Here is a 115,343-nt window from a genome sequence, read left to right as displayed (position 1 = left end):
TGGCGGCGCAGCTCGACCCGCGGGTGTTGCAACGCGGCGCGGGGTTTCGCCGAGTGCTGGAGGACGGGGGAATATTCGACCCTGCGTTGCAGGTCAGCACGCCGCTGCCGTCGTCCATCGGTTTGGGCAGCGAGCTGTTCGCCCGCCTGATGAGAGACCACCCGGATGTCGACGGGGTGTTCTTCTGCAATGACGACCTGGCACAGGGCGCAGCGCTTGAGGCGTTGCGTCTGGGGGTGCGGATTCCCGAACAGGTTGCCCTGGTCGGCTTCAACGACCTGCCGGGCTCCGCGCACATGGTGCCCCGACTCACCTCGATCCGCACGCCGCGCCAGGAAGTGGGGCAGCGAGCCGCGCACCTGCTGCTGGGCTTGCTTGAAGGCGTTGCCCAGCACCCGCAGGTGGACCTGGGTTTCGAGCTGGTCTTGCGGGAAAGTTCCTGAACGGCCGGGCGTGCGGCCACTGACCAACGGCGCGGGCACACGCCCGACGGCAGCAGACAGGTCTGGCCCGGCACGGCCACGTCGGGCGCCGCTGCGTTTGGCGACACGAGCCTGTGGTTTCCTGACATTGACTGTCATTTCTGACAGTACCCAAGCCGTTCGGTTGAGTATTCAATGACCCCATGTTTGGATCCGATCGGCGTACCAGCATTACCCGCATCGATTATTGATGGGGATAAAATCTTTCCTCTTCCCCATTGTCGCGGTCTTTGAAAGACCTATTCATTGGTGAGTGAAATGCACACAAGAGCCTCGCAGCACCTCAGCGCCTCTGCCCAAACGACTGATTCCATTGGCACTAGAGTGCCCCTCGACACCGCATGGCTTACAGGAATTATTCCGCTCGATTTCGTCCCTCGAGAACTTGCTCTGAGTCTTGACGAACAATCACTTTATGTTGCCCACGCCAACGCTCGCGCAGTGAGTGTCATCGATAAGGCGTCCCACAGTGTTTCGCGGCAGATCCGCAATTGCGGTTCCGGAAAAGTTACGCTCAGTGCCGATGGCGGCAGACTTCATACCCTGGGTAAAACGCGCTGCTATGTGATCGACACGGCCACCCATGAAGTGACCGATATTATCCCTTCGCGTGACGTCAACCGCATCCTGTGCAGCCCCAATGGCCGTTATCTGGCGCTGTCGTTCGACCGCTCGCCCGACGGCCTGATTCGCATCGTGGATCGCTATGACTACACCAGCGAGACCGACTTCGACCTGGGAACGCTGGCCGACACCAGCCTGGTGCTGGCGATCAGTCCAGACAGCACATTCGTTTACGCCACGGTGATCGGCGACGAGGAGACCCGCGTCGTCTCGGTGATCGACCTGAACGACTATTCGCAGATCGATATCCCGGGGTTTCACAACCCGCGCTCGCTGGTGGTAAGTCCCGATGGTTATTTCCTTTATGCCGGTGGACGCAACGGTGTTTATTTCGCCGATGCAACTACCTACACCCGGTTTTGTGTCGTGGAACTGGGCGTGCCGGGTTATCCGGTGGATGTCGTCGGCATTACGCCGGACGGCCGGTACGTGTACGCGATCCACGGCTGTGAAGGTGATCTGTACCGAGTCGATACCTACGACCGCAAGGCCACTTGTGTCGCTTCGTTGCCTGCCTGTTCGGGTTCGGTGCTCAGCGCCGACGGAACCCGGTTGTACACCGCACATTCCGACCTGCAGTGGATTTCAGTCTACGCGCTGTAAGCGACCCCCCCTCGGGCGAAGGGTGAAGCGTCATTCACCCTTGCCGACAGGCCACCCCTCAGCGACGCGACTTGAAGGCCAGCCGTGATTCATGCAGCACAGGCTCGCTGTAGCCGGCAGGCTGTTCGCAGCCCTTGAACACCAGCGCACAGGCGGCCTGGAATGCCATCGACTCCTTGAAGTTTGCGGCCATCGGCCGGTAGTGCGCGTCGCCGGCATTCTGTCTGTCGACCACTCTGGCCATGCGCTCCAGCACGCCTTGCACCTGCTCGCGACTGACCACGCCGTGGCGCAGCCAGTTGGCCATGTGCTGGCTGGAAATGCGCAGGGTGGCGCGGTCTTCCATCAGGCCGACATGGTGGATGTCCGGCACCCTGGAGCAGCCGATGCCTTGCTCGACCCATCGCACCACGTAACCGAGCAGCCCCTGGGCGTTGTTTTCCAGTTCCTCGCGAATCTGCTCGGCGGTCCATGACGGTTCGCTCACCACCGGAATGCTCAGCAGTTCATCAAGCAGTTGATCGCTGATTCCGGCCAACGGTACCCGTTCCAGTTCCTGCTGCACGGTGCGCACGTCAACGCGGTGATAGTGCAGCGCGTGTAGCGTGGCGGCGGTGGGCGAGGGCACCCAGGCGGTGCTCGCGCCAGCCTGCGGGTGGGCGATTTTCTGCTCCAGCATGTCGGCCATCCGGTCCGGCATGGCCCACATGCCTTTGCCGATCTGCGCCCGGCCGCGCAGGCCGCAGGCCAGGCCGACCAGCACATTGCTGCGCTCGTAGGCCTTGAGCCAGGGCGTGTTTTTCATCTCACCCTTGCGCAGCACGGCACCGGCCTGCATGCAGCTGTGAATTTCATCGCCGGTGCGGTCCAGGAACCCGGTATTGATGAATGCGACGCGCCCGGCGGCTGCGTCGATACAGGCCTTGAGGTTGACGCTGGTGCGCCGTTCTTCGTCCATGATCCCCATTTTCAGGGTGTTGCGCGCAAGTCCAAGGAGGTCTTCGATGGCACTGAACAGTTGGTCGGCGAAGGCCACTTCGTCCGGGCCGTGCATCTTGGGTTTGACGATGTAGAGGCTGCCGGCTCTGGAGTTGCCGCGCCGATTCAGGTCGTGCAGGCCGATCAGGCTGGTAACGACGCCATCCAGAATGCCTTCGGGAATCGGCTGGCCGTCGTGATCGACGATGGCCGGATGAGTCATCAGGTGCCCGACGTTGCGGATGAACAGCAACGAGCGCCCCGGCAATTTCAACTCGCCGCCGGCGGCCGCGTGGTAGGCGCGGTCCGGGTTGAGGCGGCGGGTCAGGGTCTTGCCGCCTTTGACCAGAGTCACGCTCAGGTCGCCTTTCATCAGGCCCAGCCAGTTGCGATAGAGGCCGATCTTGTCGTCGGCGTCCACGGCGGCCACCGAGTCTTCACAGTCGATGATGGTCGAGAGCGCCGATTCGAGCAGCAGGTCCTTGATTCCGGCGACGTCGGTGCTGCCAACGGCATGGCGGGCGTCGAACTGGATTTCGATGTGCAGGCCGTGGTTCCTGAGCAAGATGGCGCTCGGTCGTTCCGGCTCGCCCTGATAGCCGACGTACTTTTCCGGCTGTTGCAGCGTCGTGTCGTCGCCGTTGATCAAACGCACGCGTAACTGGCCGTCCTCGATGCGATAGCTGCGTGCCGCGACGTGACTGCCGTGGGCCAGCGGCGCGGCCAGGTCCAGAAGTTCGCGGGCAAACACGATGACCCTGGCACCGCGCAGCGGGTTGTAGCCGGCGCTGATTTCGGCGCCTTGAGCGGTGGAAATCACATCGGTGCCATACAGCGCGTCATACAGCGAACCCCAGCGCGCGTTGGCAGCGTTCAGCGCGTAACGGGCGTTGCTGGCCGGCACCACCAGTTGCGGCCCGCAGAGTTCGCTGACTTCCAGATCGAGATTGCAGGTGCGGACTTGAACCTGTTCCGGCACCGGTTGCAGATAGCCGATCGAACGCAGGAAATCCCGGTAGGCCGGCATGTCGGTGATCGGGCCAGGATGCGCGGCATGCCAGGTATCCAGTTCGCTTTGCAAGCGCTCACGCTCGGCCAGCAGTTGGCGATTGCGCGGCGCCAGGTCGTGCACCAGTGCGTCGAAGCCTTCCCAGAACGCTTCCGGCTCCAGTCCGGTGCCGGGCAGGACTTCATCGTCGATGAAGCGTTGCAGCTGGACCGCGACGCTCAGGCGCTGGCATTTGCAGAAGTCGGTCATGGCGGGACTCCTGTCCGGGATTTGTTGTAGGAGCGGACCGGACGGCGCTCCTACAGGGCTTGTGCTGGCGTGATCAGTCCGCGTTCAACGCCGCGACACCGGCCTTGGCCACTTGCGCGTCCTGGTCGGCCTTGACGCCGGAGACACCGACCGCGCCGATCACCTGGCCATCGACGATGACCGGCACGCCGCCTTCCAGCGAGGTCAGCAGCGGCGCGCTGAGGAACGCGGTGCGGCCGCCGTTGACCATTTCCTCATAGCCCTTGGATTCGCGACGGCCCAGGGCCGAGGTACGCGCTTTTTCGATGGAGATGTAGCTGCTGATCGCTCCGGCTTCGTCCAGACGCTCGAATGCCAACAGGTGCCCGCCGTCGTCGACGATGGCGATGGACACGGCCCAGCCTTGGCTGTTCGCTTCCTGGCGGGCGGCGTTGAGCATCCGGGTGACTTCGGTCTGGGTCAAAACGGCTTTGATTTTCATGAGTGACTCCGTGCAGGATCAGGTTTCGAAAGATTGTTCAGCGCCTGGTCGACCAGTTCGATCCAGTGCCGTACCGGTGTCCGGTTGGCGCCCGCCAGATGGGTCTGGCAGCCGATGTTGGCAGTCGCAATCACCTGCGGCCTGCCGCTTTCCAGCGCATTCATCCGGTTATCCCGCAACCGGCGTGCCAGCTCCGGCTGAGTGATGGAATAAGTGCCCGCCGAACCGCAGCATAAATGGCCGTCCGGCACGGCGGTCAGGTGGAAGCCTAGACGAGACAATACACGTTCTACCTCGCCGCCGAGCTTTTGGGCGTGCTGCAACGTGCAGGGGCAGTGAAACGCCAGACGGGTATCGACCTGCAAACCCAGCTGTTCCAAGGGTTCGTCACGCACCACTTCCACCAGATCTCGCGCCCGAGCGCTGACCTGCGCGGCCTTGTCGGCGTAGTCCGGATCGTCGCGCAGCAGGTGGCCGTAGTCCTTGACGAAGGCTCCGCAACCGCTGGCAGTCTGGATGACGGTTTGCGCACCGTTTTGCAGCGCCGGCCACCAGGCGTCGATATTGCGACGCGCCCGGTCCAGGCCTGCTTCTTGCGCATCGAGGTGATAATCCACCGCGCCGCAGCAGCCGGCTTCCTTCACCGGTGTGACGCTGATGCCCAGCCGGTCCAGCACCCGCGCGGCGGCGGCATTGGTATTGGGCGACAGGCCGGGCTGCACGCAGCCTTCGAGCATCAGCATGCGTCGTTCATGGCGCGGTGTCGGGCGCACGCCGGGCGCGGGGATCGAGTCGGGCAGCTTGGCTTTCAAGCCGGCCGGCAGCAAAGGGCGAAAGGTCGTGCCCAGCCGGGTCAGGGATTTGAACAGCCCGGCGTCCGGCACCACATGGCGCAAGCCCTGGCGCAACAGGCGCTGGCTCAGCGGACGCGGCACGGCGGCGTCCACTACGCTGCGCCCGATGTCCAACAGGTTGTGATAATCGACGCCGGACGGGCAGGTGGTTTCGCAATTGCGGCAGCTCAGGCAGCGATCGAGATGCAGCTGGGTTTTCTCGGTGGGCGGATTGCCTTCCAGCACTTGTTTGATCAGATAAATGCGCCCGCGCGGCCCGTCCAGTTCATCGCCCAGAAGCTGGTAGGTAGGGCAGGTGGCATTGCAGAAACCGCAATGCACGCAGGTGCGCAGGATGCTTTCGGCTTCTTCGGCGCGGCGCAGAAGCCTGGCCTGTTCGCTCAGGTTGGTCTGCATGGTCAGAACTCCGCATACATTCGGCCGGGGTTGAAAAGGCCCAGCGGATCAAGGCGAGCCTTGAGCTGCTGGTGGTAACGCAGCAGTGGCGCAGCCAGTGGCTGGAACGGGCTGTCGTCCTGGCCGGGGCTCAAGCACGTGGCATGGCCGCCGACCGCCGTGACCCTGGCGCGAATCGCCCGGCCATCGGCGTCGGACTTCAGCCAGCGCTGCGCGCCGCCCCAGTCGATCAGTTGCTCGCCGGGCAGGTCCAGTACGCCGGTGTTGTTGGGTACCGACAGGCGCCATAACGGCCGGGCGTCGAGGAAAAACGGCAGGCGCTGTTCATTGAGTTCCTGCCACCAGGCCGGGTCGATCAGTTCACCGCCCAAGCGCTCGTGAGCCGCCGCCACTGAGCCTTCGCCACCTTCCAGACGCAGGCGCAGTACGCGCCCGTCGTGACTGGCGGCGCTGATCGGGATCGGCTGCTGGCCCCATTCGGCCAGGCCGTTCAAAGCCCGCTCGCTGTCCAGTTCCAGCACGATGCTGCTGCATAACCGCGGCTTGGGCAGCACCTTGAGCGATACCTCGGTCAGCAGGCCCAGGCAACCCAGGCTGCCGGCCATCAACCGCGAAACGTCGTAGCCGGCGACGTTCTTCATGACTTCGCCGCCGAACCGCAAGTGCTTGCCATGCCCGGTGATGACCCGAGTGCCGAGCACATAATCGCGCACCGAACCGCTCCACGGCCGGCGCGGGCCGGACAAGCCTGCGGCGATCATGCCGCCCACGGTGGCGTCGCCGAAACCCGGTGGCTCACACGGCAGCATTTGCCCGGCGGCTGCCAGGGTCTCGTTCAATTCGCTCAGCGGTGTTCCGGCGCGGGCCGTGATCACCAACTCGGTAGGGTCATAGCTGACGATGCCGCGATGTTCCCGGGTGTCGAGGATTTCCCCGGCCACGCTGCGCCCCAGGAACGCTTTGCTGTTGCCGCCCTGAATGCGCAGCGGCGTGGCATTGGCCAACGCCTGGTTGACCTGATCCAGCAGCGCGGCGCTGGTGTCGGCATCCTGATTCGTCGCCATCAGAAACGCTCCAGTTCAGGGAAGGGCATTTGCCCGGCATGGATATGCATGGCACCGAATTCGGCGCAGCGGTGCAGGGTCGGAATGTTCTTGCCGGGGTTGAGCAGGCCGCCGGCGTCGAACGCCGCCTTGATGGCATGGAACAGTTGCAGTTCGTCGCTGTTGAATTGCGCGCACATCTGATTGATTTTTTCCCGGCCGACACCGTGCTCGCCGGTGATGCTGCCGCCGACCTTCACGCACAGCTCCAGAATCCGGCCGCCCAGGGCTTCGGCGCGTTCCAGCTCGCCCGGCTGGTTGGCGTCGAACAGAATCAGCGGATGCATATTGCCGTCCCCGGCATGGAAGACGTTGGCTACCCGCAGTCCGAACTCCTCGGACAGCGCCTCGATGCCGCGCAGCACGCCAGGCAGCTCGCGGCGCGGGATGGTGCCGTCCATGCAGTAGTAATCCGGGGACAGGCGCCCGACCGCCGGGAACGCATTCTTGCGCCCGGCCCAGAAGCGCACCCGCTCGGCCTCGTCGCGGGCCTGGCGCAACTCGGTGGCTCCGGCGCGGGTCAGCACCTCGCGGACCCGGTCGCAGTCGGCGTGTACGTCGGCTTCCACGCCGTCGAGTTCGCACAGCAGAATGGCCTGGGCATCCACCGGATAACCGGCGTGAATAAAGTCCTCGGCAGCGCGGATCGCCAGGTTGTCCATCATTTCCAGGCCACCCGGGATGATCCCCGCGGCAATGATATCGGCCACCGCGCGACCGGCTTTTTCCACCGAGTCGAAGGCGGCCAGCAGCACTTTTGCCACTTGCGGCTTGGGCAACAGCTTGACGGTGACTTCGGTGATGATCCCCAGCATGCCTTCGGAGCCGGTGAACAGCGCGAGCAGGTCAAAGCCCGGCGAGTCCAGCGCGTCGCTGCCCAGGGTCATGCGCTCGCCCTCGACGGTGAGGATGTCGAGCTTGAGCAGGTTGTGCACGGTCAGGCCGTACTTGAGGCAGTGCACGCCGCCGGCGTTTTCCGCGACGTTGCCGCCAATCGAGCAGGCGATTTGCGACGACGGATCGGGCGCGTAATACAGGCCGTGAGGCGCGGCGGCCTGGGAAATTGCCAGGTTGCGCACGCCGGGCTGCACGCGGGCAACCCGGGCGTCGGGGTCGATTTCAAGGATCTGGTTGAAGCGCGCCATCACCAACAGCAGGCCTTGCTCCAGGGGCAGGGCGCCGCCGGAAAGTCCGGTTCCCGCGCCACGCGCCACCACCGGCACGCGGCGCTCGTGGCAGAGCTTGAGCACGGTCTGCACTTCCTCCAGGTGCCGGGGCAATGCGACCAGCATGGGGGTGGTGCGATAGGCCGACAAACCATCGCATTCGTAGGGCCGAAGCTCCTCTGGACGGTGCAGAATGTCCAGGTCGGGCAAGTGGCGATGCAAGTCGTCCAGCAGCTGTTGCTTATCGACGGCCGGCAGCGGGCCGTCGATTCGTTCGTCGTAGAGAATGTTCATGGGTAACCCACTGTTATTGTTATCGGGCCAACGGTTGTCTTGCATGGTAGCCCACACATCCCGGTCCGCTCCTACAAAGTCGGTCGCCTGCCTTGACAGTTTCCAGCGGTTACAGCAATTTACGCATCACGTAATTGCGTTACGAAAAATAAAAAGCAGGCAACGCCGTGGACTTATTCACCTATTACCGCTCGACATCCAGTTATCGGGTGCGCATCGCGCTGGCGCTCAAAGGGCTGGATTGCCGTGCGCTGCCGGTCAACCTGATTCGCGACGGCGGCGAGCAGCTCAAGCCCGACTACCGGGCGATCAACCCTCAAGGTCGGGTGCCGGTGCTGAGACTCGACAGCGGCGAGGTCATCAGCCAGTCGCCCGCCATCATCGAATACCTCGAAGAATGCTACCCGCAGCCGCCGTTGCTGCCGGCCGATCCGTTGCAACGCGCCCGGCAGCGGGCGGTGGCGGCGTTGATCAGCTGCGATATCCACCCTCTGCACAACGTCGCAGTGCTCAACCGGTTACGGGCATTGGGGCAAGGCGAAGCGGTTATCGGCGAGTGGATCGGCCACTGGATCAGCGAGGGCCTCAACGCCGTCGAGCAACTGATCGAAGGCCCGGATTTCTGTTTCGGCGCATCGCCTGGCCTGGCAGACGTCTACCTGTTGCCGCAGCTCTACGCCGCGCGGCGCTACCAGGTTGACCTGGCCGCTTACCCGCGCATCCGTCGAGTCGAAGCCAGTGCCTTGCTGCATTCGGCATTTCGTAGCGCGCATCCTGATGCGCAACCAGACAAGCCGGAGTAGGCTGAAGTCATGAAAATTCTCGGCCTGCAATTGATCTTCGGTGATTTCCTCGCTCGCAGCGTGCGGGGGATTTCCTGCGCGCCGCCCGCGGGACTGTGAATCGTCGCTTACGCACACTCACTTTCCTGCAAGGAGCCAGACCATGGCTGATCTCTACGAAAACCCGATGGGCCTGATGGGCTTCGAATTCATCGAATTCGCCTCGCCGATCCCCAACACCCTTGAACCTGTATTCGAAACCATGGGCTTCACCAAGGTGGCGGTCCATCGCTCCAAAGACGTGGTGTTGTATCGCCAGGGTGCGATCAACCTGATTATCAATAATGAGCCCCATAGTCTGGCCTCGTACTTCGCCGCCGAGCACGGTCCGTCGGTGTGCGGCATGGCGTTTCGGGTCAAGGACGCGCACAAGGCTTATGAACGTGCGCTGGAGCTGGGCGCCCAGCCGCTGGAAATCGCCACCGGGCCGATGGAGCTGCGCCTGCCGGCGATCAAGGGCATCGGCGGCGCGCCGTTGTATTTGATTGACCGGTTCGGTGAAGGCACCTCGATCTATGATATCGATTTCAACTTTATCGAAGGCGTGGACCGCCACCCGGCTGGCGCGGGGCTGAAGGTCATCGATCACCTGACCCACAATGTCTATCGAGGGCGCATGGCGTACTGGGCCAATTTCTACGAGAAATTGTTCAACTTTCGCGAGATTCGCTACTTCGATATCAAGGGTGAATACACCGGCCTGACCTCCAAGGCCATGACCGCGCCGGACGGGCTGATCCGCATCCCCCTGAACGAAGAGTCCTCCAAAGGCGCCGGCCAGATCGAAGAGTTCCTGATGCAGTTCAACGGTGAAGGCATCCAGCACGTCGCGTTCTTCACTGACGATCTGATCAAGACCTGGGATGCGCTGAAGGCGACCGGCATGCGCTTCATGACCGCGCCGCCGGACACCTATTACGAAATGCTCCAGGGGCGTTTGCCCGACCATGGCGAACCGGAAGCCGAGCTCAAGGCCCGGGGCATTCTGCTCGACGGCAGTTCTGAAGGCGGCGAAAAGCGCCTGCTGTTGCAGATTTTCTCCGAAACCTTGCTGGGCCCGGTGTTCTTCGAGTTCATCCAGCGCAAAGGCGATGATGGTTTCGGCGAAGGCAATTTCAAGGCGCTGTTCGAATCCATCGAGCGGGATCAGATCAAGCGGGGTGTGTTGATGGCTGACTGACGGTAGGAGCGCGCTTGCCCGCGACGGCACAGGTGTGTCCGATGCATCTGTTGCGGTCGTGCGCAGGTCTTGGCGAGCAAGCTCGCTCCTGCGGCGCGACTTTCATACGCTTCGGCGACCATTGAGGATCAACAGCGTCAACACCCCGGCCACGATGCCCCAGAACGCCGAGCCAATGGAAAACAGCGTCAGGCCCGAGGCGGTGACCATGAAGGTGATCAGCGCCGCCTCGCGCTCCCTGGGCTCGCTCATGGCCACGGTCAGGCCGTTGATGATCGAGCCGAACAGGGCCAGCGCAGCAATCGACAGCACCAGTTCCTTGGGAAATGCCGCGAACAGCGCTGCCAGGGTGGCGCCGTACAGCCCGGCAATGCCATAGAAAATCCCGCACCAGATCGCGGCCGTGTAGCGCTTGCTCTTGTCTTCATGGGCGTGCGGCCCGGTGCAGATGGCGGCACTGATCGCGGCCAGATTGATGCCATGGGAACCGAATGGTGCGGTCAACAGCGAGGCGATGCCGGTGGCAGTGATCAGTGGCGAGGAGGGCGTGTCGTAACCATCGGCGCGCAGCACCGCGATGCCCGGCATGTTCTGAGAGGTCATCGCCACCACGAACAGCGGGATGCCGATGCTGATGGTCGCCGCCAGGGAAAAGCTCGGCGTGGTCCAGACCGGTGCCGCCAGCTCCAGGGTAAAGCCGCTGAAGTTCAGCAGCCCGAGTACCCCGGCCAGCATCACGCCTGTCAGCAACGATGCCAGCACCGCATAGCGCGGCGACAGGCGTTTGACGATCAGATAGGTAAAAAACATACCCAGCACCAGTGCGGTGCGATGTTGCGCGGCGATGAAAATCTCGCTGCCGATCTTGAACAGAATGCCCGCCAGCAGGGCCGCGGCCAGCGATGCCGGCAACCGCCTGACCAGCCGTTCGAAACTGCCGGTGACGCCGCAGATGATCACCATCAGCGCCGAGGTGATGAATGCGCCGATCGCTTCGGGATAGCTCACGCCGCCCAGACTGGTGATCAGCAACGCTGCGCCGGGCGTCGACCAGGCCACGGAAATGGGTGTTCGATAGCGCAGTGACAGGCCGATGCTGAATATCGCCATGCCCATGAACAGCGACCACAGCCACGAGGAAATCTGCCCGCTGGTCAGGCCCGCCGCCTGGCCGGCCTGGAACATCAGCACCAGCGAACTGGTGCAGCCGGTCATCATGGCGATGAAGCCGGCGACCACGGCCGACGGCGAGGTGTCTGCCAACGGGCGAAGCGGCGCCTTGAGGGTCGCGGTCATAGCGGGAATTCCTTGTAGGTCTGCGATTCGACGACAGCCCCAAGCCTAATCCCATGTCGGCCGAACGCTACGATACAGCGATCCCGATATTCACCATTACAGTTCTGCCCTTCGTCCACGGAAGCGTTTTGTGTATCGGTTCGCAGCGCTTATTCAACCGGCAGTCCGCCAGGCCGGATGCCCGATTGCAGCGTCTGGCCCAACGCCTGGTTGACCGTCAGCCAACCATCCACCGCGGCCTGTCCGGCTTCGCCGAATACCCGTTGCAGCAGCTTGACCTGCTCGCGGCGCAGCGCCTGCTCGAATTTCACGCCTTCTTCGCTCAGCCCCAGCAAGCGCTTGCGCTTGTCGGTATCCGGCGCGGTGCTGTGCACCAGTTCCATGGCAATCAGTTGGCGCAACGGCGCGTTGAGCGCCTGCTTGCTCACACCCAGCACGGTGAGCAGTTCCTTCACGCTCAAGCCCGGATAGCGGGCGATGAAAAACACGATGCGTTGGTGCACGCGGCTGAAGCCGCGCTTGGCCAGCATTTCATCGGCCTTGGCGGTAAACGCCTGATAGCCGAAAAAGAACGCTTCCATGGCGCTTTGCTGATTGTCGGGATTTTTAAGGTCAAGCATGTTGACGTATCCGGTTGTTGCGTCGTAATTTGAGTCAACCAGTTTGACTCATTTCCATCCGCTGCCGCTACAGGTGTCCATCATGGCTTTCTCCGAACGCGTTACCCGTCTGAAGAGTTCTCTGATTCGCGAAATCCTGGCGGCAGCGCAGCGTCCGCAAGTGATGTCCTTTGCCGGTGGGTTGCCTGCCGAAGCCATGCTGCCCAAGGTGGAATGGGCCGACATGCCTACGTCGCTGGGCCAGTACGGCATGAGCGAAGGCGAGCCGGCGCTGCGTGAAGCCCTGGCCGCCGAAGCGCGCGCGCTGGGCGTGCCCTGCGAAGCGAGCCAGGTGCTGGTGGTCAGCGGTTCGCAGCAGACCCTGGACCTGGCGGCCAAGCTGTACATCGACAAGGGCACCGAAATCATCCTGGAAGCGCCGACCTATCTGGCAGCGCTGCAAATCTTCCAGTTGTTCGGCGCCGACTGTCTGACCGTGCCGCTGCAGGCCGAAGGCCCGGACCTGGCCGTCTTGCGTCAGCGTCTGGAACGGCATCGTCCGGCGTTCGCGTATCTGATCCCGACCTTTCAGAACCCCTCGGCGGTGCGTTACAGCGAGACCAGCCGCGATGCGGTGGCGGCGCTGCTCGACGAGTACGGCGTAACCCTGATCGAGGATGAGCCCTATCGCGAGCTGACCTTCGATGGCGCCAGCGCCCGGCCCATCGTCAGCCGCCTGAAAAAGGCCAGCTGGATCTACACCGCAACGGTGTCCAAGACGCTGTTGCCGGGCCTGCGGGTCGGCTATCTGATCGCCAGTCCGGACCTGTTCCCGCATCTGTTGCGCTTGAAACAGTCGGCGGACCTGCACACCAACCGCATTGGCCAGTGGCAGGCGTTGCAGTGGATCGGCAGCGATCACTACCGCGATCATCTGTTGCAGCTACGAACGTTCTATCGGCAACGGCGCGACGCATTCGAACGCGCACTGCACACCCATTTCACTGACCTGGCGCATTGGAACAGCCCTCAAGGCGGCCTATTCTTCTGGCTGACCCTCAGGCAGCCGCTGGATACGCGAACGCTGCTCGACGCGGCCTTGGCGCAGGATGTCGCCTTCATGCCGGGCGAGCCGTTCTTTGCCGATCCGGATGCCAATCCAGGGCACCTGCGGCTCAACTTCAGCCATATCGACCCGGCGCGTCTGGACGAGGGCCTGATGCGACTGGCCACGGTGGTACGTAACGCACAGCTGATCAAGGCGGCTTGATCGCACGTCAATACAGGAATTTCACTGAGGGCAGGGCGATGTACAAGGTTTACGGCGATTACAACTCAGGCAACTGCTACAAGGTCAAATTGATGCTCAGCCTGCTGGGGGTGGCCTATGAATGGGTGCCGGTGGACATCCTCAACGGCGAAACCCAGACCCCGGCCTTTCTGGACAAAAACCCCAACGGCAAGATCCCGGTGCTGGAGCTGGAAGATGGCACCTGCCTGTGGGAATCCAATGCCATTCTGAATTTCCTGGCCGACGGCAGCGCTTACTTGCCGAGCGAGCCGCGTCTGCGCACCCAGGTGCTGCAATGGCAGTTCTTCGAGCAGTACAGCCATGAGCCGGCGATTGCGGTGGCGCGTTTCATAGAATTCTATCTGGGCCTGCCTGCCGAGCGTGCCGACGAATACCGGGCGTTGCAGAAGTCCGGTTACCGGGCGCTGGCGGTCATGGAACAACAACTCAAGCGCACGCCGTTTCTGGTCGGCGATACCTTCTCCATCGCCGATATCGCCTTGTATGCCTACACCCACGTGGCGCACCAGGGCGGCTTCGACCTGACGCCATACCCCGGCGTCGTGCAGTGGCTGCAAACGGTTCGCGAGCAACCCGGTTACGTAGGCATGCTGGACTGACAGTCTGCGCGCCGTACAATGCCGGCATCACTACCAGGAGGTTTCCATGCGATTTTCGATGACGGTTTTGGCGGCGCTGATGGCGTTGGGTGTCGGCTGTTCAGCGCAGGCACAGGAGTGTGATGCCAGTCAGGCGAGCATGAACCAGTGTGCAGGCCAAGAGCTGGCCGCGCTGGATGCACAACTCAACCAGCACTACAAGGCGCAGATGGCCTGGCTCAAGGACCCGGCCAGAAAGCAGGCGTTGAAGGATTCCCAGGTCAAGTGGATCGCCTTTCGCGACGCCGATTGCCGCTACGTCGCCGGCAAGGCCGAAGACGGGGGTTCCATGTGGCCACTGGTGCAGTCGCAATGCCTGGCCAAACACACCAGGGTGCGGGTCAAGCAATTGGAAGATTACGTGGCGTGCCGCGAAGAGGGCTGCCCGCGCTGAGCGCAAGCAGGTTCCGAACTCAGATCGAGCCGAAGCGCTGATCGAGGTAGTCGATGATTACCTTGGACTCATACATCCAGGTGGTCTTGCCGTCTTCTTCGATACGCAGACAAGGCACCTTGATCTTGCCGCCACCGCTCAACAATGCTTGACGCTCGGTCTGGTTGTTCTTCGCATCGCGCAAGGCAACCGGAACGTTCAGCCTGCGCAGGGTGCGGCGGGTTTTCACGCAGAACGGACAGGCGTGGAACTGATAGAGCGTCAACGCCTGGGCTGACTGGTCGACAGCGGCCTGGGCCTGCGGGTCGCGCTGTTTCTTGCCCGGACGGGTAAGGAAGTCGCCGGCGATGACGAGCTGGCCGAGACCAACCCTGAGCGCTTTCATGAACACGGACTTAACTCCTGCGAGTCGGTGAGTCGGCCATGGAACGGCCATGGCCGGTCGGCTGCCGATTGGGGATCACTTGATCAGGCTGAGGAACTCGCTGCGGGTCGCGGCGTTTTCGCGGAACTCACCCAGCATCACCGAAGTGATCATGGCCGAATTCTGCTTCTCGACGCCGCGCATCATCATGCACATGTGCTGGGCTTCGATCACCACGGCAACGCCGAGGGCGCCGGTTACCTGCTGGATGGCTTCGGCAATCTGACGGCTGAGGTTTTCCTGAATCTGCAGGCGGCGGGCGTACATGTCGACGATACGCGCGACCTTGGACAGGCCCAGCACTTTGCCGCTCGGGATGTAGGCCACATGCGCCTTGCCAATGAACGGCAGCAGGTGATGTTCGCACAGCGAATACAGCTCGATGTTCTTGACCATCACCATCTCGCTCGCGTCGGAGCTGAACAGTGCGCCGTTGGTGACTTCTTCGAGCGTCTGCTCGTAGCCGCGACACAGGTACTGCATGGCCTTGGCAGCACGCTTGGGCGTGTCCAGCAAGCCTTCGCGCGAAACGTCTTCGCCCAGTTGACCCAATATCGCGGTGTAATTCTGTTCCAGTGTCACAGGGCTGTGTTTCCGTGTGGGTTTCGATGAACGCAAGGGGCAGGCCCTCGCCGAGGCGCACATAGTAACTTAGCCTCTGGACGAAATGTATCTGCTCGGGGCGATGGGTTGGAAAACAGCGGTAGCTGCGCCTGCTTTGTATCGACTTGCTTACCCGATCGTGACCAGCTCGATACCTACTTTCGGCCTCGGCTGCGGTCTGATGTGCAAGTTATCCATCACAGCTTCAGGAGCGTTAATTCAGATGTTGAGTCGAGTGATCAAAGTAGCAATGTTCGCCGCGGTGTTGTCCACCCTGTCCGGCTGCTGGCCGTTCTGGGGTCCAGGTGGCGGTGGTCACGGTGGCGGTCATGGCGGCGGCGGTGGCGGACATCACCAGGGCGGCGGCCCCGATGGCGGCGGCCCTGGAGGTGGACCGCGCTAAGCAAAACCCGTCGCTGCAACAGTGACTAACACACACATAGACAGCAGTCGCCAGCAAGCTGTCTTCCACGGGCTCACCAGAGTCGGCCGCTATTCGTCGCGGCCTTCCATCATGGTGCGCTTGAGCATCACGTACACCGCGCCAGCGCCGCCGTGCTTGGCCAGGCATGAGCAAAAGCCCAGTACTTGCGGGTGCTGGCGCAGCCAGGTGTTGACGTGGCTCTTGATCATCGGTCGCTTGCCGTCCAGGCGTACGGCCTTGCCGTGAGTGACCCTTACGCAACGAATCTCCAGCTTCGTGGCTTCGCCCAGAAACTCCCAGAGCGTTTCCCTTGCCAGCTCTACGCTCATGCCGTGCAGGTCCAGGCTGCCTTCGAAGCTGATCTGGCCCAGCTTGAGCTTGCGCATCTGGCCTTCCTGGACGCCGTCCCGCGCCCAGGTCAGCACGTCTTCGGGACCGACATCGATCACGAACTGGTCCGACAGGCCGTCGACCGTTACCGAATCGGTGCGCAGGGTGGCAGACTGGCGCAGTTTGGCCAGCAGTTTTCGATCGGTCTTGGGTTTACCGACGTCGGCGTGCTCGTGCTTGATGGGCTTGACGCCACGCGTCTCGTTTCGGAACAGGGAAAAATCGTCGTCTTGCATGAGGCCTCCGCGAAGGAGGCTAGTTTAACCGGGCGAAGCGGGATGGTCAGTCGTGTTTTTTCATCAGATGCGCCGACATGCTCAGGCCATGCCCCTGGCGCCTGCGCCGCCGACAGCGCCGCCACAGGGCAATCCCCAGCAACAGAACCACCAGTCCGCTACCGGCGACCACGGCCGCACCTCCGGGGCTGGCATCCAGGTCGCCAAAGGCTTGAGGGTGGCCGGCCAGACCGGTCGCGCCGGCTGCCATCAAGGCCAGGCCCAGCAATGCCAGCAAGGCGGCCAGTGCGCTGACGATACGCGTACCCCAGTTGCGCGGGCCTTTGGGACGCAGGCGCCGTGCGTCGAAACCGTCGGATATTTTCATTGCGCTATCCTCTGAGGTTATCGGCGCTCTGACCCAGGCACGCGGCAAGGGTTCCCGGCGCCGACCCGGCAGGCAAGGGTATTGGATGGGCGGTTATGCGGGCTGATGCGTATGAACATGCCCGCAGGCGGGCTCAGACCAGGTCGCGGGTCAGTGCCAGGGTGGCGAAGTTGTCGGCCATGATCGCCATTTCGGTACGATGTACGACCTGGGCACTGACCACGCCGTGGGCGCTTGGCAGGTCGCGGGTGGCGCAGGCATCGTCCACCAGCGTGCAGCGATAGCCGTAATCCTTGGTGGCGCGCACGGTGGTGCTGATGCTTGAGTGGCTCATGAAGCCGCAGACGATCAGGTCCAGATGGCCCAGGCTCTGCAGCAGTTCGTGCAGACCGGTGCCGTTGAAGGCGTTGGGCAGTCGCTTTTCCACCAGATGTTCATCGCCCTGCGGCAGCAGTTCCGGCACCAGCTGGCCGCGTTCGCCTTGCGGATCGAACAGACCGCCCACGGTGCCCAGGTGGCGCACGTGGACGATCGGGCATTTCACCGCCCGGGCCTTGGCGACCAGAAGACCGATGTTGGCCAGTGCTTCGTCGATGCCGGTCAGGGCCAGCGGGCCGCTGAGGTATTCCTTCTGGGCGTCGATGATGATCAACGTGGCGTTGCTCAGGCTGGCCGGCGCGTGGACGCGTCCGCTGAGTTGAAACATGGTCTTGATGGGGGACATCCGGGGGCTCCTTGGGGTGGGGCTTTTGTGGCATTGTCCTCTGGCTGAGCCGTTAAGGGAATGGGACTAAAGCAAGTCGCCGGTTTTCCGGGGTGCGATGCACCCTGCGGAGCCCGGCTGCTGGCGGTTTGCCTTGATGACACGAGCACAATGATAGAAACTTCCGCGTCACCCGGATGCGATTCACGCATCATCGTTTCAGCCCGGATCTGCCGACAGGCCTGTCGTACCCTAGGAGTTTTGCCCATGATCACTTCCCGTTTGCGCACGGTGCGCGACCACATTCGTTGGGCTGTCAGCCGGTTTCACGAGGAAGATGTGTTTTTCGGGCACGGCACCGACAACGCCTGGGACGAAGCCCGGCAACTGGTGCTCGGCGCGCTGCACCTGCCGTGGGAAATCGCCGATGGCTATCTGGACTGCCGTCTGGAACTGGATGAAATCGCCGAGTTGCAGCGCCTGATCAAGCGACGTATCGACGAGCGGGTTCCGACCCCTTACCTGCTGGGCGAAGCGTGGTTCTGCGGCATGTCGTTCATTGTCGACGACCGGGTTCTGATTCCACGCTCGCCCATCGCCGAACTGATCGAAGACCGTTTCGCGCCCTGGCTGGCGAACGATCCGGCTCGCATCCTGGACCTGTGTACCGGTTCAGGCTGCATTGGCATTGCCTGCGCCGACGAATTCCGTGAGGCCGAAGTGGTGCTGGCCGACCTGTCCTACGAGGCACTGGAAGTCGCCAACCAGAACATCGAGCGCCACGGCGTCGAAGATCGCGTGTACACCGTGCAGGGTGACGGCTTCGACGGCTTGCCCGGCCAGCGTTTCGACCTGATCGTGTCGAACCCGCCTTACGTGGATGCCGAAGATTTCGCCGACATGCCCGACGAGTTCCAGCATGAACCCGAGCTGGCGCTGGCCTGCGGCACTGACGGCCTGAACCTGGTACGTCGCATGCTGAGCGAGGCGGCCGATCACCTGACCGAAAAGGGCCTGCTGATCGTCGAAGTCGGCAACAGCCAGGTCCATGTCCAGGCGCTGTACCCGGAAGTCGATTTCGCCTGGCTGGACTTCCAGCGTGGCGGTCACGGCGTGTTCATGTTGACCGCGCAGCAATGCCGCGAGCATCAGGCGCTGTTCGCTTCTCGGGTCTGAGCGGGGTGAAGAGTGGGGCTGGAGCCAGCCCCGTGCGTGCGCAGCGCGTCAGCGGTGCGTGGCGATCCAGATCAGCAGGCCGGCCTGGAACACCGCAAAGGTCACCAGGCAGGCGATGGTGAAGCGCAGGCCGCTGTCTTCACGCTTGTATTTGTTGACCCGATCCTCGTGTTTGCGGATCGTCACTTCCTGCTCGATCATGTTCTGCTCGGCCTTTTCCAGCATCTGCGCGGCTTCGAGAATCTCGATGATCTGTACCTTGTCATTGTTCCAGGTGCTGTGCAGGTTGCCGACATGCACATCCTTGATGCTGCCCTTCATGTGCTGGGCGTCAGCGTAGACCACCTCGAATCCCAGGGTGCGCAGGAAGTGGTCACGGCGCAGGCGGGTGTCTTCGTTCAAGCCGTCCTTGCTCGCCAGCGGCACGCCTTCGATCTTGTAGGACGACCACTTTTTCTGCGCCCAGTGCACGCCGTGGGCAATCAGGAAACGGCCGATGCCCCGGTTCCAGGGCTCGATCTGCAAACCCGATTCCGGACCAAAGCGCACGGTATGGGTCAGATGGTCGACCCAGATGTCCAGGTAGTTCTGTTCCTTGCGTACGCGCTGGCCGGGAAGCTGGATGTTGATGCGCAACAGGCTCAACTCCTTGCTGTGGCGTTCTGCGCGGCCGAACTGCACGAAACGCAGCGGGCGTCCTCCGGTGGCACGGTCGGTGGCCAGCGGGGACAGGCGCAGCATCTGGAAATGCTCGGGCAACACATCTTCCCAGGGCAGCACGGGTTGCGCGACTTCGGCCGAGGCGGTGTCTTCGGCGGTTTGGTTCATGGTGGTGTCGTTCATTAACGGTGGTCCTGTCCTTGGCTCTGCGCAGCAAACACAGCGCCAGCACACCCCCTATCGGCCGGGATCGTCGAGTCTGAAGGGCGACGCCGGTTTCTGGCGTCAAATCCCCCTCATGCAGGTGCCAGAGAGGCGATGAAACGCAGGATTCGCTTCGTGAAGTCGTCGGCCAGCGGCGCGGTCGGGTTGCGGTAGGAGATCATTTGCTGCTCCAGATCCGGCGGCACGATGCGGAACACATGGTTCATGCCCTCGATCAGGGCCAGTTCAGCCTGGGGGCGGGCCTGATGCAGCCGCTGAGCGTCGCCGACGCCGACCTGAATGTCGTTGCGACCCTGCACGATCAAGGCCGGAACCTTGATCCGGCCGAACGCCTGCGCCGGGTCCTGGCGAAACAGCGAGATCAGGTACGGCTGCACGCTGGGGCGGAAGACCACCTGCAACTCGGCGGGGACGTTGGCGTCGGTCTGCCCGGCCTTGAGGGTGTCGAGCAGTTGGTTGCCCCGTTGCAGCAATGCCGGTGGCAGGCGCTCCTGGAACTGCTCGCGCAGCACCTGATCCACCGGGCGGCCGCTGCCGGCAACGGAAATCACGGCTGCGGCGCCGGACTTTTCCGCTGCCAGGGCCGCCACCAGTGCACCTTCACTGTGGCCCAGCAGGATCAGCGGGCCGAGGCGGGAATTGGCGCGCAGCTTGCGTGCCCAGGCCTGGACGTCCTTCACGTAGCGCTCGACGCTCAGGTCGCGCTCATCCGGCGTCGCCGCCTTGCTGGCCGCCACGCCGCGCTTGTCGTAGCGCACGCTGGCGATGTTGTTCTGGGCCAGGATGATCGCCAGGCGCTTGAGGTTGTCGTTGCGACCGCCTTCGGGGTTGTTGCCGTCGCGGTCGGTGGGGCCGGAACCGGCGATGATCAGCACCACCGGTACCGGCTTGCTCGACCGGGGCAGCAACAACGTGCCGAATAACTGGCCCTGGTCGGTATCCAGCGTAATCGGCCGCTGGACGGCATCGGCTGCCCCGGCATCCGCCAGGCTGGCCAGCAAGAGCAGGGGCAGGGCCAGCGCCAGGGAGTGCAGGCGTTTGAAGGATCGAATCAAGGGCATACCGGATAACATCGCAAAGCCATCATTGGGCGGGTGAGGCTTGGACGCATCGCCGCGCAGAAGGTTCTAGGATGAACTGCGCGACGAGCCTGCGTATACTGGCGCGCTTGATTTGATCGATCTGGTCTTTTAGCTGATTTCTCGGAGCGTCCGCATGTCCGGCAACACTTTCGGCAAGCTGTTCACTGTCACCACCGCCGGCGAAAGCCACGGCCCGGCGCTGGTCGCTATCGTCGATGGCTGCCCACCGGGCGTCGAGCTTTCCCTGCAAGACCTGCAACGCGACCTGGATCGCCGCAAGCCCGGAACCAGCCGCCACACCACCCAGCGTCAGGAAGCCGATGAAGTCGAAATCCTGTCCGGCGTGTTCGAGGGCAAGACCACCGGCGCGTCCATCGGCCTGCTGATTCGCAACACCGATCAGAAGTCCAAGGACTACTCGTCGATCAAGGACCAGTTCCGCCCGGCCCATGCCGACTACACCTACCACCACAAATACGGCATCCGCGATTACCGCGGCGGCGGTCGCAGCTCGGCGCGGGAAACCGCCATGCGTGTAGCGGCCGGGGCCATCGCCAAGAAGTACCTGGCGACCCAGGGCATCATCATTCGTGGCTACATGAGCCAGCTGGGGCCGATCCAGATTCCGTTCAAGACCTGGGAAAGCGTCGAGCAGAACGCGTTCTTCTGCCCGGACCCGGACAAGGTCCCGGAGCTGGAAGCCTACATGGACCAGTTGCGCCGCGATCAGGATTCGGTTGGCGCGAAAATCACCGTGGTCGCCGAGGGCGTGAAACCGGGTCTGGGCGAACCGATCTTCGACCGCCTGGACGCCGAACTGGCCCACGCGCTGATGAGCATCAATGCGGTCAAGGGCGTGGAAATCGGCGCCGGGTTCGATTGCGTTGCCCAGCGCGGCACCGAGCACCGTGACCAGATGACACCCCAGGGCTTCCTGTCCAATCAGGCCGGCGGGATTCTGGGCGGGATTTCTTCCGGCCAGCCGATCATCGCGCACCTGGCGCTCAAGCCGACCTCCAGCATCACCACGCCGGGCCGCTCCATCGATGTACACGGCCAGCCTGCCGAAGTCATCACCAAGGGCCGCCACGATCCCTGCGTCGGTATCCGTGCCACGCCGATTGCCGAAGCGATGATGGCCATCGTGCTGCTCGATCACCTGCTGCGCCACCGTGGCCAGAACGCCGACGTGCGAGTGTCCACGCCTGTGCTGGGCCAGCTGTAATGCCCACCGGCGCTGCTGCTGACGCTGCCGGAACCGGAGCCGTCTGACGTGGCGCCGTCGCCCGCCGGGGCTGTACCCTACTGGCGGCTGTCCGGTTTCTACGTCGCCTATTTCGCCCTGCTGGGAGCGGCGGCACCGTATCTGGCGCTGTATTTCCATCATCTGGGCTTCTCCAGTGCGCGAATCGGCGAGCTGGTCGCCATCCCCATGCTGATGCGCTGCGTCGCCCCCAACCTGTGGGGCTGGCTGGGTGACTACACCGGCCGGCGCCTGGCGATCGTGCGCTTTGGTGCGGTCTGCACGCTGCTGGCGTTTTCACTGATCCTGTTCGACAAGAGTTACGCCTGGCTGGCGATGGTCATGGCGCTCTACGCATTCTTCTGGCATGCAATCCTGCCGCAGTTCGAAGTCATCACCCTGGCGCACCTGCATGCCGACACTTCGCGCTATAGCCAGATTCGCCTGTGGGGCTCCATTGGTTTCATCCTGGCGGTGGTGGCGCTGGGCGCGCTGTTCGAGCGATTCAGCCTGGAGGCCTTTCCCTATGTGGTGCTGGCCATCATGTTCGGCATTGCGCTGAGCAGCGGGTGGGTACCCAACGCCCAGCCTTTGCTCAAACCGCCGGTGCCCGGCGAGGGCGGTTTCATCCGGCAACTGACTCGGCCCGGCGTGCTGGCGTTCTACATCAGCGTGGCGTTGATGGTGCTCAGCCACGGCCCGTTCTATACCTTCCTGACCCTTTACCTCGAAGCGCTGGGTTACAGCCGTGGCCTGATCGGCGTGCTCTGGGCGGTCGGGGTGGTCGCGGAAGTATTGATGTTCATGGTCATGAGCCGTGTCCTGCAGCGCTTTTCGGTGCGCAGGGTGTTGCTGGGCAGCTTTCTGCTGGCGGCCTTGCGCTGGGTATTGCTGGGCGGCTTCGCCGATCATCTGGCGGTGTTGCTGCTGGTGCAGCTTCTACACGCCGCCACGTTCGGCGCCTTTCACGCCGCAGCGATTCATTTCGTGCAACGCAGCTTCGGCTCGCGCCAGCAGGGACAGGGCCAGGCGCTTTATGCCGCCTTGTCCGGTGTGGGCGGCGCGGTGGGCGCGCTGTACTCCGGTTACAGCTGGAACGCGTTGGGGCCGGGCTGGACGTTCGGCATTGCCAGCCTGGCGGCACTGGCCGCTGCGGTCATGATCGCCATGCCGGGAAGGGCGCAGCGTCCATGAGTCGCGAACCCTCCATTGCGGCATTCATCTAATCCTGGGAGCTACCGTCATGAGCAGTCTGTTCGTCTACCCCGTCACCAGCCCGCAAGTGCCCGACAAGGTGCTCAACCATCTGGAAGATATCGTTGCGACCCTCGCCCAAGTGGGCGTAGGGCTGGAACGCTGGGACGCCACGGTGCCGCTCAAGCCCGGTGCCGCTCGGGAAGAAGTGCTCGATGCGTGTCGTGGTCGGCTCGACGCGTTGATGACCGAACGCGGCTACGCCACGGTTGAGGTGATCAGCCTGGACAGCCAGCAGCCACCGGCAGAATGGCTGGACGAGCATTTCCATGCTCAAGACCAGTTGCACGTCTGCGTCGCCGGGCGCGGATTGCTCAGTCTGCACATCGGCGACTACGTGTATGCCTTGCTGTGCGAAAAGAACGACCTGGTCTCGGTGCCGGCCGGAACGCGGCAATGGTTCGACACGGGCGAGCGTCCATATCTGATCGCCCTTCGCCTGCTCAAGGGCACCGACGGCGGCACGGCGAAATTGACCGGCGACGATCTCGCCGGGCGCTTTCAACGGCTCGAGGATTGATACGGGACGTGCAGGAGCCAACCCAGCCCCTGCCGCTCCAGACACGCTCGACCCCGTAGGAGCTGCCGGGGCGGCGTTCCGCCTTGCTGGCGAAAGCTTGTCTGGACGCCTGAAGTCCTGACACCAATGCCGCCTCGCCATCCATTTTTGTAGGCATTGTCCCTTCTCGAAGTCTGAATTTGCCTGTTTGTTTGTAGGCCAATCCTGTTTGTTTCGGCCGGTGTTTTTAAACGAAATTATTCGTGTAAGTTCTGCGCCGTCGACCCCCTGCAATCGGCCATCAGCAGCGATACCGGGTCACAAAGGAGCGGCAGATGTGCAGTGCCAGAACGATCAATGCAACGATGGATCTATTGATACAACAAATGGTGAGCAGTATTACCGAAGTCGATGGCCGGATAGCCATCGAGAAAGCACTCCAGTGGTTGATGAGGGAATGTGATTGCCAGCGCGCCATGTTCTACCAGTTCAAGGGCTCTTTACTGCTGACGTTCATAACGATCGATATCGACGAAAGGTGGGAGAGCGCCTTCGAGCGTCAGCATCAGTTTTCCGAAGATCCGGTCATTCGTTATCTGCGCAATCAGATGGGATTCGTGGATTGGCGCGAAGCGTTCCGGCAGTACACGCCAGTCTACGGGTATGAGGAACTGGTCGATGCCTGCGGGCTGATGCCTGCACTGTCCTACGGCTACAGCAGCCAGAACCATGGCATCAACGGCGTGACGTCGGTTTGCACCCTCAATGCGCTGCAACGACCGTTGACCACCCAGGACCGCTACCTGATTACCAGTCTGGTGCCGGTGCTGCACATGGTCGGGCGGGGCACTCGCTTCCGTTCCCGTGGTCTGACCGGCAAGGAGCTGGAAATCTTGCAGTGGGCCAGGGAAGGCAAGACCACTTGGGAAATCGCGTTGATCCGGGAAGTGTCGGAATCGACGATCAAGTATCACTTCAAGACGATCTACGGAAAACTCGGCGTTGCCAACCGTGCCCAGGCTGTGGGTGAGGCGTTGTGCCAGGGACTGATCCGTTGAGCAAAAAAAACCGCGACTCGGCAGGGCGAGCGCGGCTAGGGGAGAGAGAGCGGTGTCGATCCATGCATCGCCCCGGCGTGGGGCGATGTGGCGAAAGAGTCGGTGACGCGGTCCATCAGCGTGTGTGGTAGGTCGGCAGGTCGAAGCGGTGCTGGCTTTGCAGCATCGAGATGGCCGGCAGTTCACAGGCTTGTGCGGCGAGGTCGCGGCGAATGGCGCTGATCACCCATTCCAGTTGAACCGGAGTATGCAGTTGAGCGTACGAAACGGAGCGACGGATGCTTTTGCCCTCGTCATTGCGCAGGGAGAGCAGGACGCCGCCATCAGGGCGAGCTTGAGTAGTGACGACGTAATCGGAAAATACGGAAGCGAATTTTTCTTGGATAAAGGTCATGTCTAACGGCTCCATTGCTCAATAAGGTAACAAGCGTGGAGAGACTATTGCAGTGACTGTGCCAGTCTTGGCTTGTCTAAAAAACCTTTAAAAATCAATTAGTTATTCTTCTTACAAAATAGCGCTGTCGTGCAATTTGCATGAATGGCCGTCGTGCACCCTGCATTTTGCGGGTTCTAGAGGGAAGCCAGGCGGCAATACACGCTCGACTATCAGGGTCATAGCTTGACCCTTGGCGAACACCTGGCAAGACTTGCGGTCATTGTGTCTACGCTGCCGGTGGAAAGCCGGATGACCTCGCGCCAAGGAGAGATGTATGACTGTTGGAAACACCCGTGAACCTGAAACTATGACCGACGATGAGGCGGCAGAGTTCGCCGAGCAGGTGTTCAATGTGGCCCGCCAGGGCGATGCGGTCATGCTCGAGCGCCTGTTGGAGAAGGGGCTTCCCGCAAACCTGCGCAACCACAAGGGCGACACGCTGCTGATGCTGGCCAGCTATCACGGCCACCAGGAGGCGGTGAAGGTGTTGCTCAAGTACCAGGCCGACCCGGAAATCCATAACGACAATAATCAGATGCCCATCGCGGGTGCCGCGTTCAAGGGCGACCTGGCCGTGGTGAAATTGCTCGTGGAGGGCGGTGCGAAGGTCGACGGCGCTTCGTCCGATGGCCGGACCGCGCTGATGATGGCTGCGATGTTCAACCGCACGGCAATCGTCGATTATCTGCTCAGCCAGGGTGCCGACCTGCACGCTCGTGATGCCAAGGGCATCAATGCGCTGGGGGCTGCCCAGGCCATGGGGGCGGCTGAGACCACCGAGCAATTGACCCGTCTGGGCTTGTAAGGCCGCTGGGCGCGAACGTCACCTGAAGTCAGGGCACTGAATGGATAGAGGCGCGAAGGTTTTCCCGTTATCCTTCGCGCCTGTTTTTTGCCCGCCATCAGGATCGCCCCATGAAAGACACCCTCATTGAATTAATCAGCAAAATCAGTTCGGGTTGCATGGGCGAGGACGAAATCGCGCGTGTTGCCGACGAGGCGGCCCAAGCCTACGCCGATCCGGCTGCTTTCCTGGCGGCCAATCCGGACATCAACTACGACGAAAGCTTTCCAATTCCCTTGGGGGAATGGGTCGTGGTCGGCAGCCTGCCGGAAACCGTGCTGTTCCAGGCTGATACCTACATGGATCTGTTCGAGCAGATCGTGCAGTCGTTCGGCCCGGACGTGGCGTTCAACATCAAGCCGCGACAGCTGGCCAAGGTTGAGCCACTGGTGGCCCTCAACCGGATTCAGATCCAGTTGGGCAGCATGAACAAGGAAATGGGCGGCTACGTGCTGATGGACTTCAGCCAGCCGCTGGATGACGAGTTGCAGGCGGTGCTGGTCTACGGCTGCGATGAAGCGCGGGTGCTGGAACTGGCCGCGACGGCCGGCATTCATGCCGCGCCGTCGCTGAACGCAATGCGCGCCAAGGGTTAACCCAGCGCGGTATCAAGAAACATCATGACCCCGAAGCCACCCATGAGCCCCAGGGTGGCCGAGGTCTGGTGGCCGTTGCGGTGGGTCTCGGGAATCACCTCATGGGAGACCACAAATAGCATGGCGCCGGCGGCCAGGCCCAGGCTCAGTGGATAGGCAATCGCAAACCCGCTGGAAATGCCCAAGCCGATCATCGAGCCCAGCGGTTCCATCAACCCCGATCCCACCGCGACCAGCATGGCCTTGAAGGCCGACAGGCCTGTTGCCCGAAGCGCCAGCGCGATGGCCAGGCCTTCGGGTATGTCCTGGATGGCGATGGCGGTGGTCAAGGGCAGGCCGACATTCATGTCGCCGCTGGCAAAGCTCACCCCGATAGCCATGCCTTCGGGCAGGTTGTGCAGGGTAATCGCCAGCACGAACAGCCAGACCCGATTGATCCGTTCCGATTGCGGCCCCTGACGCCCGACGGTTTCATGTTCGTGGGGGATGAAACGATCCAGGCCGAGCATCAGCAGCACGCCCAGTCCCAGGCCGGTGACGACGGTTGCGGCAGCCAGCGGCCCGGTGCCGGTGATTTCCCTGGCCGCAGCCAGGCCCGGCAGAATCAGCGAGAAGGAACTGGCTGCCAGCATCATCCCGGCGGCGAAGCCCAGCATAATGTCCTGAGTACGCTGCGCGATATCGCGGAATGCGATAGCCATGACCGCGCCCAGGGCCGTTGCGCCAAACCCGGCGCAACCGCCGATCAGGGCGTGCTCGAGATTGACCTTGTTCACACCGAAAAAGGCGTTGTAGAGACTGGCAAAGCCCAGGCCCAGCAAAGTGAGCATGACCAATGCGAACCCCAGGCTGACCATGGGGTTGTTCTGTGCCTGGGCATACCATGTTGCCCAAAGCGTTCGGGGTTGCGCGGGTGTCTGCATTTAAGGCGTCACCTGTCTCGACTGGCGGAGGGTTGAAAATGACGAACATCGTTGACTCAGTTTCCGAACATTAAAACAGCTGGTTGGTTCAACGGAACCCCTGGATGACGGCGCTATCCTACAGATCTCAGTCATTGTTCAGAGGCAACATCATGGGTTCCACCTTCAATAGCCTGGTCGGGTTGATCATTCTGGCGCTGGATATCTGGGCGATCATCCACGTGTTGAAAAGCGGCGCCGAGACCGGCATCAAGATTCTCTGGGTGTTGTTGATCGCACTGCTGCCGGTGCTGGGGCTGATCATCTGGGCCATCGCCGGGCCGCGGGGCAATGTGCGGATCTGACGGTACATGACCGATCTGTAGCCGCCAGCGAGCTGGCGTCTACAGCGCCGGTGCCCGCACGGCAATGGCCGGGACCCACTATCCGCTCATCCATCGATCCGCGACAAATTTTTCACACCCCTCCCTTCAAAATCCCGCGCGGCGCGCAAGCCGTTCATTGTCAAGAGATTCTGAACGGGCCTCGACGCGTTGGCGTTCCCGGCGCAATCGCGCCTTTGCAGACGATCGCCCCGGCCGGCTATTGGCAGGTGGCAGACGGCTGAACTCAACTTCTGAAATCATCGGATCACAACAACCATGGCTAAAACGGACGCCCGCACCCCTGGGCAGGATTTGTCCCGCCGGCAAGCACCGACCCTGAAATCCCACCTGGCCTACCTGCTGCTCAGTGGCCTTGTCCTGATGCTGATGTACACCTTGCTGCGCATAGGCCTGCTGGCCTACAACCGTGAAATGATCGGCGAAACACCGGTGACGACATTTCTCGAAGCCTTGTTCAACGGCTTGCGCTTCGACCTGCGGCTGACGGTGTACCTGCTCATTCCCCTGATGCTGGCGCTGTTCAGTGTCCGGGCGATGGCGGCACGCGGGTTCTTCCGGTTCTGGCTGACCCTGGTGGGCAGCGTCACGCTGTTCTTCGGCCTGATGGAAATGGACTTCTATCGTGAATTCCACCAGCGCCTCAATGGTCTGGTTTTCCAGTACATCGAAGAAGACCCCGGCACCGTCCTGCGCATGCTCTGGTACGGCTTTCCGGTGGCGCGCTATCTATTGGCGTGGGCGTTGGTGACCTGGCTGCTGAGTCTGGTATTCAAGGGTATCGACCGGCTGACCCGTCCGCGAAGCCAGGGCGGTCATGAAGGCGGGGTAGGCACGGCTGCGCCCTGGTATCTGCGAGCCGGTGTGTTTGTCGTCATTCTGCTGATTGCGGTGGTCGCCGCGCGTGGCACCTTGCGCCAGGGTCCGCCACTGCGTTGGGGCGATGCCTACACCACTGACTCCAACTTCGCCAACCAGCTAGGCCTTAACGGCACCCTGACGCTGATCAGAGCGGGCAAGGCGCGCATGTCGGCGCATCGTGACAATGTCTGGAAAGCAACGCTGCCTCAGGCCGAAGCACAACAGACCGTGCGCGATATGCTGCTGACGTCCCATGACACGCTGGTCGAAGCCGATATTGCGGCGGTTCGTCGCGACTTTACGCCGCCTGCCGAGAATACCCTGCCGATCCGCAACGTGGTGGTGATCCTGCTGGAGAGCTTTGCCGGTCATTCGGTGGGCGCGCTGGGCAGCGACTCCAATATCACGCCTTACTTCGACAAACTGTCCCGGGAAGGCCTGCTGTTCGACCATTTCTTTTCGGCCGGCACTCACACCCACCAGGGCATGTTCGCCACCATGGCCTGCTTCCCGAACTTGCCGGGCTTCGAGTACCTGATGCGCACGCCCGAGGGCAGCAACAAGCTGTCGGGCCTGCCGCAGTTGCTCAGCACCGGCCGCAATTTCAATGACGTCTACGTCTACAACGGCAACTTCGCCTGGGATAACCAGTCAGGCTTTTTCAGCAACCAGGGCATGACCAACTTCGTCGGCCGGGAAGATTTCGTCAGCCCGGTGTTTTCCGATCCGACGTGGGGCGTGTCAGACCAGGACATGTTCGACCGTGGTGCCCAGGAGCTGAAGGCCCGTGAAGGCGGCAAGCCGTTCTATGCGCTGCTGCAGAGCCTGTCCAACCACACGCCCTACGCGCTGCCGGAGAATTTGCCGGTGGAACGCGTCACCGGTCATGGCACGCTGGATGAGCATTTGACGGCGATGCGTTACTCGGACTGGGCCTTGGGCCAGTTCTTTGAGAAAGCCAAAAAAGAACCGTACTTCAAGGAAACCCTGTTCGTGGTCCTGGGCGACCACGGCTTCGGCAACAACCGGCAACTGACGGAAATGGATCTGGGTCGTTTCAACGTGCCGTTGCTGCTGATCGGGCCTGGTATCCAGGAGAAGTTCGGCCAGCGCAGCAGCATCGTCGGCACGCAAATGGACGTGGTACCCACCATCATGGGCCGGCTGGGCGGCCAGACGCGTCACCAATGCTGGGGGCGTGATCTGCTCAACCTGCCTGAGGGCGACAAGGGCTTTGCGGTAATCAAGCCGTCCGGTGGTGAGCAGGTGGTGGCGATCGTCGAGGGCAACCGCATCCTGATCGATCCGGTCGACATGCCGCCCAAGGTGCTGAACTACACCCTGGGCGCCAATCCAGGGGCTGAACTGGTGCCCGACGCACCGGACGCCGCCCAGCTGCATCGCAAGCTGGAAAGCTTCCTGCAAACGGCGACCAAGAGCCTGCTGGACAACACCGCAGGCGCGGAGGCGAGCAAGAGCCGCAACTGATTGTCCTGCGGGACCCGAAGGCCCTTGGCTTGTCAGCAAGGGCCTTTCTTTTTGCCCGCAATCCCTTGGAACGAATGTCCGGGACGAAAGGTCCAGATCGTGTAAGCCAGAATCACTGGCTTCCTTCTGGAGGCATTGATGAAACAGTGGGCCATTTCGTATCTCGACAAGGACGGTGTCCAGCAACGCGTCGATATTGATTTTCAGGACCGCCCCAGTGAGGAGGAGGTGGCGCGTCTTCTGCGCAGGGATTTGTTTCCAGTGACCGATGAGCTGAACCTCAACGACCTGGAAGGCCGGACCGATGAACCGACAGTGAAAACACTGAAGGATCAGAACAGTGTCCAGATCATTTCCATTACAGAAGTCATCTGATTCAACCCGTATCGGTAAGGCTCGCCGCCTCGGCCACTTGGCAGCGAGCCTGCCAACGGTCTACTCTGCAATCGAGACCGGTGTCACGGTCTCTGCCATGTCTGCACCGGTTTGCCCGCCAGGCCGGTCTGGTCAGCTACATGCTTGATTCCCCACGTCGGTATGACTGTCGTGCAGCGGCCTTTGCAAGAGGCTGCTTCGGAAGAGTTGAAACTCTATCTATCGTTGTATAGGAGGACGTTTCATGAGCACAGCCTATCAAGAAGACATCAGCAGTAACGTACTGCGCCGCATGAAAGAGGGCGGCTTTGACTTCGCACGAATCCATCCCATCGAGTTCTATGCCGTCTTTCCGGATGAGGACCGGGCACGGCAGGCCGCGCAACAGTTTCGCGGTGAGTCACTCAACACCCAGATCAATGTTCGCGATGACGGCGCCTGGCACTTGCAGCTGAGTAAGGTGATGTACGCCACCTACGACGGCATCGGCGATTTCGAACAGGACTTTCAGGCGGTGATCTCGCCTTTGGACGGCGAGGTAGAAGGCTGGGGTGTCACTCAGGAAGTAAGACGATTGCACGCCTGATTGACACGCATCACGTGGTACACGGCCGGCCCCGGATGCATCCGGGGCCGGCCGGTTTGCATAAGGGCCGAATCAAGGGCAAAAAAAAGCCACTCATGGAGTGGCTTAAAGGGAATGAGGTGACGCAGAAGCAGTTAAGGACCGGTGTGGCAGCGTTCTCGCTGGCCTCGGCAGGTCGGGATGCTGGCGATTATGGGCGGGCCATCACACCTTAGGAAATCAACTCTGCCTATGCCTGTCATAGATTTATGCAGGGGCTGACGCTTCTGAATGAAGCGCGCCATAGACCTGCAGGGCGGTATTTGCACAGGAATGGTGCGACTGATGCCTGATATTTACATAACCGATTGATATCAAAGCATTTATGCCGGTGGCACGGGCCTTGCCAAGGTCTTGGTGTCCATGGGGACAAGGAGTTCGGCAATGATCCGCACCTTTTACGATGAGATGTACGATGCTGCTGGCGCTGTCCGGCCGCATTACCGGGAATTTGCCCGTTGGCTGGGCGATACGCCTGCCGAACTGTTGGCCCAGCGCCGCCGCGAAGCCGATCTGCTGTTTCATCGCGCCGGGATCACCTTCACGCTCTATGGCGACGAGCAGGGCACCGAAAGGTTGATCCCCTTTGACACAATTCCGCGCAGCATCCCGGCCAGCGAATGGCGGGTGGTGGAGCGCGGCTGCATCCAGCGCGTCAAGGCGCTGAACATGTTCCTCGCCGACCTTTACCATGACCAGCGCATCATCAAGGCCGGGATCATCCCTGCCGAGCAGGTGCTGGCCAACGAACAGTATCAACTGGCGATGCAGGGCCTGAACCTGCACCGCGACCTGTATTCGCATATCTCCGGCGTCGACCTGGTGCGCGACGGCGACGGCACCTACTACGTGCTCGAAGACAACCTGCGCACCCCCAGCGGCGTGAGCTACATGCTCGAAGACCGCAAGATGATGATGCGCCTGTTCCCTGAACTGTTCGCCGCGCAGCGCATCGCGCCGATCGACCACTACCCCAGCCTGCTGCTCGATACGCTTAAAAGTTCCAGTCATCTGGATAACCCCAGCGTTGTGGTCCTGACGCCGGGTCGCTTCAACAGCGCGTTTTTCGAACATGCTTTCCTGGCTCGGGAAATGGGCGTCGAGCTGGTCGAGGGCGCCGACCTGTTCGTGCGCGACGACAAGGTGTTCATGCGCACCACCGACGGCCCCAAGGCGGTTGATGTGATCTACCGCCGCCTGGACGATGCGTTTCTCGATCCGCTGGCGTTCAATCCCGATTCCATGCTCGGCGTGCCGGGCCTGCTGTCGGCCTATCGCTCGGGCAATGTGGTGCTGGCCAACGCCATCGGCACCGGGGTTGCGGACGACAAGTCGGTGTATCCGTTCGTCACCGACATGATCAGGTTTTATCTGGACGAGGAGCCGATCCTCAAGAACGTGCCGACCTGGCAGTGCCGTAAACCCGAAGAGCTGTCCCACGTCCTGGCCAACCTCGGCGACCTGGTGGTCAAGGAAACCCAAGGGTCCGGCGGCTACGGCATGCTGGTCGGGCCGGCCGCCAGCTCGGCCGAGATCGAAGCGTTCCGCGCGCGTCTCAAGGCCAGGCCGCATTTGTATATCGCGCAGCCTACCTTGTGCCTGTCGACCTGCCCGACCTTCGTCGAGAACGGTATCGCCCCACGCCACATCGACCTTCGCCCGTTCGTATTGTCAGGCCGCGAGACGCGGGTGGTACCCGGCGGCCTGACCCGCGTCGCCCTGCGCGAAGGCTCGCTGGTGGTCAATTCGTCCCAGGGTGGCGGTACCAAAGACACTTGGGTGGTCGAGGATTAAGGATGCCTTTCCAATGCTGAGTAGAACTGCCTCGGATCTTTTCTGGATGTCACGTTACCTGGAACGGGCCGAAAACCTGGCCCGGATGCTGGACGTGAGCTATTCGCTGTCCTTGATGCCCCAGGACGGGCGCGGTGACGGGCTGGATGAAATCGCCATGCCGCTGCTGATCACCGGGACACTGGACACCTATGTCGAACGCCATGGCGCATTGCACGCCGAGCGCATGCTGCATTTCTTCGCCCTGGATGCGAGCAACCCGGCCAGCATCTACAGCTGCCTGGGAGCCGCTCGGGCCAGTGCCCATGCCGTGCGTGGGCGCATCACGGCCGACATGTGGGAAAACATCAACGCCACCTGGCTGGAGATTCGCGGTATCGCCGAGCAAGGCCTGACCCGCTATGGCATGAGCCGCTTCTGCGAGTGGGTCAAGGAGCGCTCGCACCTGTTCCGCGGCGCCACTTACGGCACCATCATGCGCAACGATGCGTTTCGCTTCATTCGCCTGGGCATTTTCATCGAGCGCGCCGACAACACTCTGCGCATGCTCGACGCCCGCTACGAAATGCTTGAACTGCGCGGGCCGCAGGCCAACGCCGCCGCCGACAGTTCCGCCGCCGGCTATTACCAGTGGAGCGCATTGCTGCGGGCACTGTCGTCGTTCGAAGCCTACACCGAAGTCTATCGAGACGCGCCCGGTGCCCGGCAGGTGGCCGAGTTGCTGCTGTTGCGGGCCGACATCCCGCGTTCGCTGCGTGCATGCCTGGAGGAAATGGACATCATCCTCGCCAGCCTGCCTGGTGCCAACGGCAGACCGGCGCAGCGCATGGCCGCGGAACTGGATGCGCGGCTGCGCTACACCGGCATCGATGAAATCCTCGGCGAGGGCCTGCATGAATGGTTGAACGAATTCATTCCGCTGCTGGCCCAACTGGGTAACGCGATACACACCTCATACCTGGAGGCTGCATGAGACTCTCGATTAGCCACCAAACCACTTATCGCTATGACGACCAGGTGCGCGCCAGCATTCAGTATTTGCGCCTGACACCCCATGACAGTGAGCGCCAGAAAGTGCTCAGCTGGCACCTGGACCTGCCGCGCCCGGTGCGCGCGCAAATCGATCCGTTCGGTAATATCCTGCACGTGCTGTCGCTGGAAGAACCCCACGAGGCGATCATCATTGGTGCCCGCGGCCAGGTGGACATCGATGAGACCCGCGAGGCCGAGCACGAGGTCGGTTCCGCGTTGCCGTTCCTGCGCTTCACACGCCTGACCGAGGCGGACGAAGCGATTCGCGAGTTTTCTTCCCGACAATGCCGCAAGCGCACCGATCGCAGCGCCTTGATCGATCTGATGCATGCGCTCAACCAGCATATCGCCTACACCCCCGGCGCCACGGAAGTGCATACCAGCGCCGCCGAAGCTTTCGCCGGGCGTACCGGCGTGTGTCAGGACCATGCGCATGCGTTCGTCGCCTGTGCGCGGAGCCTGGGTATTCCAGCGCGGTACGTGTCGGGTTATCTGTGCAGCGAGGATGCCGATCACCTGTCCAGCCACGCTTGGGCGGAGGCCTGGCTTGACGACGCCTGGTACAGCTTTGACGTGACCAATCGACTGGCGGTGCCGGAGCGGCACCTGAAACTGGCGGTGGGTCTTGATTATCTGGACGCCTGTCCGGTGCGCGGCATGCGCCGTGGCGGCGGGGGCGAGTACATGCATGCCAAGGTGGTGGTATCCACAGCGCCCAGAGTCATCACACAGATGCAGGTACAGCATCAGTAACCGGCAGGCGTCAGGTCGCTGGCGGCCGGGTCGCGGATTCGCTGCCGTCACCGGCTCGTTCGCCAGTCGGCCGGCTGCTGCCAGTCCAGGCTGCCGCCTTGGCGCGTGTCACAGTAACGCGAACCTACTCGGCCGGATCATCGGAGATGTCATAGAGCGCATTGTGCAACTCTTCATAGTTGCCGCCGTTGATCACGCTGAAATAACCGGCGCTGCGTAACTTGTCCTGGGCCTTGCTGGCTTTCTCGTTGGTGCTGCTGAAGATAACGAAGGAGGCATTGCGATCGTTCAATACCAACTTCATCTGGTTGACCAATCGAACTTCATCCACCCGCACTGCGTTAAGCACTGTACCGGCGTCGTAATCGGTCTGGCTGCGTATGTCCATCGCCACGCGACCTTCCTTCAAAGCGGCGACCGCCGCGGCCTGGTCGACTTCGCCGCCCAGGGCCTGGGCACTGCAAGTCATGACAAATAACGCTGTCCACGCGCGCATGGCTACTCTCCCGTCGTTGGAAACGAAAGATTGGCACAGTTCTGCGCAGCCCGGTAGCGCCAACAGGTGATCAACCGAACAGATGATTCAGGTTCGGCAAGATCAATAAGAGTGTGGTGGCGAAAACAATAAGTCCCGCCTGGCGTACTTTGGAACGTTTGAACATGGCTGACTGCCTTTTTTTGTTATTCCTGAGCAACTGCAGCAGGCCGAACGGATGTCCGGATATCGGCATGCTGGCTAAGGTATGCATTCGAACGGGTGGTGCCGAAAAGTAAACGGCGACCGGACGCGTGTTTTTACGTTTTTGCTTGTTCGCGTCACCCAGTTACTTCTTTCACCTTAGAGCCGGCGATGCATTCGATATAGAACGCTTGGGTATTTACCGGTTGAATAAGGAATAGAAGGGTTATAAAAACCGTCTGGTCAGGGCCACTATGTGCCGACTAGACGCCTGCAGCAGGTTTCGTTAGCTTTCTACCGTTCGTCAGTGTCGGAAGTGTCCTACAACGCGTCTTCACCGCCGCTACCCGGCAATTCCATCGACAGATCTTGCTTTGCCCGCACGGTCGAGGCAGGCTGCACTCATATAACTCGGCTCTTATCCGTCTGTTTCAGGTCATCTCTATGTCGTTACGCATCTGTATTCTGGAAACCGATATCCTGCGGCCTACGCTGGCCGAGCAGTATCAAGGTTACGGGCGTATGTTCGAATCGCTGTTCGCCCGGCAGCCCATTGCCGCACAGTTCGAGATCTACAACGTCATGCAAGGCGTCTATCCGCCGGAGGGCGAGCGGTTCGACGCTTATCTGGTCACCGGCAGCAAGGCCGATTCCTTTGGCACCGATCCGTGGATTCTCACCCTTAAGGAATACCTGCTCGAACTCTATCGGCGTGGCGAGAAGCTGCTGGGCATCTGTTTCGGGCATCAGTTGCTGGCACTGGCGCTGGGCGGCAAGACCGAGCGTGCCAGCCAGGGCTGGGGCGCGGGCATTCACCACTACCATCTGGCCCCGGCGAAGCCCTGGATGAACCCGCCCGTGGAGAAGCTGACCCTGCTGATCAGCCATCAGGATCAGGTAACCGCACTGCCAGAAGGTGCGACGGTGATTGCCTCCAGCGAGTTCTGTCCGTTCGCCGCGTACCACATCAATGATCAGGTGCTGTGCTTCCAGGGGCATCCGGAATTCATCCACGATTATTCGCGGGGATTGCTGGAGATTCTTCAGTCGACACTGGGTGATCAGCTCTACCGGAACGGCGTGGCAAGCCTGGAGCATGACCACCACGGCGCAACCGTGGCCGAGTGGATGATGCGCTTCGTCGCCCACAAACCGGAAACCAAGGCTTTGTAGCGTGGCACAGGGCCTCGCGCAAACGATGCGCCGATCCGCAGGAGCGAGCCTGCTCGCCAAGAGGCCGGTATGTTCGCAGCGGTTGCGGCGGTCGTGTTTGAATCTTCGCGAGCAAGCTCGCTACTGCCGCCTCTATGCGCGGACAGGTCCGCTGCGACCGGTTACAACCATCCCGACCGTTTGAAGCTGGCAAACAGTGCCGAGCAGCCGCCGACAATCACGCCCAGCACCACGAAATAACCGTATTCCCACTTCAGCTCAGGCATGTTCTCGAAATTCATCCCGTAGATCCCGGCGATGGCGGTGGGAAACGCGAGGATCGCCGCCCAGGCAGCGAATTTGCGCTGCACCACGCTTTGACGCGACGACTCGAGCAGCAGGCCGATCTCGATGGTCTGACTGGCGATGTCACACAAATTGCCCAAGTCCTCCATCTGCCGTTTCACATGAATCTCAACGTCCCGGAAATAGGGCCGCATGTTCTTGTCGATGAACGGGAAATTCAGCTTCTGCAATTCCTCACCCACTTCCACCATGGGCGCGACGTAACGGCGCATACGCAGCAGGTCGCGGCGCAGGCTATGGATGTGTTGGATGTCGGCGTCGCGCAACGCACCGCTGAGCACGTTCTGTTCCAGCACCTCCAGTTCGGCATGGATGGCTTCGGTGACGGGTTGGTAATTCTCGGTGACGAAATCGAGCAGGGCGTACAGCACGAAATCCTCGCCATGTTCCAGCAGCAACGGCCGGGCTTCGCAGCGCTGGCGCACCAGGCCATAGGACTTGGAGTGACCGTTGCGCGAGGTAATGATGTAGCCCTTGCCGGCGAAGATGTGCGTCTCGATGAACAACAGTTTGCCGTTCTCCCGGACCGGCGCGTAGGTGACGATGAACAGGGCATCGCCGAAGGTCTCGAGCTTGGGGCGGCTGTGCACTTCCATGGCATCTTCCAGCGCCAGTTCGTGCAGATTGAATTGCTGCTTGAGGCTGGACAGTTCCTGGGCATCGGGTTGCTCCAGGCCGATCCAGACGAAGTGCTCAGGCTTGGCGGCCCATTGCGCACCTTCATCGAGGGTGATGTTCCTGACCTTCTTGCCCTTGCTGTACACCGCTGCTGCTACAACTCGACCCATGATGCTATCGCTTCTTCAAGATTGGCTCTGGCGTGGACAATCACTGCGCCCGATACATCAGATTGATCACAACCCTGGTAAGTTCGCGGCGGATAAGCGGCCCGCATCGGCGGGCCGGGCGTGGCATCAGAGCGCGTGGTGGCGGTCCTGCTCGATAGCGCTGTCAAGGGTATCGAGCAGCGCTTTCCTGACCTTGAGCTTGGTGTTGCGATGCGCCGTCATGTTCAGCTTCTTCAACTGCTGGGCAATGGCCGTTGCCGCGTCGGTCAGTTGCTCGACATTCACCAGCTTGTCGAGGAAGCCGGCGTCCAGTGCGCCCGCGGGATCGAACATTTCGGCGTTGATCACCGCTCGGTGGAAGGCCGCCTTGCGCAGCCGGTCACGGGCCAGTTCGATACCGGCATGGTGCATGGTCATGCCGATCTGGACTTCGTTCAGGCCGATGCTGAACGGTCCTTCGACGCCGATGCGGTAGTCGGCCGACAACAGAAGAAATGCACCCTTGGCCACCGCGTGCCCGGGGCAGGCCACCACGACCGGGAAAGGATGGGCCAGCAGGCGCCGCGCCAGGGTCGAACCCTGAGCGACCAGGTCCATGGCCGCCTGCGGACTGGAAGTCATGACCTTGAGGTCGTAGCCACCCGACAGAATGCCGGGCTGGCCGGTCACGATCACCACTGCGCGATCCTGTGCAGCCTGATCCAGAGCGGTGTTGAATGCGGCGATCAGATCCGGGGAAATCGCATTGACCTTGCCGTTGTTCAGCGTCAGCGTGGCGATGCCGTCTTCCAGGCGATACGAGACCAAGTCACTCATGGCAGCAATCCTTTTTATTGAAGTGCACAGACGTTACTCACCCGCAAAGGCCAGGTAAAGCGCTGACTGACTGGTCATGAAATCCGCGCCGTAATGTCCGGATATCCGGTGGTGGTCGACCGGTTGCGCAGCGCAGTCACGGCTGGATGTCGTTGAGTTCGCAGTACTCGTCCCACTCCATGCCCAAGGCTTCGGCTACCTGGGCGTGAGCCTCCAGGCGCATGGCCTTGAGCTGCTCGGGCGACTCGGCGATAAGCTCAAGCGCCAATTCCCAAGGTTCCAGACCCTGGCTTTGCGCTTCATCCTCGAACGCCCACTGCGCCTGCTGCTTCTGCTCGGTGGGGCTCAGGTTCTTGATCTCGTCCTGCAGGGTCGGGTGGCTGGCAAGGTACTTGGCCACGGCGGCTTCGTTCCAGTCCTGTGCGTTCATGCCGGTTTCCTCTTGGGGCAAAAAAAGAAGCAATTGTGAGGCAAGCGCCCGGGAGCTTCCAGTGATGTCAGCGGCTTATCGCGCTAGAGTGGCGCTCGACTTCTACCCCATAACCGTCAGGAGAATCAGCACATGATCAAGGTCAGCGTACTTTACCGCTATCAGGAAGGCGCCCGGTTCGATCACGATTACTACCGTGACCAGCACATGCCGCTCGTGCAGAGCTTGTTGGGCGACTACTGCAAGGGCTACACCGTCGACAAAGGCCTGGCGGGCGCAACACCCGGCTCGCCGCCGTTGTACGTGGGCATGTGTCACCTGTTCTTCGAGTCCATCGAGGCTTTCGAGGCCGGCATGACACCCCATACCGAGCGCTTCAACGCCGATATCATCAACTACACCGACCTGATTCCCGAGGTGCAGATCAGCGAAGTCAGAGCAGGCTGACGCCATCGGTCACCGGCGGGACCTGCCGCCCGACGGGTCAAAGCAACGGCTGTCGTAAACGGGGCTGCGGCACTGCGAAGGGCCGGCCGGCGCAGGCGGGCGGTTCCTCTGGAACTGCTTGTAGCGCTCGGTCTCGGTGACGATGACTCTGGTCCGGCCGCTGACCTTCAGGTATTCGGTGGCCTTGAGGTTGGTCTGGTGAGCATGATCGACAGGCTCGCCGTCGCTGAGCATCTTCGGCGGCATCGAGCGGGCAACCGGCGTGCCCAGGCTTGCGTCCGGGCACGGGCCAAAGGCGAAGGTCACCTGGCCTTGCGCCGATACGCATTTGAAGGTCTCGGCCTGTGCAGCGTTGGGGGTCAGCGGCGCAATGAGCGCGAGCATCAATGAAAGCCTTTTCATCCGGTTCCTCCATGGGTGGCATCAGGCTATCAGCTCGGGCCGCGGTTCGGCTAGAGAGCCCATTCGTCAGATGCACCGCACTCCAAAGCGGCCACGGCCTCTGACAACCATGTGTGATTTCTTTTCGTACACAAACTGGAGACATTTATGACTGGCAAGCCGAGCAGCGAAAACGACAACGACCTTGATTTCGATCCTGAATCGCCTGATGCCGAGGATCCGCAAGTCGATCCCGTCGAGCCTGCCAAGACTCCTGGCAGGGAGAAGGGCAGCGACGACAAGTATCCACCCTACGATACCAAGTAACAGCCAGGTGTCCCGACCTGGGTCGGGGCGCCGCTAGTGGGCGGTTTCAGCCTTGTTGGCATCCAGGTATTCCAGCAGATTGGCCATGCGCTCTTCGCCGCCCATCCACCACAGCTTCATGCGCGTGCCCGGGACGACCTCGCCGGGATCTTCAATGAATGCCGCAAGCTTTTCTCGACTCCAGACGATTCCCGAGTCTTTCATGCCGGGGGTGTAGACATAGTCGGCCTGCTGCCCGGCCGGGCGGCCGATGATGCCGTTCAGGGGCGGGCCAAAGGCGTTGCGCGCGGAAGGTCCGATCTTGTGACAGCCTGAACAGAGCCTGGTGAAGACCGCCTTGCCGGCCTCGGCGTCGCCTGCCTGGGCGCTTCCGCCTGCCAGCAGTCCCAGAATGAACAGTGCAGCTTTTCTCATGAATGACCTGTAGCGCCCGCAGTGCCGTTATTGAAACGCCGCATGCTAGCGCAGTCGAGCGTGGGCAGATACCGGCAGAGGTCAACACAAGCTGATTTCCGGCGCCGGCCGGACGGGAGTGCTGAACTGTTGCATGAGCCGCCACTCTGTTGAAAACAGCTGTAGCTTTTTGAGGAGAACCGGAATGAATTGCTATTTATGTGGGCAGGCAGCCCGTGAGCTGGGTGCGGACCAAGACGGCCAGCACATTGCCTGCCCGGACTGCGGAGAGTATGCGATTTCCAGCATCGTCCGTCGCGAATTGGGCAAGCGGGCGATCGATCGTGGCCCTATGCGCGAGGACATGCACCGGCAGCGCCAGTCCAATGCGACGCTGCTGGCGCACATCAACAGTGAGACCGTGATCTGGAGCAACGCGCCGGTGCACGGCAAGTAAGGCCCGACTTCAGCTGGCGGCCCCGGAATCGCGGTAAGCCGCCAGCATTTGCTTGGCCTGCTCGACGCTGATTTTTGGAATGACCTCCTCCGGGACCCTGGACACCGCAGACAGGTTAAAGGCCTGGAAATTGTCGTCCACCACCTGGTCAGACATCAGTTTCAGTGACGGCAGGATGCGTTTCTCGAAATGCTGGTCCAACCCGCACGGCGAGCGACTGGCCTTGCAGGTTTCATAAAACCGCCCCGCAGACTGATCGAGATCGAAACCCACCAGGAACACCTGATTGAAACCCAAGTGATAGGCAACCTGCAGGGCCAGATACATCACGGTACGCGCGTCGAAAAACCCCTGGCTGAGGTCTTTGCTGAATCCGATATCCAGACTTCGCTTGCTCAGCAGCGACCGCTTGCGAACCAGCGCCTCGTCGCGGCTGAACAGCATGGAGACGATGGAAGCGCGCGGGCTCTTCTTCAGCGCATAGACCTGTCCGCGGGGTCTGGGTTTATCAGCCTTGAGCTGATCGTCCCAGATCGCGACATTCTCGCTGGTGCGCATCGCCGTGGCGTAAAGCTGAGGCTGCTGGTTGGAAAAATCCCTGTCGGTGCAGACGTAGAAAAACGGGTCGATTCCCTTTTGCGCCAACATGGCAATCGCGCCATTCATGGTGATCATGGGGACATCGGAAAACTCCTGGACCGGAAAGTCCTTGGCGGACTTGCCCGATGCAATCAGAAAAACCGGTCCTTCCTTGACCCCTTTGCACCGGCTGAAATCTGCCGCCGGGGCACAAGGTGTGCGGCGGCTTTCGGCTGTTGCCCTGGTGTTTCGCGAGGTTGAGGCGGGTGCGCTTGTCATGACTTTCCTAAAACACATAAACAATGGCGGCGATGCCACGCTTCGTCGGCCTGCAGGGTCCTAGAGTTCGTGGTGCCTCGCACGTAGGATAAGTCCTCAACATGCGTGCAATTGTTTCCATTCTGTCGCGCGAATGTAGCGCAGGATGCTTAAGTCAAACTTAATGAACACTAAGAGACTGTGGAATTTCCGAACAGGTGAATGTGGAAAATTGTAAGTTTTTGAAGGTGAAAAACTTGTCGAAAGCGGGGAAAACTTGAGGTTGTGATGGATGGCGAATGCCGGGCATGGCATAGCAGTCGCTTTGAATTGGGTCGGGCAAGTATCGGGTGCAGGTCATTGACCGGGGCTGGAACTCATTGCTGGATGAACTACCGTGTGTGATGCCCTTAACCAGTGGCACCAGAAGGCTTAGTTGGCCGTCGGAGGTCGGCGTTCATCTCATCGAAAACTCACTACCCGCGCCGCTCCTGTATGTGAAGTGTGAGCGGCGGTGGCATAAAGTACGTTGATTTTCAGATGCCAGAAACCACGAAGCCCCTGAAATTCATCGCTGAATTCAGGGGCTTCGTGTTGTTTCAGTATGGCGGTGAAGGAGGGATTCGAACCCTCGATACAATTTCTTGTATACACACTTTCCAGGCGTGCTCCTTAAGCCACTCGGACACCTCACCGTATCTCGCGACAACGTTGTGTCTGTCGAGGCGCGCTAATGTAGTCGAAAGCTTTCCTGAACGCAAAACTTTTTTTCAGAATTTTCATGCGCTTATGCAATTGGTCCGGTTTTCCGGGCTTTGTGCGGCGGGCCGGGTGTGGCGTGGGCATCCCGATCCGCCGCAGATGGCAGTTGCGCCGGGGCTCAGGCGCTGAAGCCGCCGTCGATGGTCAGGCTGGCACCGGTGATGTAGGCCGCTTCCGGACCGGCCAGGTAGGCGACGAAGCTGGCGATTTCCTCGCTCTTGCCGTAGCGGGGCAGGGCCATGAAACCCTTGAGGGTCTGGGCGAAATCGCCGTGGTCGGGATTCATGTCGGTATCCACCGGACCGGGTTGCACATTGTTGACGGTGATGCCCTGCGGGCCGAGGTCGCGTGCCAGGCCTTTGGTCAGGCCGACCAGCGCGGATTTGCTCATGGCGTACACGCTGCCGCCGGCAAACGGCATGCGCTCGGCGTTGGTGCTGCCGATGTTGATGATGCGCCCGTCTTCGTTCATGTGCCGGGCCGCTTCCTGGCTGGCGATGAATACGCTGCGCACGTTGATCGCCAGCGTCCGGTCCAGGTCTTCAAGCTTGAACTCGTTCAGTGGCGCCACGGCCAGCACGCCGGCGTTGTTGACCAGAATATCCAGCCCGCCGAACGCCTCGGCGGTGCGTTGCACCGCCTGGCGAATGGCTTTTTCGTCGGCACTGTCGGCGCGTATCGCCAGGGCCTTGCCGCCATTGGCGATGATGCTGTCCTGAAGCTCCAGCGCGTTGACCTCTGAGCTGACGTAGGTGAAACCGACTGCCGCACCTTCCCTGGCCAGTCGTTCGACGATGGCTGCGCCTATGCCGCGCGAGCCGCCTTGCACCAATGCCACTTTGCCGGTGAGATTTGCATGTGCGTTCATCATGGTCTCCTGAGGTCGGGATGGATTCGTCCAGACACCATAGCAGCCCCAGGTGACAGCAAGGCGGTTGCAGACCGATTGCCACGCGCCGGACGACAACGGGGTGGATGTGTGGCACGGTGCGGATATTTCCAGATGGAACGAGAGGCCGCTTTTCCATGGACATCGACAGCAACTGCGCGCTGATCATCATCGACATGCAGCAAGGCATTAATCACCCACGGCTGGGGCGTCGCAATAACCCCCAGGCCGAACAGCAGGCGTCGGCGCTATTGCACGCCTGGCGCGAGCTGGCGCGGCCGGTGATCCATGTCCGGCACTTCTCCCGATCACCTGATTCGGTGTTCTGGCCCGAGCAGTCTGGTGTCGAGTATCAACCGGCATTCCTGCCGCAGGACGGTGAGCGCGAGCTGAGCAAGCATACGCCGGACGCTTTCTGCGGCTCGTTTCTTGAGTTGTGGCTGCGGGCGGACGGGACCCGGCAGGTGCTGATCGTCGGTGTGGTGACCAACAATTCGGTTGAGTCCACCGCACGCAGCGGCGGCAATCTTGGATTCGACGTGCTGGTGGCCCATGACGCCTGCTTTACCTTCGACGGGCGGGACTTCTTCGGCGCCGCACGGACCGCCGAGGACATCCATGCCATGTCGCTGGCCAACCTGCACGGCGAGTACGCCACGGTGCTGGCCACCGAGCAGATCCTGCGCGCCTGCCGCTGACCGGCGCCCAGGTTACTTGCGGGCTTTCTTCGGCACCGCCGGCAGTGGCGCGAACAGCGCCTGCAAGTCTTCGTCGCGCAGTTTCCAGTCGCCGCTGGCGCGGCCATCCAGAACGCCTGCGGCAAGAGCGGATTTTTCCTGTTGCAGGCGCTGGATTTTCTCCTCCACCGTGCCGCGGGCGATCATCTTGTAGACGAACACCGGCTTGTCCTGGCCGATGCGATACGCCCGGTCGGTCGCCTGATTTTCCGCCGCCGGGTTCCACCACGGGTCGTAGTGGATCACGGTGTCGGCCGCCGTCAGGTTCAGCCCCGTGCCGCCGGCCTTGAGGCTGATCAGGAAAATCGGCAGCTTGCCGCTCTGGAAGTCATGAATCGGTGTGCGCCGGTCTCGTGTCGAGCCGGTCAGCAGCGCGTAGGCCATGCCGCGCTGTTTCAGTTCCTGTTCAATCAATGTCAGCATCGAGGTGAACTGGGAAAACAACAGGATCCGGCGGCCTTCGGACACCAGTTCTTCGATCATCTCCATCAGGCTCTGCAGCTTGGCCGAACTGCCTTGCTTGCTGTTGATGGGCATGTCCTGGTTGACCAGGCGCAAGTCACAGCACACCTGACGCAGCTTGAGCAGGGCTTCGAGGATGATGATCTGGCTGCGCGCCACGCCCTTGCGGCTGATCTCGTCGCGAACCTTCTTGTCCATCGCCAGGCGCACGGTTTCGTACACGTCGCGCTGGGCGTCGTTGAGGTCGACCCAATGGACGATTTCGGTCTTGGGCGGCAGTTCGGTAGCGACCTGTTCCTTGGTGCGACGCAACAGAAACGGCTTGATGCGTGCGTTGAGATGATGCAACCGGTCCTGGCTGCCGTGCTTTTCGATGGCGGTGCGGTAATTGCTGTTGAATTCCTTGCTGCTGCCCAGCCAGCCGGGCATCAGGAAGTGAAACAGTGACCATAGCTCGCCCAGGTGGTTTTCCAGCGGCGTGCCGCTCAGGCACAGGCGCTGGCGTGCCTTGAGCTGGCGTGCGGCCTGGGCCGCCTTGCTCTTGGGGTTCTTGATGTACTGCGCTTCGTCGAGAATCAGCACATGGAACGCGTGTTTTTCCAGCAATTCCAGATCCCGCGGCAGCAGGGCGTAAGTGGTCAGGATCAGGTCGTAATCCTGCAGGTCGGCGGCATCCTGGTGGCGGTTCGCACCGTATAGCGCCAGCACCTTGAGTTGCGGCGTGAAGTGCTCGGCCTCATCCATCCAGTTGGGGATCAGGCTGGTGGGCATCACTGCCAGCGCCGGTCGATCGAGGCGGCCGGCCTGTTTTTCCATCAGCAGGTGGGCGAGGGTTTGCAGTGTCTTGCCCAGGCCCATGTCATCGGCCAGCACGCCGCCGACTTCCAGTTCCCGCAGCGACTGCATCCAGCTCAGGCCTTCGAGCTGATAGCCGCGCAGGGTCGCGTTCAGGCCGTCGGGCAGGCTGACCGGCGCGTCCTTGATATTGACCAGGCGTTCGGCGAAGTCCCGCAGGCGGTCGCCACCTTGCCACACCAGTGGCAGGTCATCGAGTTCGGTCAGGCGCGCAGCGTCGGCGGTGCTCATGCGCAGGGCGTTGTTGCCGTCCTGGCGCCAGTAGAAATCGCCCAGTGTCGCCAGCACCGGCTTGAGCCGGCCGTAGGGCAGGGCGATCTGCACCGGCGCGCCGCCGTTCTGGGTGAAGTGATTGAGCTGCACCAGCAATTGTTCTTCGTCGCCACGCTTGGCGACGGCCGACGGGCTCATCAGTTCGGGATGGCTGCGGATCAGGTTGATCAGAATCGGCAGCAGGCTCAGGCGCTGGCCATTGACGATAATGCCCAGTTCCAGATCGAACCAGTCACGCTGGTGCTCTTCTTCGATCACCGCGTACCAGTCGTCGACCGGCGTGACGTCGAAGCCGAAGTCGTCCTGGATGTCGATTTCCCAGCCCTGCTCGCGCAGCCTTGGCAGGTCATCCAGCACGAAATGCAGCCAGGCCTTGTCGTTGGGCAGCTCGTACATATCGCCGGCGCTGTCGGGCAAGGCCTTGCTCTGCCGGGTCGCGACCTTGAAACCCAGGTCGCTCAGCTGCTGGCGCAGTTGGCGTTCCTGTTCGCCCTGGCGACGGATGCGCAGGGTTTCGGTTTCGGTGTGCTCGATGATGTCGCTCTTCTGGTTGACCAGATCGCTGCCCAGCGAACTCACCAGAATACTCACGTTGGTGGTGCCGACCGCGTAGTGCTTGCCATAGGCGAAGGCCAGCGCGGCGCGGTGCTGGATGTGACGCTGCATGCGGCCATTGCGCGGTTCGTAGGCGCTGAATTCGATGCTGGCCAGGATCAGGCGCGGCACGGGCTTGATGGTGTCCACCAGTCGTTCGGGCAGGCGCGGCTTGGCGACCGCTTCAGGCTCGCTGTCCGGCGGGTTCAGCGCGGCCTGCAGCAATGGCCGGTTGTCCGGGTCCTGCAGGAAATACAGGGCCGCTACACAGTGCTTGCAGTCGTTGCGGACCGGGCAGGTGCACTTGCAGACCAGGAAGTTGCGGTAGCGATCCGGGTCCTTGAACAGCAGGGTCTGGGTGTAGATCTCCAGGTTCGAGCCCCGGCAGGCGGTACGGATGATCTGCGGGCTGGAGTCTTCGAGCACGACGCGCTTTTGTCGGGCGTAGTCGCGCCCTCGCTCCAGAGTCTGAGCGGTGAACAGTTGTGTCCAGGACGAACCCAGAACCTTTTCGAGAATGGACGACACAGTTTTAAAAAGCCCTACGCCGCAGCGATGCTCAAAAGAAAAGGGAGCGCCACGGCGCTCCTGGAATACTTACAGGGGAGAAATCCGGACCAGCAGCGCCAGACTGCCGTTGTCCAGATAAGTCAGCTCGCCGTTCCTGACCCGCACGGTCTGCTTCATCCGCTCGCTGCCGGTCAGCACGCCATGGGTGTCCATCTGGTTGACCCACAAGTCTGCCGCAATATCGGTAAAGCGCGCCAGCGCAACGCTGACCGTGCCTTCGATAGGAAAGTGCCCCAGCCGTTCCTCGCCACCGGTGACCGCGACCCGGCTCGGTTCGGCGCCCAGGGTCTGGCGCCAGGCGCGTTGCAGCAGCACCTGGTACTGGCCGCTGTCCTGAAGTCGGGCGGCGACATCGTTCAGCGTCGAAGTGCGTTCATTGCCGGCATCCACCCGGGGCGCGCCGGCATCCCAGTCTTCCGGCGCGAACTGTCGGGTGGCCGCCGGTTCACCGGTCTGGCGGAACAGGATCATATCCACGTGATATGAGCCGTCCGCAAAAGCGGCGGGGGCGACGAGCGTCAACAGCAGAATCAATGAATGAAACAGACGCATGGGTGAATCCTTCAAGCAGTTTTCGGGGTCAGGCGCTCAAGCAGCGCTTCGATGGTGTTGAAGCGCTCCTCAGGGCGCTCCATGGGCACCATGAATTTGAACAGTGTGGCACCTTCGAACTTGTAGCGGTTGGGCTGGCTCTGGATCAGCTTGATCAGGGTCAGCGGGTCGACCGGCGTTTCGGCGGCGAACTCGATGCGCCCGCCGTTCGGGCCGGCGTCGATCTTCTTGATGCCCAGCTGTTCGGCCTGCAACTTGAGCTGAGTGATCCGCACCAGATGCTTGGCCGCTTCCGGCAACAGGCCGAAGCGGTCGATCATCTCCACCTGCAAGTCTTTCAAGCCGTCTTCGTCCGGCGCATTGGCGATGCGCTTATACAGGATCAGGCGCGTGTGGACATCCGGCAGGTAGGCTTCGGGAATCAACGCCGGCACGCGCAGGTTGATCTCCGGCCCGCCGCCCAGCGGCTGGTCGAGGTTGGGCTGTTCGCCCTTGCGGATCGACTTGACCGCGCGTTCGAGCATTTCCATATACAGCGTGAAACCCACCGCCTGGATCTGGCCGCTCTGACCGTCGCCCAGCAGTTCGCCTGCGCCACGGATTTCCAGGTCGTTGGTTGCCAGCACAAAGCCCGCACCCAAATCCTGGGTGTTGGCGATGGCTTCCAGGCGCTTCTCGGCGTCCGGCGTGATCTGCTTGCGCGGCGGCGTCAGCAGGTAGGCATAGGCCTGGTGGTGGCTGCGTCCGACCCGGCCGCGCAACTGGTGCAACTGAGCCAGGCCGAACTTGTCGGCGCGCTCGATGATGATGGTGTTGGCGCTCGGCACGTCGATGCCGGTCTCGATGATGGTCGAGGCGATCAGCACATTGAAGCGCTTGTGGTAGAAGTCGCTCATCACCTGTTCGAGTTCGCGTTCGCGCATCTGGCCGTGGCCGATGCCGATTCGCGCTTCCGGAACCAGTTCAGCGAGATCCGCCGCGCATTTCTCGATGGTCTTGACGTCGTTGTGCAGGTAATAGACCTGGCCGCCGCGCAGCAACTCGCGCAACAAGGCTTCTTTCACCGTCGGCTTGTTCTGCTCCATGACGAAAGTGCGCACCGACAGGCGTCGCGCCGGCGGCGTGGCGATGATCGACAGGTCGCGCATGCCCGAAACCGCCATGTTCAGCGTGCGCGGAATCGGTGTGGCAGTGAGCGTGAGGATATCGACTTCGCTGCGCAGCGCCTTGAGCTGTTCTTTCTGACGTACACCGAAGCGGTGTTCTTCGTCGATGATGACCAGGCCCAGGTTCTTGATCTTCACGTCATCCTGCAACAGCTTGTGAGTACCGATGACGATGTCGATCTTGCCTTCGGCCAGATCAGCCACGGCCGCGTTCACTTCCTTGGCGGACTTGAAGCGGCTCATCACCTCGACCCGCACCGGCCAGTCGGCGAAGCGGTCGCGGAAGCTGTTGTAGTGCTGCTGGGCGAGCAGGGTGGTCGGCACCAGCAAGGCCACCTGACGGCCACCATGCACGGCGATGAATGCGGCACGCATGGCCACTTCGGTCTTGCCGAAGCCCACGTCGCCGCAGACCAGCCGGTCCATGGGGCGTGGCGCGAGCATGTCGGCACGCACCGCGTCGATGGTGGTCTGCTGGTCCGGCGTTTCTTCGAACGGGAAGCCGGCGCTGAACGTCGCGTAGTCGGCTTTCGGGTCTTCGAAGGCATACCCTTCGCGGGCGGCGCGGCGGGCATAGATGTCCAGCAGTTCGGCGGCCACGTCGCGCACCTGTTCGGCAGCCTTGCGCTTGGCTTTCTGCCAGGTCTCGGAACCCAGGCGGTGCAGCGGCGCGGTTTCGTCGTCGCTGCCGGTGTAGCGGGCGATCAGGTGCAGGCTGGCGACCGGCACGTACAACTTGGCCTCGTCGGCGTAGGCCAGCATCAGGAATTCGGCGACCTGGTTTTCCACCTCCAGCGTCGCCAACCCCAGATAGCGCCCCACACCGTGATCGATATGGACCACCGGCGCGCCTTCGCGCAGCTCGGTCAGGTTCTTGATCACCGCATCGTTGTTGCCGCCGTCGGTGCGTTTCTCGCGGCGTCGGCGCTGCATCACCCGTTGCCCGAACAGCGGGCTTTCGGCGATCAGCGCCAGGGCCGGATCGTCGAGTACCAGGCCTTTGTCCAGTGGCGCGATGGTTATCGCCAGGCGTTCCTTGCCGCTGGCGAAGTCCGGCCAGCTGTCGACGGTCTTGGGTCGCAGCTTGAGGCGTTCGAGCAGTTCCAGCAGCACTTCCCGGCGACCGGCGGATTCGGCGGTGAACAGCACGCGGCCGGGAAACTGGTCGAGAAAATTCGACAGTGCCGCCAGCGGCTGGCTGGCCTTGGCTTCGATAGCCAGGTCCGGCAGTTCGCGGGCCGGAAAGCGTTCGCGACCGGCGCCGGCTTCCACGTCCTGCTCGCTGGCGACTACCCGTGGCCAGCTTTTCAGGCGGGCGAAACAATCCTCGACCGGCAGGAACAGCTCGGCGGGCGGCAGCAGCGGGCGAGACGGGTCGACGCGGCGGTCTTCATAGCGGTTGCGCACGTCGTTCCAGAAGTTCTCGGCAGCCTGTTCGATACCCGGCAGGGAAAACACCTGGGTGTCCTGGGGCAAATAGTCGAACAGGGTCGAGGTTTCTTCGAAGAACAGCGGGATGTAGTACTCGATGCCTGCCGGCGTGATGCCGCTGCTCAGGTCCTGCAGGATCGGGCTGCGGCGGAAGTCCACGTCGAAGCGCTCGCGAAAGCGGGCCTTGAAGCGCGTGACTTCGTCTTTCTGCAGCGGGAATTCCCGGGCCGGCAGCAGGCGCACCGATTCGACCTTGTCGATGGAACGCTGGGTGTCCGGGTCGAAGGTGCGCAGGGTTTCGATTTCGTCGTCGAACAGGTCGATGCGGTACGGCACCTTGCTGCCCATCGGGAACAGGTCGATCAATGCCCCGCGAACGGTGAACTCGCCGTGCTCGTAGACCGTGTCTACATAGCGGTAGCCGCTGGCTTCCAGGCGCGCGCGCATAGCCTCTACATCCAGCTTCTGGCCGACGTCCAGCACCAGGCTGCTGCCCAGCAGGAATCGGGTCGGTGCCAGGCGATGTAGGGCTGTGGTGATCGGTACTACCAAAATGCCATGCTCGAGTTCCGGCAGGCGATAGAGGCTGGCGATCCGTTGGGAAATGATGTCCTGGTGCGGCGAGAACAGATCGTAGGGCAGCGTTTCCCAGTCGGGGAAATGCAGCACCGGCAGCTCGGGGGCGAAGAACTTCAGTTCCTGCTCCAGGCGCTCTGCGCTCTGGCTGTCGGCGGTGAGGAGCAGGGTGAAACGCCGGGCGGCGCTGGCGGCCTCGGCAATCGCAAGGCTCAGGGCGGCACCGGGAAGATTGCCCCAGTGTTGTTTGCCGGCGGCGGCCGGAAGATGCGGTAGACGCAGAACGGGCACGGAAGGTCGGGCTCCAGGCGTTGCGACAGGGGCCGCGATTGTAGCGGGGGAAGGTGTCAGCTGTCAGGTTTCCAGTACATCGTCGCCGATTCGGGCTCGTGAACTTATGTAGTGTGCAAGGATCTGACAGTCGCTCATTGCCTATAAACATTGGCGAAGTCATAATGTAGCCCCTTTTTTCAGCCCCTACATAATGTGGAAGGTTCCCGTGACTCAGAAGCCCGACCAGTGTCTTGGTGAATGGATCGATCGTGAAGCTCTCGCCGAGGCGATGATCCCGCTTATCGGTCAGCTCTACCGCAATAACAACGTGGTGAGTTCGATCTATGGCCGCAGTCTGATCAACCGATCAGTGATCGCGATTCTCAAAGCCCACCGCTTTGCGCGTCATCGTCAATCCGATGCAAGTGAGCTGTCGGTCCACGAGACCTTCCCGCTCTTGAAGGCGATGAGCGAACTCAAGCTGGGCGCCGCTTCGGTGGACCTGGGCAAGCTGGCCGTCAAGTTCAAGACCGAAGGCAACGGCCGTAGCGCCGAGCAGTTCGTGCGCGAAGAGCTGGCGAGCGTTGTAGGGCAGCAGAGCACCAGCCCGCGCAAGGGCACCGATGTCGTACTGTACGGTTTCGGCCGCATCGGTCGCCTGCTGGCACGGATCCTGATCGAAAAGACCGGTGGCGGCGAAGGCCTGCGCCTGCGGGCCATCGTGGTGCGCAAGGGCGCCGAGAACGATCTGGTCAAGCGTGCCAGCCTGCTGCGTCGTGACTCGGTTCACGGCCCGTTCGACGGCACCATCACCATCGATGAAGCCAACAGCACCATCACCGCCAACGGGAACCTGATTCAGGTGATCTACGCCAAGAATCCGGCCGACGTGGACTACACCCAGTACGGCATCCAGGACGCCTTGCTGGTCGACAACACCGGTGTGTGGCGTGACGCCGACGGCCTGGGCCAGCACCTGACTTGCCCTGGCATCGACCGCGTGGTCCTGACCGCACCGGGCAAAGGCAAGCTGAAGAACATCGTGCACGGTATCAACCACGGCGAAATCACGGCCGACGACAAGATCGTGTCCGCTGCGTCCTGCACCACCAACGCCATCGTGCCGGTGCTCAAGGCCGTCAACGACAAGTTCGGCATCGTCAACGGTCACGTTGAAACGGTTCACTCGTACACCAACGACCAGAACCTGATCGACAACTTCCACAAGGGCGATCGTCGTGGCCGCAGCGCCGCGTTGAACATGGTCATCACCGAAACCGGCGCCGCCACCGCTGCTGCCAAGGCGTTGCCTGAGCTGGCCGGCAAGCTGACCGGCAACGCGATCCGCGTGCCGACGCCGAACGTTTCGATGGCGATCCTGAACCTGAACCTCGACAAGCAGACCACTCGCGAAGAAATGAACGAGTACCTGCGCCACATGGCCCTGCACTCCGACCTGCATCGCCAGATCGATTTCGTGAACTCCCAGGAAGTGGTTTCCACTGACTTCGTGGGCTCGCGTCACGCCGGTGTCGTGGATGCCGAAGCGACCATCGTCAACGACAACCGCGTTGTCCTGTACGTCTGGTACGACAACGAGTTCGGTTACAGCTGCCAGGTGGTTCGTGTGATGGAAGACATGGCGGGTGTGAACCCTCCGGCTTTCCCGCAGTAAGTTTCTCGCGCAGCATAAAAAATGCCCCGACTGGTTCGGGGCATTTTTGTGTGTGCTCTCTACAGGTCAGGCGGATGTCGCGCCTGCCGGCGCTTCAAGCTTCTGCCCGCCTTTGCGGAACAACACCAGCGTTGCGATCAGCCCCAGAATAGCGGCACCGGTCAGCCAGATGCCGGGCGCTGCCTTGTTGCCCAGTTCATGGATCAGGTAAGTGCAGGCCGCAGGCGTGAAGCCGCCAAAGGTCGCAGTCGCCAGGCTGTAGGCTAGCGAGAACCCTGTGGTGCGAACCTCCACCGGCATGATTTCAGTCAGCGCCACGACCATCGCGCCGTTGTACGAGCCGTACAGGAACGACAACCACAGCTCGACCATCAGCAGATTGCCGAAGCTTGGGTGCGCAACCAGCCATGACAGTGCAGGGTAGGCCGTGGCAATCGCCAGCACGGTAGCGCCGATCAGCAGCGGCTTGCGGCCGATGCGGTCGGAAAACGCGCCCATCACCGGCAGCCAGATAAAGTTGGAAACGCCCACGCACACGGTCACCAGCAGGCTGTCCAGGTCGGACAGGTGCAGTTCGTTCTTGCCGAAGGTCGGCGTGTAGGCCGTGATCAGGTAGAAGCTCACCGTGGTCATTACCACCAGCGCCATGCCGCCGAGGACCAGGCCGAAGTTCTGGCCGATGGAGCGCACCACCTCGCCCAGGGTCGGGCGATGTTTGCGGGCGGCGAATTCCGGAGATTCTTCCAGCGAGCGGCGAATCACGAAAATCGCCGGCACGATCAGGCAGCCGATCAGGAACGGCACGCGCCAGCCCCATTCGCCCATTTCCTCGGGGCTGAGCCAGTGATTGAGCGCTACGCCCAGCAGGCCGGCAAACACCACTGCCGCCTGTTGACTTGCCGACTGCCAGCTGACGAAAAAGCCCTTGCGGCCCGGCGTGGAGATTTCCGCCAGATACACCGAGACACCGCCCAGCTCAACGCCTGCGGAGAAACCTTGCAGCAGTCGACCCAGCAGCACCAGCAGCGGGGCGGCGACGCCGATAGTGGCGTAACCCGGCACGCAGGCGATCAGCAGCGTGCCCATCGCCATCATCGCCAGCGTGATGATCAAGCCTTGGCGCCGACCGTGGCGGTCGATATAGGCACCGAGAAAGATCGCACCCAGCGGGCGCATCAGGAAACCCGCGCCGAAAGTGGCCAGCGAAAGCATCAGGGATGCAAAGGCGCTGTCGGCGGGGAAAAAGGTTTTGGCAATGGCCGTGGCGTAGAAGCCGTAGACCATGAAGTCGAACATCTCGAGGAAGTTACCGCTGACAACGCGAAAGATCGCCTTGCCCTTACTGGTGGAGGAGGCCATTGAAAGTTACTCGCTCAGGCTTTATCGGATGAAAATGCTGTTGTCGTTGTGGTCCTGTCGTCGCTGCAAATCCGTTAGTCAGCTACCGAGTTTGTAACAGTATGTGTAATTTTGCTCTGGAACAACTGTTTCAGCCGTTTTGCTGCGACATTTTGTGGCTTGACAGAAAACATTTATCTACGCCCTGGAGCCGGGTAATGCAGTTTTAGCTTGTGCAATGAAACCTCGAAACGGCTCGGTCATGAGCGTTTCGAGGTGTTGCAACCTGCACAAGTGAGATGTCCATGCAGATAATGATTGAAGTGGCGCAGCAATTTGCGACACGACCCACCTTGCACGAGGTCGCCGCCCGGATGGTGCACGACATGCTGGCTCGCAAGTACCCGCAGTTGAAGATCGACCCGCAGCGCGCGTCGGTCACCGGATTGGCATCGACCGGCAGCGCGCACACTGCGGCCGGCCACCAGGCCATGTCGCTGACCGAAAGTCTGCTGCAGTGTTTCGCGCGTCAGGCTGCGCCAGGCTGGATCACCGGTGAAGTAGCGCTATGGGCCGACCCGACAGCGCCGGGCGCCAGGCCGCTGGACGTGAATGTCGAGCTGTTGGGCACCGACCTTGAGTTGCTCTCGTTCGGTCTGCTCGAAGAGTTCGCCCAGGCCACCGCCAATTTCTGGTCGGCACCGCTTGCCAACGGCAGCAGCCGCTGGAAGTGGCTTGCCGAACGGGTCCAGCGGGATCTGGTAGACGATCTGGCTTCCACACGCAGCCAGGGTCTGGACCAGACCTCCCGCGATGCCCTGCACACCATTTCGATGTTTGCCCACAGGTCCGACCGCGACTTCATGCTCGGCCTGACCGCGCCGGGGCCGGACCGGCTGGAGCTGGCCGTCGGCATTCTGTACTTCAAGATCAGCGGGGCGCTGGCCGCCGCCAGCATGCCGTTCCCGGCGGTGGTCCTGCAGCACACCCAGGGCGGTCACACGCAACTGACCGCCTGGCGAGCCAACGGCGACGTTCATCGCGCCGATAATGTCGATGAGCTGGCAAGCGCCATCTGCTCGGAGATGTCAGCACAGTGGGATTTCGATGAGTTCGACTGGGCGCTTCATGAGTCGTCGGGCAATATTTTTCTCGACCTCACGCAAGCCATTCTCGGCCGGCAGATCACCGATATCCTGGCCGTTCAGGGTGCCATGAGCTACGACTTGCCGGCCCTTGAGCATTACCTGATGGCCGCGACCGATGTCTGTGTCTGGCTGCAACCGTCCACCGCGAAGCCGGCGCTGAGCGTCTCCTATATCCCGGCCTGGCTGCGCAATGCGCCCAGTGCCGACAAGATCACCTACTCCCGCGGCCTGCTGGCGCTGGCTGCCGCGCAGGTGCAGGCGCAAGGCAAGGCCTTCAACGACGATCTGCCGCCGATCATGGCGTTCACCCGCCAGGCGCTGAACCGGGAAATGCGCCGTGACTATCCGGCCGGTGAGCCGCCGATACCCGATGAAATCGAGGTCATCATTCACAAGGTGGCAGGCACGGCCGTCGGTTCCGGCGGCCAGCCGGTGATCAGCGGAAGCGTGGAGCCGGTCAGCATGACGCTGGTGCAGTTCGCCCTGCATAACCTGTGCGGCCTGCCGCCGGGAGAGATCACCGTGCACATGGCCGGTGGCTGGACAGTGCCGTCCTGGCTGACGCCCGGCTACCTGAAAACGCTGGTCACCCGCGTCGACATCGGCGGGACTTACCCGCGTCTGCTGCAGCGCTACCTGATCGATGACCTGGACGAAGCCTCGCGGCGTCGCCGCCTGTTCGCCGATCAACTGCGCGTTCAGTTGCCGCTCAAGGCGCTGGAGCAGAAGTTCAGACAGCAAGGAGCCATCAGCGCCAGGGGTTGTCGCATGGTCGCGGCGCTGATGGCGGTGGAACCGGCGCAGCGCAATGTGGACGGCCAATCGGTGGTCCTGCGCCCGCTGGCTATCGTGCGCGCGCCTGGTCATGCGGCGGACAAGGCCGCCAACCTGTTCGTGATCGGCCCGCAGGACACCGGCAAAGGTCCGCACCTTCTGTACCGCCCGTTCAGGCGAGAGCCATTGACCGAGTTTCGCAGCTGGTCGGCGCTGTGGCAGGCGATCGTTGCACCCGGCGAGTTGCAGGACGACGTGCTGGTGTGGCTCAGCGACACGGCGCGGCCGATCTACGCCAACGGCGGGTTCCATGAACCGCATATCGTGCGCTTCGGCCTCGGTTCGGAGTTCGCCCCCCTGGAACGTCCGGCGCCAGCGTCCCTGGGCAGCGAGGTCTGCGCTGGTGACCCGCTGGCCGAACTGTTCGATGCCACGGCCCGTGCGCTGGTGACCCTGGCTGATCGCAGCTCGGTCTCCAATGCCGAAAGCCGCTGGGCGATTTTCAAGGAAGGCGGCTGGGTGGTGCTCAATGCGGTACTGCCACTGCTCGGAGGCGCCGTGGCCAACACCATCTGGCTTGTGCAACTGCTGATGAATTTCGAGCGCTTCATGAACCTTCCCGAAGACAGCGATGCGCAGACACGCCTGAACACCATTGCCGAACTGCTGGTCACGGTTGCCATGATGCTGCTGCAGGACAAGGGCTCGGTGCACGCGCTGGCTCACCGGCAGTTCGCCCCGGCACGCAGCGAAAGTGGTGCCCCAAGGCGTGCGGCGCAGGTCAGGGAAGTGGCGCTGGAAGAAGTGGCGCCGGTGCTGGATTTCAGCTGGACCAGCCCGCTCAACCAGCTCGACGCCGGGCAACGTTCCGCGCTGCAGGGCTTCAGGTTGCCGAGGGATTTCGACCTGCGCGCCTTGAGCGGCCATGAAGTCGAGTCTGGCCTGTATCGTGTCCAGGAGCAGGTGATCGTCAGGATCGGTGTCGATCTGTATCGGGTCGAGAGTGATGAAGACGGTTACTTCATCGTCGCCCCCGACAACGTCGCCGTTCAGGGGCCGCGCATCAGTCGCGACGCTGCGGGCTGGAATCTGGATCTGCGCCTGCACCTGCGCGGCGGCGGCCCGAAACGTCGGGCCAAGGAGCTGGCCGACCTCAACACCCAGAACCTCAGGCGCGTGCGCGAACGCCGTACCGAGCTGGGCCGGCGGCGTGACGAGCTGTACCGCAAACTGCAGGCTTACCACAGTCACCTGTCCAGTGAGAGCGAGGAGGTCAGGGCGCTGTTCCTGGCACGCCATTCCAGCGATTTGCAGGAAGCGCTGAGCGCGGTGCGCCAGCGCAGTGCGCTGGTGCAGGAACTCAGACCCGGTGATCGGCCCTCGGAGCGCGAGCAGGGGGCCGACTTGAAAACAGTCTCGTCGCAGGTCCGCTACCTCGAAGGCATGATCCTCAGCGATATTGGCGATGTCGCCCGGAAGGCAGGCGTGGCGGTGCGCGGCGAGGCGGCCCAGGCGCCGGTCGGTGGCGAGCGGGTCGACGCCTGGCTGGTGCTGTTCAACAAACTGGTGGACAAGCAGCAGGCCGGCGTCCAGTGGGCGACGGTGCGCGAATCGCTGTGGCGCCAGATGCGTGAGCTGCCGACGGCCGGGGATGCCTTCTGGCGTGACGACATCACCGATTTCGAGCGGGCGCAGTTGCCCACTCTGCTGGAGTGGCAGTTCATGGAAGCGTTTTCCTGCCTGGAGCTGTCGCTGTCCCGTGAAGACCTGCTCGACCCGCAAGCGCACCTGCAGCTCAAGGCGCTGCGGACCAATAAGAAACTGTATGAGGCCGTGTCTTCCCACGCGCAGCTGGAAAAACCCAACAGCTACAGCCTGACCGAGCGCATCGGCGTGGTGGAAAGTGCGTTGCGCGAGTACCAGCGCGGACTCGAAGTGGCCAGGTTCGTGCGCGAGAACAACTTCATCGCCCAGCCCAATGTTTTTCTCGAGCGCTTCATCAATCACCTTGAAGCGATCTGCGACGCGACCCAGAGCCGGCTGACGGGCTTGATCCAGGAAAACATCGATCCGCCGCCGGTTCCGGTGGAACGCCTGCCGCGCCGTGAGCAACCGCGCAAGAAAATCATCCGCACCCGCGACCGTCGCGTGTTGGTCGCCGATATCAGCGACGATGAAAACACCGGACCCACGGCCGATGTGCGTGACGTGCTCAGCGGTCAGGTCAGCACCCGTTGGCATCAGCATGCCGATGGCGGCTGGACCCAGGTCGAGCCGGCCACGCCCGCCCGGCCGGCGGTGACTCCGCGTCCGGGTGCCGCCAAGATGCGCCAGCGCGCCTCGCTGCTGCTGGCCCAGGTCGCGCAAGTCATCGCCAACGCCCGGCGTCAGGCGACCCGTGCCGTGGAGCCTGAAGACATTGAAGACATCCTCACCCTCCGGGCCGGGCAACTGACCGAACTGGCCGACGGCCTGGGCGAGGTCGAAGGCGGGGGGCTGGTGCCCGAATTGCGCGAGGCGGCGGCCCGCATGATCCAGGAAGGACGGTCGCTGCGCATTGCCATGACCAAGGCCCAGCCGCCGACGGCGTCGCGGGTCAGTTACCTGCACCACCAGGGTGAAATCGACATTGCGCGGGTCGGGCCGCGGATCAATCTGTCCGGTGTGCGTCGAGACGACTTCATGCAGGAATATTCGATCCGCGACAAGCAGCATCAGTTGCTGTGGTGGGCGCATTTTCACTATGCCAGCGAAGACGCTGCCCCGGCTGCGTTCACCGCGGCCCACCTGAAACTGCCGGCGCAGCGCAAAATGGGCTACAAGGCGCTGATTAGGGCGGCCAAGGACAACAAGGCGGTGGTGGATATCTACCGCAGCACCATCGGTCGGGAGCTGGCGCAGCGCTTGTTCCTGGCGCTGGACCCTCACGGCTGACGCGCCATCCGCCGCGACGCCGGCCCCGGTGGTCGGCGTCCGGCGGTGTACCCGGCACACAAAAGTGGCCTTCGACGCGACCAAGGGTTAATGTTCGCAGCCGTGATGCAGCGCTAGACTGCGCGGCGTGATTAAGCCAGAGATGCCAGAGTGGCGCCTCGGTCCGTTATAAAGGAGTACGCATGGCTGTCTACAACTACGACGTGGTGGTACTGGGTTCCGGCCCTGCCGGGGAAGGCGCGGCAATGAACGCTGCGAAGGCGGGCCGCAAGGTCGCCATGGTCGACAGCCGTCGGCAGGTGGGCGGCAACTGCACCCACTTGGGCACCATCCCGTCCAAGGCCTTGCGTCACTCGGTCAAGCAGATCATCCAGTTCAACACCAACCCGATGTTCCGGGCCATCGGCGAGCCGCGCTGGTTCTCGTTCCCTGATGTGCTGAAAAACGCCGAGATGGTCATTTCCAAGCAGGTCGCCTCGCGCACCAGCTACTACGCCCGCAACCGCGTCGATGTTTTTTTCGGCACCGGCAGCTTCGCCGATGAAACCAGCATCAACGTGGTGTGCAGCAACGGTGTCGTGGAAAAGCTGGTCGCCAACCAGATCATCATCGCCACCGGCTCGCGCCCGTATCGCCCGGCCGATATCGACTTCACCCACAAACGCATCTACGACAGCGATACCATCCTCAGCCTGGGTCACACGCCACGCAAGCTGATCATCTACGGTGCCGGCGTGATCGGCTGCGAATACGCCTCGATCTTCAGCGGCCTGGGCGTGCTGGTCGAACTGGTGGACAACCGTGACCAGTTGCTCAGCTTCCTGGACACGGAAATTTCCCAGGCGCTGAGTTATCACTTCAGCAACAACAACGTCATGGTTCGCCATAACGAAGAGTACGAGCGGGTCGAAGGCCTGGAAAACGGCGTGATCCTGCACCTCAAGTCCGGCAAGAAGATCAAGGCCGACGCCTTGCTCTGGTGCAACGGCCGCACCGGCAACACTGACCGCCTGGGCCTGGAAAACATCGGCCTGAAAGCCAACGGCCGAGGTCAGATCGAGGTCGACGAAAACTACCGCACCAGCGTTTCCAACGTGTATGGCGCAGGCGACGTGATCGGCTGGCCGAGCCTGGCCAGCGCCGCTTACGATCAGGGCCGTTCCGCCGCAGGTTCGGTGGTCGATAATGGCAGCTGGCGCTATGTGAACGACGTGCCGACCGGGATCTACACCATTCCCGAGATCAGTTCCATCGGCCAGAACGAACACGAACTGACCCAGGCCAAGGTGCCTTACGAAGTGGGCAAGGCGTTCTTCAAAGGCATGGCGCGGGCGCAGATTTCCGGCGAGCGGGTCGGCATGCTCAAGATCCTGTTCCACCGCGAGACGCTAGAAGTGCTGGGCGTGCATTGCTTCGGCGACCAGGCGTCGGAGATCGTGCACATCGGTCAGGCGATCATGAACCAGGAAGGCGCGGCGAACACGATGAAGTACTTCGTGAACACCACGTTCAACTATCCGACCATGGCCGAAGCCTATCGGGTCGCGGCCTATGACGGCCTGAACCGGCTTTTTTGAGCGACTCCGGCCGGTGGCCTGAGCCGGCCGGGGAGACCGATTTCAGCGATTCCCGAGCGTGGCGGTGGCCAAACCGGGAAAGTCTGTAATCAGGCTGTCAACGCCGAAGTCGGCGAGCCTGCGCATCAGCGCGGGCTCGTTGACCGTCCACACCGACACGTGCAGACCTTCACGCTGCGCCTTGATCAGGCGCTCGGGCGTGCACAGCGTCCAGTTCAGCGCCAGAATCTCACAACCGTAGTTCTGCGCGACCTTCAACGGGTCGAGCCACGCGTACTCGGCCACCAGGCCGCGAGAGATATCCGGCGTCAGCTCCACCGCCGCCCGCAGCACTTCCCGTGAACTTGACGTAATGGTGATCTTGTCCAGCAGGCCATGCCGCTGGGCCATTTCCCGGATCGCCAGCACGGTATTGGCAGCGCGGGTGCGCGAAGCGCTCTTGACCTCCAGCTGCCAGTGCTCGAACGCGCATTGCTCGAACAATTCTTCGAGACGCGGAATCGGGCAGGGCGTAACCCAGCCCGGGCCGCCTTTGCGGGCGTCATACGTCACCAGGTCGGCGGCCGTGTGTTCATTGACCTTGCCGCCCCGTCCGGTGGTGCGCTTGAGGGTCGGGTCGTGGATCACCATCAGTTCGCCGTCGCGAGATAAGTGCAGGTCCAGTTCGCAACGGCGCACGCCGTGCTTGAGACATTCCTGAAAACTGCTCAGGGTATTTTCCGGTGCTTCGCCTTTGGCGCCGCGGTGGCCGTAAATAAGGGTCACGATTACTCCTGGCCTGAAAGGCGCCCATTACACAGATGTAAGTCTTGAAAAAATTCGGTGGGATCACGCCTTGGGCGGGTCGTTCTGCTCCAGTGCCTGACGCCGCTGTTGAGCCTGGCGCTGCAACACGTGGCGGGCCAGCAACTGGCGTTGCGCGTCGGGCAGGTCGATGAATTCGGTGCCGATGGAAAATCGGCCTGCGCCCGCTGGATGGCAGTGGATGACCCTGGCGCGCAGCAGCAGGCCCGCCGCTTGCGGCATCAGCACCATCTTCACGGATAGCCGTTCGCCCGCGGCAAACTCCTGATACGAATTGAATTCCACGCCGCCCTCGGACAGTTTCACCGGTTGCGGCTCGCCCAGGTCGCCCAATGCGGTGTGCGCGATCACCCGGCCGAGCAGGTCGACCCGTTTGTTCATGGCCTTGAGAAAGCTGGTCAATACCCGGTCGCGCTCGTCCAGCTGGCGCAACAGGTGCTGGGATTCGAACTCACTGACGTGCAATTCGCTGAGCAGGTCGAACAGCACCGAGGTGTCTTCGCCCGCGTTTCCGGTGGCCTGGCCGGCTCGGCTCAGCGGGTTAATTTCCAGTGCGACGCTGTCCTCGATACGGTAGTATTCGCGGCGTTCTTCTTCATCTAATGTCGACATGGCGAACCCATGGTAGCGGCGGTGGTCTGAGTGTTTCGAGTGTAAAGCTGCACGTCGAGGCCCGCCACACAGACGTCCCCATTCCTGCGAACAAATTCCTACATGTTCAGACCTCTCTTTGTATTCATCGGCACCCGCTACACCCGTGCCAAACGCCGCAATCATTTTGTTTCCTTCATTTCCCTGACGTCCATGATCGGCCTGGCGCTCGGCGTTGTGGTGATGATAGTCGTGTTATCGGTCATGAATGGCTTCGACCATGAAATGCGCACGCGCGTGCTGGGCATGGTGCCCCACGCAACCATCGAGTCGGGCGACCCGGTTACCGACTGGCGCGCATTGGCCGGGCAGGTTCAGCAGAATCCTCAGGTGGAAGCCGTGGCGCCGTTCACCCAGATGCAGGGTTTGCTGACCCATGACGGCAAGGTGCAGAAGGTGCTGCTCAACGGCGTCGACCCGGCTCAGGAGCGCAACGTCTCGATCATCGACAGGTTCATCCAGCAGGGGCAGCTGGACGCCCTGGCCCCTGGCAGTTTCGGCATCATGATCGGCGACAAGGCAGCGACCAAGCTGGGCGTCGGGGTCGGCGACAAGCTGACCTTCGTCGCACCGGAAGTCACCATCACGCCCGCCGGCATGTTCCCGCGCATGAAGCGCTTCGAGGTGGTCGGCATCTTTCACGTCGGCGCCGGGGAGATCGATGGGTTCCTGGGCCTTACCAATCTCGACGATCTGGGCCGTCTGCATCGCTGGAAGCCGGATCAGGTCCAGGGCCTGCGCCTGAAATTCACCGACCTGTTCGATGCGCCGCGCACGTCCTGGGACATCGCTCAGAAACTGGGCGAGAACAAGTATTACGCCCGCGACTGGACCCGCACCCACGGCAACCTGTATCAGGCCATCCGCATGGAAAAAGCCATGATCGGCCTGTTGTTGCTGCTGATCGTGGCGGTGGCGGCGTTCAACATCATTTCCACGCTGGTGATGGTGGTCAACGACAAGAAGGGCGACATCGCCATCCTGCGTACCCTGGGCTCCACGCCACGGCAGATCATGGCGATCTTCATGGTCCAGGGCACCGTGATCGGCGTGGCCGGCACGCTGATCGGCGCGGCCTTGGGCATCCTCGCGGCCCTTAACGTCAGCGCGGCGATTTCGGCGCTCGAAGGCCTGATCGGCCACAAGTTTCTCAACGCCGACGTGTATTTCATCGATTACCTGCCTTCGCAGCTGATGGCCCAGGACGTGTTCCAGGTCTGCGGCGCGGCGTTGGTCCTGAGTTTCCTCGCCACCCTGTATCCGGCCTGGCGTGCTGCGCGCACCCAACCGGCGGAGGCGCTACGTTATGAGTGAGTCGGGCATGTTGGATAAAGCAGTATTGAGTTGCCGCAACCTGGGTAAATCCTACGAGGAAGGCCCAGAGTCGGTTGTGGTCCTGTCAGGTCTGCAACTGGAACTGCACGCCGGTGAGCGAGTGGCCATCGTCGGCAGTTCCGGGTCGGGCAAGAGCACCCTGCTCAATCTGCTCGGCGGCCTGGACACGCCATCCGAAGGCAGCGTCTGGCTGGCCGGCGAAGAACTGTCGGCGCTGAACGAGAAAGCCCGCGGCATGCTGCGTAACCGGGCGCTGGGTTTCGTTTACCAGTTCCACCACCTGCTGCCGGAATTCACCGCCCTGGAAAACGTCTGCATGCCGCTGCTGATCGGCCGCACCGCCATTCCGGAGGCGCGTCAGCGTGCCACTGCATTGCTGGAGCGGGTTGGCCTGGGGCATCGTCTGGCGCACAAGCCTGCCGAGTTGTCCGGTGGTGAACGCCAGCGGGTGGCAATCGCCCGGGCGCTGGTCAACCAGCCGGGCCTGGTGATGCTCGACGAGCCCACCGGCAACCTCGATCACCACACCGCGCAAGGCATCCAGGACCTGATGCGCGAGCTGAGCGCGTCGTCGCGAACCGCGTTCCTGGTGGTCACCCACGACCTGAACCTGGCCCGGCAGATGGACCGCGTCCTGCGCCTGGAAGACGGCCACCTCGTCGAAGCTTGATCTACCGACCCGGCGCAGTGCATCGCGCCGGGGTCTTCATCTCTTTCACGGTGCTTGCGAATGTTCAGACCGTTACCCATGTTTATCGGCTTGCGCTATACCCGCGCCAAACGCCGCAAGAACTTTATTTCGTTCATTTCGATGACGTCGATGATCGGTCTGGCACTGGGCGTGCTGGCGATGATCGTGGTGCTGTCGGTCATGAACGGTTTCCAGCGCGAAATGAGTTCGCGGATTCTGGGCATGGTGCCCCACGCGATGATCGCCGGGACCACGCCGCTGGACGACTGGAAGCCGGTGGCGGACGCGGCGCTGAAGAATCCCGAGGTGACCGCCGCCGTGCCGCTTACCGAGATGGAAGGCATGCTGTCCTACAAGGGCTCGATGCAGCCGATCCAGATCAGCGGCATCGATCCGGCGCTGGAGCATAACGTGTCGATCGTCACCCGGCACATCGTGCGCGGCAAGCTGGAAGACCTCAAGCCGGGCGAATTCGGCGTAGTGCTGGGCGACATCACGGCGCGCCGCTTCCGTCTGACCGTTGGCGACAAGCTCACCCTGATCGTGCCGGAAGTCAGCACCGCGCCGGGCGGCATCACGCCGCGCATGCAGCGTCTGACCGTGGTCGGGGTGTTCAAGGTCGGCGCGGAACTGGACGGCTCCATGGGCCTGATCAATATCGCCGATGCCGCGCAGATGCAGCGCTGGCAGCCCGGCCAGGTGCAGGGCGTGCGCCTGGCGCTCAAGGACCTGTACGCCGCGCCCCAGGTTTCCACCGCCATTGCCGCGCAACTGGGCGCCGGCTACCGTGCCGATGACTGGACTCACACCCAGGGCAGCCTGTTCAGCGCCATGAAAATGGAAAAGACCATGATCGGCCTGTTGCTGCTGATGATCGTCGCCGTGGCCGCGTTCAATATCATCGCCACCTTGATCATGGTGGTGAACGACAAGGGTGCGGACATCGCCATCCTGCGTACCATCGGCGCTACGCCAAGGCAGATCATGGCGATCTTCATGGTCCAGGGCACGGTGATCGGCATCGTCGGCACCTTGATCGGCGGCGTGCTGGGTGTGATCGCCGCGCTCAACGTCAGCAGTCTGGTGGGCTGGTTCGAGCGGGTCAGCGGCCAGCATGTGTTCAGCTCCGACGTGTATTTCATCAGCAACCTGCCGTCCGAGCTGCAAGGCTTCGACGTGCTGTTGATCTGCAGCGCCGGTTTCATCCTGAGCTTCCTGGCGACCATTTACCCGGCCTGGCGCGCAGCGCAGATCGAGCCGGCCCACGCGCTGCGCTACGAATGATTGCGCGCCACTGACCAAGACCTTGCGCCGGCTCGCCCGAGCCGGCGGATTTTCCCGCTGAAAGACTTGGGCAAACCCTATAGACTCGCCGGGTTATTTCCCAAGCTTCAGGTATTGCCATGCATCCCGCCGCCGAACATTCACCGCTGGGCAAGTCCAGCGAGTACATCGCCACCTACACGCCTTCCTTGCTGTTTCCCATTGCGCGGGCGGCGAAATGGGCGGAACTGGGGCTGACTGCCCAGACCCTGCCATACAAGGGCGTCGATTTCTGGAACTGCTACGAGCTGTCCTGGCTGCTGCCGTCGGGCAAGCCGGTGGTGGCCATCGGTGAGTTCTGCATTCCGGCCGAGTCGCCGAACATCATTGAATCCAAGTCCTTCAAGCTGTACCTGAACTCACTGAACCAGACGGCTTTCGCTGATCGGCAGCAGGTGCAGGCGACGCTGGAGAAGGATCTGTCAGCGGCGGCGGGCATGCCGGTGGGTGTGCGCATTCGCAGTCTGGCGGATATCGAAGGCGAGGGCGTGGCGTCATTGCCGGGGACGTGTGTCGACGACCTGGACGTGAGCATCAGCAGCTACGACCGTCCACAGCCGGAGCTGCTGCGCTGCGACGCGTCGCGCGTGGTGGAAGAGAGTCTGCACAGCCACCTGCTCAAGTCCAACTGCCCGGTGACCAGTCAGCCGGACTGGGGCAGTGTGGTGGTGCAATACCGCGGCGCGGTGCTGGATCACGCCAGCTTTCTGGAATACATCGTCAGCTTCCGCCAGCATTCGGATTTTCATGAGCAATGTGTGGAGCGGATCTTCCTCGACCTGCAATGCCTGCTCAAACCCGAGCACCTGACCGTCTACGCCCGCTACGTGCGCCGAGGCGGCCTGGACATCAACCCCTACCGCAGCACCGAAATGCTGGACGTGGATAATCGTCGGCTGGCCAGGCAGTAAGTTGTGACAGCAGTGCACCTGCAATCTCTGCAGTACCTGTAGAAGCCAGCTTGCTGGCGAATGGGGCCGTGGCAGCGCAGCGACCGCGACTGCCTGGATGTGCGCTTCGCCAACGAGCTGGCGCCTGCGGGGGAGTGCAATGATCCGCAGGCGCGGGCAGGACACCTACCCCCATCAAATCCCGATATTGCCCAACGTCTGCACGATATTGCGCAGTGTTCCGGCAATCGCCGGGTGTTCCAGTTCGAAGCGCTCTACCGCCAGGTTCACGCCGTCGGCCAGGCTGGCGTCCTGCTCGTGGGTGGCATTTTCCAATGCGATTTTTGTTTCAATCTGTTGCATCAGCTCGCGCAGGTTGTCGCGCTCGGCTTCCGAAAGCGGCGGATTCTGCTCCAGTTGATCGCGCAGGGTGTTGAGCTGTTCTTGCAATTCGCGGGCAGGCATCGCGTGCTCCTTCTCTGATAAGTCTGATTCATGGACTGCGCCGTCCGGCGAAAGGTCCGTGATGTATCAAGACTAATCCACCTGCTGTTGACCTGCATGATTGCCGTCAGGGCTTTTCGCCTTTGCTGCGGCGCAGCGCGATATCGTTCAGGCAGGAGTGCAGTTCACCCAGGTGATCGATGACCGAATGCACGCCCAGTGCGTAAAGCTTGAGCGTGGCCTGGGCGCGTCGACGCTCGCGCTCGGCGGCGTCCAGCGCTTGCCATTGCGTCGGCGACAATCCGCACAGTGGTCCGCAAGAGGCCAGGCCGATGGTCCACAGTCCCGCGTTCAAACCTGATTGCAGCAAGCGTGGATCGCCGCTGATCAACACGCAGCCATCCAGCTGGCCGGCATTGAGCGCCATCAACGCCAGCCAGCACGCATCCGGTGCCGGCCATGGCACTGTCGGGCGCGGCGCAGCGCTGATCCAGTCGCCCAACGGCGCTGCCAGCGCGGTGCTGATGTCCTGGGGCAATTCATCGATCCAGGCGCACGGAACACCCTGCTGCTTGAGTGTACGCAAAATGTCCAGAGCACCCGGCGTGGCGGTGGCCCAGTCCTGATGTTTGAGGGCCGGGGCCTGACTTGCTGCCTGCGCACCGAAGTCCACCAGGCAGCCGCTCAGACCAAACAGCAGGGCAGGAAAAACGGGGAGGGGAACGGCGGCCGGCGCGAGCATGGAAATATCTCTGAAATATCCACGCACGCTACCGGGCTTGTATGACAGTCGGATGAACGAAAGGTGAAGTCGTTTATCGAATCTGCAGCACTTACAGAACTGCCTTATTTCTCGCGGAACACTTTATACTGCCGTCCTCGCGTGTGGGGGCGTAGCGCCCGCGTCACTATTTCGATAAGGAGTGTCAGCTATGCCCGTGACAGGTGCAGGCTTCATCAAACGTCTGGCTCAGCTTTCCATGTGTGCCGGTATTGCGCTGGTCCCGGTTGTCGTCCAGGCTGCCGAGGACGATCCCTGGGAAGGCGTGAACCGCGCCATCTTTCGTTTCAACGATGTCGTGGACACCTACACCCTCAAGCCAATTGCCCAAGGGTATCAGTACATCGCGCCTCAATTCGTGGAAGACGGGGTCCATAACTTCTTCAACAACATCGGCGATGTCGGCAACCTGGCCAACAACGTGCTGCAAGCCAAGCCGGCTGCAGCAGGCACCGATACCGCGCGCCTGATCTTCAACACCACGTTCGGCCTGCTGGGCTTCATTGACGTCGGCACCCACATGGGTCTGCAACGCAGTGAAGAAGACTTCGGCCAGACGCTGGGTTACTGGGGTGTACCGAGCGGCCCGTTCGTGATGCTGCCGCTGCTGGGTCCAAGCACGGTGCGCGACACCATCTCCCGTGTTCCGGACAGCTACGCCACGCCTTATCGCTACATCGACCACGTGCCGACCCGCAATTCGGCACTGGGCGTGAACATGGTCGACACGCGCGCCAGCCTGCTGCCTGCTGAAAAGATGATCCAGGGTGACAAGTACACCTTCATCCGCAATGCCTACCTGCAGAACCGCGAGTTCAAGGTCAAGGATGGTCAGGTCGAAGACGATTTCTGATTCGACTGTTACCTGCAGACATGAAAAAAGGCGACCTCGGTCGCCTTTTTGCTGGAAATGTGAACCTGTTCCGGCCGACGCCTAGTGCATTGCCAGAATCGAAAGCCCGAGTTTTTGCCCGCCACCGTCCAGATCGTTGACCCATACGACCTCGGTCTCCGCTTCCAGCCCGGCCAGAGCCGGGTGATCGGATTCGATGCGCACGCTCAGCTTGTCGCCGATCGTGAACGAGCGGGGCGCCTGCACTTGCATGCCGGAGCTGGACAGGTCAATGCACACCGCAGGGATGACGTGCCCGGCGTGGATCAGGCTGACATCCGCATCGACGCGCATGCGGATGTAATCCCGTTTCTCCTCGTAATCGCGATCGGTTCGGCTCATGTCCCGTCCTTCCGTTTGGTTGCTGATGTGAAGGTTCTTATAACTCCCGGTGATTTGCGATGTAAAGACGCAAACGCCGCACGGACCTACGCTTGAAACGCCTGGCGGATGGGAGTACCGTCTGCGCCTTGAAGGGCACCTCTGAGAACACCCCATGGCGGTTATCGGTCATGACAGGGTCGTCGCAGAGAGGCTAGAAGCGAATCCAGTAAGCAGGTCCGGGTCAGCCGGGCCGCCTACGCCAACCTGATCTGGCGCCGTTTGCCCACATGCCAAAATCCAGTGCTACGCTGCTGATAATCGACGACGACGAAGTAGTGCGCGCAAGCCTTGCCGCCTATTTGGAAGACAGTGGGTTCAGCGTCCTGCAAGCGAGTAATGGCCTGCAGGGACTACAGATATTCGAACAGCAACAGCCCGATCTGGTCATCAGCGACCTGCGCATGCCGCAGATGGGTGGCCTGGAGCTGATTCGTCAGGTGACCAGCCTCTCGCCGCAGACGCCGGTCATTGTCGTGTCCGGTGCCGGCGTGATGAGCGATGCGGTCGAAGCCTTGCGGTTTGGTGCGGCCGACTATCTGATCAAGCCCCTGCAAGACCTGGCAGTGCTCGAACATTCCGTTCGCCGGGCACTCGACCGGTCGCGGCTGCTCAAGGAAAATCAGGTGTATCGCGAAAAGCTGGAAACGGCCAATCGTGAACTGGAGGCCAGCCTGCACTTGTTGCAGGAAGATCAGGACGCCGGGCGCCAGGTGCAGATGAACATGCTGCCGATCAGCCCTTGGGCGATCGACGAGTTCCAGTTCGCCCACCAGATCATTCCGTCGTTGTACCTGTCCGGCGATTTCGTCGATTATTTCCGGGTCGACGAACGGCGAGTGGCGTTCTACCTGGCCGACGTATCGGGGCACGGCGCCTCGTCGGCGTTCATCACGGTGCTGCTCAAGTTCATGACCACGCGGCTGTTGTTCGAGTCCAAGCGTGGCGGGACATTGCCTGAGTTCAAGCCTTCCGACGTGCTGGGGCACATCAACCGTGGCCTGATCAGCTGCAAGCTGGGCAAGCACGTGACCATGGTCGGCGGTGTCATCGATGAGGAAACCGGCAAGCTGACCTACGCCGTGGGCGGCCATCTGCCGCTGCCGGTGCTGTATGCCGACGGTCAGGCCAGCTATCTGCAAGGCCGTGGCCTGCCGGTCGGCCTGTTCAACGAAGCGACTTATCAGGACCATGAAGTGGATCTACCGGCGTCGTTCAGTCTGACGATGTTGTCCGACGGCATACTGGACCTCCTGCCCGGTGATACACTCAAGGAGAAAGAGGCCGTTCTACCCCAGTTGGTGAGGACGGCCGGCGGCAGCCTGGATGGCTTGCAGCGGGTTTTTGAATTGGCAACGCTAGGGGAGATGCCGGATGATATCGCCTTGTTAGTGTTAAGCAGGAATCTTGAATGAGTACCGGTAGAATCCAGTTCGCCGAGCAGGAAGGCACCTTCGTCCTCAAGTTCGTAGGTGAGGTACGGTTGACGCTGTGTTCGGCCTTGGATGCGACCATCGAGCGTATCTTCACTGCCTTGAATTTCTCGGCTGTGGTCATCGATCTGACCGAGACCCGCAGCATTGACAGCACCACACTTGGCCTGCTGGCCAAGCTGTCGATCCTGTCCCGGCAAAAGGTGGGATTGCTGCCCACGCTGGTCACCACCCACGAAGACATCACGCGGCTGTTGCAGTCCATGGGCTTCGATCAGGTGTTCAACATCGTGGACCGGCCGATTCCGCGTCCGGAATGCCTGACCGACCTGCCGTCACAGGATCAGTGTGAAGACGTGGTCAAGGCCAAGGTCCTTGAAGCGCACAAGATCCTTATGGGCCTGAACGATTCCAACCGTGAAGCGTTCCATGATCTGGTGAACGCGCTGGAAGGTCAGCGCTAGCTCGCTCCTACAGATCCGCGCATATTGGCAGGAGCGGACTTGTCCGCGAAGACATTAACAAGACCGCCACAATCGCAGCGGCTGTCCCGGCATGTCTTGTAGGAGCTTGCTCGCGAATGCTTCAATAAGACCGCCACAACTGCACCGGCTGTCCCGGCCTCTTCGCGAGCAAGCTCGCTCCTACAGATCCGCGCATGTTTGCAGGAACGATCCCGCAGCGAACGGAAGGCCATAGAAAAGGGCGACACCCGCAAAGGTGTCGCCCTTTTTCGTCCTGGGGCTATCAGGCCTTGGCAGCGAGCAGCGCTTCGAGTTTTTCCTGGTCTCGTGCGAACTGACGAATGCCTTCGGCCAGTTTCTCGGTAGCCATGGCGTCTTCGTTGGAAGCCCAGCGGAACTGGGTTTCGGTGAGGCTCTGACGCGGCTCGCCGGCGTTGCCCGGGGCCAGTTTCTGTTCCAGCGTGCCGGTGTCTTCAGCCAGTTGCTTGAGCAGGTCCGGGCTGATGGTCAGGCGGTCGCAGCCGGCCAACTGTTCGATCTGGCTCAGGTTGCGGAAGCTGGCGCCCATGACCACGGTCTTGAAGTCATTGGCCTTGTAGTAGTTGTAGATACGGGTCACCGACTGCACGCCCGGATCTTCGGCACCGACATATTCCTTGCCCGACGACTTCTTGTACCAGTCATAGATCCGGCCCACGAACGGCGAGATCAGGAACACGCCGGCCTCGGCACAGGCTACGGCCTGGGCGAAGGAGAACAGCAGGGTCAGGTTGGTCTGGATGCCGTCCTTTTCCAGCTTCTCGGCGGCACGGATGCCTTCCCAGGTCGAGGCCAGCTTGATCAGGATGCGGTCGCGGCTCACGCCTGCGTCTTCGTACAGGCCGATCAGGCGTTCGCCACGTTCGATCATGGCGTTGGTATCGAAAGACAGGCGGGCGTCCACTTCCGTGGAGACACGCCCCGGCACCACGTCGAGGATCTTGCGGCCGATGGCGACGGCAAAACGGTCGCTGGCCAGGCCGATGTCGCCCTTGGCGCCGCTGAAGGCTTCAGCGAGCAACTGGGCATTGCTTTCGCTGGATGCCGCCTTGAGCAGCAGCGACGGGTTGGTGGTCGCGTCCTGGGGTTTGAGGAGGGCGATGGCATCGAAGTCGCCGGTGTCGGCAACGACGGTGGTGAATTGCTTGAGTTGTTCCAGCTTGGAGGTCATGTGCGTGCTCTGTCCTGTGCGGTTGAATGACATTAACCCAGCGTCGTCGGCCACTCAAGGCCGCGGGGGATAACGTTCGTATGAGATCGCGCGGCGACGCCGCTCACCCTTGCTCTGAAGCAGCAACGGCGGCGGCGGGAGCTTGAATCGGGAACAGGTTGGAACGTCATCCGGGGCGCAGGTTCCCTGCATTTAACCGGTTACCGGCGGCAATTAATCTCTGCCCGACGCCATGAACCGTCGACGCGCTCAATCCTGCGTGGTCGCCATCACCGGAGAAGCCACGGCGACACCCAGCCGTCTCAGCATGGCGCGCTTTTTCACATGGTGGTCCTGCATGCGCTGCAACAAGTCATGCAATGCCTCGATGGCCTTGAGAATATGCGGCCCTTTGTTGAGCATCACGCACTCGGCCCGCACGCCCATGGCCGCGTCGGTCATTTCAGCGCGGGTCGCCAGGCCGGTCTTGGCCAGGCTTTCCAGCACCTGGGTGGCCCAGATCACCGGAACATGCGCTGCCTCACACAGGCTGAGCATCTCTTCCTGAAGTTCGGCGGTGCGCTCGAAGCCGGTCTCCACCGCCAGATCGCCGCGGGCGATCATCACCCCCAGCCGTGGGTGCTGCATGCCGGCCAGCAGCAATTCGGGCAGGTTTTCAAAACCCAGGCGGGTCTCGATCTTCAACACCACACCCATATGCCGGGCGTCGAGGCGCTCCAGTTGGGCCAGCAAGCCGCGCACGTCGTCGGCAGTATTGACGAACGACAGCTCCACAATGTCGGCATGCTGGCTGGCGAATTCCAATGCATCGATGTCCTCTTCGGACAGCGCCTGCAACGGCAGGTCGGTGAGCGGCAGGTTGATGCCCTTGTCGGCGCGCAGCTTGGCGCCACCCGGTGCGTGGGTGATCTGCACATCGATGTGCTGGTCGTCTCGGGCAATCACATGACCACCCAGTTTGCCATCGTCGAACAGAATCGGCTGGTCCACCCGCACGGCTTCGAAGGCGATGGCCGACGTGCAGCCGATACGCGCCGGTTCCAGCACCCGGCCCTCACTGCCGAGCATCGCCGGCCGTCCTTCCAGATCGTCTCGGGTCAGGATCAGCCGATCACCTTCCTGCAAACGCAGTGGCTGCTCCGCCACGGGCACGGCCTTGACCCGAGTGGTCTTGTTGCGCCCGCGGGCCGGCTTGAGCTTCAGCCGCGTACCGGGCACCAGATAGGCGGTTTTCTCCAGTTCGGCCCAGCAGCCTTGTTCGGTGACTTCAACGATACGCATGGAGCGCTTCGACAGGCGGCTGTCCTTGAAACTCAGCCGGTCGTCCACGCGCAGTGCCTCAAGCCATTTACGACCGATCTGAATCGAGTCCGCCTGTTCCGGCGCCGTGCTGGTCAGCAGCAGACGAGCAGGGCGGATTACCTGACCAAACTCATCGCGCGTTGGCTTGATGCGCAGTACCGAAGGGCCGGGCGCCAAGCGGCCGGTACGCACTTTAGGGCCGGCCAGGTCCATCACCACCTGGCACGGCAGGCCGTGTCTGTCGGTGGCGGCGCGCAGATGCTCGATCATCCGGCCCCAGACTTCAGGGCCGTCATGGGCGCAGTTAATGCGCTGGCAGTTCATCCCGGCCAGCAGCATCTGTTCAATGATGATCGGCTCGTCGGCGGCCTCGCTGGGCATGGTCACCATGATGCGCACGGCGCGGTCGGCCGGGGCCTGGCCGAACAGCGCCACGGCGTGCTCCTGCAGCGGCGCGGAAAGGCCATCGTCGCTCGCAGTTGCATAGTGCGTGAATGCCGCTTGCTCGCCGGTCAGCCGCTCCAACACGGCAATCAGTCGATCCACGGTGTGCAGCGCGGCGGACTCGCAACGGCCGAGGGATGACAGGCCCAGCGCTGCCAGTTGCGTCTGCAAGGGGCGCAGATCCTGGCGGCGCATCGCCAGGTAATTCGACAGGTTGAGCGCGCTGACCCGGAACTGTGGATGCACCGGGTAAAGATCCGCGGCGACCAGCCCGGCGTCATGCATTTGGGTTCTGAGCTGACGCAACTCGTCCAGTACTTCGCGCAACGGTTGCAGGTCGGGGTTTTCGTCGTAATGGTTCAGCGAGTTCATGGGGGCGCCTTGAGGATTCCAGTGGAAACGCGAAGGCATGCGAAGCGAGGCGGAGCCTGTTCCGCAACCAGCGCTTTGAATGCAGGGTCTCCACAAGCTAAAAACGGAATGTGACTGTTTTGTTACGGGCGATCGTTTATCCGATCAGGAGCTGTGCTTAACCGTGTCAAGTTATGACTGACTCGGTGCCCAGCGCCCTTCTGTCACCCCCGGCCCGGGGCTTGCTGAGCTTGGGCGGTTTGTCGATGGGGTTCATAGGGCATTTCCTGGTGTCGGTTTTTTTATGCTGATTTGAACGCTTTTGAATGGTTCCGGGGAAAGCCGTGCGGCAAGCGGGCCTGCCGATCAGCGGCTTGCCTTTCCTGATAAACTGTCGCGCCCCGCGCGGTCCCGATCCAGGCGCGACGCCGTGCAGGCGAAGCGGGGCAGTCACCCAGCCGATGAGTAATTTGTACATGCACACCATCACCGCAGAACGCTCTCCATCCACTCCGGGTACCGTGAACAGGAGGTTTTCTGTCGCCCCGATGATGGACTGGACCGACCGCCACTGCCGTTTTTTCCTGCGCCTGCTCTCCAAAAACGCGCTGCTCTACACCGAAATGGTCACCACCGGTGCGCTGATCCATGGCGACCGGGAGCGTTTTCTGCGTTATGACGAGGCAGAGCATCCGTTGGCATTGCAGTTGGGTGGCAGTAACCCGGCGGATCTGGCCAGCTGTGCGCGGATGGCGCAGGAGTGGGGGTATGACGAGGTCAATCTGAATGTCGGTTGCCCGAGCGATCGGGTGCAGAACAACATGATCGGCGCGTGCCTGATGGGGCATCCGGAACTGGTGGCCGATTGCGTGAAGGCCATGAACGATGCGGTGAGCATTCCGGTGACGGTGAAGCATCGGATCGGCATCAATGGTCGCGACAGCTATGCGCAGTTGTGCGATTTCGTCGGCACGGTGCGTGAGGCCGGTTGCAACAGCTTTACCGTGCATGCGCGCATTGCGATTCTGGAAGGCCTGTCGCCCAAGGAGAACCGCGATATTCCGCCGCTGCGCTACGACATTGCCGCGCAGTTGAAGACCGACTTTTCGGACCTGGAAATCATCCTCAATGGCGGCATCAAGACCCTGGAACAATGCCACGAGCATCTGCAGACCTTCGACGGCGTGATGCTGGGCCGCGAGGCCTACCACAATCCGTATCTGCTGGCGGAAGTGGACCAGCAGCTGTTCGGCGCCAGCACGCCGGTGATCGGCCGTGCCGAAGCGCTGGAGGCGTTGCGTCCGTACATCGCGGCGCATATCCAGAGCGGTGGCACCATGCACCACATCACCCGCCACATCCTGGGTATGGGCCTGGGTTTCCCCGGCGCGCGGCGCTTTCGCCAGCTGTTGTCGGTGGACATCCACAAGGCCGACAACCCGCTGCAGCTTCTTGATCAGGCGCAGTTGTTCCTCGAAGGCCGGTAAATATTCACCGCGCTTTTGCTCTGGATCAAGCAAGCCGCGGATCGCAGTGGCCGACGGTTCTTCCCGGGACTATGTTGAATGCATACCCCTTCAAGGAGAGCTGTCATGCACAAGGTCCTGGTTCCTTTCGATGGTTCGGAGCACTCCAAACGCGCCCTGGATTATGTGATCGACCTGGCGGGCAAATTTGCCCGGCCCCTTGAGGTGCATCTCTTCAATGTCCAGGCCAGCCCTATCGTCTACAGCGACTACCTGGCGCCCGACATGATCGAGGGCGTGAAGGCGGGCTTGCACAACGAGGCCAATCGGGTGCTGAGTGAAGCCGTCAAACGGCTCACCGCAGCCGGCGTCGATTACAAAACCCATGTGGATCTGGGCAATGTGGCCGAACAGGTCAAGGCTGCCGTGACTCAACTGGGTTGCGACACCGTGGTCATGGGCACTCGCGGCCTGGGCAGTTTCGGTGGACTGTTGCTGGGTTCGGTCGCCAATCGGGTGGTTCACGAAGTCTCGGTGCCGGTGGTGCTGATCAAGTAATCAGGCAACGGTTGTCGAACGAGAAAATCCGGAGCCAGGCTCCGGATTTTTTTGTGAGTGAAAACCCGCCATTTCAGTGGCGGGCGCCGCTGACCTTGCGGCAGTGAATCAGCGCATCGCGAATCATGAAATTGACCAGCGTCGGGGAGACTCCCAGCTCCTTGGCGATGTCCTTCTGCGGCACACCGTGCAGGCGATACATCTCGAACGCGTAGCGTGTGCGGGCCGGCAACTCGCCCAGCGCGTCGGCGATCTTCTCCAGGCTGGAGAAATTCATGTGGGAGTTCTCCGGCGATGCCCCCTGAATCACCACGTTCAGCCCCTCGGCTTCCGGCCCTGTGTACTTCTGCTCAAGCGCCTGCTTGCGGTAATGATCGATGGCCAGGTTGCGCACGATCTGGAACAGGTAACTCAGCTGCGCCTTGAACGACAGCGTCACCTGCGGCGCGGAGCGCAGGCGGAAGAACGCGTCCTGCACGACATCCTCGGCACGTGAACGGCAACCGACGATGCGTGCGGCAATCTTGACCAGCAACAGATAGTTGTCGACGAAAACCTGAAGCAGGGGTGAGTCGCATTGGGTTGTGAATGCCTGATCCTTCATTGAATTCACCTTGCTACGAAGCCATGTGTGAGGGGCGAGTCATTGCGTCGCACCCCTTGATGGGCCGATAAATTAGTCTTAATGATAATTATTGTCAAATGCGAAATTGAATCAGCGCACTTAATCAGGGCAGGTCGATGAGTGCTGCACCCACGCGGGTCAAGGGGTGCAAGTGCGACTAATTATTTCTGAAGGCCATCCGTTCTCATTGGTGACACGCCGCCCCGGCAGCGGGCATCACACCAGGAGGACACCATGGGTTTCGACCGCGTATACCGCAGCTCTGATCTCGGCGCCAGGCAACGGCAGGGCCTGCAATGACCACGTCTGCGAGCCTGAAACTGTTCTGCCTGCCGTATTCGGGGGCCAGCGCGATGTTCTACAGCCCATGGCGGCGCAAGCTGCCGGACTGGCTCAACCTGCGACCGCTGGAACTGCCGGGGCGCGGCATGCGCATGGGCGAACCCTTGCAGACCGATATCGCTGCCTTGGCCGCTCGCCTGGCCGATGAAATCGCTGCCGAACTCGACACCCCTTACGCCTTGTTCGGCCACAGCCTGGGCGGCCTGCTGGCTTTCGAACTGGCCCACGCACTGCGCGCCCGAAACCTGCCGGCGCCATTGGCGTTGTTCGCCTCGGCCACTGCTGGTCCTGCGCGGCGTGATGTTTCCGACTATGCGGTCGAGAAAACCGACCAACAGCTGCGCGATCGTCTGCGCGAGCTGCAAGGCACCAGCGAAAGCGTGCTGAGCAACGATGAACTGATGCACATGATGCTGCCGATCCTGCGCGCCGATTTCCTGTTGTGCGGCAGTTTCGTGCACGGCGGTCGCGAGCCGCTGGGCGTACCGATCCATGTGTTCGGCGGCAAGCAGGACAGCGTCAGCGTCGAGGAACTGCTCGACTGGCAGGAAGACACCAGCACCGGCTTTTCCCTGGACATGTTCGAAGGCCATCACTTCTACCTGGTCGAGCAGCAAGCGCCTTTGCTCCGCCAACTGCGGCGTTACGCCGAGCAGCACCTGGCGCGCTGGCGCAACAGCGCGGCGCGCCAACCGGCCAGAGCCGCCGGCTGATCCCGTCGTTACCGAAATCCAGACCCCATTTGGCAAGCCGAATACAGCAGGAACCTCATCATGGATGCGTTTGAACTCCCCGAAACCCTGGCCCATGCGCTGCAACATCGCGCGGCCCAGACGCCGGACCGCCTGGCCCTGCGCTTTCTCACCGACGAGAACGACCAGGGCCAGGTGTTGACCTACCATGATCTGGACCTGCGGGCGCGGACCATCGCCGCCGCCCTCAAGCAGCAGGCGTCGCCCGGCGACCGGGCCATCCTGTTGTTCCACAGCGGCCCGGACTACGTTGCGGCGTTCTTCGCCTGCCTGTACGCCGGGGTTATCGCAGTGCCGGCCTATCCGCCGGAGTCCAACCGTCGCCACCATCAGGAACGCCTGCTGTCGATCATCGCCGACGCCGAACCGCGTCTGCTGCTGACCGGATCGGACCTGCACGATGCGTTGCTGCAAATGGATGAACTGAGCAGCGTCGATGCCCCGTCGTTGTTCTGCGTCGATACCCTGGACAGCGCGCTGGCCGAAGGCTGGCAAGGCCCGACGCTGGGCAGCGATGACATTGCCTTTCTGCAATACACGTCCGGTTCCACGGCCTTGCCCAAGGGTGTGCAGGTCACTCACGGCAACCTGGTGGCCAACGAAGCGCTGATCCGCCACGGTTTCGGGATCGATCTGAATGCCGATGACGTGATCGTCAGCTGGCTGCCGCTGTACCACGACATGGGCTTGATCGGTGGCCTGTTGCAACCGGTTTTCAGTGGCGTGCCGTGTGTGCTGATGGCGCCGGCCTATTTCCTCACCCGGCCGTTGCGCTGGCTGGAAGCGATCAGCCGATATCGCGGCACCATCAGCGGCGGGCCGGACTTCGCCTATCAGCTGTGCGCCGCGCGGGTCAGCGATTCAGCCCTTGAGCGGCTGGACCTGAGCCACTGGCGCGTGGCCTATTCCGGCTCCGAACCGATCCGCCAGGACAGCCTGGACAACTTCGCCGAGAAATTCGCCAGCTGCGGCTTCACCCCCGACAGCTTCTTTGCCTCCTACGGGCTGGCCGAGGCGACCCTGTTCGTCGCCGGTGGTCGGCGTGGCAAAGGCATCCCCTCGTTGCGTCTGGACGAGCAGGCGCTGGCCCGCAACGTCGCCGAGCCGGGCGACGGCAACCCGGTCATGAGCTGCGGCACCGCGCAGCCCGGCCACGGCGTGCTGATCGCCGATCCACAGAGCCTCGACTTGCTGGGCGAAAACCTGATCGGTGAAGTCTGGGCCTGTGGCCCGAGCATCGCCCACGGCTACTGGCGCAATCCCGAGGCGACCGCCAGGACTTTCGTCGAACACGCCGGCCGGACCTGGCTGCGCACCGGCGACCTGGGCTTCCAGCGCCATGGCGAGCTGTACATCACCGGGCGCCTGAAAGACATGCTGATCGTGCGTGGCCACAACCTGTATCCGCAGGACATCGAAAAAGTCGTCGAACGCGACATCGACGCCGTGCGCAAGGGCCGGGTCGCGGCGTTTGCCGTGGCCCAGGATGGTGGCGAAGGCATCGGCATTGCCGCCGAAGTCAGCCGCAGCGTGCAGAAAATCCTGCCGGCCGGCGGGCTGATCAACGCCATCCGCCAGGCCGTGGCCGAGGCGTTTCAGGAGGCGCCGAGCGTGGTGGTGTTGCTCAACCCCGGCGCCTTGCCCAAAACGTCCAGCGGCAAGTTGCAGCGCTCGGCTTGTCGCACCCGGCTGGCCAGCGGTGATCTGGACAGCTATGCGGTTTTCCCCGACAGCGCAGCGCTCGAGCGCCAGCCGGTCATTGAGCCGGGTAGCGACCTGCAAGCCCGGGTCGCCGGCGTCTGGTGTGAGCACCTGAACCTCGAGCACGTCTCGGCGGACGATCATTTCTTCCTGCTGGGCGGCAACTCCATCCTCGCGACGCAAGTGGTGGCGAGCCTGCGGGAAAAACTGGGTATCGAGCTGAACCTGCGCCTGCTGTTCGAGGCGCCGACCCTGGCGGCATTCACCGCACAGCTTCAGGCGCACAGTGAGGGCGGCCAGGCTGCCGATGCCATCGCACGCCTGCCGGGCAACGACGCGTTGCCGCAATCCCTGGCCCAAAACCGGTTGTGGTTCCTGTGGCAGCTGGACCGCCACAGCAGCGCCTACAACATTCCCGGCGGCCTGCACCTTCGCGGTGAGCTGGACCTGAACGCGCTGCGCGACAGCTTCCAGCACCTGATCGAGCGCCATGAATCCTTGCGCACCCGCTTCTACGAGCGCGATGCCGTGGCGTTGCAGCGTATCGACGCACCGGGGCAATTGCGCCTGGAGCTTCGCGACCTTTGCGACGTGCCCGCCGAACAGCGGCAAGCCCAGGCGCAACAGATTCGCGAAGAGCAGGCGCGCCTGCCGTTCGACCTGGAAAGCGGCCCGCTGCTGCGGCTCGTGCTGGTGCGCCTGGACGAGCAAGAGCATCAGCTGTTGGTGACCGTGCATCACATCGTCGCCGACGGCTGGTCGCTGGACGTCCTGATCGACGAGTTCTCGCGCCTGTATGCCGCCGCCGTGCAAAGCCAGCCATTGGTGCTGGAGCCTTTGCCGGTGCGTTACGCCGACTACGGCCAGTGGCAGCGCGAATGGCTGGCGCGCGGCGAGGCCGAACGTCAACTCGATTACTGGAAAGGCCAGCTGGGTGACGAACAACCGGTCTTGTCGCTGGCCACCGACCATCCCCGATCCGCACGCCTGCACCACAGCGCCTCGCGTTACAGCCTGCGCCTGAGTGCCGAACTCAGCGCCGCCGTGCGCAGTACCGCGCAAGCCTGGCAGGCGACGCCGTTCATGCTGCTGCTGGCCGGGTTCCAGGGTTTGCTGCATCGCTACAGCGGGCAGCGCGACATCCGCATCGGCGTGCCGGGCGCCAACCGGCCACGCAACGAAACCCGCGGGCTGGTCGGGTTCTTCATCAACACCCTGGTGATGCGCGCCGAGCTGGACCCGCGCCAGCCGTTCACCGACCTGCTGGCCCACACCCGTCAAGCCGCGCTCGACGCCCAGGCCAATCAGGATTTGCCGTTCGACCAGTTGCTCGAAGCCTTCCCCCAAGCCCGAGAGCACGGCCTGTACCAGGTGATGTTCAACCACCAGCAGCGGGATTGCTCGGCGCTGCGCCGTTTGCCGGGTCTGTTGGCCGATGAGCTGGCATGGCACAGCCGCGAAGCCAAGTTCGACCTGCAACTGCACAGCGAAGAAGACCGTAACGGTCGCTTGAGCCTGTCGTTCGATTACGCCGACGAGCTGTTCGAGCGCGACACCATTGTTCGCATGGCCCAGCACTTCATCGGCCTGCTGACCCGGATCAGCCAGCACCCGACTACCGCGCTGGGCGATCTGCAACTGCTCAGCGCCGCTGAACAGGCTGAACAGGCGACCTGGGGCGCGGCACCTTGCGCGCCTGCCCGGCGCTGGCTGCCGGAACTGGTGAATCTGCAAGCCCAGCACACGCCGCAGCGCACTGCGCTGCTGTGGGAAACCGGCAGCCTCGACTACGCCGAGCTGCACACTCAAGCCAACCGTCTGGCCCATTACCTGCGCGACAAGGGTGTCGGCCCGGACGTGCCGGTGGCGATTGCCGCCGAGCGTTCGCCGCAGTTGCTGATCGGTTTGCTGGCGATTCTCAAGGCCGGTGGCGCCTATGTGCCGCTGGACCCGGATTACCCGGCTGAACGCCTGGCCTACATGCTGACCGACAGCGGCGTGTCGTTGCTGCTGACCCAAAGCCCGTTGCTGGGCGATCTGCCCAGCGCCGAACGCGTCAGCGTCATTGCCATGGACACCCTGAATCTGGACAGCTGGCCGGCCAGCGCGCCGGGCCTGCATCTGCATGGCGACAATCTGGCTTACGTCATCTACACCTCCGGTTCCACCGGCCAGCCCAAGGCCGTCGGCACCACTCACCGAGCTTTGGCCGAGCGCCTGCAATGGATGCAAGCCACTTACGCCCTGGATGAAACCGATGTGCTGATGCAAAAGGCGCCGATCAGTTTCGATGTCTCGGTGTGGGAATGCTTCTGGCCGCTGATCACCGGTTGCCGCCTGCTGCTGGCAGGCCCCGGTGAACACCGCGACCCGCAACGCATTGCCGGGCTGGTTCAGCAACACGGCGTGACGACCCTGCATTTTGTGCCGCCGCTGCTGCAATTGTTCGTCGACGAACCGCTGACCCAAGGCTGCACCAGCCTGCGCCGCCTGTTCTCCGGCGGCGAAGCCTTGCCCGCGCAGCTGCGTGACCGGGTGCTGGAACAATTGCCCCACGTGCAACTGCACAACCGTTACGGCCCGACCGAAACCGCGATCAACGTCACCCATTGGCATTGCACCTCGGAGGATGGCGAGCGCTCACCCATCGGCCGCCCGCTGGGCAATGTGCTGTGCCGGGTGCTGGATGCCGAACTGAATCCGCTGCCTCGTGGCGTGGCCGGTGAGCTGTGCATTGGCGGCGTTGGTCTGGCGCGGGGTTATCTGGGGCGTCCCGGTTTGAGCGCCGAGCGTTTTGTTGCCGACCCGTTGGGCGAGCCGGGAGCGCGTCTGTATCGCACCGGCGATCAGGTGCGCTGGGCTGCCGACGGCGCGCTGGAATACCTCGGTCGCCTCGATCAGCAGGTCAAGCTGCGTGGCTTCCGGGTCGAACCTCAGGAAATCGAAGCCCGCTTGCTGGCTCAACAGGGCATCGCCCAGGCCACCGTGCTGGTGCGCGACACCGTCGCCGGGCCGCAGCTGATCGGCTATTACACGACGACCTCGGATGCAGAGCCCGAAGCCGCGCAGATCGAGCGCCTCAAGGCTGCCCTGGCGCTGGAACTGCCGGATTACATGGTGCCGTCGCAACTGGTACGTCTCGCCAGCATGCCGTTGAGCCCCAGCGGCAAGCTGGACCGCCGCGCCTTGCCGGCACCGCAATGGCAGGCTCGTGAACACGTCGAGCCCGAAACCGCGCTGCAAAAGCAGGTCGCGGCAGTGTGGCGCGAAGTGCTGGGCGTGCCGCGCATCGGCCTGCGCGATGACTTCTTCGAACTGGGCGGGCATTCGTTGCTGGCGACCCAGATCATTTCCCGCGTGCGCCATGCCTGCGACATCGACTTGCCGTTGCGCACCCTGTTCGAAGCCAGCGAACTGGGCGCTTTCGCCGCGCAGGTCGAGGCGATTCAGGCCTTGGGCGCCGGCAACAGCCATCGGCCGATTGCAAAGGTCGACCGCAGCCGGCCGGTGCCGCTGTCGTATTCCCAGCAACGCATGTGGTTCCTCTGGCAGATGGAACCCGACAGCCCGGCCTACAACGTCGGCGGCATGGCGCGCTTGAAAGGCGTGCTGAATATCGAGTGCTTCGAAGCGGCCTTGCAGGCGTTGATCCAGCGCCACGAAACCCTGCGCACCACGTTCCCGAGCATCGACGGCGTGGCCTGCCAGAAAGTGGCCGAACACAGCAATGTACGTGTCGAGTGGCAGGACGTTTCGGCGCTGGAGCCCGACGTCCGCGCCCAGCGGCTGCAAGCCTTGGCCGACAGCGAAGCGCACCGGCCTTTCGATCTGGAAACCGGCCCGCTGCTGCGTGCCTGTCTGGTGCGTGCCGGTGAACTGGAACATTACTTCGTCCTGACCCTGCACCACATCGTCACCGAAGGCTGGGCCATGGACATCTTCGCCCGGGAGCTGGGCGTACTCTACGAAGCGTTCATCGAAGGTCGACCTTCGCCGCTGCAACCACTGGCCGTGCAGTACCTGGATTACAGCGTCTGGCAGCGGCAATGGATGGAGGCCGGCGAGCGTCAGCGCCAGCTGGATTACTGGACTGCGCAACTGGGCAACGAGCACCCGTTGCTGGAACTGCCCGCCGACCGACCGCGGCCGCCGGTGCAAAGCCATCAGGGCGAGTTGTACCGCTTTGACCTGAGCGAGGAACTGGCGGCGAAGGTCCGCGCCTTCAATGCGCGCAACGGCCTGACGCTGTTCATGACCATGACTGCCACCCTGGCCGCGCTGCTCTATCGCTACAGCGGCCAGACCGACCTGCGTATCGGCGCGCCGGTGGCCAACCGGATTCGCCCGGAAAGCGAAGGGCTGATCGGTGCGTTCCTCAACACTCAGGTGCTGCGCGTGCAGCTCGACGGCCAGATGAGCGTCGAGCAACTGCTGGAGCAGGTGCGCCATACGGTGATCGAAGGCCAGTCCCATCAGGACCTGCCGTTCGATCATCTGGTGGAAGCCCTGCAACCGCCGCGCAGTGCCGCCTACAACCCGCTGTTCCAGGTGATGTGCAACGTGCAGCGCTGGGAATTCCAGCAGCGCCGCGAGCTGGCGGGCATGACCGTCGATTATCAGGTCAACGACGCCCGGGCCACCAAGTTCGACCTCAACCTTGAGGTCACCGAACTGGATCATCGCCTGGGCTGTTGCCTGACTTACAGCTGCGACCTGTTCGACGAGCCGCGCATTGCGCGCATGGCCGGGCACTGGCTCAACCTGCTGGAAGCCGTGCTGGCCGAGCCTGAGCAGCGCCTCAGCGAATTGCCATTGCTGGAAGCCGCCGAGCGTCAACACATCCTCGACAGCCTGGGTGTCGAGGCCGGCGAGCAGCGCCTCGACCAGACTATTCACGGTCTGTTCGCCGCGCAGGCCAAGGCGCGGGGCGCCGCTGCAGCGCTGACCTTCGCTGGGCAAACCCTGAGCTACAGCGAACTCGACGCCCGCGCCAACCGTCTGGCCTGGATGCTGCGCGAGCGAGGTGTCGGGCCGCAAGTGCGGGTCGGCCTGGCGCTGGAGCGTTCGCTGGACATGGTGGTCGGCCTGTTGGCGATCCTCAAGGCCGGTGGCGCCTATGTGCCGCTGGACCCTGAATATCCGATTGAACGCCTGCAGTACATGATCGAAGACAGCGGCGTCGGCCTGTTGCTCAGCCATGTCACGCTGCTCGACGCCCTGGGTGAATTGCCCGCAGGCGTGGCGCGCTGGTGCCTGGAACAGGACTCGGCTGCGCTGACGGACTACCCGGCCGACGAGCTGCCGATGCGCACCTTGCCGCAGCATCAGGCGTACCTGATCTACACCTCCGGCTCCACCGGCAAGCCCAAGGGCGTGGTGGTGTCCCATGGTGAAATCGCCATGCATTGCCAGGCGGTGATCCGCCGTTTCGACATGCAGCCCAGCGATTGCGAACTGCACTTCTATTCGATCAATTTTGACGCCGCCACCGAGCGTTTGCTGGTGCCGTTGCTCAGTGGCGCGCGGGTGGTGCTGCGGGCTCAGGGTCAGTGGGATGCCGAAGAAATCTGCAGCCTGATCCGCGAGCAGCAGGTCAATATCCTGGGTTTCACGCCCAGCTACGGCAGCCAGTTGGCGCAGTGGCTGGCGACTCAAGGCCAGACCTTGCCGGTGCGCATGTGCATCACTGGTGGCGAAGCGCTGACCGGCGAGCATCTGCATCGCATCCGCGCCGTGTTCACGCCTGAGCTGTTTTTCAACGCCTACGGCCCGACTGAAACCGTGGTCATGCCGCTGGCCAGCCTCGCGCCGCAGCAGTTGGAAGAGGGCGAAGCCAGCGTGCCGATCGGCAGTGTGGTGGGTGCGCGGGTGGCCTATGTGCTGGACGCCGACCTGGCGCTGGTTCCCCAGGGTGCGAGCGGCGAGCTGCATGTAGGTGGCGCGGGCCTGGCCCAGGGTTACCACCAGCGCCCGGCCATGACCGCCGAACGCTTCATACCCGATCCCTTTGCCACCGACGGCGGTCGCCTGTATCGCACCGGCGATCTGGTACGCCAGCGTAGCGACGCCCAGGTGGAATACCTGGGCCGTATCGACCATCAAGTGAAAATTCGCGGCTTCCGGATCGAGCTGGGCGAGATCGAAACCCGCTTGCTGGAGCACGAAACGGTACGCGAAGCCGTGGTGCTGGCCCTCGATGGCCTGCTGGTCGCTTACCTGACCTGTGAGCACCACCCCTGTAGCAGCGACCTTGGTCGCGAAGAGGCCAGTACATCCACAGCAAATGCGTCTTCCGAAAATCAGTCTTCGCGACCAGGACGGATCGCCGTCCGGTCGCTCCTACAGGCGTCCAGCATCGATTTGCCTGATCAACTCAAAGCGTATTTGAAACAGTCGCTCCCGGACTACATGGTCCCCACCCATCTGATCCTGCTGGACGCCATGCCGCTGACCGCCAACGGCAAGCTTGATCGCCGTGCCTTGCCCGCGCCGGACCCGGACCTCAATCGCCAGCAGTACGTGGCGCCGGCCAATGCGCTGGAGCACACGCTGGCCGGCATCTGGTGCGCGGTGCTGAACGTCGAGCAATTGGGCGTCGACGACAACTTCTTCGAACTGGGCGGCGATTCGATTCTGTCGATCCAGGTGGTCAGCCGTGCGCGACAGGTCGGGATTCACTTCACGCCCCGTGATCTGTTCCAGCACCAGACCGTGCGCAGCCTGGCAGCCGTCGCCACTGCCAGCGAACAGATCGTTGCGGAGCAAGGTCTGCTGGTCGGCGACTCCGGCCTGACGCCGATCCAGCACTGGTTCCTGCAAACCCCGGTGCCGCAGCGTCAGCACTGGAACCAGGCAGTGCTGCTGGAACCCACCGAAACACTGGATTCTCATGCACTGGACCAGGCGCTCAAGGCCGTATTGGAGCATCACGATGCGTTGCGCCTGAGCTTCTACGAACAGGCCGGTCAGTGGCGCGCCGAACATCGGGCGTTGAGCGGCGAGTCGTTGCTGACGCAGGTGACCGTCGCCGACATGAGCGAGTGCGCGGCGCTGTATGCCGACACGCAACGCAGCCTCAGTCTGGAGAACGGCCCGCTGCTGCGCGCCCTGCAGGTCAATGGCCCGCGGGGTGAACAACGCCTGTTGATCGTGATTCACCACCTGGTGGTCGACGGTGTCTCATGGCGGGTGCTGCTGGATGACCTGCAAAACGCCTATCGCCAACTCCGCGCCGGGAAACGCGGACAGCTGCCGGCCAAGACCAGCGCCTTGCGCGACTGGGCGGCGCGCTTGCTGGCTTATGCGGGCAGCGAATCGCTGCGTGAAGAACTGAACGGGTGGCAGCAGCAACTGGACGGCCCGAGCGTGGTTCTGCCGGGCGCAGCCGAGCAGGGCGGTCAGCAACATCGACATGCCCAGACCCTCAGCGTGCGCCTCGACGCGACTCGCACCCGACAACTGTTGCAACAGGCGCCGAGCGCCTATCGAACCCAGGTCAACGACCTGCTGCTGACCGCGCTGGCCCAAGTGGTCTGCCGCTGGAGCGGGCAGGACTCAACCCTGATTCAGCTGGAAGGTCACGGCCGCGAAACCCTGTTCGACGACATCGACCTGACCCGCAGCGTCGGCTGGTTCACCAGCGCCTACCCGCTGCGCCTGACGCCCGTAGCGAACGCGGGGTATGGCGAGTCGATCAAGGCCATCAAGGAGCAGCTGCGCCAGGTGCCGCACAAGGGCCTGGGCTATGGCGTGCTGCGTTATCTGGCTGACGGCGCCAGCCGCGCCGCCATGCAGGCGCTGCCGACTGCGCCCATCACCTTCAATTACCTGGGCCAGTTCGACCAGAGCTTCGGTGACGACGCACTGTTCCGCCCCCTGGACGAATCAGCGGGCGCGGCCCACGATCCGCATGCGCCGTTGCCCAACGAATTGAGCATCGACAGCCAGGTCTACGGCGGCGAACTGGTGCTGCGCTGGACCTTCAGCAAGGAGCGTTATCAGCCGCAGGCCATCGCTGAGCTGGCCGAGGCGTATGTCGAGCAGTTGCAGGGGCTGATCGCCCACTGTCTGGCCGATGGCAGCGGCGGCCTGACGCCGTCGGATTTCCCGCTGGCTGGCCTGAACCAGACGCAGCTGGACGCCCTGCCGGTGGCGGCGGCGAACATCGACGACGTCTACCCGCTGACCCCGATGCAGGAAGGCATGTTGCTGCATACCCTGCTGGAACCGGGCACCGGCCTGTACTACATGCAGGATCGCTACCGCATCAACAGCGCCCTGGACCCGCAGCGTTTCGCCCAGGCCTGGCAGGCGGTGATCGCCCGTCACGAAGCGCTGCGCGCCTCGTTCTGCTGGGACATCGGCGAAACCATGCTGCAGGTCATCCACAAACCGGGCAACACGCCGTTCGATTACCTGGACTGGCGCGATGTGGCGGCGGATCAGCAAGAGCCGAGGCTGCAAGCGCTGCTCAAGGCCGAGCGCGAGGCCGGTTTCGATCTGTTGAACCAGCCGCCGTTCCACCTGCGCCTGATCCGCGTCGACGAAGCGCGCTACTGGTTCATGATGAGCAACCACCACATCCTGATCGATGCCTGGTGTCGTTCGCTGCTGATGAACGACTTTTTCGACATCTACACCGCGCTGGGCGAAGACCGTGATGCGCAACTGGCGGCGGCCCCGCGTTACCGGGATTACATTGCCTGGCTCCAACATCGCGGGCTGGCCCAGGCCCGGGACTGGTGGCGCGAAAACCTGCAAGGCTTCGCCCGCCCGACGCCGATCCCCAGCGACCGACCATTCCAGCGTGAACATGCCGGCGACAGCGGCGGTATGATCGTCGGCGACTGCTATACCCGGTTGGCGGTGAGCGACGGCGTGCGTCTGCGTGAACTGGCCCAGCAACAGCAACTGACGGTGAACACCTTCGCGCAAGCCGCATGGGCATTGACCCTGCGTCGCCTCAGTGGCGACCGCGACGTGGTATTTGGCGTGACAGTGGCGGGGCGTCCGGTGGAAATGCCGCAGATGCAACGCACCGTCGGCCTGTTCATCAACACCATCGCGTTGCGCATCGGCATGCCGGGGCTTGAACAGCGTTGCAGCGTCCGCCAGTGGCTGAGCGGGTTGCTGGAAAGCAACATGGAACTGCGCGAGTACGAATACCTGCCGCTGGTGAGCATTCAGGAAAACAGCGAGCTGCCCAAGGGCCTGCCGCTGTTCGACAGCCTGTTCGTGTTCGAAAACGCGCCAGTGGAAGTCTCGGTGCTGGACCGCGCACAAAGCCTCAATGCCACCTCCGATTCCGGCCGCACCCACACCAACTATCCGCTGACGGCGGTGTGTTACCCCGGCGATGACCTGGGGCTGCACCTGTCCTACGACCAGCGCTATTTCGACGAAACCACCGTGCAAAGCATGCTCGGCGAATTCAAGCGCCTGCTGCTGGCGCTGGTCGATGGCTTCCACGGCGACATGGCCGAACTGCCGCTGCTCGACGAGCAGGAGCGTGACTTCCTGATCGAGGGCTGCAACCGCAGTGCGCGGGAATATCCGTTGCAGCAGAGCTACGTCGAGCTGTTCGAAGCGCAGGTCAAGGCTCATCCGCAGCGCATCGCCGTGAGTTGTCTGGAGCAGCATTGGGACTACGCGCAACTCAACGGTGTCGCCAACCGGCTCGGCCACGGGCTGATCGAGGCGGGCGTCGGCCTTGACCAGCCGGTGGCGTTGCTGGCCGAGCGCGGGCCGCAGCTGCTGGGCATGATCATCGGCAGTTTCAAGGCCGGTGCCGGTTATCTGCCGCTGGACCCTGCGTTGCCCAATTCACGCCTCAGTGGCGTGATCGTGCAGAGCCGCACGCCGGTGCTGGTGTGCAGCGCCGAATGTCAGGCTCAGGCCGAGGCATTGCTGGCATTGATCGAACCTGCCGAGCGGCCGCAGCTGCTGGCCTGGGAACAGGTTCAGCAGGGCGGCTTCGGCGAGCATGATCCGGGTCGCTACAGTGCGGGGGACAACCTGGCTTATGTGATCTTCACGTCCGGTTCCACCGGACAGCCGAAAGGCGTGATGGTCGAACAGCGCGGCATGCTCAATAACCAGTTGAGCAAGGTGCCGTATCTGGAACTGAGCGAGCGTGACGTGATCGCCCAGACCGCGTCGCAAAGCTTCGACATTTCCGTCTGGCAGTTCCTCGCCGCACCGTTGTTCGGCGCGCGGGTGGATATCGTGCCCAATGACATCGCTCGCGATCCTTGCGCGTTGTTGGCCCATGTTCAGCGCCAGGGCATCAGCGTGCTGGAGAGCGTGCCATCGCTGATTACCGGGTTGCTGGCCGAAGACAACGCATGTCTCGACAGCCTGCGCTGGCTGCTGCCGACCGGCGAAGCCATGCCGCCGGAACTGGCGAGCCAGTGGTTGCACCGTTACCCGCAGATCGGGCTGGTGAATGCCTATGGCCCGGCAGAATGTTCGGACGACGTGGCGTTCTTTCGAGTGGATACAGCGTCCACGCGCAGCACTTATCTGCCGATCGGTACGCCCACCGACAACAACCGTTTATATCTGCTGGACGAAGCGCTGGAGCTGGTGCCGCTGGGCGCTGTGGGCGAATTGTGCGTGGCCGGCACCGGGGTCGGTCGCGGTTACGTCGGCGACCCACGCCGCACCGTGCCGGTGTTCGTGCCCAACCCGTACGGCGCGCCGGGCGAGCGCCTGTATCGCACCGGCGACCTGGCGCGGCGACGTGCCGACGGCGTGCTGGAATACGTCGGCCGGGTCGACTTCCAGGTGAAGATCCGCGGCTACCGCATTGAACTGGGCGAGATCGAAGCGCGTCTGCAAGCGCACCCGGCGGTGTCCGAAACCGTGGTCATCGCGCTGGACGGCCAGCTCGTGGCATATCTGGTCTGTAGGAGCCAGCGGGCGGCGATCCGTCTTGCTGGCGAAGAGGGCACTACATCCGTAGCAGTTGTGTCGCCCGAAAATCAGTCATCGCGACCAAGGTCGCTCCTACAGGATCAGCTCAGAACCTATCTGAAACAGTCGCTCCCGGACTACATGGTCCCCACCCACCTCGTGCTGCTCGACAGCATGCCGCTGACCCCCAACGGCAAGCTGGATCGCAAGGCGCTGCCGAAACCGGACACCAGCCAGTTGCAGCAAGACTACGTCGCGCCGCAGACCGAACTGGAACAGCAACTGGCCGGTATCTGGGCCGACGTGCTGAAAGTCGAACGGGTCGGCATCACCGACAACTTCTTCGAACTGGGCGGGCATTCGTTGCTCGCCACCCAGGTGGTCAATCGTGCCCAGCAATTGCTGCAACGCACGGTGCCGCTGCGGGCGATGTTCGAATTCAACACGGTTCAGGGGTTGGCCGCCCACCTGCACAGCCTCGGCGGGCAACAGGTCGACGAGCAGAAATTCGACCGGCTTGAAGACTTGATGGCGGAACTGGAAGGGCTGTAGGCGCCTCCGGTCGGCGCGGGGGCGATGCGGATAAAAAAGCCGTTTCAAGGTGTAAATCCGCAGCGCCCTGACGCGTTTGCATTGAAGGAACACATGTCTGACTCGCGCACCGGAAACGGTCGGCTCAGGCCACATTCAGCGTATCGAGGGTTGCACAGATGTCAGTCGCTACCAGGTTTGACGAGGATCAGCTGGCCAGGATCGTACCGGCGCCGGTGGAGACGCTTTACCAGTTCGACGAATCGCCATTGCTGGCCCGGCAAAGTCGCCAGGAATCCAATGCGCGCAGTTACCCGCGGCGCATTCCGCTGGCGCTCAAGCGCGCGCGGGGCATTCATGTCGAAGATGTCGAAGGTCGGCGTTTCATCGATTGCCTGGCCGGCGCCGGCACGCTGGCGCTGGGGCACAACCATCCGGTGGTGATCGACGCGATCCGTCAGGTCATCAGTGATGAATTGCCGTTGCACACCCTGGACCTGACCACGCCGGTCAAGGACCAGTTCGTGCAGGACCTGTTCGGTCTGCTTCCCCAGGCCCTGGCCCGGCAAGCGAAGATCCAGTTCTGCGGCCCGACCGGCACCGACGCGGTGGAAGCGGCACTCAAGCTGGTGCGTACCGCCACGGGTCGCAGTACGATCCTGTCGTTCCAGGGCGGCTATCACGGCATGAGCCAGGGCGCGCTGAGCCTGATGGGCAGTCTGGGGCCGAAAAAGGCGATGGGCGCGTTACTCAGCAGCGGCGTGCAGTTCCTGCCGTACCCTTATGACTATCGCTGCCCGTTCGGGCTGGGCGGCGAGCAGGGCATCAAGGCCAATCTGCATTACCTGGAAAACCTGCTCAGTGATCCCGAAGCGGGCGTCGAGCTACCGGCGGCGGTGATCGTCGAAGTGGTGCAGGGCGAGGGCGGGGTTATTCCGGCCGACCTGGACTGGCTGCGCGGCGTGCGGCGGATTACCGAGCAGGCCGGCGTAGCGCTGATCGTCGACGAAATCCAGAGCGGCTTTGCCCGCACCGGCCGGATGTTCGCCTTCGAACACGCCGGCATCGTGCCGGATGTGGTGGTGTTGTCCAAGGCCATCGGCGGCAGCCTGCCGCTGGCGGTGGTGGTCTATCGCGACTGGCTCGACACCTGGCAGCCCGGCGCCCACGCCGGCACCTTCCGCGGCAACCAGATGGCGATGGCGGCCGGGTCGGCGGTGATGCGTTACCTGATCGATCATGACCTCTGCGCCCACGCCACCGCCATGGGCGCCCGGCTGGTGGCGCACCTGCGTCAGTTGCAACGGGATTACCCGCAACTGGGCGACATTCGCGGGCGCGGTCTGATGCTCGGCGTCGAACTGGTCAACCCCGGCGGCCCGCTGGACGCCCTGGGCCATTCACCGGTCTTCCCGCGTCTGGCGCCGCTGTTGCAACGCGAATGCCTCAAGCGTGGGCTGATCCTGGAGCTGGGCGGGCGCCACGGCAGCGTAGTGCGCTTCCTGCCGCCGCTGATCATCACCGCCGAACAGATCGACGAAGTGGCGGAAATCTTCGGCCGGGCGCTGAAAGCCGCCGTTAACCAGGCTTAATTTTTTCACGTAGCGATACGTTCAATCCCTATAGCCGCTGCGAATCGGCGCAGCCGCACGATCAACCACGGAGAGCAGCAATGACTTCAGTATTCGACCGGGACGACATCGTCTTTCAAGTCGTGGTCAACCACGAAGAACAGTATTCGATCTGGCCCGACTACAAAGCCATCCCCAACGGCTGGCGCACTGTGGGCAAGAGTGGCTTCAAGAAAGAGTGCCTGGCGTACATCGAGGAAGTCTGGACGGATATGCGACCGTTGAGCCTGCGGCAGAAGATGGAAGCGCAGGCTGTCTGATAGCTTTGTGGCAGCGGCCCTTGTGGGGGCGGACCGGGAGGCGCTCCGCTTGTCCGCGTAGACTTTTTTCCAGCCGATGCATCGGCTGGATGTAGGTCTTCGCGGACAAACGGAGCGCCGCTCAGTCCGCCCACTCCCTACTTCAGCGCTTGAATAATCTGCCCAATATCCCCTTCCAGTTCCGCCACCGGATCAGCCCCATCTACCCCCAACACCAGCAATTGACTGCCCGCCGCTTCGATGGCTGCCTTGACCGGCTCCGGCGGTTGGCGGTGGTCCAGAACGATGGCGACGTCGTTGTCCTTCAACGTAGCGCTCAGTTTCGTCACGGCCTCAGGCGTCCACTGCTCGTCGGTCAACGGCTGGGTGTCGATCAGCTCAAGATTCAGCCCCCCGATCAAATAGCCGAAACGGTCCGACAAGCTCACCACACCGAGGTTGTCGGCACTGGCCAGGCTCGCTTCGCTGGCAGCGCTGAGCTTGAGCAGTTGTTGCTTGAGAGCGGCCAGGTTGGCCTCGATCTTCGGTTTGGCCGTGGGCGCCAGACGCACCAGATCGGCAGCGATCACGTCGGCCATGCGGCCCATGTTGTTGCTGGCCAGCCACGGTTGACTGTTCAACCCGTCGATACCTTGACCCGGCTGCACGGCGATGCCCGGCAGGCTGCCGTCTACCGGGCGCGCAGCGTCGATCTCGACGATGCGGATATTGCTGCGCCGGGCGGTGGGGTACAGCGGATCATCCGGCCACAACGAGCGCAGCCCGATCACCGCATCGGCCTTGACCGACAGACCGCGCAGCGCATCGGCACCGCGCCCGGTGAAGTACGCCGTCTGGCGCGAGCCGGGCAGGTTGGCGGCTGCGGCGCGTTCCAGTACCACGCCGCTGTCTTTGAGCAGCATCTGCCCCAGGCCATAGGTGATCGGCAGGCTGGCGAGGATGCGAACCGGCTCGGCGGTGGCGCTTGCAGGCTCGGCGGCCTGCAGGCTGTGGCTCAGGGCACCGGTCAACGCCAGTGCCAGTGTCAGTGTGCGTAAAGTCAGCATTAGCCGATATTCCCTTTGAGGCTGGGCAGGGTGCCGCGGGCGATGGCGGCCAGGGCGAAGCCGATGCCGGCGACCAGAATGATCGCCGCGCCGGACGGTATCGGCAGGTCGAAGACGATGGGCAGCAGAATGCCGCACAAGGTGCTGACCGTGGCCAGCGCCACCGAAACCCAGAAAAAGCCCTTGAGTGACTGGCTCAGCAAGCGGGCCGCCGCTGCCGGAATCACCAGCAGGGCGCCTACCAGGATCGCGCCAATCACTTTCACGGCCGCCACGGTGATCAGCGTCACCAGAATCACGAACAGGTAATCCAGCGCCTTTACCGCGACGCCGCGCACCGCGGCCAGTTGCGGATTGAAGCTGGCGAGCATGATGCGGTTGTACAGCGGCAGGGCCAGGCCCATGACCAGTGAGCCGACCACCAGCAGCACCAGCAGGTCGTTGCCGTTGACCGTCAGTACCGAGCCGAACAGCACGTTCTCCAGAATATGCACGTTGATCTTGCCGGCCAGCACCAGCAACAGGCTTGCGCCCAGCGCCAGCGACACCGAGAGGAACACGCCGATCAGCGTATCCGGTGCCAGGCCCGTGCGGTTGCGCAGGTAATTGAGCACGATGCCGAACAGCAGGCAGTAACCGAACAGGCTGCCGTAAGGCCCGGTGTAGGGTTCGCCGAGCAGAATGCCGATGGCGACGCCGGTCAGCGCCGCATGGCCCACCGCTTCGGAGAAGAACGCAAAGCGCTTGACCACCACCAGCGTGCCCAGGCCGCCGAGCACCGGGCCGATCAACAGGCCAGCCAGCAGCGCATTGACCACGAAGCCATAGGCCAGCGCTTCAGGCAGGTAGCCCGACGACGCCAGGCCCTGGATGAACAGGCGAAAGCTTTCATAATCCATCAGGTAGCGCTCCCGGAGTCGACGTCCGCAGCGCGCGGATGGGCGGAAAACAAGCTCAGCAGGCGTTCGGGCGTCAGCGCCGTGGCCGCCGGTTCATCGAACAGCACGCGACGGCTCAGGCCGGTAACGTGGTCGGCCAGGCGCTTGACCGCTTCCAGATCGTGCTCGATCCACAACACGGTAATGCCGGCCTGACGCCAGGCGAACAGCAGGCGCTCGAACACCTGGATACCGGCTTCGTCCAGCGCCGACATCGGCTCGTCGAGCACCAGCAGTTGCGGAGCAGGAATCAGCCCTTGCGCCAATAACACGCGCTGACGTTCGCCACCGGACAACGCGCCCATGCGCCGCTTGCGCTTGTCCTGCATGCCGACCCGCTCCAGCGCGTCGCCGATGGCGCCCGCGTAGTGACGAGACAAACCCAGAAAGGCCGGGCGACGCTGACACATGGCGGCCATGAAATCGTCAACCGTCATCGGCAGGCCGCGATCGAATTCCAGGGCCTGGGGCACGTAGCCGATCACGCCGGGGGCGCCGGCCCATTCCAGGGTCAGTTGCCCTTGATGCGGCATCTGACCCAGCAGTGTCTTGATCAGCGAACTCTTGCCGCCGCCGTTGGGGCCGACCAGCGCATGCACGGTGCCGGGCCGCACCTTGAAGGTAACGTGGTCGAGAATCGCGGTGCGGCCCAGGGTGAGGCTGACGTCGGCAAAATCGACGCCCGGGCCTTGGCCGGCAATGGCAATGTGTTGCGCCACGGTCATGCGCCTGCCTCCTGAATGGCGCGCACCACGGTGTCGAGGTTGCCGGCCATTTCCTTCTCGTATTTTTCGGCGCTGTATTCGCCGTAGGAAATGTGCGACAGCGGGTACAGCTTGACGCCGGATTCACGCTGGATGGTTTCGACGTAGGTGGACGGGAAGTCCATTTCCGAGAAAATCACTTTTACGTCCAGCTCACGCAGCTGGTCGATGGTCTTTTTCAGCTGGCTCGGGCTCGGCTCGATACCGTGGGCCGGTTCCACCACGGCCGTGACTTCCAGGCCGAATTCACGCAGCAGGTAGTCATAGGCGGCGTGCACCGTGGCGACCCGCAGGTCGGCATTCGGTGCCTTGGTCAGCTTGGCCAGCGCGTCGGCGCGCATCTGCCGCAGGCGTTTGCCGTAGGCGCGGGCGTTGGCGGTGTAAGTCTTGGCGTTGTCCGGGTCCAGCTTGCCCAGTTCCCGGGCGATGTTGTTGACCTGGGCAATGGAGGCGCTGATCGACAGGAAGGTGTGCGGGTTGACCACCTTGCCGGCGCCACGGGCCGCGATGCCGGTGGCGGCCAGCAGCGGCACGTCGGCGTTGGCTTCGATGGTCTTGATGTTCGGGGTTTCGCTGGCTTCGATCATGCGGTCGGCGAAGTCGTCATGGCCCACGCCGTTGAGCACCACCACGTCCAGCGAACCGATGCGCTTGATGTCTTCGGCACGCGGCTCATAGGCGTGCGGGTTGAAACCAGCCGGAATCAGCGGCACCACTTCGGCCTTGTCGCCGACGATATTGCTCACGTAGCTGTAATACGGGTGCAGGGTGATGCCGATGCGCAGGCGCTTGGCCGGGTCGGCCATGAGCTGTGGGCTGAGCAGCGCTGCGAACAGGCCGGCCAGCACGACGCGCAGCAGTGGACGGCGTTTCAACGAAATGGGCATGAACAGGCTCTTTCAGGTTGAGGCGTGAATGGGGGCATCAAAATCAGTGGCGATGCTGGCGAGTCACGCCGGCGTCGAATTGCGCGACAACCTGCTGCCAGCCGGCGCCGATCAATGCCGTGTCACTCAGGTCGGAGGCGGGCGCAGCGCTGGCCTTGCGGTTGATCCAGATGTCGGGAACGCTGTCGTTGGTGGCGCCACGGCGCATCAGGAACGAGCCGGCCACTTCGGGCGACTGGCTGATGCCCACGTAGGAGGCGCCGATCATCTGCCAGGCATGACCGCCGCGGCTCACCGAACTGGCGTCCTGGGCGAACGGCGCAAAGCCTTCCTCGGCCAGTTGTTCCGGGGTCACCGGCGTGGTCTGTTCCTGGGCCAGCAGGCGCACTTCATCCAGGGTCACCCGCAGGTCGGCGTAGATGCCTTGCTCGGCGGCGGTCAGGTCGCGCCGGGCGTCCAGCTGATGGCTGGGCAGGCTCGCTGCATCGTCCTGTTCGCCATGCAGGCCGACGATACCGGCGGCGACCGCCAGAATCGTCAGGCACAGCAGCAACACGTAGAGGGTTTCATGGCCGGCGCCGGCAGGGCGAACGATCTGGCGGGTCGGGGTACGGGCCTCAGAAGCACTCATGGTGCCTGGATATCCGCTTGGTCGATTTCCACTACGTGGCCGGGGCCTGCGTCGAACAGCACGTAGAACTCCGAGGCCGGACGCTTGAAGGTCACGGTGGAGTCCGCTCCCATTTTGCCGGGCACCAGAATGGTCTCGTCGTAGCCGATCACGTCCAGGGTCACACCGGGCGCGCCGCTGCCATCGGAGAAACCCCCGGTGCAGCGGATCTGTTCGTTGTCGATCTGTTTGCACTCGCACATCGGGTTGTGAGCCAGCGCGTTGCCGCTCAGGCCCAGGCCCAGCAGGCAGGCAGCACCGGCGCTCAGCCAGCGCAGGGGGAAACGGACAGTCATGGTTTGCCTCCTTGTTTCTTGAGCCATGCAACGGTGGCCGGCGAGGCCTGTCGCAGGGGGATGGAAGTCTGGTGCACGGAGCCGTCCCAGCCTTCCATGGTGATCCACAGGTCAAGGTCGGGATTGGTGTCTTCGGGAATCTGCATGAAAGCGCTCATCCGGTAGCCGCCGCCGAAGAAAATCACCCCGGCGGTACGCAGGCTGCGCGGCTTGCCAATGCGCAGGTAAGTGGCCTTGACCCGGTCGATGCACTCGGTGCAAAGCGAAGCATTGAAACTTTTCGTGTAGCCGGACGGGCCAGCGCGCTGTGGTGCTTCATTGCGTTCCTCGGCCATGCGCATGCTCCACGGGCCGACCTGAATGGTGCCCACTTCGCGCTGGCCCAGACCTTCGTCGCCGCGATCCAGGGCGACATCGGAAAAGTATTTGGGCATGAACCCCAGCGGGATCAGCAACAGCAGCACGTTGATATGGAAACGCCATTTGTGCCACAGACGGCTCAAGGACGAAGCGGGTTGGGCGACGGCGGCCTTGCTCACAGGTTGTTCTCCGGGGTGCGGGTCGCCAGCGGCGGCCGGGAGGTTTGCGGGGCGTCCGGCTGACGGGTGCGGCTGTCGCGCTTGAAGGCGTTCAAGGTTGCCAGCGCGGTGCGCTTGCTCCAGACCAGCAGGCCGCTGAGCACCATCATGCTCAGCAGCAGGCCGAAGAACGCCCAGATCAGCTTGATCCAGATCCCGCCGAAGTCCCCGGTGTGCAGCGGGCGCATCGACTCGGTGACGAACTCCAGCTTGTTGCGGTCCGACAGCAGGTGCGACGACACCAGCTCACCACTGTACGGGTTGATTTCGGCGGTCTGGTACATCAACGGATACCAGCTGCGGCCCCCGACCTGCATGTTGCTGTAGGCGTTGAACGGCGGGGTGATGAAGCTGGCGTCCAGGCCCGGAATGCGCTGGCGGGCTACTTCCACGGCCTTGTCCAGGCTGATGGTCGGCGCGGGGCTGCCGTCGGCGGTTACCGGCACGGCGGCATGGGGGATGATGGCCGAGGCTGCCGAGCGGCTGGAAATACTGATCTGGTTGTCGCCCAGGATCGCCTGGATCAGGAACCAGGTGCCGGTGATGGAAATCACCGCGATGAACCAGATCGACCACACGCCGGTGAGGCGATGCACATCGCCCCACAAAATCCGGCGGCCCTGGTTGAAACGGACCGGCTTGAAGAAGCCCTTCCAGAATTTCTTGTACACCACCAGCCCGGTGACCAGGGATGCCAGCAGCGGCAGGCCGAGGAACGACACCAGGTACCAGCCCCACGAATAGCCATTGGTGAACGGCACCAGCCACCAGCCGTGCAGGGCGCGGGTGAAGCGGCGGAAGTCGAACGACGGCGTGACACCCTGGATCGCCCCAGTGTACGGGTTGACGTAGGCGGGTACCGAACGCCCGTCGGGGTAAGTGACGAAAGCGCTCACCGCAAAATAGTCACCGTCGGGTTGCATCAGGGTGCCGACGATCAGGTCCGGCTCGTTGCGTTTGATCGTCGCCCGGATCTCTTCGAAGCTCATGCGCTGCGCGTCGTCGGAAGGCTTGTTGTCGCGCATTTCCGGATTGGCCAGCCACATGATTTCCTTGCTCACCACCGCCAGCATGCCGGTGACGCACACGATCAGGACAAAAAACCAGATCGGCAGGGCAAGCCAGCTGTGAACCAGAAACCAGATTTTTGAACGGGACTTTTTGGACATGGGTAAACGGTCTCGACTCGCGTGGCGGAGCGGCTGTTGTACTGCTGAAAAATAGGGTCCGGACGCTCGGATGGCTGATCGCCAGTTTCCGAAGCGGTATAGCCTAACCGATGCTTCTACCTAAAGACGAATGAGAACGAAACACTCGCACGAATATTTTGCATTTAGCGCCGGGAAAATGTTTCAGAATGTGTTTTCGGGTGCGGTCGGGAAGACCGGTCCTTAATTTTCCCGCAACGGCCCTCGTTCTCTCAGGACGTCGGTGTTGCGTCAGGCCGTTGGGGTTCGGGCGCCGTTGCCAAGGGAGAGACATCATGAGTCATGCGTTGAGTGTGGAGATCCGGCCTTTGCTGGCAGGAGCGGGCAGCTTGCCCATGCTGGTGCAGGCGCCCGAGCCAGGTCTGGACTTGATGGAGGCGCTGGGCGAATTAAAGCCGCTGGTCGCCGAACACCTGTATCGCAGCGGCGGCATTCTGTTTCGCGGCTTCGAAGTAGGCGGTGCCGAGGCGTTTCGCGAGTTCGCTGCGGGGTTCGGCGATCCGCTGCTCAACTACGAATTCGGCTCGACCCCGCGCAGCAACGTCACCAAGGGCGTGTACACCTCTACCGAATACCCGGCGCACCAGAGCATTCCGCTGCACAACGAGCAGGCCTACACCCTGGAATGGCCGATGAAAATCTGGTTCTACAGCATGATCGCCGCGCAGACCGGCGGCGAAACACCGATCGCCGACAGCCGCGAGATCTACAAGCGCGTCCCGGCGCGGATTCGTGAGCGCTTCATCGACAAGAAACTGATGTACGTGCGCAATTACGGCAACGGCCTGGATGTGGACTGGAGCCAGGTGTTCAATACCGAGGACGAGCGCGTGGTCGAAGCCTATTGCCGCGCCCATGCCATCGAATGCGAGTGGAAGGACGACGGCGAGTTGCGCACCCGGCAGATCTGCCAGGCCGTGGCACGCCATCCGGTGACTCAGGACCACGTCTGGTTCAACCAGGCGCATCTGTTCCATATTTCCAATCTGCAACCGGAAGTGCGCGAGACCCTGCTGGACGTGGTGGACGAGGAAGACCTGCCGCGCAACGTCTATTACGGCGACGGCTCGCCCATCGAAGAAACCCTGCTGGATGAAATTCGCGGCGTGCTCGACGACTGCACCGTCAGCTTCCCCTGGCTGGAAAACGACGTGCTGATGCTCGACAACATGCTCACGGCCCATTCTCGCTCGCCGTTTACCGGTCAACGCAAGGTTGTCGTGGCCATGGCCCAGGGGCATTCGGAGAAAGCTTGACCGTTACCTGTGGGAGCGGACCCGTGGGAGCGGAGCGCCGCCCGGTCCGCTCCCACGGATCCTGCGTATCCTTGCTAAATATTTCACGCCCAATTCGTTCTTGTTGATACGACCCAGCCTCATGGTCAGGCTCATCAGCAAGGACCCCCGCATGAATCCCGAACACGCCCAGAAACTCGCTCGCCGTTTCGTCGAGTTGCCCCTTGAGAAACGTCGCCTGTTCCTCGACGGTATGCGCCGGGAGGACATCGATTTTGCCCTGCTGCCGATCCCATCCTGCGACGGCTTGGCCGAGCGTGACGGTCTTTCCTACGCCCAATTGCGCATGTGGTTCCTCTGGCAGCTGGACCCGCAGAGCGCCGCCTACAACCTGCCGATGTCGGTGTGCCTCAACGGCCGGCTGGACCTGCCGCTGCTGGAGCAAGCCTTCAGCGCCCTGGTCGCTCGTCATGAAAGCCTGCGCACCACCTTCGGCCAGGATGGCGACCGGGTGTTTCAGCGGGTAGCCGAGGCGGCACCGGTCAGCATCGCGCTCACCGACTTGAGCGCGTTGCCCGACGCCCAGCGCTGGACCCAGGCGCGGCAGGCGATGGCCGAGCAGTCCGGGCAATCCTTCGATTTGCAACAAGGCCCGCTGTTCACCCTGCGGGTGTTGCGCGTCGCCGAACACGAGCACCTGCTGTTGCTCAACCTGCACCATATGATCACCGACGGCTGGTCGATGAATGTGCTGATCGACGAATGGCTGCGCGGCTATGACGCGCTGGTCGCCGGACAGCCGCTGCCGTTTCCTGCCCTGGCGGTGCACTATCGCGATTACGCCGTATGGCAGCGCAGTTGGCTCGAAGCCGGGGAACAGCAACGCCAGCTGGATTACTGGCGTGGGCACCTGGGCGATGACCACCCGGTGCTGGAGCTGCCCACCGACAGGCCGCGCCCGGCGTTGCCCAGCCATGACGGCGCACGCCTGGAAATCGCCCTCGAACCCGAACTGCTGCGTAGCCTGAAATCCCTCGCCCAGCAACAAGGCGTGACCCTGTTCGTGGTGTTACTGGCGTCCTTCAAATGCCTGCTGCATCGCTACAGCGGTCAGAGCGACATCCGCGTCGGCGGGCTGATCGCCAACCGCACCCGCAGTGAAACCGAAGGCCTGGTCGGCTGCTTCATCAACACCCAGGTGCTGCGCAGCCAGGTGACGGCCCGCACCCGCTTCGTCGAAGTGATGCAGGCGGTCCGCGAAGCTTCGACCGGCGCCCAGGCCCATCAGGAATTGCCGTTCGATGCGGTAATCGACGCGCTGCAACCCGAGCGCAGTCAGAGCCACAACCCGCTGTTTCAAGTGATGTTCAATCACCAGCCGGTGGTGGCCGATCTGGTGGACAAACAACTGGCGTGCGGCCTGCGGGTCGCCAACCTGCCGGCCGAGCAACTGGCGCTGGCCGGACGGTCCCACGCGGCGGCCAGCGACCTGATGCTGGCCACCAGCGGCGAAGGCGAACAGCTGCACGCCGCCTTTACCTACGCCACCGATCTGTTCGACGAAACCACCATCGCGCGGCTGGCCGCGCACTGGCGCAACCTGCTGGCCTCGGTGTGTGCCGATCCGCACCAGGCGGTGGGTGATCTGTCACTGCTGGGCGCCGAGGAGCGCCGGCAATTGCTCGATATGGACGCCGCCGACAAAGCCAGCCAGTCGACACCGGCGCATCGCTTGTTCGAAGCCCAGGCTGCGCGCACGCCGGATGCGCCGGCGCTGATCCTCGCGGCAGAAACCGAGTCGCCCAGCCTGAGCTACAACGAGCTGAACCTGCGCAGCAATCGGCTTGCCCATCGCTTGCGCGCCGAGGGCGTGGGCCCGGACGTGCTGGTCGGCGTGGCGCTGCGTCGTTCGCTGGACATGGCAGTGGCGCTGCTTGCCGTGCTCAAGGCGGGCGGCGCCTACGTGCCGTTGGACCTGAACATGCCCGCGTCGCGCCTGCAGCATGTGCTGGACGACAGCGGCGTGAAAAGCCTGCTGACCCACAGCCGCTACCTGCCGACGCTGCCCGCAGCGGACGGCGTGCAGCGTTTGTGCATCGATCAGCCCACCGATGACCACGTTGAAAGCGATCCGGACGTGGCGCTCGATCCGGCCAACCTGGCCTACGTCATCTATACCTCCGGCTCCACCGGACGGCCCAAAGGTGTGGCGATCAGTCATGGCGCCCTGGCCGAATTCGTCGAGCTGGGCGCGCGTTACAGCGACCTGCGCGATGGCGACCGAGTGTTGCAGTTCGCTACGCAAGGCTTCGACGGTTTCGTCGAGCAGTTCTACCCACCGCTGTGTCGCGGTGCCTGCGTGGTGATGCGCGATGACCGGCTATGGGACAGCGCGACCTTCCATCAGGCCGTGATCGGGCACGGCATTACCCTGGCGGATCTGCCGGCGGCCTATTGGCTGACGCTGGTTCAGGACTTCGCCGCCCGACCGCCCGAACATTTCGGCGTGTTGCGGCAGATCCACGTTGGCGGCGAAGCCATGGCGGTGGATGGCCTGCGCCTGTGGCACGCCGCGGGCCTGAGCCATGTGCGCTTGCTCAACACCTACGGCCCGACCGAAGCGACGGTGGTGGCCAGCGTTCATGATTGCACCGGCTTGTTGCCGCAGGCTGTGTCCTGGCGCGGCTTGCCCATCGGCCGGGCTTTGGCGGGGCGTCGCCTGTACGTGCTCGACGATCAACTGGAGCCGCTGCCGCAAGGCGCGCTGGGCGAGCTGTACATCGGCGGGCCGGGCCTGGCGCGCGGGTATCACGCCCAGCCGGGTCTGAGCGCCGAACGCTTCATCGCCGACCCGTTCGTGGCCGGCGAGCGCCTCTACCGCACCGGCGACCGCGTGCGCATGGCCGCCGACGGCGCGCTGGAATACGTCGGTCGGGTTGATCATCAGGTGAAAATCCGCGGCTTCCGCATCGAACTGGGCGAAATCGAAGCCCGCCTGAAAAACCACCCCGACGTGCGCGACGCAGCGGTGCTGGCACTAGACGGCCAACTGGCGGCGTACATCATCTGTGGGAGCGGACCGGGCGGCGCTCCGCTTGGTCGCGAAGAGGCCGTTACATCCGCAGCATCTTCTGGAGCGCCGCCCGGTCCGCTCGCACAGGTGCAATGGCGTGAAAAAATCAAAACCCATCTGAGAACCACACTCCCGGACTACATGGTCCCCAGCCACTTGATCCTGCTGGACACGCTGCCCCTGACGCCCAGCGGCAAGCTGGACCGCAAGTCCCTGCCAGTTCCGGACCTGACGCAACTGCAAGCCATTTACCGCGCCCCGCAAAGCACAGCGCAAATCCAGCTGGCGGCGATCTGGACGGAAGTGCTGCACATCCCCCAGGCCGGGCTCGATGATCATTTCTTCGAACTGGGCGGTCATTCGCTGCTGGCCGCGCAGGTGATCGCCCGCCTCAAGACCCGACTGGGCGTCAGCCTGCCGCTGCGGCTGGTCTTCGAAAAACCGACGCTGGGGGAACTTGCCGCCGAAGTGGCGCTGCTGATGGACAACACCACCGACGACTGGGACGACATGGACCAGTACATGGATTCACTGGAGGAATTTGGCGCATGATCGGGACCACCGCTGCACGCATCGCGAAACGTTTTGTCGGCCTGCCTCTGGAACAACGTCGCCAGTTCCTCGAACGGCTGCGTCAGGACGGCAAGGATTTCAGCCTGTTGCCGGTGCCGGTCAGCCGCCATGACGTCACGGCGATTCCGCTGTCCTTCGCCCAGCAACGCCTGCTGTTTCTCTGGCAGCTGGACCCGACCAGCGACGCCTACAAGATGACCGCCGGCCTGCGGCTGCGTGGCGAGCTGAACGAGAGCGCCTTGCGCCATTCGTTCGATCACCTGATCCAGCGCCATGAAGTGCTGCGCACGGTATTCCAGACCGAAGGCGAACAGGCACTGCAAGTCGTGCTGCACGACCAGTCCATTGCCCTGGAAACCATTGATCTGTCGGGCCTGTCCGCCGAGCGGCGGGAAACCGAACTGGCGGCGCGGGTCGCGCAAGCCACCGCGCAACCGTTCGACCTGCGCCAAGGTCCGCTATTGCGAGCGCATCTGTTCCGCCTCGCTGGCGACGAGCACGTGCTGGTGGTGTGCATGCACCATATCGTTTCCGATGGCTGGTCCATGGACGTGATGATTCAGGAATTCGTCCAGTGCTATCACGCGTTCGGCGAAGGTCGTGAGCCACAGCTTGCTGAACTGCCGCTGCAATACGCCGACTATGCGATCTGGCAACGGGCCTGGCTGGAAGCCGGGGAGGGCGAGCGGCAACTGGATTACTGGCGGCAGCAACTGGGCGACGAACAGCCGCTCCTGGACGCGGCGCGAGACTTCCCGCGCCCGCTCAGCCAGAGCTATCAGGGCGAACACCTGCGCTTCGATTTCGGCGCCGACCTGTCCGCGCGGCTCAATGCTTTCGGCCGCGCCCAAGGCATGAGCCTGTTCATGCTGGTGCTGGCCGGGTTCTCGCTGTTCCTGTCGCGCAAGGCCGGACAGCGCGATATCCGCATCGGCGTGCCCAATGCCAACCGCGGGCGGGCCGAGACCGAAGGCTTGATCGGGTTTTTCATCAACACCCAGGTGCTGCGTTGCCAGGTGGATGAACGTGGCAGCTATCTCGACTTGCTGGCGCGGATTCGTGAAGCGTCGTTTGGTGCCCAGGCTCATCAGGACGTGCCGTTCGAGCAACTGGTGGACCTGCTCGCGCCGGAACGCAGCCTGGGTCACAACCCGCTGTTCCAGGCCAAGTTCAACCAGAACGTGGTGCTCAAGTCGAAGCTGGCGCTCGAACTGCCGGGGCTGGCGGTCAGCGAATACGATTTCCACCAGCACGGCGCGCATTTCGACCTGGCGCTGGACATTACCGATGACGGCACGCTGATCCATGGCGACCTGAGTTTTGCCAGCGATCTGTATCGCCGCTCGACCATCGAGACCTTCGTGCCGCAACTGTTGGAACTGTTCAGCACTTTGCTGGACGCGCCCCAGGCGCCGCTGTTCAGCCTCGGCGCATTGACGCCTGACGCTTCGCCGGCGAAACGCGAGCCCGCGCCGCAGGTCCTGCAGCAGTGGGAGGAACAGGTTGCTCGCCGGCCGCACGCGCTGGCGGCCCGATGTTTCGACCGGACGCTGAGCTTCAACGAACTGGATCAGGCTGCCAATCGCCTGGCTCATCACCTGATCACCCTGAGCATCCAACCGGCCCGGCCGGTGGCGGTGCTGCTGGAGCGCTCGCTGGACTGGTTGACCGCCGTGCTGGCGATTTTCAAGGCCGGTGCGGTGTACATGCCGCTGGACGTGAAAGCGCCGGACGCCCGTCTGCAACAGATGCTCGACAATGCGAACGCCGGGGTCCTGCTGGGTGCTGAAGGGGATTCACGCCTGACGACGCTTTCGCTCGGCAATTGTCGCGGCCTCGGCTTTCACGCGTCCACCTGGCAAGAGCAACCGGCCACCAGCCCCGGCATTGCGTTGCCGGCTGGTGCGCCCGCCTATGTGATCCACACTTCCGGTTCCACCGGTCAGCCCAAGGGCGTGCTGGTCAGCCATGGTGCATTGGCCAGCTACGTGCGCGGCCTGCTGGAACGTCTTGAGCTTGCACCCGAGGCGAGCATGGCGCTGGCTTCCACCATCGCGGCCGACCTGGGTCATACCATGCTGTTCGGTGCCCTGTGTTCCGGGCGCACGCTGCATGTGATGCCGGAAACCCTGGGCTTCGACCCTGACGGTTTCGCCGGTTACATGGCCGAGCATCAGGTCGGCGTGCTGAAGATCGTGCCCGGCCATCTGGCGGCGCTGTTGCAAGCGACTCGCGCTGCGGACGTGCTGCCGCAACAGATGCTGATCGTCGGCGGTGAAGCCTGCTCGCCGACGCTGGTGCAGCAGGTTCGCCAACTCAAACCGGAGTGCCGGATCGTCAACCATTACGGCCCGAGCGAAACCACCGTGGGCGTGCTGACCCATGAAGTGGGCACAGTCGATTCCGGCCATTCGGTGCCGGTCGGCACGCCACTGCCCGGTGCCCACGCCTACGTGCTGGACGATGTGCTGAACCTTGCCGAGCCGCAGGTGGCGGGCGAGCTGTACATCGGCGGCGACAGCGTAGCACTGGGTTACCTCGGTCAGGCCGCGCTGACCGCCGAACGCTTCGTGCCGGACCCGTTTGCCGGGGAGGGCGCGCGGGTCTATCGCAGCGGCGACCGCATGCGCCTCGATCGCCAGGATCTGTTGGAGTTCCTGGGGCGCGCCGACGATCAGGTCAAGGTGCGCGGCTATCGGGTCGAGCCGGCCGAAGTGGCGCGGGTGCTGCTTGGCCTGGAAGCGGTGAGCCAGGCCAGCGTGCTGGCCCAGCCGATGGACGATGACGAATCGCGCCTGCAACTGATCGCATACTGTGTGGCGCAGGCAAGTGCCGAAGAATTGCGCGAGCAGTTGATCGCGCGCCTGCCGGAATACCTGGTGCCGGCGCAGATCCTGCTGCTGGAGCGCCTGCCGCTCACCGCCAATGGCAAACTCGACAAACGCGCCTTGCCCAAGCCGGGCGTGGTGACCCAGCGTTATGTCGAGCCGGTGGGCGAGGTGGAACACATCCTCGCCAAGGTCTGGGCCGAAGTGCTCAAGCTGGAGCGGGTCGGCACCACTGACAACTTCTTCGAGCTGGGCGGGGATTCGATCCTGAGCCTGCAAATCATCGCCCGCGCCAAGCGTCAGGGTGTGAAACTCAGCCCCAAGCAGTTGTTCGAGAAACAGACTATCGCGCAACTGGCACCGGTCGCCAGATTGATCCAGAACAAACCCGCCGCTGCGGTCGAACAGGTGACCGGTAACCTGCCGCTATTGCCGATTCAGGCGCGCTTCTTCGAACTGGAAATCCCCGAGCGCCAGCACTGGAACCAGTCGCTGCTGCTCAAACCGAGCACCGCCGTGCAGAGCGCACCCTTGCATGCGGCGCTGAACGCGATCATCGAACAGCACGACGCCCTGCGCCTGGTTTTCACTCAGCACAGCGGGCAGTGGCAAGCGACCTTCAATTCGGTGAAAAGCGCCGATGTGCTGTGGACTCATGAACTGGAGGACGCCGGCCGCCTGAGCGAACTGGCCGATGCAGCGCAACGCAGCCTGGACCTGCAAAACGGCCCGTTACTGCGTGCCGTGCTGATCAACCTGCCGCAAGGCGAACAGCGGCTGTTGCTGGTGATTCATCACCTGGTGGTGGACGGCGTGTCGTGGCGAGTGTTGCTCGAAGACCTGCAACAGGCCTACACCGCTGCGGTGGCGGGCAGCGCCTTTAATCTGCCGGCCAAGACCAGTTCCGTCAAAGCGTGGGCCGAACGTCTGCACGCCTATTCCACCAGCGATGGACTCGCTGCCGAACGCGATTACTGGTTGAACACGTTGCAAGGCGACGAATCGGTATTGCCACGGGACAATCCCGAAGGCACCCAGCGCAACCGCGATGCCGGGCACGCGGCGTCCTGGCTGAGCGCGGAGCTGACCCACAAGTTGCTCAAGGTGGCGCCTGCCGCGTATCGCACCCAAGTCAACGATCTGCTGCTCACCGCCCTGGCCCAGGTACTCTGCCAGTGGAGCGGCCAGCCGTCGGTGCTGATTCAGCTGGAAGGCCATGGCCGCGAAGACCTGTTCGACAACCTCGACCTGAGCCGCACCGTCGGCTGGTTCAGCAGCCTGTTCCCGGTGCGCCTGACACCACACAACGATCCGGCCGCGAGTCTGTGTGGTATCAAGGAACAACTGCGCGGCGTACCTGATAAAGGTATCGGCTACGGCGTGCTGCGTTATCTCGGCGAACCGGCCTTTGCCCGCCGATTGGCCGAATTGCCCCAGGCGCGGGTGACCTTCAATTATCTGGGCCAGTTCGACGGCAGCTTCAGCGAGCATCAAGGTGCGCTGTTCACGCCAAGCGCGGACCCCGCCGGTGTCGCCCTGTGCGAAGACGGGCCGCTGGGCAATTGGCTGAGCATCAACGGCCAGGTGTTCGACGGTCAACTGCAACTGAACTGGACCTTCAGCCGCCAGATGTACCACGAGGCGACCATCGAAACCCTGGCCGGCCATTACCAGCAGGCGCTCACCGCGCTGATCGAGCATTGCCTGGCCGGGCACCAGGGCGTGACGCCGTCGGATTTCCCGCTGGCGACCCTCAGCCAGCAGCAGCTCGACCGCCTGCCGATCCCGGCCGGCACCATCGACGACATCTATCCGCTGGCGCCGATGCAGCAGGGCATGCTGTTTCACAGCCTGTTCGAACAAGACGCCGGGCATTACATCAACCAGCTGCGCGTCGACGTGAGCGGGCTGGACGTGCCGCGCTTCCAGGCTGCGTGGCAAGCCGCGCTGGATGCCCATGACATTCTGCGCAGCCACTTCGTCAGCCATGGCGAGCAGGCGCTGCAAGTGGTGCAGCGCAAAGCGCAGCTGCCGTTCACCCAGGTCGATGCCCGCGAGAAACCTGCGCAATGGCGCGACGACTGGGCGCTGGCCGACCGGCAGCAGGGTTTCGATCTGGCCCATGGCCCGCTGCTGCGCGTGGCGGTGCTGCGCCTCGATGACCTGCGCCATCATCTGGTCTATACCAGCCACCACATCCTCATGGACGGCTGGAGCAGTTCGCGCTTGCTGGGCGAAGTGCTGCAACGTTACAGCGGCCAGGTGCCGGCCAGACAAGCCGGGCGTTATCGTGATTACATCCAGTGGCTGCAACGCCAGGACGCCGCCCACAGCGAACGCTTCTGGGCCGCGCACCTGGCGCACCTCGACGAGCCGACCCGCCTGGCGCAAGCGGTTGCGGCACCGCTCGCAGAACACGGCTACGGCGAATACACCCAGCTGATCGACGCGCCGGGGACTCGCCGCCTGACCGACTTCGCCCGGGAACAGCGGATCACCTTGAACACTCTGGTGCAGTCCACGTGGCTGCTGGTCTTGCAGCGCTACACCGGGCAATCCAGCGTCACCTTCGGCGCAACCGTGGCGGGGCGCCCGGCGGATTTGCCGGGTGTCGAGGAACAGCTCGGCCTGTTCATCAATACCTTGCCGGTGATCGGCAGCCCGCGCCCCGAGCAGAGCGTCGCCGACTTCGTGCAACAGGTGCAGGCACAAAACCTCGCCCTGCGCGAGCAAGAACATACGCCGCTTTACGATATTCAACGCTGGGCGCGCACCGGTGGCGAAGCGCTGTTCGACAGCATTCTGGTGTTCGAGAACTACCCGCTGGCCGAAGCCTTGCAGCAGGCGCCTGACGGGCTGGCGTTCGACAATCTGCGCAATCAGGAACAGGCGCATTACCCGCTGACAGTGGTGATCGAGGCCAGGGACGTGCTGTCGGTTCGCTTCAGCTACGACCGCCGCCACTTCAGCGCCGAAAGCGTGGCGCAACTGGCGCAGCATTTCGATTATCTGCTGCAAGCCCTAGGTGCCGGCCCGTCGACGCCGCTTGGGGAACTGGCGCTGCCGTCCACCTGGATTCAGGTGCGTAGCGAATTTCCGAGCGCGCAGTGCGCCCATCAAATCATCGAAGCCCAGGCCGCCCGCGCGCCGGACGCTGTCGCCTTGCGTTTCAACGGCGAATCCTTGAGCTACGGCCAGCTCAACCAGCGCGCCAACCGGCTGGCCCATCACCTGCGTGAGCGGGGCGTCGGTCCGGAAGTACGGGTCGGCCTGGCGGTGGAGCGCGGTTTCGAGATGATCATCGGCCTGCTGGCGATCCTCAAGGCCGGCGGCGCCTACGTGCCGCTGGACCCGGAATCGCCGGCCGAGCGTTTGAGTTATTTGCTGGAGGACAGCGGGATCGCGTTGTTGCTGACTCAACCTTCACTGATCGAGCATCTGGCGGTTCCAGTATCGTTGCCGGTGGTTTCGCTGACGGAACATCTGCACGCTTGCAGCGCAGACAACCTGCCCAACCTCAACTCTCCGGACAGCCTGGCCTACGTCATCTACACCTCCGGTTCCACCGGTAAACCCAAAGGCACCTTGCTGCCGCATCACAACCTGATGCGCCTGTTTGCCGCCATCGACGACTGGTTCACATTCGACGAACACGACGTCTGGACGCTGTTCCATTCCTATGCGTTCGACTTCTCGGTATGGGAGATCTTTGGCGCGTTGCTGCATGGCGGTCGATTGGTGATCGTGCCCCGTGACGTGACCCGCTCGCCGGAAGAGTTCCACGCCTTGCTGGCGCAGGAACGGGTCACTGTGCTGAACCAGACGCCGTCGGCGTTCAAGCAACTGATGCACGTGGCCTGCGAGTCGGACACCGGACTTTTCTTGCGCAGCGTGATCTTTGGCGGCGAAGCGCTGGACGTACCAGGCTTGCGTCCCTGGTTCGAGCGCTTCGGCGATCAACACCCGCAACTGATCAACATGTACGGCATCACCGAAACCACCGTGCATGTGACTTATCGCCCGATCAGTCTGGAAGACACGCTCAACAGCGTCAGCCCGATTGGCGCGGCGCTTGCGGACCTGTCCTGGTACGTGCTGGACACCGATTTCAACCCGGTGGCGCAGGGGTGCAGCGGCGAACTGCACATCGGCCACGCCGGGTTGGCGCGGGGTTACCACAACCGCGCCGCGCTGACCGCCGAACGCTTCGTCCCGGACCCGTTCGCCCAGGACGGCGGCCGCCTGTACCGCACCGGCGACCTGGCCCGCTATCGCGGCGACGGCGTGATCGAATACGCGGGGCGCATCGACCATCAGGTCAAGATCCGCGGCTTCCGCATCGAACTGGGCGAAATCGAAGCCCGCCTGAAAACTCATCCGGAAGTCCGTGAAGCCAAAGTCCTGGCCCTCAATGGCCAGTTGGTTGCCTACGCGATCCCCTGTGGGAGCGGACTTGTCCGCGAAGAGGCCAGTACATCCACAACTACTGTATCGCCTGGAGATCAGTCTTCGCGGACAAGTCCGCTCCCACAGCGACTGAAAGCGCATCTGAAAACCACGCTCCCCGACTACATGATCCCCACCCACCTGATCCTGCTCGATGAATTCCCGTTGACCGGTAACGGCAAGCTCGACCACAAGGCCCTGCCAGCCCCCGACGCCAGCCAGTTGCAACGCCAATACACCGCGCCGCAGACCGAGCTGCAACGGCAACTCGCCGCGATCTGGGCCGAGGTGCTGAAGGTCGAGCGCGTCGGCCTCGACGACAATTTCTTCGAGCTGGGCGGCCACTCCTTGCTGGCCGTGCAGATGCTGGCGCGCTTGCGCGAGCAGTTGCAGCACGAGGTCGGGCTCAGGGACTTGTTCGAACAGCCGTCGCTGGCTGCTTTCTGCGCAGCGGTGGAGAAAAAAACCGGTAAAAGTGACCTCGCCCAGGACGAATTGACTAAATCACTGGAGGCACTCAAACGTCTATCAGCGGAGGAAATTGATAATTTGATTGCTTAGCAGGAGATACCCAAGGTGCAACAGTTGCTTGACTCCGTAAAATCGCTGTCGGCCCGTGAACGCAAGGCGCTGGCGGTCCTGCTCAAGCGTCAGGGAGTGAACCTGTACGGAGTCACGCCGATCTTCCCTCGGGAGTCCCAGGAGCCATCCGCGCTGTCGTTTGCCCAGCAGCGGCAATGGATTCTCTGGCAACTGGAACCGCGCAGCGCCGCCTACAACATTCCCCTGGCGCTGCGCCTGCACGGCGCGCTCAACGTTGAGGCCCTGCGCCTGAGCCTCGACGCGTTGATCGCCCGTCACGAAAGCCTGCGCACCACCTTCCGCCAGGACGGCGACCAGCCGGTTCAGGTGGTCCATCCGGCGACCTGCCTGACTGTGAACGTCGAGGCACTGCCGGCAGGCGAAACGGTTGAAAGCTACGTCGACCGGGAAGTGCAGCAACCCTTCGATCTGCAACACGGGCCGCTGCTGCGGGTCAGGCTGCTGAACGTTGCACAGCACGAGCATGTGCTGATCCTGACCCAGCACCACATCGTCTCCGATGGCTGGTCGATGCCGATCATGCTTGACGAGCTGTTGCAGGGCTATCAGGCCGCCAGTCAAGGCCGCGGCATCGAACGTGCACCGCTGCCGATCCAGTATGCCGATTACGCGGTCTGGCAACGCAACTGGCTGGAAATGGGTGAGCAGGAACGTCAGCTGGAATACTGGAAAGCTCAACTCGGCGACCAACAGCCGATTCTGGAACTGCCCACCGACCGCCCGCGCCCGGCCATGCTCAGCCATCACGGCGCACGGCTGGATATGCAACTGGACGGCGTATTGCTCGCCGATCTGAAGAGGCAGGCTCAGGCGCAGGGCGTGACGCTGTTCATGCTGTTGCTGGCCTCGTTCCAGACGCTGTTGCATCGCTACAGTGCCCAGCACGACATCCGTGTCGGCGTCCCGGTCGCCAACCGCAACCGACCGGAAACCGAAGGGCTGATCGGCTTTTTCGTCAACACCCAGGTGCTCAAGGCCGAGTTCGACGACCACCTGACCGTGGCCGGCCTGCTGCAACAGGTCAAACAGACTGCCGTGCAGGCCCAGGCCCATCAGGACCTGCCGTTCGAGCAATTGGTTGAAGCCCTGCAACCGGAGCGTGACCCAAGCCGCAGCCCGCTGTTTCAGGTGCTCTATAACCATCAGGCGCAGAGTCGCAATGAGACTGTGGAGTTGCCCGGCCTGCGCCTGGAACATCAACGGTCCAGCAAGCACACCGCGCAGTTCGACCTGGCTCTGGACACATCCGAAGGCCGGGATGGCCTGGCCGCGTCGCTGGTTTACGCCACGGCGTTGTTCGACGCCTCGACCATCGAGCGCATGGCCGGTCACTGGTGCAACCTGCTGCGGGCGATGAGTCGTGATGCTTCTCAGCGTATCGCCGATCTGCCGATGTTGAGTGCTGACCAGTTACAAGGCACGTTGCGCGACTGGAACCCTGACGTGGCGGTGTTCCCGAGCGCGCAGTGCGCCCATCAAATCATCGAAGCCCAGGCTGCCCGTGCGCCGGACGCTGTCGCCTTGCGTTTCAACGGCGAATCCTTGAGCTACGGCCAGCTCAACCAGCGCGCCAACCGGCTGGCCCATCACCTGCGTGAGCGGGGCGTCGGCCCGGAAGTGCGGGTCGGCCTGGCGGTGGAGCGCGGTATCGAGATGATCATCGGCCTGCTGGCGATCCTCAAGGCCAGCGGCGCCTACGTGCCGCTGGACCCGGATTCGCCGGCCGAGCGTTTGAGTTATTTGCTGGAGGACAGCGGGATCGCGTTGTTGCTGACTCAGCCTTCACTGATCGAACATCTGGCGGTTCCAGCATCGTTGCCGGTGGTTTCGCTGACGGAACATCTGCACGCTTGCAGCGCAGACAACCTGCCCAACCTCAACACCCCGGACAACCTGGCCTACGTCATCTACACCTCCGGTTCCACCGGTAAACCCAAAGGCACCTTGCTGCCGCATCACAACCTGATGCGCCTGTTTGCCGCCACCGACGACTGGTTCAAATTCGACGAACACGACGTCTGGACGCTGTTCCATTCCTATGCGTTCGACTTCTCGGTGTGGGAGATCTTTGGCGCGTTGCTGCATGGCGGTCGATTGGTGATCGTGCCCCGTGACGTGACCCGCTCGCCGGAGGATTTCCACGCCTTGCTGGCGCAGGAACGGGTCACGGTGCTGAACCAGACGCCGTCGGCGTTCAAGCAATTGATGCGCGTGGCCTGCGAGTCGAACACCGGACTTTTCTTGCGCAGCGTGATCTTTGGCGGCGAAGCGCTGGACGTACCAGGCTTGCGTCCCTGGTTCGAGCGCTTCGGCGATCAACACCCGCAACTGATCAACATGTACGGCATCACCGAAACCACCGTGCATGTGACTTATCGCCCGATCAGTCTGGAAGACACGCTCAACAGCGTCAGCCCGATTGGCGCGGCGCTTCCGGACCTGTCCTGGTACGTGCTGGACACCGATTTCAACCCGGTGGCGCAAGGATGCAGCGGCGAACTGCACATCGGCCACGCCGGGTTGGCGCGGGGTTACCACAACCGCGCCGCGCTGACCGCCGAACGCTTCGTCCCGGACCCGTTCGCCCAGGACGGCGGCCGCCTGTACCGCACCGGCGACCTGGCCCGCTATCGCGGCGACGGCGTGATCGAATACGCCGGGCGCATCGACCATCAGGTCAAGATCCGCGGCTTCCGCATCGAACTGGGCGAAATCGAAGCCCGCCTGAAAATTCATCCGGAAGTCCGTGAAGCCAAAGTCCTGGCCCTCAATGGCCAGTTGGTTGCCTACGCTATCCCCTGTGGGAGCGGACATGTCCGCGAAGAGGCCAGTACGTCCACAACTACTGTATCGCCTGGAGATCAGTCTTCGCGGACAAGTCCGCTCCCACAGCGACTGAAAGCGCATCTGAAAACCACGCTCCCCGACTACATGATCCCCACCCACCTGATCCTGCTCGATGAGCTCCCGTTGACCGGCAACGGCAAGCTCGACCACAAGGCCTTGCCGAGTCCAGACGCCAGCCAGTTGCAACGCCGATACACCGCGCCGCAGACCGAGCTGCAACGGCAACTCGCTGCGATCTGGGCCGAGGTGCTGAAGGTCGAGCGCGTCGGCCTTGACGACAATTTTTTCGAGCTGGGCGGCCATTCATTGTTGGCGACCCAGGTCATTTCCCGCGTCCGCCAACTGGACGTCGAACTGACCCTGCGCCAGTTGTTCGAAGCCCGGGATCTGGCCGCCTTCGCCGCCATGGCCGGGCAGGGCGCCGCGGATGCCGCGCCACGCTTCATTCGTGCCGACCGCAGCCAGCCGCTGGGCCTGTCCTACGCCCAGCAACGCCAGTGGTTTCTCTGGCAGCTGGAGCCCGAAAGCACCGCCTACAACATGCCGGTCGCGCTACGCCTGA

Annotated in this window: 91 protein-coding genes and 1 tRNA gene (2 of these 92 cut by a window edge); 47 read left to right on the top strand and 45 right to left on the bottom strand. The window is 62.7% G+C overall.

All coding sequences use genetic code 11. The features are described 5' to 3' along the window. Together EGJ27_RS11655 and EGJ27_RS11650 are read left to right on the top strand one after the other, a co-directional pair. Nucleotides 1–443, top strand: partial view of a LacI family DNA-binding transcriptional regulator gene (locus EGJ27_RS11655; RefSeq protein ID WP_125830896.1) — the final stretch only. The gene continues 574 nt to the left of window position 1, outside the view; only the last 443 of its 1,017 coding nucleotides appear in the window; its start codon lies off the left edge, out of view; the stop codon is at nt 441–443. A 480-nt stretch (nt 444–923) separates the two neighbouring features. After that, the gene (locus EGJ27_RS11650; protein WP_256672773.1) at nt 924–1,709 is read left to right on the top strand and encodes a WD40 repeat domain-containing protein; all 786 of its coding nucleotides are present in this window, start codon (nt 924–926) and stop codon (nt 1,707–1,709) included. Between the two features lie 58 nt (nt 1,710–1,767). Here the strand turns inward: EGJ27_RS11650 and EGJ27_RS11645 are convergent, their stop codons facing one another. The 5 genes from EGJ27_RS11645 to glcD all read right to left on the bottom strand — a co-directional run bounded on the left by EGJ27_RS11645 (nt 1,768) and on the right by glcD (nt 8,239). Further along, a complete protein-coding gene (locus tag EGJ27_RS11645) occupies nt 1,768–3,945 on the bottom strand; it encodes a malate synthase G (protein ID WP_125830895.1) in 2,178 nt (725 codons plus the stop codon). 73 nt (nt 3,946–4,018) lie between these two features. Beyond that, nucleotides 4,019–4,426, bottom strand: a complete 408-nt coding sequence (locus tag EGJ27_RS11640; protein WP_125830894.1) for a heme-binding protein — start codon at nt 4,424–4,426, stop codon at nt 4,019–4,021. Then, nucleotides 4,423–5,676, bottom strand: a complete 1,254-nt coding sequence (gene glcF, locus EGJ27_RS11635) for a glycolate oxidase subunit GlcF (RefSeq protein WP_125830893.1) — start codon at nt 5,674–5,676, stop codon at nt 4,423–4,425. The genes EGJ27_RS11640 and glcF overlap by 4 nt, the downstream gene beginning before the upstream one ends. A 2-nt stretch (nt 5,677–5,678) precedes the next feature. Further along, the gene (glcE, locus tag EGJ27_RS11630; protein WP_125830892.1) at nt 5,679–6,740 is read right to left on the bottom strand and encodes a glycolate oxidase subunit GlcE; all 1,062 of its coding nucleotides are present in this window, start codon (nt 6,738–6,740) and stop codon (nt 5,679–5,681) included. After that, complete coding sequence (glcD, locus tag EGJ27_RS11625) at nt 6,740–8,239, bottom strand: glycolate oxidase subunit GlcD (RefSeq protein WP_125830891.1); 1,500 nt, start codon at nt 8,237–8,239, stop codon at nt 6,740–6,742. Before glcD ends, glcE begins: the two co-directional genes overlap by 1 nt. Nucleotides 8,240–8,406: 167 nt before the next feature. On the opposite strand from glcD, the gene maiA reads away from it, so the two are divergent. Both maiA and hppD read left to right on the top strand, forming a co-directional pair. Next, nucleotides 8,407–9,042 (top strand): maleylacetoacetate isomerase, encoded by a 636-nt coding sequence (gene maiA, locus EGJ27_RS11620; RefSeq protein ID WP_125830890.1) that lies wholly within the window; start codon nt 8,407–8,409, stop codon nt 9,040–9,042. A 142-nt stretch (nt 9,043–9,184) separates the two neighbouring features. Beyond that, entirely contained in the window at nt 9,185–10,261 is a 1,077-nt protein-coding gene (gene hppD, locus EGJ27_RS11615; RefSeq protein WP_125830889.1) for a 4-hydroxyphenylpyruvate dioxygenase, read from the top strand. 102 nt (nt 10,262–10,363) lie between these two features. On the opposite strand, the gene EGJ27_RS11610 is transcribed toward hppD, so the two are convergent. Further along, a complete protein-coding gene (locus tag EGJ27_RS11610) occupies nt 10,364–11,557 on the bottom strand; it encodes a benzoate/H(+) symporter BenE family transporter (protein WP_125830888.1) in 1,194 nt (397 codons plus the stop codon). 149 nt (nt 11,558–11,706) lie between these two features. Next, a complete protein-coding gene (locus tag EGJ27_RS11605; protein ID WP_125830887.1) occupies nt 11,707–12,177 on the bottom strand; it encodes a MarR family transcriptional regulator in 471 nt (156 codons plus the stop codon). Between the two features lie 82 nt (nt 12,178–12,259). Between EGJ27_RS11605 and EGJ27_RS11600 the strand changes: the two genes are divergently transcribed. Genes EGJ27_RS11600 through EGJ27_RS11590 form a run of 3 tightly spaced genes read left to right on the top strand, consistent with a single transcriptional unit; the run spans nt 12,260 to nt 14,500 of the window. Next, on the top strand, nt 12,260–13,426 hold the full coding sequence (locus tag EGJ27_RS11600; RefSeq protein ID WP_125830886.1) for a PLP-dependent aminotransferase family protein: 1,167 nt from the start codon (nt 12,260–12,262) through the stop codon (nt 13,424–13,426). A 38-nt stretch (nt 13,427–13,464) separates the two neighbouring features. Further along, complete coding sequence (locus tag EGJ27_RS11595) at nt 13,465–14,067, top strand: glutathione S-transferase family protein (RefSeq protein WP_125830885.1); 603 nt, start codon at nt 13,465–13,467, stop codon at nt 14,065–14,067. Nucleotides 14,068–14,113: 46 nt separating this feature from the next. Continuing rightward, nucleotides 14,114–14,500: a lysozyme inhibitor LprI family protein gene (locus EGJ27_RS11590; RefSeq protein ID WP_125830884.1), complete on the top strand. Its 387-nt coding sequence runs from the start codon at nt 14,114–14,116 to the stop codon at nt 14,498–14,500. 19 nt (nt 14,501–14,519) lie between these two features. Here the strand turns inward: EGJ27_RS11590 and EGJ27_RS11585 are convergent, their stop codons facing one another. Together EGJ27_RS11585 and folE are read right to left on the bottom strand one after the other, a co-directional pair. After that, nucleotides 14,520–14,891, bottom strand: coding sequence for a glutathione S-transferase N-terminal domain-containing protein (locus EGJ27_RS11585; protein WP_177523002.1), 372 nt, complete (start codon nt 14,889–14,891; stop codon nt 14,520–14,522). Between the two features lie 69 nt (nt 14,892–14,960). Then, nucleotides 14,961–15,506, bottom strand: coding sequence for a GTP cyclohydrolase I FolE (gene folE, locus EGJ27_RS11580; RefSeq protein ID WP_218568053.1), 546 nt, complete (start codon nt 15,504–15,506; stop codon nt 14,961–14,963). Nucleotides 15,507–15,750: 244 nt separating this feature from the next. On the opposite strand from folE, the gene EGJ27_RS11575 reads away from it, so the two are divergent. Beyond that, on the top strand, nt 15,751–15,930 hold the full coding sequence (locus EGJ27_RS11575; protein ID WP_125830882.1) for a hypothetical protein: 180 nt from the start codon (nt 15,751–15,753) through the stop codon (nt 15,928–15,930). 89 nt (nt 15,931–16,019) lie between these two features. Here the strand turns inward: EGJ27_RS11575 and EGJ27_RS11570 are convergent, their stop codons facing one another. The 3 genes from EGJ27_RS11570 to EGJ27_RS11560 all read right to left on the bottom strand — a co-directional run bounded on the left by EGJ27_RS11570 (nt 16,020) and on the right by EGJ27_RS11560 (nt 17,668). Beyond that, nucleotides 16,020–16,577, bottom strand: a complete 558-nt coding sequence (locus EGJ27_RS11570; RefSeq protein ID WP_125830881.1) for a Smr/MutS family protein — start codon at nt 16,575–16,577, stop codon at nt 16,020–16,022. A gap of 46 nt (nt 16,578–16,623) precedes the next feature. Beyond that, nucleotides 16,624–16,944: a hypothetical protein gene (locus EGJ27_RS11565; RefSeq protein ID WP_125830880.1), complete on the bottom strand. Its 321-nt coding sequence runs from the start codon at nt 16,942–16,944 to the stop codon at nt 16,624–16,626. A 133-nt stretch (nt 16,945–17,077) separates the two neighbouring features. Next, entirely contained in the window at nt 17,078–17,668 is a 591-nt protein-coding gene (locus EGJ27_RS11560) for a cysteine hydrolase family protein (protein WP_125830879.1), read from the bottom strand. Between the two features lie 246 nt (nt 17,669–17,914). Between EGJ27_RS11560 and prmB the strand changes: the two genes are divergently transcribed. Further along, the gene (gene prmB, locus EGJ27_RS11555) at nt 17,915–18,823 is read left to right on the top strand and encodes a 50S ribosomal protein L3 N(5)-glutamine methyltransferase (RefSeq protein ID WP_125830878.1); all 909 of its coding nucleotides are present in this window, start codon (nt 17,915–17,917) and stop codon (nt 18,821–18,823) included. Nucleotides 18,824–18,871: 48 nt separating this feature from the next. On the opposite strand, the gene EGJ27_RS11550 is transcribed toward prmB, so the two are convergent. After that, a complete protein-coding gene (locus EGJ27_RS11550; protein ID WP_125831123.1) occupies nt 18,872–19,651 on the bottom strand; it encodes a hypothetical protein in 780 nt (259 codons plus the stop codon). A gap of 128 nt (nt 19,652–19,779) precedes the next feature. After that, complete coding sequence (locus EGJ27_RS11545) at nt 19,780–20,781, bottom strand: S9 family peptidase (protein WP_125830877.1); 1,002 nt, start codon at nt 20,779–20,781, stop codon at nt 19,780–19,782. Nucleotides 20,782–20,923: 142 nt separating this feature from the next. On the opposite strand from EGJ27_RS11545, the gene aroC reads away from it, so the two are divergent. The 4 genes from aroC to EGJ27_RS11525 all read left to right on the top strand — a co-directional run bounded on the left by aroC (nt 20,924) and on the right by EGJ27_RS11525 (nt 24,844). Beyond that, nucleotides 20,924–22,015 carry a chorismate synthase gene (aroC, locus tag EGJ27_RS11540; protein WP_125830876.1) on the top strand — a complete coding sequence of 364 codons (1,092 nt, stop codon included), beginning with the start codon at nt 20,924–20,926 and terminating at the stop codon, nt 22,013–22,015. Between the two features lie 48 nt (nt 22,016–22,063). Then, on the top strand, nt 22,064–23,227 hold the full coding sequence (locus tag EGJ27_RS11535) for an MFS transporter (RefSeq protein WP_125830875.1): 1,164 nt from the start codon (nt 22,064–22,066) through the stop codon (nt 23,225–23,227). A gap of 49 nt (nt 23,228–23,276) precedes the next feature. After that, a complete protein-coding gene (locus EGJ27_RS11530; protein ID WP_125830874.1) occupies nt 23,277–23,807 on the top strand; it encodes an acireductone dioxygenase in 531 nt (176 codons plus the stop codon). A 314-nt stretch (nt 23,808–24,121) separates the two neighbouring features. Further along, nucleotides 24,122–24,844 carry a LuxR family transcriptional regulator gene (locus EGJ27_RS11525; RefSeq protein ID WP_125830873.1) on the top strand — a complete coding sequence of 241 codons (723 nt, stop codon included), beginning with the start codon at nt 24,122–24,124 and terminating at the stop codon, nt 24,842–24,844. 115 nt (nt 24,845–24,959) lie between these two features. On the opposite strand, the gene EGJ27_RS11520 is transcribed toward EGJ27_RS11525, so the two are convergent. Beyond that, a complete protein-coding gene (locus EGJ27_RS11520; protein WP_125830872.1) occupies nt 24,960–25,238 on the bottom strand; it encodes a DUF3509 domain-containing protein in 279 nt (92 codons plus the stop codon). 316 nt (nt 25,239–25,554) lie between these two features. On the opposite strand from EGJ27_RS11520, the gene EGJ27_RS11515 reads away from it, so the two are divergent. Beyond that, nucleotides 25,555–26,085, top strand: a complete 531-nt coding sequence (locus EGJ27_RS11515) for an ankyrin repeat domain-containing protein (RefSeq protein ID WP_125830871.1) — start codon at nt 25,555–25,557, stop codon at nt 26,083–26,085. Between the two features lie 110 nt (nt 26,086–26,195). Next, complete coding sequence (locus EGJ27_RS11510) at nt 26,196–26,720, top strand: hypothetical protein (RefSeq protein WP_125830870.1); 525 nt, start codon at nt 26,196–26,198, stop codon at nt 26,718–26,720. Here EGJ27_RS11510 and EGJ27_RS11505 read toward each other — a convergent pair. Then, nucleotides 26,717–27,643, bottom strand: a complete 927-nt coding sequence (locus EGJ27_RS11505) for a ZIP family metal transporter (RefSeq protein WP_125830869.1) — start codon at nt 27,641–27,643, stop codon at nt 26,717–26,719. The genes EGJ27_RS11510 and EGJ27_RS11505 overlap by 4 nt on opposite strands. Before the next feature lie 152 nt (nt 27,644–27,795). On the opposite strand from EGJ27_RS11505, the gene EGJ27_RS11500 reads away from it, so the two are divergent. The 7 genes from EGJ27_RS11500 (at nt 27,796) to EGJ27_RS11470 (ending at nt 34,954) form a co-directional block, all read left to right on the top strand. Beyond that, on the top strand, nt 27,796–27,987 hold the full coding sequence (locus EGJ27_RS11500; RefSeq protein ID WP_125830868.1) for a PLDc N-terminal domain-containing protein: 192 nt from the start codon (nt 27,796–27,798) through the stop codon (nt 27,985–27,987). A gap of 297 nt (nt 27,988–28,284) precedes the next feature. Then, the gene (locus EGJ27_RS11495; protein ID WP_125830867.1) at nt 28,285–30,375 is read left to right on the top strand and encodes an LTA synthase family protein; all 2,091 of its coding nucleotides are present in this window, start codon (nt 28,285–28,287) and stop codon (nt 30,373–30,375) included. A gap of 138 nt (nt 30,376–30,513) precedes the next feature. After that, nucleotides 30,514–30,750 carry a hypothetical protein gene (locus tag EGJ27_RS11490; RefSeq protein ID WP_125830866.1) on the top strand — a complete coding sequence of 79 codons (237 nt, stop codon included), beginning with the start codon at nt 30,514–30,516 and terminating at the stop codon, nt 30,748–30,750. Between the two features lie 244 nt (nt 30,751–30,994). Then, nucleotides 30,995–31,336: a ribonuclease E inhibitor RraB gene (locus EGJ27_RS11485; RefSeq protein WP_125830865.1), complete on the top strand. Its 342-nt coding sequence runs from the start codon at nt 30,995–30,997 to the stop codon at nt 31,334–31,336. A gap of 423 nt (nt 31,337–31,759) precedes the next feature. Beyond that, the gene (locus EGJ27_RS11480) at nt 31,760–33,169 is read left to right on the top strand and encodes a circularly permuted type 2 ATP-grasp protein (RefSeq protein ID WP_125830864.1); all 1,410 of its coding nucleotides are present in this window, start codon (nt 31,760–31,762) and stop codon (nt 33,167–33,169) included. A gap of 13 nt (nt 33,170–33,182) precedes the next feature. After that, complete coding sequence (locus EGJ27_RS11475) at nt 33,183–34,142, top strand: alpha-E domain-containing protein (protein WP_125830863.1); 960 nt, start codon at nt 33,183–33,185, stop codon at nt 34,140–34,142. Next, nucleotides 34,139–34,954, top strand: a complete 816-nt coding sequence (locus EGJ27_RS11470) for a transglutaminase family protein (RefSeq protein WP_125830862.1) — start codon at nt 34,139–34,141, stop codon at nt 34,952–34,954. The genes EGJ27_RS11475 and EGJ27_RS11470 overlap by 4 nt, the downstream gene beginning before the upstream one ends. Before the next feature lie 124 nt (nt 34,955–35,078). Here the strand turns inward: EGJ27_RS11470 and EGJ27_RS11465 are convergent, their stop codons facing one another. Then, the gene (locus EGJ27_RS11465) at nt 35,079–35,450 is read right to left on the bottom strand and encodes a rhodanese-like domain-containing protein (RefSeq protein WP_125830861.1); all 372 of its coding nucleotides are present in this window, start codon (nt 35,448–35,450) and stop codon (nt 35,079–35,081) included. Between the two features lie 627 nt (nt 35,451–36,077). Here EGJ27_RS11465 and EGJ27_RS11460 point away from each other — a divergent pair. Then, nucleotides 36,078–36,806, top strand: a complete 729-nt coding sequence (locus tag EGJ27_RS11460; RefSeq protein ID WP_125830860.1) for an amidotransferase — start codon at nt 36,078–36,080, stop codon at nt 36,804–36,806. A gap of 161 nt (nt 36,807–36,967) precedes the next feature. On the opposite strand, the gene EGJ27_RS11455 is transcribed toward EGJ27_RS11460, so the two are convergent. The 3 genes from EGJ27_RS11455 to EGJ27_RS11445 form a co-directional block, all read right to left on the bottom strand. Further along, nucleotides 36,968–37,939, bottom strand: coding sequence for a magnesium and cobalt transport protein CorA (locus tag EGJ27_RS11455; RefSeq protein WP_125830859.1), 972 nt, complete (start codon nt 37,937–37,939; stop codon nt 36,968–36,970). Between the two features lie 126 nt (nt 37,940–38,065). Next, the gene (locus EGJ27_RS11450; protein ID WP_125830858.1) at nt 38,066–38,755 is read right to left on the bottom strand and encodes a crotonase/enoyl-CoA hydratase family protein; all 690 of its coding nucleotides are present in this window, start codon (nt 38,753–38,755) and stop codon (nt 38,066–38,068) included. 136 nt (nt 38,756–38,891) lie between these two features. Further along, nucleotides 38,892–39,185, bottom strand: coding sequence for a DUF6388 family protein (locus EGJ27_RS11445; RefSeq protein ID WP_125830857.1), 294 nt, complete (start codon nt 39,183–39,185; stop codon nt 38,892–38,894). Nucleotides 39,186–39,317: 132 nt separating this feature from the next. On the opposite strand from EGJ27_RS11445, the gene EGJ27_RS11440 reads away from it, so the two are divergent. Then, entirely contained in the window at nt 39,318–39,632 is a 315-nt protein-coding gene (locus EGJ27_RS11440) for an EthD family reductase (RefSeq protein WP_125830856.1), read from the top strand. Nucleotides 39,633–39,641: 9 nt separating this feature from the next. Here EGJ27_RS11440 and EGJ27_RS11435 read toward each other — a convergent pair whose 3' ends face one another. Then, entirely contained in the window at nt 39,642–40,034 is a 393-nt protein-coding gene (locus tag EGJ27_RS11435; RefSeq protein WP_125830855.1) for a DUF4124 domain-containing protein, read from the bottom strand. Nucleotides 40,035–40,181: 147 nt separating this feature from the next. Between EGJ27_RS11435 and EGJ27_RS24900 the strand changes: the two genes are divergently transcribed. Continuing rightward, a complete protein-coding gene (locus EGJ27_RS24900) occupies nt 40,182–40,340 on the top strand; it encodes a DUF6021 family protein (protein ID WP_177523001.1) in 159 nt (52 codons plus the stop codon). A gap of 33 nt (nt 40,341–40,373) precedes the next feature. Here EGJ27_RS24900 and EGJ27_RS11430 read toward each other — a convergent pair whose 3' ends face one another. Further along, nucleotides 40,374–40,754: a cytochrome c family protein gene (locus tag EGJ27_RS11430; protein ID WP_125830854.1), complete on the bottom strand. Its 381-nt coding sequence runs from the start codon at nt 40,752–40,754 to the stop codon at nt 40,374–40,376. A 184-nt stretch (nt 40,755–40,938) separates the two neighbouring features. Between EGJ27_RS11430 and EGJ27_RS11425 the strand changes: the two genes are divergently transcribed. Beyond that, nucleotides 40,939–41,190, top strand: coding sequence for a hypothetical protein (locus EGJ27_RS11425; RefSeq protein ID WP_125830853.1), 252 nt, complete (start codon nt 40,939–40,941; stop codon nt 41,188–41,190). 9 nt (nt 41,191–41,199) lie between these two features. On the opposite strand, the gene EGJ27_RS11420 is transcribed toward EGJ27_RS11425, so the two are convergent. From EGJ27_RS11420 to EGJ27_RS11410, 3 genes are all read right to left on the bottom strand, one after another. Next, nucleotides 41,200–42,048 (bottom strand): lipopolysaccharide biosynthesis protein, encoded by an 849-nt coding sequence (locus EGJ27_RS11420; protein WP_371920853.1) that lies wholly within the window; start codon nt 42,046–42,048, stop codon nt 41,200–41,202. Between the two features lie 584 nt (nt 42,049–42,632). After that, nucleotides 42,633–42,722 (bottom strand) — tRNA-Ser (locus EGJ27_RS11415). Between the two features lie 185 nt (nt 42,723–42,907). Next, entirely contained in the window at nt 42,908–43,657 is a 750-nt protein-coding gene (locus EGJ27_RS11410; RefSeq protein ID WP_125830852.1) for a 3-oxoacyl-ACP reductase family protein, read from the bottom strand. Between the two features lie 158 nt (nt 43,658–43,815). Here EGJ27_RS11410 and EGJ27_RS11405 point away from each other — a divergent pair, with 158 nt between their 5' ends. Next, nucleotides 43,816–44,376, top strand: coding sequence for a cysteine hydrolase family protein (locus tag EGJ27_RS11405; protein ID WP_125830851.1), 561 nt, complete (start codon nt 43,816–43,818; stop codon nt 44,374–44,376). 12 nt (nt 44,377–44,388) lie between these two features. On the opposite strand, the gene EGJ27_RS11400 is transcribed toward EGJ27_RS11405, so the two are convergent. The 3 genes from EGJ27_RS11400 to mfd all read right to left on the bottom strand — a co-directional run bounded on the left by EGJ27_RS11400 (nt 44,389) and on the right by mfd (nt 51,185). Beyond that, nucleotides 44,389–47,127 (bottom strand): DEAD/DEAH box helicase, encoded by a 2,739-nt coding sequence (locus EGJ27_RS11400; RefSeq protein ID WP_125830850.1) that lies wholly within the window; start codon nt 47,125–47,127, stop codon nt 44,389–44,391. A 69-nt stretch (nt 47,128–47,196) separates the two neighbouring features. Continuing rightward, nucleotides 47,197–47,721, bottom strand: a complete 525-nt coding sequence (locus EGJ27_RS11395; RefSeq protein ID WP_125830849.1) for a CsiV family protein — start codon at nt 47,719–47,721, stop codon at nt 47,197–47,199. A gap of 11 nt (nt 47,722–47,732) precedes the next feature. Next, nucleotides 47,733–51,185, bottom strand: a complete 3,453-nt coding sequence (mfd, locus tag EGJ27_RS11390; RefSeq protein ID WP_125830848.1) for a transcription-repair coupling factor — start codon at nt 51,183–51,185, stop codon at nt 47,733–47,735. A gap of 193 nt (nt 51,186–51,378) precedes the next feature. Here mfd and EGJ27_RS11385 point away from each other — a divergent pair, with 193 nt between their 5' ends. Continuing rightward, nucleotides 51,379–52,842: a glyceraldehyde-3-phosphate dehydrogenase gene (locus EGJ27_RS11385; RefSeq protein ID WP_125830847.1), complete on the top strand. Its 1,464-nt coding sequence runs from the start codon at nt 51,379–51,381 to the stop codon at nt 52,840–52,842. Between the two features lie 66 nt (nt 52,843–52,908). Here EGJ27_RS11385 and EGJ27_RS11380 read toward each other — a convergent pair whose 3' ends face one another. Beyond that, nucleotides 52,909–54,201 (bottom strand): MFS transporter, encoded by a 1,293-nt coding sequence (locus tag EGJ27_RS11380; protein WP_125830846.1) that lies wholly within the window; start codon nt 54,199–54,201, stop codon nt 52,909–52,911. Between the two features lie 284 nt (nt 54,202–54,485). On the opposite strand from EGJ27_RS11380, the gene EGJ27_RS11375 reads away from it, so the two are divergent. Both EGJ27_RS11375 and sthA read left to right on the top strand, forming a co-directional pair. Next, nucleotides 54,486–59,036 (top strand): dermonecrotic toxin domain-containing protein, encoded by a 4,551-nt coding sequence (locus EGJ27_RS11375; protein ID WP_125830845.1) that lies wholly within the window; start codon nt 54,486–54,488, stop codon nt 59,034–59,036. 182 nt (nt 59,037–59,218) lie between these two features. Further along, entirely contained in the window at nt 59,219–60,613 is a 1,395-nt protein-coding gene (sthA, locus tag EGJ27_RS11370) for a Si-specific NAD(P)(+) transhydrogenase (RefSeq protein ID WP_125830844.1), read from the top strand. A 42-nt stretch (nt 60,614–60,655) separates the two neighbouring features. Here sthA and EGJ27_RS11365 read toward each other — a convergent pair whose 3' ends face one another. Together EGJ27_RS11365 and EGJ27_RS11360 are read right to left on the bottom strand one after the other, a co-directional pair. Next, nucleotides 60,656–61,378, bottom strand: coding sequence for a glycerophosphodiester phosphodiesterase (locus EGJ27_RS11365; RefSeq protein WP_125830843.1), 723 nt, complete (start codon nt 61,376–61,378; stop codon nt 60,656–60,658). Nucleotides 61,379–61,441: 63 nt separating this feature from the next. Continuing rightward, nucleotides 61,442–62,029, bottom strand: coding sequence for a PilZ domain-containing protein (locus tag EGJ27_RS11360; protein WP_125830842.1), 588 nt, complete (start codon nt 62,027–62,029; stop codon nt 61,442–61,444). A gap of 102 nt (nt 62,030–62,131) precedes the next feature. On the opposite strand from EGJ27_RS11360, the gene EGJ27_RS11355 reads away from it, so the two are divergent. The 4 genes from EGJ27_RS11355 to queF all read left to right on the top strand — a co-directional run bounded on the left by EGJ27_RS11355 (nt 62,132) and on the right by queF (nt 66,328). Beyond that, nucleotides 62,132–63,382, top strand: coding sequence for a lipoprotein-releasing ABC transporter permease subunit (locus tag EGJ27_RS11355; RefSeq protein WP_125830841.1), 1,251 nt, complete (start codon nt 62,132–62,134; stop codon nt 63,380–63,382). Nucleotides 63,383–63,389: 7 nt separating this feature from the next. Then, complete coding sequence (gene lolD, locus EGJ27_RS11350) at nt 63,390–64,073, top strand: lipoprotein-releasing ABC transporter ATP-binding protein LolD (protein ID WP_177523000.1); 684 nt, start codon at nt 63,390–63,392, stop codon at nt 64,071–64,073. Nucleotides 64,074–64,133: 60 nt separating this feature from the next. Then, entirely contained in the window at nt 64,134–65,378 is a 1,245-nt protein-coding gene (locus EGJ27_RS11345) for a lipoprotein-releasing ABC transporter permease subunit (protein ID WP_125830839.1), read from the top strand. A gap of 119 nt (nt 65,379–65,497) precedes the next feature. After that, a complete protein-coding gene (queF, locus tag EGJ27_RS11340) occupies nt 65,498–66,328 on the top strand; it encodes an NADPH-dependent 7-cyano-7-deazaguanine reductase QueF (RefSeq protein ID WP_125830838.1) in 831 nt (276 codons plus the stop codon). Between the two features lie 174 nt (nt 66,329–66,502). Here the strand turns inward: queF and EGJ27_RS11335 are convergent, their stop codons facing one another. Beyond that, a complete protein-coding gene (locus tag EGJ27_RS11335) occupies nt 66,503–66,772 on the bottom strand; it encodes a DUF4404 family protein (RefSeq protein ID WP_125830837.1) in 270 nt (89 codons plus the stop codon). Between the two features lie 106 nt (nt 66,773–66,878). Continuing rightward, the gene (locus tag EGJ27_RS11330; RefSeq protein WP_125830836.1) at nt 66,879–67,493 is read right to left on the bottom strand and encodes an HAD family phosphatase; all 615 of its coding nucleotides are present in this window, start codon (nt 67,491–67,493) and stop codon (nt 66,879–66,881) included. A gap of 190 nt (nt 67,494–67,683) precedes the next feature. Between EGJ27_RS11330 and EGJ27_RS11325 the strand changes: the two genes are divergently transcribed. After that, a complete protein-coding gene (locus EGJ27_RS11325; protein WP_125830835.1) occupies nt 67,684–68,385 on the top strand; it encodes a VacJ family lipoprotein in 702 nt (233 codons plus the stop codon). A gap of 81 nt (nt 68,386–68,466) precedes the next feature. On the opposite strand, the gene EGJ27_RS11320 is transcribed toward EGJ27_RS11325, so the two are convergent. Next, nucleotides 68,467–68,766 (bottom strand): PilZ domain-containing protein, encoded by a 300-nt coding sequence (locus EGJ27_RS11320; protein ID WP_125830834.1) that lies wholly within the window; start codon nt 68,764–68,766, stop codon nt 68,467–68,469. A 269-nt stretch (nt 68,767–69,035) separates the two neighbouring features. Between EGJ27_RS11320 and rssB the strand changes: the two genes are divergently transcribed. Both rssB and rssC read left to right on the top strand, forming a co-directional pair. Further along, complete coding sequence (rssB, locus tag EGJ27_RS11315; protein WP_125830833.1) at nt 69,036–70,220, top strand: two-component system response regulator RssB; 1,185 nt, start codon at nt 69,036–69,038, stop codon at nt 70,218–70,220. Continuing rightward, complete coding sequence (gene rssC / locus EGJ27_RS11310) at nt 70,217–70,702, top strand: anti-sigma factor antagonist RssC (RefSeq protein WP_024687337.1); 486 nt, start codon at nt 70,217–70,219, stop codon at nt 70,700–70,702. The genes rssB and rssC overlap by 4 nt, the downstream gene beginning before the upstream one ends. 283 nt (nt 70,703–70,985) lie before the next feature. On the opposite strand, the gene tal is transcribed toward rssC, so the two are convergent. Further along, a complete protein-coding gene (tal, locus tag EGJ27_RS11305; RefSeq protein ID WP_125830832.1) occupies nt 70,986–71,912 on the bottom strand; it encodes a transaldolase in 927 nt (308 codons plus the stop codon). Between the two features lie 249 nt (nt 71,913–72,161). Continuing rightward, nucleotides 72,162–74,030: a pyruvate kinase gene (locus EGJ27_RS11300; protein ID WP_125830831.1), complete on the bottom strand. Its 1,869-nt coding sequence runs from the start codon at nt 74,028–74,030 to the stop codon at nt 72,162–72,164. Between the two features lie 455 nt (nt 74,031–74,485). Here EGJ27_RS11300 and dusA point away from each other — a divergent pair, with 455 nt between their 5' ends. Then, entirely contained in the window at nt 74,486–75,496 is a 1,011-nt protein-coding gene (gene dusA, locus EGJ27_RS11295; RefSeq protein WP_125830830.1) for a tRNA dihydrouridine(20/20a) synthase DusA, read from the top strand. Nucleotides 75,497–75,601: 105 nt separating this feature from the next. Further along, a complete protein-coding gene (locus EGJ27_RS11290) occupies nt 75,602–76,033 on the top strand; it encodes a universal stress protein (protein ID WP_125830829.1) in 432 nt (143 codons plus the stop codon). Nucleotides 76,034–76,106: 73 nt separating this feature from the next. Here the strand turns inward: EGJ27_RS11290 and EGJ27_RS11285 are convergent, their stop codons facing one another. Beyond that, nucleotides 76,107–76,637, bottom strand: coding sequence for an RNA polymerase factor sigma-70 (locus EGJ27_RS11285; RefSeq protein ID WP_125830828.1), 531 nt, complete (start codon nt 76,635–76,637; stop codon nt 76,107–76,109). Nucleotides 76,638–76,954: 317 nt separating this feature from the next. Here EGJ27_RS11285 and EGJ27_RS11280 point away from each other — a divergent pair, with 317 nt between their 5' ends. The 4 genes from EGJ27_RS11280 (at nt 76,955) to EGJ27_RS11265 (ending at nt 92,789) form a co-directional block, all read left to right on the top strand. Next, on the top strand, nt 76,955–77,713 hold the full coding sequence (locus tag EGJ27_RS11280) for a thioesterase II family protein (RefSeq protein ID WP_125830827.1): 759 nt from the start codon (nt 76,955–76,957) through the stop codon (nt 77,711–77,713). Between the two features lie 57 nt (nt 77,714–77,770). After that, nucleotides 77,771–90,919 carry a non-ribosomal peptide synthetase gene (locus EGJ27_RS11275; RefSeq protein ID WP_177523012.1) on the top strand — a complete coding sequence of 4,383 codons (13,149 nt, stop codon included), beginning with the start codon at nt 77,771–77,773 and terminating at the stop codon, nt 90,917–90,919. 158 nt (nt 90,920–91,077) lie between these two features. Then, nucleotides 91,078–92,490 (top strand): aspartate aminotransferase family protein, encoded by a 1,413-nt coding sequence (locus EGJ27_RS11270; RefSeq protein WP_125830825.1) that lies wholly within the window; start codon nt 91,078–91,080, stop codon nt 92,488–92,490. An 80-nt stretch (nt 92,491–92,570) separates the two neighbouring features. Continuing rightward, nucleotides 92,571–92,789 (top strand): MbtH family protein, encoded by a 219-nt coding sequence (locus tag EGJ27_RS11265; protein WP_125830824.1) that lies wholly within the window; start codon nt 92,571–92,573, stop codon nt 92,787–92,789. A 137-nt stretch (nt 92,790–92,926) separates the two neighbouring features. Here the strand turns inward: EGJ27_RS11265 and EGJ27_RS11260 are convergent, their stop codons facing one another. The 8 genes from EGJ27_RS11260 to EGJ27_RS11225 are packed head-to-tail and all read right to left on the bottom strand — an operon-like array spanning nt 92,927 to nt 99,137. Beyond that, entirely contained in the window at nt 92,927–93,835 is a 909-nt protein-coding gene (locus EGJ27_RS11260; protein WP_125830823.1) for a metal ABC transporter solute-binding protein, Zn/Mn family, read from the bottom strand. Further along, nucleotides 93,835–94,734 carry a metal ABC transporter permease gene (locus tag EGJ27_RS11255; RefSeq protein WP_125830822.1) on the bottom strand — a complete coding sequence of 300 codons (900 nt, stop codon included), beginning with the start codon at nt 94,732–94,734 and terminating at the stop codon, nt 93,835–93,837. The genes EGJ27_RS11260 and EGJ27_RS11255 overlap by 1 nt, the downstream gene beginning before the upstream one ends. Beyond that, nucleotides 94,734–95,498, bottom strand: coding sequence for a metal ABC transporter ATP-binding protein (locus EGJ27_RS11250; protein ID WP_125830821.1), 765 nt, complete (start codon nt 95,496–95,498; stop codon nt 94,734–94,736). Before EGJ27_RS11250 ends, EGJ27_RS11255 begins: the two co-directional genes overlap by 1 nt. Then, the gene (locus EGJ27_RS11245; RefSeq protein WP_125830820.1) at nt 95,495–96,424 is read right to left on the bottom strand and encodes a metal ABC transporter substrate-binding protein; all 930 of its coding nucleotides are present in this window, start codon (nt 96,422–96,424) and stop codon (nt 95,495–95,497) included. The genes EGJ27_RS11250 and EGJ27_RS11245 overlap by 4 nt, the downstream gene beginning before the upstream one ends. A 43-nt stretch (nt 96,425–96,467) precedes the next feature. Then, nucleotides 96,468–97,055: a DUF6162 family protein gene (locus tag EGJ27_RS11240; protein WP_125830819.1), complete on the bottom strand. Its 588-nt coding sequence runs from the start codon at nt 97,053–97,055 to the stop codon at nt 96,468–96,470. Next, a complete protein-coding gene (locus EGJ27_RS11235; protein ID WP_125830818.1) occupies nt 97,052–97,390 on the bottom strand; it encodes a hypothetical protein in 339 nt (112 codons plus the stop codon). Before EGJ27_RS11235 ends, EGJ27_RS11240 begins: the two co-directional genes overlap by 4 nt. Then, nucleotides 97,387–97,929, bottom strand: a complete 543-nt coding sequence (locus EGJ27_RS11230) for a thiamine pyrophosphate-binding protein (RefSeq protein WP_125830817.1) — start codon at nt 97,927–97,929, stop codon at nt 97,387–97,389. Before EGJ27_RS11230 ends, EGJ27_RS11235 begins: the two co-directional genes overlap by 4 nt. Then, entirely contained in the window at nt 97,926–99,137 is a 1,212-nt protein-coding gene (locus EGJ27_RS11225) for a PepSY domain-containing protein (protein ID WP_125830816.1), read from the bottom strand. The genes EGJ27_RS11230 and EGJ27_RS11225 overlap by 4 nt, the downstream gene beginning before the upstream one ends. Nucleotides 99,138–99,451: 314 nt before the next feature. On the opposite strand from EGJ27_RS11225, the gene EGJ27_RS11220 reads away from it, so the two are divergent. From EGJ27_RS11220 to EGJ27_RS11205, 4 genes are all read left to right on the top strand, one after another. Beyond that, nucleotides 99,452–100,432 (top strand): TauD/TfdA family dioxygenase, encoded by a 981-nt coding sequence (locus tag EGJ27_RS11220; RefSeq protein ID WP_125830815.1) that lies wholly within the window; start codon nt 99,452–99,454, stop codon nt 100,430–100,432. Nucleotides 100,433–100,583: 151 nt separating this feature from the next. Continuing rightward, nucleotides 100,584–104,036: a non-ribosomal peptide synthetase gene (locus EGJ27_RS11215; RefSeq protein ID WP_125830814.1), complete on the top strand. Its 3,453-nt coding sequence runs from the start codon at nt 100,584–100,586 to the stop codon at nt 104,034–104,036. Further along, nucleotides 104,033–111,892, top strand: coding sequence for a non-ribosomal peptide synthetase (locus EGJ27_RS11210; RefSeq protein WP_125830813.1), 7,860 nt, complete (start codon nt 104,033–104,035; stop codon nt 111,890–111,892). Before EGJ27_RS11215 ends, EGJ27_RS11210 begins: the two co-directional genes overlap by 4 nt. A gap of 15 nt (nt 111,893–111,907) precedes the next feature. Continuing rightward, nucleotides 111,908–115,343: the 5' portion of a non-ribosomal peptide synthetase gene (locus EGJ27_RS11205; protein ID WP_125830812.1), read on the top strand. 3,122 nt of this gene lie beyond the right edge of the window; the window shows 3,436 of its 6,558 coding nt (coding positions 1–3,436); it begins with the start codon at nt 111,908–111,910; its stop codon lies off the right edge, out of view.

The sequence above is a fragment of the Pseudomonas sp. v388 genome, assembly GCF_003935425.1.
Taxonomy (GTDB): domain Bacteria; phylum Pseudomonadota; class Gammaproteobacteria; order Pseudomonadales; family Pseudomonadaceae; genus Aquipseudomonas.
This window is presented reverse-complemented; position numbering and strand designations above follow the sequence as displayed.

Bases quoted from the DNA above. Each gene is read 5' to 3' on its own strand.
- rssB (WP_125830833.1), top strand. From the start codon at position 69,036: ATGCCAAAATCCAGTGCTACGCTGCTGATAATCGACGACGACGAAGTA.
- EGJ27_RS11405 (WP_125830851.1), top strand. From the start codon at position 43,816: ATGGACATCGACAGCAACTGCGCGCTGATCATCATCGACATGCAGCAA.
- EGJ27_RS11480 (WP_125830864.1), top strand. From the start codon at position 31,760: ATGATCCGCACCTTTTACGATGAGATGTACGATGCTGCTGGCGCTGTC.
- EGJ27_RS11290 (WP_125830829.1), top strand. From the start codon at position 75,602: ATGCACAAGGTCCTGGTTCCTTTCGATGGTTCGGAGCACTCCAAACGC.
- EGJ27_RS11505 (WP_125830869.1), bottom strand. From the start codon at position 27,643: ATGCAGACACCCGCGCAACCCCGAACGCTTTGGGCAACATGGTATGCC.
- EGJ27_RS11380 (WP_125830846.1), bottom strand. From the start codon at position 54,201: ATGGCCTCCTCCACCAGTAAGGGCAAGGCGATCTTTCGCGTTGTCAGC.
- EGJ27_RS11225 (WP_125830816.1), bottom strand. From the start codon at position 99,137: ATGTCCAAAAAGTCCCGTTCAAAAATCTGGTTTCTGGTTCACAGCTGG.
- EGJ27_RS11355 (WP_125830841.1), top strand. From the start codon at position 62,132: ATGTTCAGACCTCTCTTTGTATTCATCGGCACCCGCTACACCCGTGCC.
- EGJ27_RS11265 (WP_125830824.1), top strand. From the start codon at position 92,571: ATGACTTCAGTATTCGACCGGGACGACATCGTCTTTCAAGTCGTGGTC.
- EGJ27_RS11510 (WP_125830870.1), top strand. From the start codon at position 26,196: ATGAAAGACACCCTCATTGAATTAATCAGCAAAATCAGTTCGGGTTGC.
- glcE (WP_125830892.1), bottom strand. From the start codon at position 6,740: ATGGCGACGAATCAGGATGCCGACACCAGCGCCGCGCTGCTGGATCAG.
- EGJ27_RS11600 (WP_125830886.1), top strand. From the start codon at position 12,260: ATGGCTTTCTCCGAACGCGTTACCCGTCTGAAGAGTTCTCTGATTCGC.
- EGJ27_RS11260 (WP_125830823.1), bottom strand. From the start codon at position 93,835: ATGCTGACTTTACGCACACTGACACTGGCACTGGCGTTGACCGGTGCC.
- EGJ27_RS11475 (WP_125830863.1), top strand. From the start codon at position 33,183: ATGCTGAGTAGAACTGCCTCGGATCTTTTCTGGATGTCACGTTACCTG.
- EGJ27_RS11300 (WP_125830831.1), bottom strand. From the start codon at position 74,030: ATGAACTCGCTGAACCATTACGACGAAAACCCCGACCTGCAACCGTTG.
- EGJ27_RS11255 (WP_125830822.1), bottom strand. From the start codon at position 94,734: ATGGATTATGAAAGCTTTCGCCTGTTCATCCAGGGCCTGGCGTCGTCG.
- dusA (WP_125830830.1), top strand. From the start codon at position 74,486: ATGCACACCATCACCGCAGAACGCTCTCCATCCACTCCGGGTACCGTG.
- EGJ27_RS11445 (WP_125830857.1), bottom strand. From the start codon at position 39,185: ATGAACGCACAGGACTGGAACGAAGCCGCCGTGGCCAAGTACCTTGCC.
- EGJ27_RS11610 (WP_125830888.1), bottom strand. From the start codon at position 11,557: ATGACCGCGACCCTCAAGGCGCCGCTTCGCCCGTTGGCAGACACCTCG.
- EGJ27_RS11285 (WP_125830828.1), bottom strand. From the start codon at position 76,637: ATGAAGGATCAGGCATTCACAACCCAATGCGACTCACCCCTGCTTCAG.
- EGJ27_RS11595 (WP_125830885.1), top strand. From the start codon at position 13,465: ATGTACAAGGTTTACGGCGATTACAACTCAGGCAACTGCTACAAGGTC.
- lolD (WP_177523000.1), top strand. From the start codon at position 63,390: ATGTTGGATAAAGCAGTATTGAGTTGCCGCAACCTGGGTAAATCCTAC.
- EGJ27_RS11490 (WP_125830866.1), top strand. From the start codon at position 30,514: ATGAAACAGTGGGCCATTTCGTATCTCGACAAGGACGGTGTCCAGCAA.
- EGJ27_RS11575 (WP_125830882.1), top strand. From the start codon at position 15,751: ATGTTGAGTCGAGTGATCAAAGTAGCAATGTTCGCCGCGGTGTTGTCC.
- prmB (WP_125830878.1), top strand. From the start codon at position 17,915: ATGATCACTTCCCGTTTGCGCACGGTGCGCGACCACATTCGTTGGGCT.
- EGJ27_RS11240 (WP_125830819.1), bottom strand. From the start codon at position 97,055: ATGAGTGCTTCTGAGGCCCGTACCCCGACCCGCCAGATCGTTCGCCCT.
- EGJ27_RS11605 (WP_125830887.1), bottom strand. From the start codon at position 12,177: ATGCTTGACCTTAAAAATCCCGACAATCAGCAAAGCGCCATGGAAGCG.
- EGJ27_RS11530 (WP_125830874.1), top strand. From the start codon at position 23,277: ATGAGCAGTCTGTTCGTCTACCCCGTCACCAGCCCGCAAGTGCCCGAC.
- EGJ27_RS11500 (WP_125830868.1), top strand. From the start codon at position 27,796: ATGGGTTCCACCTTCAATAGCCTGGTCGGGTTGATCATTCTGGCGCTG.
- EGJ27_RS11220 (WP_125830815.1), top strand. From the start codon at position 99,452: ATGAGTCATGCGTTGAGTGTGGAGATCCGGCCTTTGCTGGCAGGAGCG.
- EGJ27_RS11330 (WP_125830836.1), bottom strand. From the start codon at position 67,493: ATGCTCGCGCCGGCCGCCGTTCCCCTCCCCGTTTTTCCTGCCCTGCTG.
- EGJ27_RS11210 (WP_125830813.1), top strand. From the start codon at position 104,033: ATGATCGGGACCACCGCTGCACGCATCGCGAAACGTTTTGTCGGCCTG.
- EGJ27_RS11250 (WP_125830821.1), bottom strand. From the start codon at position 95,498: ATGACCGTGGCGCAACACATTGCCATTGCCGGCCAAGGCCCGGGCGTC.
- aroC (WP_125830876.1), top strand. From the start codon at position 20,924: ATGTCCGGCAACACTTTCGGCAAGCTGTTCACTGTCACCACCGCCGGC.
- EGJ27_RS11455 (WP_125830859.1), bottom strand. From the start codon at position 37,939: ATGGGTCGAGTTGTAGCAGCAGCGGTGTACAGCAAGGGCAAGAAGGTC.
- sthA (WP_125830844.1), top strand. From the start codon at position 59,219: ATGGCTGTCTACAACTACGACGTGGTGGTACTGGGTTCCGGCCCTGCC.
- EGJ27_RS11525 (WP_125830873.1), top strand. From the start codon at position 24,122: ATGTGCAGTGCCAGAACGATCAATGCAACGATGGATCTATTGATACAA.
- rssC (WP_024687337.1), top strand. From the start codon at position 70,217: ATGAGTACCGGTAGAATCCAGTTCGCCGAGCAGGAAGGCACCTTCGTC.
- EGJ27_RS11590 (WP_125830884.1), top strand. From the start codon at position 14,114: ATGCGATTTTCGATGACGGTTTTGGCGGCGCTGATGGCGTTGGGTGTC.
- EGJ27_RS11645 (WP_125830895.1), bottom strand. From the start codon at position 3,945: ATGACCGACTTCTGCAAATGCCAGCGCCTGAGCGTCGCGGTCCAGCTG.
- EGJ27_RS11430 (WP_125830854.1), bottom strand. From the start codon at position 40,754: ATGAGAAAAGCTGCACTGTTCATTCTGGGACTGCTGGCAGGCGGAAGC.
- EGJ27_RS11280 (WP_125830827.1), top strand. From the start codon at position 76,955: ATGACCACGTCTGCGAGCCTGAAACTGTTCTGCCTGCCGTATTCGGGG.
- EGJ27_RS11235 (WP_125830818.1), bottom strand. From the start codon at position 97,390: ATGACTGTCCGTTTCCCCCTGCGCTGGCTGAGCGCCGGTGCTGCCTGC.
- EGJ27_RS11385 (WP_125830847.1), top strand. From the start codon at position 51,379: ATGTGGAAGGTTCCCGTGACTCAGAAGCCCGACCAGTGTCTTGGTGAA.
- EGJ27_RS24900 (WP_177523001.1), top strand. From the start codon at position 40,182: ATGACTGGCAAGCCGAGCAGCGAAAACGACAACGACCTTGATTTCGAT.
- EGJ27_RS11375 (WP_125830845.1), top strand. From the start codon at position 54,486: ATGCAGATAATGATTGAAGTGGCGCAGCAATTTGCGACACGACCCACC.
- EGJ27_RS11420 (WP_371920853.1), bottom strand. From the start codon at position 42,048: ATGACAAGCGCACCCGCCTCAACCTCGCGAAACACCAGGGCAACAGCC.
- EGJ27_RS11245 (WP_125830820.1), bottom strand. From the start codon at position 96,424: ATGCCCATTTCGTTGAAACGCCGTCCACTGCTGCGCGTCGTGCTGGCC.
- EGJ27_RS11495 (WP_125830867.1), top strand. From the start codon at position 28,285: ATGGCTAAAACGGACGCCCGCACCCCTGGGCAGGATTTGTCCCGCCGG.
- EGJ27_RS11515 (WP_125830871.1), top strand. From the start codon at position 25,555: ATGACTGTTGGAAACACCCGTGAACCTGAAACTATGACCGACGATGAG.
- EGJ27_RS11325 (WP_125830835.1), top strand. From the start codon at position 67,684: ATGCCCGTGACAGGTGCAGGCTTCATCAAACGTCTGGCTCAGCTTTCC.
- EGJ27_RS11465 (WP_125830861.1), bottom strand. From the start codon at position 35,450: ATGCGCGCGTGGACAGCGTTATTTGTCATGACTTGCAGTGCCCAGGCC.
- EGJ27_RS11550 (WP_125831123.1), bottom strand. From the start codon at position 19,651: ATGAACCAAACCGCCGAAGACACCGCCTCGGCCGAAGTCGCGCAACCC.
- queF (WP_125830838.1), top strand. From the start codon at position 65,498: ATGCATCCCGCCGCCGAACATTCACCGCTGGGCAAGTCCAGCGAGTAC.
- EGJ27_RS11395 (WP_125830849.1), bottom strand. From the start codon at position 47,721: ATGCGTCTGTTTCATTCATTGATTCTGCTGTTGACGCTCGTCGCCCCC.
- EGJ27_RS11560 (WP_125830879.1), bottom strand. From the start codon at position 17,668: ATGTCCCCCATCAAGACCATGTTTCAACTCAGCGGACGCGTCCACGCG.
- EGJ27_RS11470 (WP_125830862.1), top strand. From the start codon at position 34,139: ATGAGACTCTCGATTAGCCACCAAACCACTTATCGCTATGACGACCAG.
- EGJ27_RS11410 (WP_125830852.1), bottom strand. From the start codon at position 43,657: ATGAACGCACATGCAAATCTCACCGGCAAAGTGGCATTGGTGCAAGGC.
- EGJ27_RS11440 (WP_125830856.1), top strand. From the start codon at position 39,318: ATGATCAAGGTCAGCGTACTTTACCGCTATCAGGAAGGCGCCCGGTTC.
- EGJ27_RS11485 (WP_125830865.1), top strand. From the start codon at position 30,995: ATGAGCACAGCCTATCAAGAAGACATCAGCAGTAACGTACTGCGCCGC.
- EGJ27_RS11345 (WP_125830839.1), top strand. From the start codon at position 64,134: ATGTTCAGACCGTTACCCATGTTTATCGGCTTGCGCTATACCCGCGCC.
- glcF (WP_125830893.1), bottom strand. From the start codon at position 5,676: ATGCAGACCAACCTGAGCGAACAGGCCAGGCTTCTGCGCCGCGCCGAA.
- EGJ27_RS11545 (WP_125830877.1), bottom strand. From the start codon at position 20,781: ATGTTATCCGGTATGCCCTTGATTCGATCCTTCAAACGCCTGCACTCC.
- tal (WP_125830832.1), bottom strand. From the start codon at position 71,912: ATGACCTCCAAGCTGGAACAACTCAAGCAATTCACCACCGTCGTTGCC.
- EGJ27_RS11320 (WP_125830834.1), bottom strand. From the start codon at position 68,766: ATGAGCCGAACCGATCGCGATTACGAGGAGAAACGGGATTACATCCGC.
- EGJ27_RS11425 (WP_125830853.1), top strand. From the start codon at position 40,939: ATGAATTGCTATTTATGTGGGCAGGCAGCCCGTGAGCTGGGTGCGGAC.
- EGJ27_RS11215 (WP_125830814.1), top strand. From the start codon at position 100,584: ATGAATCCCGAACACGCCCAGAAACTCGCTCGCCGTTTCGTCGAGTTG.
- glcD (WP_125830891.1), bottom strand. From the start codon at position 8,239: ATGAACATTCTCTACGACGAACGAATCGACGGCCCGCTGCCGGCCGTC.
- EGJ27_RS11570 (WP_125830881.1), bottom strand. From the start codon at position 16,577: ATGCAAGACGACGATTTTTCCCTGTTCCGAAACGAGACGCGTGGCGTC.
- EGJ27_RS11450 (WP_125830858.1), bottom strand. From the start codon at position 38,755: ATGAGTGACTTGGTCTCGTATCGCCTGGAAGACGGCATCGCCACGCTG.
- EGJ27_RS11640 (WP_125830894.1), bottom strand. From the start codon at position 4,426: ATGAAAATCAAAGCCGTTTTGACCCAGACCGAAGTCACCCGGATGCTC.
- EGJ27_RS11520 (WP_125830872.1), bottom strand. From the start codon at position 25,238: ATGACCTTTATCCAAGAAAAATTCGCTTCCGTATTTTCCGATTACGTC.
- EGJ27_RS11335 (WP_125830837.1), bottom strand. From the start codon at position 66,772: ATGCCTGCCCGCGAATTGCAAGAACAGCTCAACACCCTGCGCGATCAA.
- hppD (WP_125830889.1), top strand. From the start codon at position 9,185: ATGGCTGATCTCTACGAAAACCCGATGGGCCTGATGGGCTTCGAATTC.
- EGJ27_RS11565 (WP_125830880.1), bottom strand. From the start codon at position 16,944: ATGAAAATATCCGACGGTTTCGACGCACGGCGCCTGCGTCCCAAAGGC.
- EGJ27_RS11435 (WP_125830855.1), bottom strand. From the start codon at position 40,034: ATGAAAAGGCTTTCATTGATGCTCGCGCTCATTGCGCCGCTGACCCCC.
- EGJ27_RS11360 (WP_125830842.1), bottom strand. From the start codon at position 62,029: ATGTCGACATTAGATGAAGAAGAACGCCGCGAATACTACCGTATCGAG.
- EGJ27_RS11460 (WP_125830860.1), top strand. From the start codon at position 36,078: ATGTCGTTACGCATCTGTATTCTGGAAACCGATATCCTGCGGCCTACG.
- EGJ27_RS11270 (WP_125830825.1), top strand. From the start codon at position 91,078: ATGTCAGTCGCTACCAGGTTTGACGAGGATCAGCTGGCCAGGATCGTA.